This window comes from Wolbachia endosymbiont (group B) of Melanargia galathea, assembly GCF_964030625.1.
Classification (GTDB): domain Bacteria; phylum Pseudomonadota; class Alphaproteobacteria; order Rickettsiales; family Anaplasmataceae; genus Wolbachia.
This window is the reverse complement of record NZ_OZ034910.1, coordinates 115,344-230,686: the sequence shown is the minus strand read 5'-3', so window position 1 is coordinate 230,686 and position 115,343 is coordinate 115,344. Positions and strand designations below refer to the sequence as shown.

The window sequence follows — 115,343 nt, the reverse complement described above, 5'->3', positions numbered from 1 at the left end:
ATAAAATAAAAAAGAGCCTCCTATGTAGCAAGATAACGCCATTAAACACAGAGCTTTATATTTTTTGGACAAAGAACATAATGATAGTCCGGTGAAAAACAGTGCCAATACTACTTGCCCCTTAGCAAATCTTTTGCCTTCAGCACAATCAGCTACACTTGGCATCCACCAAATTATTCTCAGCTTGCCAAATTCATAAATCAGAGCTTTCAACTCTTCAGAGCTTTTTGGAACATGATCTTCTTTCCACTTTAGCCTTTTATATATAATGCTCTTTAGCTTTTCCTTTTCTAAAAAGCTCAGAAATTCTTCTGCTCTCATATTTGCCAAGAAGGTCCTGCTATTTGCTCATGACCTACATCACTAAATTCAGAACTTGGTACTTGCATTTGCAGTTGTTTTACTATCTCTTCTGCCTCTGTTTTTTCTTTTTCTACTTTCCTCTTTTCTTTCTCTGCTACATCCCTTGCTTGTACTACTCTCGTTACTATGCTCAGCTTTAATCTATCAATATCACCGTCTCTGCTTTCTGGTACATTTTCCCCTACCTTCTCACCTTCAATAAAACTTCTGCTTAATCTATCAAACTCATCCGCAAGTTTTGATAGCCTTTCAAAGTCAGGCTCTTTTATTTCCCTCTTCAACTCCCTATACTCTCTACATAGGTTCTTAAATTTTGTTGTATAACCTTCGTTTAAAACCAGAAAAGTATATTGGCACTCTAAAAACTTTTGCACTTCCTTATCTTGTTTTATTCTTTTTCTTGATATATCTTGATCATCTGCTTCATCGTATAGTAGATTAAGAGCTTTTTTCTCTGCCCTCTCCATTTCAACTTTCGCTTCTGCTTCTTCTCTAGCTCTTCTTTCTTCCTCTTTAGCTCTTCTTTCTTCTTCAGCCCTCGCTTCTGCTTCTTCTCTACCTCTTCTTTCTTCTTCTGCTCTTCTTTCTGAGATTTCATTTTTCGCTGCCATAGCATAAAGTTCTTTCTGATTATTCATATCTTTTTCAGTAAGCTCGCTGTTGACTTGATGCTGTTCTAACGTTGCCTTTCTTATTTTGCACTCATCTTGTTGCTCAGCTATGTACTTTTTTCGATTGCCAATAAATTTTTCTGCTAGCTCTCTAAATGATAACGTCTTTTTTCTTGAATCATGTTGAGTTTTGTATATACCTTCAAACAATCCTTTATTTACCTGAAATACCCACAGATACTTAGAGTCTTTCTCGATATCTTCTATTGTTTTATAGAACAACTCATCATCCCCTGTTACAACACTTTTTTTCAAAGCCTTTTCACATATTTCAAGACTATTCTTCTCCCTTTCTATATAAGATTCCCAACAAGAAGGATGAAATAGCTTTGCCAGGCGAAATTCTTTTTTAGCTTTTTTTTCTAATTCATCTTTGTAAGAAATTAACTGATTTGCCAATCCTTGAAATTCATTATCAATTAAGGATAATAACAATCTTTTTGATTCTTCCCGCTTCGTTTTATCTAGTTTCCCTATTTTCTCTTCAACTTTTTCACGCGATCTTACATCTTTCTCGCTTTTGATGTTATCGTGAATAAAGCTTTTACATTCAACAAAACTTTTTATCTCTTGATATTGTCCATAATAGATAGGATGAAAAAGTCTTTGCATAAAACTAAATTCTAGCTCTTTCTCTAGTTCATATAACTTTTCTACACTCTCTTTCTTTCCAAAAACATTATTAACTATTTCTTTTTTTATATCCTCTGCTGTCTTCACATACTTACCAAGGCTTGCTTCCATACTTTTCAAGATATCGTCAGTAATCGACGCAGGAAACGCTTCTTTTATCTCTTCTAATTCCAACAATGGTAACTTTCCGTATAGAGATTCTTCCCTTTGTTGTTCCGTAAACTTTATTAATAGCATGTCTTTATATAGACGTTCAATCTCTGAAAAACTCAGGTCCGTTGGTAAAGAAAGTTTATCTTGAAATTCTCCTCCATTGCATATAGCTAGCAACTCTAAATCTTTCTTCTTATTGTCTCTTTCCCTATGACTTGCTGCTCTTTCTGCTATTTCATTTAGCATCTCTTGCTCTACTTCCGCAACAAGAGATACATCCATATTTTCTACTATATACTGTAAACCTCTTTCTACATCATCACTCAGGTTATTTTATATAATTGACTCACTTAAGATCACCTCATTCGCTCTACTGATAATTCTATGATTTACTCCCTCATGATTCATTCTTCCTCGGTAATCAGAGACATCAACACATTCCATGTTGGACAATAACGATTCTTTTACTCCAAGACTATCAGGTAAAATCTTAAGATAATCTTCCACTAACTTATTTATTACTCTTCTCATTGCTTCTTTGTTAAAGGAACTACCTAGCTCGCTCTTTGCACCACTGATTTCATCTTCCGTATAGGGAGAACCGCGCTTTACTATTTCTTTATGTAGTATATGTTTCTTATTCCTTTTTGCTTCATAAAGAACTTCACACAATAACTGTTCATACCAATTATCAAAAAAACTCTTGTCCTTTATTTTAAGTAACAGAGGTTTATTATCTTCAACCACTTTAAACGCTTTTCTTCTTTTACTATCATACGGTAATTCTGTTTTTTGCCTTTCTATATATGAGTACTTATCTTCCACTTCTTTTGCTTTTAATAGCACTCTCTCTAACTCTTTTACCTCTTCGCGAGAAATATAGTTATGATAAATTTCAATGACTTTTGGTAAGTCAAAAGTACATAAATTTGATACATCTGTTTTCTGAACATAACTTTCTAAATCAGAATCACTATTATTAGTTAGAGATTTTAAATTGCTACTTGACGATGGTAAAAGTGCTTTTTCTCTTAATCTAACCTCATTCTCTCTTATTTGTCTTTCTATATCCCTTTTTATGTTGTCTACAAAAATCTCTTTCTCTGGTTTTCGATACTCAGTTAGCACGTTAAGCAGAGCATTATATGCTTGATACTTTGCTTGTGCAATAACCGTTCTAGTAAGAAAAAAACTAGAACAATATAACGATAACCCAATTAGTGACCTTGTACCAATTAGTGCTTGCAGTAGTTTCAAATCTCCAGTTTTAATTATTTCTTCTACTTGTTCTTCAAACGGCTTATCAAAAAAACTCTGCATTTTACCTCTCTAGCTATACAATAAGCATACCTTAACTATCATTAAACCACAAATCAACAACTTTTTTTTGCATAAATTTTTAATTAATTTTGAGTTAAAACTTGACAATTTGTTGAAGGCATACACCATTGAGGTCCGTATAGAAGAAATTATCTTGTTTATATTATCTTCAAAGGAGGATGAGCAGTAATCGATTGTTCATCTACTCTCTCGAGCTTGGTGTTGGGCTTTATAGCATTATACATGGCAAAACCCATACAAACCAACCCAACGATCCCGCCAATTACCGCTATAACGTGTACTTTGGAATATTCAATCAGTAGATAAGATGCAACACAACTTACCAATAATACCGCACCAACAACACCAGCTACAATTGGTTGAATTGATGATTTTTCGTCTGCGGAATTTTCTTTACTGTCAAAATATAGTTCAGTTGGAGATGGGCCATCAGGCTCTTCCTCTGGTAAAGCATTCTGAGCTTTCTTGTTGGTTTCAAATATTAGCTCGCTATCTTTATTAATATCTCCATGCAATTGAGCGGTAGCTTTACTTTCCAATGTTAAATTATCTGTCGACTTCTCTCTTGATTCTGTATCAGTTTTGATTAATTTTCTTTTATGTGTGTGATTCATATAGGTCATAACAACTGATTTGTCAGATTAAGTCTGAATTTTAAATAGTTAAGTAACGTTGTGTTTTTGAATTGACTTTAATCTTTGATCATGCTTGTAATTTTGCATGACAAAAGGCTCCTTTGACGGAATGTAATTTTTTTGCACTTCACTTAAACAAGGAATTGTACTTTCTAGCTCTTTATATTTTTCCCATGGAGTTTTCCCTTGAAGAGAGCTATGAGGACGTTGTCTATTATAATGGTTTTCCCAATCTCTGAGTTTAATTTGTAGGTCAGGATCCTTGATGTTAACACTACTGTAAAATTCATCTAAATCTGTACGCTGAGCTCTTTCCACTTTACCGTTTAAATGCGGGGAAAATGGCTTGATAGGACGAAATTTGATTTTCCATTTTTTCAAATATTCTTGCACCCCATAAGCAAAAAATTCCTGTCCTCTATCGGTTTGAATTCTTTGACAATGAAATGGCATTTTTTCTCTTAGTTGTTCAAGAAAATCTAGAGTGTTTTCTGCAGTACGTCTTGGGTACAATGTAACAACTTTATAACGTGTACAATCATCTATAGCGGTATACTGATAAAGTCCAGAAGCTATTTTGCATACATCCATCTGTATACGTTCTCCTGGTACTTTACAGTTGTAACGCTTTATTTGTTTGCGGTAATGACGTTTAATACGTAAAAGACTTACATCATATTTTTTGAAAACTTTGTGTATAGTAGCCAATGAAAAAGAGAGATCATGTAAACGTTTCAATTCAGTTTGAATACGTCTTGCTCCTAATTTTCTAGTTTTTCTTAAGTGGAGAATAAGTTGATCACTAGATATATTGGTTTTTTGTAAAGGTGAGGTTTTAGGCCTGCTACTAAGATTTTCTAATCCTTTTTCACCAAACTCCTTGTAACGTTTACACCATTTGCGTAAGGTAAAGCGTGAAATATTATAGTGCTGACATACTCTTCCTGCATGACCTAATTTTTTATATAGGTTTACCCAATTCAGGCGTAGCTTAACTTTAGAGTCCATTTACTTGCGGCTTTTATTGTTGATATACTTCCCACCATAATTGTAATAAGGTATATAAACTATCACAAGTACAAATTTCTATTTGATCTTACATTTTTATTGTAATAACCTATATGAATCACACACTATTTAAAATTCAGACTTAATCTGACAAATCAGTTGTTATGACCTATATGAATCACACACATTATATCTATTCCTCTACAATGTTTGCTTTTATATATTAGTTACATTAATAACTTATTAATTACTCAATCAAGCGTTACACATAAAACTTCTCCATCTGCTCACTCCATAACATTGGTATTTCTCTCAAATCAACTAATTTTAAATCTTTCGATTGTTTACCATTTACTATGTCTTCTTTAATTTTTGGAGCTAAATAATTTAATCTTAAAATTTGTTGTATGCGTCTTGTACCTATATTAATTTTGGCACTCAGCTCTTTCACACTTCCATATTTTCCCTCTTCTAGTTCCCGTTTCCACAGGTAGGCTCTTACTACTGCTTTGAGTAACGCATTATTTGTTTTTCCTTCTGGCTCAATTACTGTGCATTTCTTTCCCTTCTTCTTTATTGATATAAATTTTTCCTCTAATTCAGAATATAACTCTATTCCATCCTCTCTCACCAATACTGCTTTTATTAACTTTTTCACTACTTCTTTCTGCTTTCCAAAGCTTAAATTTTCCCATAACTTTTCAATTTTTTCTTCGGTCTTTTCTCTCCATTTTTCATATAGCTGTTCAGCTTTCTTCATCACTTCTTTTTCTACTTCTCCGGCTACTATAGTTCTGTTTATTGATTCACAATTTTTTCCTCTTAAATGATTGTTGCATACATAATATCGATACCTTTTACTTTCCTTTTTTGCATAGGTCAAAGTCATATTTACATCACAGCTCTTGCACTTTATTATTCCCTTTAGCAATGCTTCTTCATATTTTGCTTTTCTATATGGCTGATTCCTTATCAATTCCTGTGCTTTTTGCCATTTTTCTTCTTCTATTATTGCTTCATGCTTTCCTTCATACTCTTTCTCATAATGCCTTATTTTTCCCATATATATTGGATTTGTTATTATTCTTCTCACCGTCGCTTTTTTAAAGATATCTGATTTTGTTCTGTAACCTTGGCTATTTAACTCCCTTGCCAATTCTGCCATTGACTTCAGCTCCAAATATCTTTCAAATATATAACTTACCACTTTTGCTTCTTTCTCATTTATTATTAATTCTTTATCCTTTACATCATATCCAAGCGGTAAAGTTCCACCCATCCATAACCCCTGCTCCTTTGATGTTGCTATTTTATTTTTTACTCTTTCTACAATCATTTCTCTTTCTAGTTGTGCTGCTCCTGACAATACCGTTTGTACAAACTTTCCCATTGGCGTATTATTATCAAATATCTGCGTTACTGCTACAAAATTTACTCGGTGCCTTCTAAAAAATGACGTTACTTCGATGCTGTCTTTTGTTTCCCTTGAGAGCCTATCTAGCGTATATACTACTACACAATCTACTTCTCCTCCTTTAACATCTTCAAATAATTCCTTTATTGCTGGTCTTTCTAAATTCTTTCCTGAGAAGCCTCCATCATCGTACCTTTTGGCCAATGCTACCCAGCCTTCTCTGCTCTTTATGTACTTTTCACATGCTACTCGCTGGGCATCAAGACTATTAAACTTTTGCTCTAGACCGTCTTCATTTGATTTTCTTGTATATATTGCGCATCTCACCTCTTTTAGCATTCTCAATTTCCACTTTTATCACGCATTCCAAATAATAAAGGTCCGTTGTAGCTCATTCCCATTATTTTTCCTGCCACTGCTGACAATGATGTATAAAACTCTTCTTTGTAGATTAAACCCTTGTCTGTTACCATTACCGCATGCGTTTCTTCCCCTCTCTCTAATATTAGCTCTGTTCCTGCTACTGGAAGTTTGTCACTACTTATTCTTTTTCCCTTCTCTAGCCGATCTGCCAGATACTCTAGTCTTTTTGTCCCCTTTCTTGACATTTCTCCATACGCTTTTTCCTGCATTCTATAAGCTAATCTTGGTATCAGATATTTCTTTGAATACCTAGGCGCCTCTTCCCCATATACCTTCTTCCATATTTTTCTCAGTTCACCCAAAGGTTTTTTCTCTAAATTCATTACTTTCTTTTCTACTTCTTCCTCCATATTTTTAGCCCTTCATAAATAGCTTTTCAATTCTGTCTGTTTCTTTCTTTAATACCTCGGTTATCTTTTTGCTATTTTTCGCATAATCCATCGCTGTCATTCCAAATTTATCCGCTTGCTCTATTTCTCCTCCAGCTTTCACTAGCTCTTCCACTATTTCCACTTTCCCCACCATACATGCAAGGTGCAATGGAGTGCATTTATTGTCCCAAATTTGGGAGAAAAACCCTGGACTTGAAGTCCATCCTTTTAAGAATATAATTTTAAGGTGAAAAATCTGAAAGAATGTGGAATATTATAGAAAAAGCAGTCACTCTGTATATATATCACATAGTGTGGATAACAAAATATCGATATCCAGTACTAGTTGGAGATATTGGAAAGAAAGCTAAAGAAGTTGTACAAGAAGTATGTGCAAATAATCAAGTAGAAATTATCAGAGGTAGAGTTGCGTCAAGTCATGTACACGTATACGTTTCTGTACCCCCATACTTAAGTATTAGTAAGTTAGTGCAGTTAATAAAAGGAAAAAGTTCCAGAAAAATCCAGCAAAACTTTCCAGAGCTAAAAAAGAGATACTGGGTTGTGGGCAGTAGGCTACTTTGTCAGGACTAGCGGAAATGTAACTGACGAAATGATAAAAAATTATATTGAAAATCACTCTAAAAAAGAAGATAAATTTGGTGACTTTCAAGTCGAAAGTTAGCATTCTATGCTCTCTCTCAATCTTTGGATTTTAATCCATAGTGGTTGAATACTCCTCCTTTTTCTCTCAGAAATTTACTTGCCTTTTTACTCTCTTCGCTATCACACAGACAATACTTTTCACTTTCCCAGATGTAATACATTGGTGTTGCACCATACTTATTTAGTTGATTAATTTCAGCCCCTGCTTCTACTAGCTCTTTTATTATTTCAACTCCTGCTCCTTTGCACGCAGAGTGCAGTGGCGTACATCCAGTGACATATTGAGTGGCATTTACTTCTGCTCCCGACCTTAGCAGCACTTTTACATTTTCTAAGCTTTTCGCAAATACTGCACAGTGTAGAGGTGTATAACCACTTTTATCTCTTGCATTTACCTCTGCCCCTTTTTTTATTAATAACCTCACTGTTGTGTAATCGAAGATTTCTACTGCTTGGTGCAATATCGTCTCTCCTTCTTCATTTCTTTTATTAATATCGTTACTTGATACTTCTTTAAAAAACTTACTAAAAGATTCTTTCTTTACCTTACTAAAACTCATTGCATACCTCACAAAATTAGCTTTTTCAGCGCCAGACAAATTTCTTATATTTACCTGCTGCTATTCAAGTCATGTCCGTTTTAGCATAAGAAAGCAAGTCCTTTCTTTTTATTTCATATACTTTAACCTATTACTAATATAATATGTGAGAATCTCAATATAAATACTTAACTTATTATAGATATTACTTGACTCTTTTTCCAACTTCTGTACAAATGTCGATGTTCGTGCCATTTCAGTACTCCTGGGTAAAATACTAAAATGTGCTTTTCTAACTCGTGTATTGAGTCTTTTTGCTCTAAATCGTTTTTATAGTAAACATTGTGTTCTGCTAAACCGTATCTTGTAATCTTCTGATCGGTATAATTTTCTACTTTGTAGTTGTGAGTAATACTGAATCTTTCTAAAATTGGCTTGTGTTTTAAACTCCAATGTTGCCCTGAAAGTTTATCGTTTCCCAATACAAATTTATTTCCTTCTTCTTCTATGCTATCAACCGGAAAGCACGCATTTGTTTCTCCTAAGTTCCAACTGTCCGATAATATAACTTGCGCTTTCGCAAACTTTATTTCTGGTAATAAGCTCTGTGGTAGTGGATATAGTGCTTTTAAATTGTACCACTGATGATTTCTTTCATAAATGCCTTTATAATCCCTTGTGTGAGGTTCTGTTTCCCCAAGTACTGCTACATCTAAGCGATATATGTCATTACTAAATGCTTGCTCATAATGGTTACGTAGATAACTCTCTATAACCTTAATTGATGTACCACTAAACCAAAAAAAATTTACTCTTCCAAACGATAATACTGGTCCATCTTTTTCAATTTTTATCCCTGAGTAATCCGATAACAAATTTCCAAAAAAGCTTTCATCTAATATAAACCTATCAACGTTATAGTGATCATTGAAAATCCTCATTAGCCGCGATCTTGCTGGTAACGATAGTTTTGCAAGTTCTACTACTGCATCTACAAAAAAGTCATTTGGAACATCTTTTATTCCTATCTGTAATTCAAAAAAGTGCTTGCCAGATGGCTCCTCAATAATTGTAATATCTTCTATATTCGCCCACTTTAGTGCTATTTTGAGTGATGCTGGAGTTCCTCTCAGTCTTTGAAATTTTACTCCTTCTACTACGGCTTTTCTTTTATCCTTTATCCAACGTAGAATTTCCCCCAATTCATATTCCTCAATCAACCACGGCAATGTTTCTTCTTTAAGATTAAACTTAAATCCTTTGATACAGCTTGGATCTACTTTATAATCTATCGCATCTACTAGCGCTTTCTCCTGGTTTGTTGCATTTGGGGGTAGTAACATTAGTTTTTATTTATCGATTTGACTCGTGATTTAAAGTATTGAACTCCTTTCTTTAAAGCTCTCAGGACCAGATTTAAAATCATTAAGTAATCCTCTTGGCAATTTATTATCAGCTTTACTGTTATCGCTATGGTACAGAACAGCTGCTGCAACAATAATACAACCTACTACTATTCCTGCTGCTACAAAACTTCCTTGAACAATAAGATATATAGATAATGGAAACATTACTGTAATAGCTACCAATGTTGAAGTAGTTATTGCTTTTTTTGCATTGTTATACTTAGGTATTTGATCATCAACAGTAGAAGTATTTGAGCGGCTTTTGGCAGCATGTAATATTTCTCTTATTACTTTAATATTATCCTCCCTTTCCTTTCGAGTTGGTAATGTTGCAACTACAGATTTATTTTCATCATACTTTTCCTCAGATTCAAATTTATATCCCCCAGTTATGCTCTCTATGATTTTCTGAGTGTCCTCATAACTATAGCCAATCATATCAATAGGTTTCTCGCCCTTGTAATTGACAGCATCAGGATTTGCTCCTTTGTCTAATAATCTTTGAATTAATTCTGGAGAATCACCTCTAAGGCATGCTATGTGTAACGGTGTCATACCATTAGAAAGATGAATACAATTTATATCAAGGTCTTCTCTTTCTAGTAATTTACTTATAATATCCATTTGTTTCAAAAGCCCTGAACATTTGTTTAACATTTTTTTCTCTGCATCTATACTATTTCTTATACATAGCTTTCGTTCCAAATTTTCCTCGTATTGAGGTAATATCAATTCACCTTGATTGATGTGTTCCTGAAGATTATCACAAATCCTACTATAGTCATCTTCGTTAATATGATTCCACCCTTTAGATATAGCAAGAAGAATCGGATTATTACCATAGAGTACACTATACTTGTTAATGTTTTCATCTTTCTCAATATCACCTTTTGCAACAGATGAATTTGATATATCAAACATTAGCTCAGTATTTTCACCCACTAAGATATTATTGCTCTCTAAGTGAAAACAAGGTATGCTTGATCGAAACTTTCCTGGAGGTATGAGCCGTCCAACACTTTCTCTCCATTCCACTGGTTCAGAATCTTCATCAAACCCGTTATTGCGCTCATCTATAATATAAAAGTAGACTCCTTTTTCAATTAACAGTTTGGACATATTCAAGCAGTCTTTGTGACCTTCTTTAACAATATCATCGATTTTTCTTTTAATTTGCACGTCAAGTTCATCATTTCGTATACTGTGCTTTTCATAAATTATTTTTTTAAGCTCTTCTTCACTCAATTGTGATAACCAACTTGCAAAATTTTCCAAATTACATTGAATATTCTGCTCTATTTTTCCTGTCATAACTATTTTCTAATTCATATATCACTTAATAATAATATATAATATTTTAATTATTATCAACTTATTTGTGTGATTCATATAGGTTATTACAATAAAAATGTAAGATCAAATAGAAATTTGTACTTGTGATAGTTTATATACCTTATTACAATTATGGTGGGAAGTATATCAACATTCAACCACTATGGATTAAAATCCAAAGATTGAGAGAGAGCATAGAATGCTAACTTTCGACTTGAAAGTCACCAAATTTATCTTCTTTTTTAGAGTGATTTTCAATATAATTTTTTATCATTTCGTCAGTTACATTTCCGCTAGTCCTGACAAAGTAGCCTACTGCCCACAACCCAGTATCTCTTTTTTAGCTCTGGAAAGTTTTGCTGGATTTTTCTGGAACTTTTTCCTTTTATTAACTGCACTAACTTACTAATACTTAAGTATGGGGGTACAGAAACGTACACGTGTACATGACTTGACGCAACTCTACCTCTGATAATTTCTACTTGATTATTTGCACATACTTCTTGTACAACTTCTTTAGCTTTCTTTCCAATATCTCCAACTAGTACTGGATATCGATATTTTGTTATCCACACTATGTGATATATATACAGAGTGACTGCTTTTTCTATAATATTCCACATTCTTTCAGATTTTTCACCTTAAAATTATATTCTTAAAAGGATGGACTTCAAGTCCAGGGTTTTTCTCCCAAATTTGGGACAATAAAAGAAGAGAATCCAAAGACTTTCTACCACTGGACATTAGGGTTAGGTCAAAAGGCTGAATAATGGAAGCTGTATAAATCGAGAGATTTACGTACAGTTTTGCGAGAGACTGACTGGGGAAGTTCCGCCGGTCTACTCTCCAAGATTTCACTTAATTCTACCAAGAGAAGCAGTACCTAATTCTTTCGCTTTGAATCTTTTATCTTTGCTTAGTAAGGGAAATGAGCTGGCTTTACCTATTATATTAAAATACCTTTCTTGCAGAACTGTATTTAAAGATTTTGGTCAAAAACTACAGGCTAAAATGGATCAAGATATAAAAGAACAAAACGATTCTAAAATTTCTCAGGAGATTGAGTTATGCAAAAAAGACATTTTAAATCTTCTCAATGGTGGTAAATCAGTATTAGACGTTCAATTGAAGCAGCGGTATAAAAAATACTATTCGTTAATAGATAATGAGATTGAAGAGTTAAAGACTCAAATTTTAAAAGAACTAGAAGATTATATTAGCAATACTAACGTTAATAAAATGTATCGAAGCCTTAATAATAAAAAGAAAAACGAAAAATCATTAAAAGAAGTAGCGTTAGGATCTTGTTCATTGGGTGGAATTTGCTTGTTAATATTTTTTTCACTTGGTTTTTTTATTTTTTTAGCAACAACCATTGACCCACCTGCTCATATGAGTATGTATAAAGTAAAGGTTTTTAGGTGTATAGGAGCTTCACCTTTAGTTTTTGCATCATTAGCACTCACAGTAGCAGGTGTAGCTTACTTAACAAGTTGTTATCTAAATCATAGTTTTACAAAAGAAATACAAGACTATATAGAGCAACCAGTAAAATGTATGGATAAAGCAACTAATAATAAAGAATCAGACAATTTTCCTTCTGACAATTATGAAAAAGTACAACCTTCAGCACCGCTTGAGGAACTACTACCTTCATACGAGGAATCGTGTTCATCACCACCGTCATACGAAGAATCGTGTCACAGTAGTTTAGGTTATATTCAACCATCTAATCCAATACAGCAAAATCAGTTGTTGTGATGAAGGTATTAAAGAAAACAAGCAAAATTACATTTGTAATTTTGCTTCCTTTATCATCACTTAGAAATAGCTGGTTATGTTATGCTTGCCTATACTTGATTAAGTATATCAATAGGTAAATAAATCTTAATACAACTTTATTATACTGGTAAATACATTTTATAGAATGAAAGCATGGAAGATTTTATAACGGCAAGAAGGAAAGATGATGCTGTGATATCTGTTTCTCAGGATAATGAGAAAAAAAACGTGTTAATCTTGGGACTCAATCAAGCAGCAAGGAATTTATTAAAATGTGAAGAAGGGAATTTACTTAATAAGCCGTTAATCAATATTTTAAGTGCAAGAGCAGCTGAAGATATGAAAAGCTATTTGGAGTATACTGAAGATGGGCGCGATTTGCCCGATATATTGCCAAAAGTGATAGGCTTTTCTTTAATCGACGCTAAAGGAGAAGATATAAAAACAAAGGTAAAAGTTTTTCGCACAACGCAATTTACTAATAGCAAGATTAATTATGAGCTATTGATACGTGACATTAGCCTGTTTCATAAGCTAGCAATGTTTAGGGATAAATATCTGATGGGTAAGAAATATAGAAAACACAACTTGTTTGATATACCAGACAATGATTCAACGATTTTGGAGTTATATGTCATATTGAATTTTGCCTTTGAATATCAAATTAATGCAGTTATAGGAATAATAGGTTTAAACAGCAGTTGTAATAAGGAAAATGATACACTAAAAATTATCATAGAACATTTTTATAAAAATTGCCGTAGTGATGATTTTTTAGGATGTATTGATGAGAATAAGGTACTTTTTATTTTGATGAACTGTGATGCAAATAACACATCTAAAATAGTTAATCGTATACATTCTTCCATTAACAAGCAGTTATTAAAGCGAAAACTATCAAGCATATCAATTATTTATGGAAATATAATTCAAAAACATAGTGTGAAGAATGCTTAAACGCTTTTGTCATTAATTGGTTTGTAGTATCTAAGTTCTACACAATATAAGGATTGTTTTTTATTTCTGTTAAGCTTATATTAAGAATTTAAGCTTACCTATGAGGTTACTAATCACACTATTTTTATCATTACTTGTGGGAGGAAGTGCTAACGCTAGGGTAATTCTGGATAAGGAGATGTTTTATGTAGAACTAGATGGAAAAGTAGATTTAAGATTTGGCTACGCTTTCAATAAAGATTCTTTTAGCTCTACAAAAGACAAGACCTCAAGCTATTCAGACCTGCGCTTTCTTTATTTGCAGCAAGTTTATCCAAATACACAACTGGGGTTTAATGTTAAGGTAGGAGTTTCTGGTATTGCAAACTTAAAGGCACTAGACATAGAAAAGTTAGAAATGGAGAAGTGGTATTTTATCATAAAGAACCAGGAATTTGGATCAATTGAATATGGTAAAGGAAGTTTAGTTAGTCAGAGTATGTTAATTAACACTTCAAAAATTTACACAGCTGCCGGAGGAATAAATGGTCATTGGACAAATTACTCAAATTTGCGCGGTAATGAAAAAAAAGATAATGATCCTGGGTATGATAAAGATGAGGTATTTTGGGTAAAACCCAATATTTACAGCGACTATAATGGACTAGAGCTGAAGTTAAAACAACCAACGATAAACTATATTTCTCCTGAAATCTATAACTTTCAACTTGGACTCAGTTATGTTCCAGGAAAAAATAATTTGCAATATAACAATCTAATAGCCGCTGGTCTTTCCTATAAAAATGGCTTATCAGATGAAATAAATTTTACTACTGCTTTTACTGGTGAGTTTGCAAGAGAAAATTTAACTGATTGCTCGGATGGTACTTCTGAAAATTATAAATGCCGTAATCAATTGCTACACTGGAATTTTGGCTTGAAGCTAAAACTTTTTGAACTTGATTGCATTTTTTCGTACGGTAATGGCGGTAAATCTGGTGAGAAACGTAGTCCTGAAACAAGTAATATGAATTATATAAATGCAGGTGTTGCTTATCATTCTGATTCTCGTAAAGTGAGCTTAACATATTTTAGTAGTAGCAGGGATATTGTAGGCAAAGGTACAAACGAATTAACATCACAGGCTTTCAGTCTTGAATATCCATTAGCTCTTGGCACTTCATACTACTTCGATATTGTAAAATTTAGTACCAAAGAACCTGAAATCGAAAGTAATAACTCCGGGTATGTGCTTTTGGCTGGGCTGAAGCTAAGTTTTTAATGAAATAACCGGTTTGTAAGTGTTGTAATGTGGTAAATAGTAAGCAATGAGAGTAAAATCGAGTTGTTAATATATGTGCTATTTGATATGATAAAAATAACTATTATATAAGATTTTTAATAAAAAGACATTATGTCACTAATCCAAGTGTAGGCGATTATTAATTAGTAAACCAAATCCTTCACAAAAGAGTACCTCATTTGATTCTCTTTTTTCTTTTTTATATATAGAAAAATTAGATAGTATTGTGAGTGCGGTTTTTTCTGTATTCTGATGCTTCTCAATTCTATAGTTCTCGGGTTAAATTTTCTTTTTTTACTGTTATTTCTCTTTTTCGTCGTAAAAAAGAATAGAAAGCTAAGTGAGGAGAAAGCAAATCTTGAACTTAAATTAGAGCGTGAGCTTCAAGAGGCAAAGCGAACTTTACTGAATAAGGATGAAGAGATAGTTGGGTTGAAAGTCAAAAAAGCAGAGCTTGAAGTAATTCTACAAAAAGAGCGTGAGGAAAAGAAAAAGGAAATAGAATTACTAACAAAAGCAGAGGAGAGGCTTACAAACACTTTTAAAGCTCTCTCTCTTGATGCTTTGCAGGTAAACAACAATAATTTTCTGAATTTAGCGAAGGAAGTAATCGATAGTAAGCTAAAAGAAACAGAAAGTGATTTCAAAAAAAGGCAAGCAACGATCAACGAAGTTGTCACTCCAATAAAAGAAAAGTTAGAAAAATTCGATAGTGAAATACGTGACCTAGAGAAGGAGAGGGTAGGGGCCTATGAAGGTTTAAGGGAGCAAATTGGAGCATTAATGAGTCAAACTTCTAGCCTTGCTAACGCCCTGAGGAAGCCTCACATTAGGGGAAAATGGGGTGAAATGCAGCTAAAAAGAGTAGTAGAAATGGCGGGAATGATTGAATATTGCGATTTTTTGACTCAAGCTTCAGTAATTGATAAAAATGAGGACAATTTGTTGCGTCCTGATTTGATAATAAAAATGCCATCAGGAAAGCAAATAATAATAGATGCTAAAGTACCACTTGATTCTTACATGGATGCTATGTCGCAAAATGATTTACAGATACAAAAGGAAAAATTGAAGAATCATTCTCTGGCAATAAAAAAACATATAAATGATCTAGGCAGAAAGGAATATTGGAACCAATTTGAAAATACGCCAGAGCTTGTGGTACTTTTTTTAACAGGAGAAGGGGTTTTCAGTGCAGCACTAGAATGTGAACCAGCTTTGATAGAAATTGGAATAGAAAAAAAAGTAATTATTGCAACACCAATCACTTTAATCGCGCTACTTAGGGCAGTAGCCTATGGATGGAAGCAAGAGATGATAGCTGAAAATGCAAAGAAAATAAGTGAACTAGGCCATATTTTATATGAGCGAATCTGCACAATGGGCGAAAATTTTGATAATTTACGCAGAAGCTTAAAAAGTGCTGTTGATCATTACAATAAAACTGCTGGTTCGCTTGAGGCAAGAGTGTTTCCTGCTGCCCGAGAATTCAATAAGCTTGGTATACATGCAAAAAATAAAGAACTCACTGCTGCAAAAGAGTTGGAATCTTTACCACGCAGTTTACATGCTGAGAGGTTGAAAGTAGATTAGTATTTCAGGTCTCCTTAACTTACATTTGCTGATTAAAACAACTTTCTAAAAATTTTTTTTATATAGCTCAATTTCTGCACATCATTTGCTGTATAAACAGGTATAGTTTGTTGCTCAGTACCAGGTATTTCTACAAAAATTTTGCCCACTTCTTGACCTTTTTTAATTGGTGCGGGTACCATATCTTTATACTCAATACGCACTTTAATTTTATCATGTAATCTGCGGTTATAAGTTATGGTAACATCGTTTGCAACTGTAACGGGCACCTTTTTATCTTTTCCATAAACAATATTTATTTCTTCAACTACGCTATCCTTAGCAAATATTTTCTTGGTATTAAAATGATTTAAGGAATATTGTATTAGTCTTTTTGCTTCCTCTATTCGCTCTTTCTCGGTGTCCAAACCATTCACAACAGCAAAAATTCTCCTATCGTTCCGTTTTGCAGATACTATAATTCCATAACCACCAGCACTTGTATGACCTGTCTTTAGACCATCAACTCCAATATCATGGAAAAGTAAAAGATTTTTATTTTTTTGTACAATATCGTTATATGTCAAATATTGTTCAGAGAATAGATCATAGTATTCAGGAAAATCAGTAAAAATCCTTTTTGCCAGTGTTACCAAGTCTTTTGCGCTCATAAAATGGTTTTCATCTGGCCACCCGCTTGAGTTAACAAAATGACTATCATTAAGATTTAAATCTTGTGCAACTTCATTCATTTCAGCAACAAAATTCTCTTCTGATCCTGCGATACCCTCGGCTAGCGCTATGCATGCATCATTACCTGAGGCAATTGTAATTCCTTCAAGTAGTTCTTTTACCGTAACAAATTGACCTTCTTTCAAAAACATAGAAGAGCCTTTCCTTTCCCATGCTTTTCTACTTACTCGAAATTTATCTTCCATTTTTATTATTCCAGCTTTTAGATAGTCAAAAGCTACATATAAAGTCATTAACTTACTCATTGAAGATGGGGCCATTTTTTCCCTGGAATTGTGTTCAAAAATGAACGAGTCTGAAGCTAAATCTAAGACAATTGCTTGCTTTGCTTTGGTTCTAAACTGATATGAGTATGAGTAAAAAGGAAATATAAAAATTAATAGCAAAGTTACTAATTTGCTTAACATATTTATAATTTTAAATTTATAGTGTACTAATTAATAGTATGATTTTGCACGAGCATTTCAATAGATCTCTCGCATAAAACTTCCTTGACAAACTGCGCCAGCCCCCTTATTATGACAATAAGAGTATTTATCCTTGTTTTCGATCCGCGCGGGTTCAACAACAAAAATTCAGTAAAAAACTCAGATATTTATTGGCAAATTACATAAAAATTATAGCGGCTGCATGTCTTTTTTATTTTTTCTACATTCAGCCAAAACGCGCTTATTTTAAGCGTTAGCACATTATTACAGCGCCAATTTACATTATTATAGGGTCAAAACTCGTTACACGGGGATTTTTTTGCCTTTTTTTTTCGCTTGGTAAATTTCTTAACATTTACAGCTAAAGCTTCAGGCCAGCACTTGATGCTGGAAATTTTTTGAGCACAAAAGTTATGCTAGGTTTTTGTTGGTAAGAAACCAGTGTCAAGCACTGGGATGACATAGAAGGAGCACTGGGATGACATAGAAGGAGCACTGGGATGATATATAGAAGGGACACTGGGATGAGGCTACTTGAATGACAAGAAGGAGGGAGCAGGGGATGACAAGAGAGGGGCTACTTTCATTTGCTGTCTTCAAAAATTTACAATTATGCTTCATGTGTTTTATTAAATATTTTACTTAAAAATTCAATTTCTTATTATAAGAGATAAGCAATTCATGAATAATGAAAGATTACAAAAAAGGTCATAGAAAGCGCCTAAGAGAGAGAATTATTTTAGATAACGGACAATCATTGCTTGATTATGAGATTTTAGAACACATTTTATATTCAGCATATAGTAGAATCGATGTAAAGCCAGTAGCAAAGAGTTTGATAGAAAATTTGGGCAGTTTAAATAAAGTTTTTAATGCCGATTTAGAAGCACTGCAAAATATTGAAGGAGTTAATAATGCAGCCATATCTGCTATCTTTTGTGTGAAACAGGCTTTTGTTCGTTCTGCACGAGAAGAAATAAAGGACCTACCTATAATCAATAACTGGGAAAATTTGCTTGATTATTTAAAAGTAAGTATAGGAAGCCTTAATAAAGAAAATTTTCGCGTCATCTATATGAATAAAAGATATCGTCTAATAGCGGAAGATCTGCAGAACTTTGGTACAGTAGATCAAACTCCTATTTACGTTAGAGAGATCATAAGACGCGCTCTTTTGATTGGCTCAACATCGATTGTAATATCCCACAATCACCCAAGTGGAGATATACAGCCTTCAAGTAGCGATATGTTTCTCACTAGACAGCTTGCAGAAGCTTGCAAAAGCATAGGAATAGAATTAATAGATCATATTATTATCACATTTAGTAGCTATTTTAGTTTCAAGGAAAATAGGCTTTTATTAGAGTAGATCTAAAATTGCTTTTGCCATTTTTCTTATTATGAAAGTAAAGCTATACATGAGGTGGTTGCCAGTGGAACAAAAATTTTCCTTCTGGAAGACAATGTGTGATTTAGGTAGTGGCAAATTGAAAGAAATACATGGTATTTGCCACTATTAGAAATCTCCTATTTTGATAAGACTTATGAGGTCTTTATTGGTTTTTTGAATTTTGTTGAAGCACTCACATGCTTACTCTAATATTTTGTTCACAGAGCCTAGTTAGCTCAATTTCAACGTTGATTTGTGAAGCTCTGAGTTCTGTTAGGGGATTTTCTGGTTGAATATCTAGCTTATTCTGTATGTTCGATAAACAAATTAAAGCCGAATCAAAAATTTCATCATACTGCTCTGCTTCATGCACACAATTGATTATTTCCTTAAATTTTTCCACATCTTGCGGCGTATCTTTTAATATTGCTCTTATTTGGTTTAGGTTTTGACGAATTTTTTCCTGATATCCAGCAATTCTCTCTTGATATATATCAATCATTTTTTGACATGAGGTGCCTCTAAATGGGTGTTCTGCTTTTTCCTTTATGTAGGAGCTCTGAAAATTTTTGCAACTAAGGACTGCTTCTCTACATTTTTTTATGTCACTAATTATACTGGTTATTGACTTACTTGCTTTCTCATGTTCTTCTTTTTTGATTATACATTCATCCTTTGTTTGGCTCATTTTATCATACAGATTTCTGCATTCTTTATATGATACCAGCGGTTGTAGTATTCCTTCCTCTACACCTTTATTATAAAAATTCTTCAACTCATCGCTTGATAGTATTCGTATAGCATCTTCCCTTTTACCTTGTGATTTAGGATACTTTTTGTTCAGTGAACTAATATAATTTAATAGGAAACTCTTAGTTAAATCTTCCTTTTTAACTTCTGATAATTTTTCTAGTGTTTCTATATATTTCAAAGTTTCCGCAAAAAGCTGTGCACCAGATGTAGCAAATCCTGGCAGTGGTTTGCTCTGCGCCTTATAAAAATCGGTTTGTAAAAAATCTTCGGCTTGTTTTTTTATTACTGAAAGTTCATTGAAGGCTTTTTCTGGATTGATTTTTTTTAAAATACTAGTAGCTTTTTTAATCGCTCTTTCTCTCTTTTTATTATCTTGTTTTTCGTTTAAGATTAAGCTTTCAGCTTCAGTAAAAGCATTGCCTTGGGCACTTTTGGCAATATTACAAACAACGTTTTTTACAACTTGCTTAGTTGCTACATAATCTATTTCCTTTGTAAAGCAATCAATAAATAGCTGCCAAATTTTTTTGTTAACGGACTTACTTGTCTTATGTTCTAAATCTTCTACATCTTTGAATCCTAAAATAGTATAGAGATTTTTTTCAATTATTGGTTCAGCATGTTGTTTTGCCACTTTACCTTTTATATTGAATAGAAATTCACTAATCTTAGTTGTGCCCATAATATTACCTCACAATATTAATGTTATATAATATAAAGTATAAAAGCTTAATGCTTAATTTTTACTTACTATTAATATAATTGAAGATTAACTTTGTTCCTATATTAAAACTTTAACTCCCAATTTATTATTAGTAATATCATTATATGAATCTTATGCCTGAATTTGGGAATATATTGTTATTGGTAGCCTGTTTGTTATCTTTAACGTATTTGTTTCTACCGTTTAGTTCTTACCGATTCGTCTCCTCTGCCATATTTTTTTGTGTGTCAGCATCAATGGCTATTTTGATCTACTGCCACATTAAAAATGATTTCTCACTTGAAAACGTATATTACCACTCACACACAACAAAACCTTTAATCTATAAGATTTGTGGTGTTTGGGGAAATAAAGAAGGGTCTATGTTGCTTTGGACCTTAGTGCTTGTCATGTATTTATTACTAATGGATATTTATATACCTTCTGTCATCCCAGTGCTTGACTACTTGGATCCAGACAATTTAATTGCAAATGAGTACATCAAATGGCAGTGTAATAAAAACTGGATTCCAGTGTCAAGCACTGGAATGACACCAGAACGAACTAATGGTAGTAAATTAAAAAAAATATCTCTTATCACCCAAGGCTTGATTTGCTTTTGTTTTTTACTGTTCACTTTACTTGAATCCAGCCCCTTCACTAAAATGCCAGGCATTGAAACAGATGGACTGGGTTTTAATCCGATATTGCAGGATATAGGCCTTGCTATTCATCCACCGGTATTATATTTGGGGTACCTTGGATTTAGCATTCCTTTTTCGCTCTCTATAGCTGGATTAATTTTAAATACTGAAGGAAATGTTTGGGCTAAAATTGTCAGGCCTTGGGTACTTATTTCTTGGTCGCTGCTCACTTTGGGCATCAGCTTGGGTAGCTGGTGGGCATATCGTGAACTCGGTTGGGGTGGATTTTGGTTCTGGGATCCAGTGGAAAACGTTTCTTTGATGCCTTGGCTAATTGCAGTGGCGCTGACACATTTGTTGCTCGTTGTACGAAATTTCAATACTTTAAGGAATTTCGCTATTTTACTTACGCTTACAACTTTTATATTGAGTGTGACTGGAACATTTCTAGTCCGCTCAGGAATACTTACCTCAGTGCACACGTTTGCAGATGACCCAAGATATGGACTGTATATATTAGCTCTACTTGGTGTAATTACAGTCAGTAGCTTAGTAATATTTGTAGTGTTTACGAGAAAGAATCACACATCTTTCCAGTATTCGATATTGGAATCTGAAAAGAAATCTGCTACTCAAGTGACAGAAGGTAGAAGATTCTTTTCACGCCTTACGATGATGCTGATGAACAATTTATTATTCATCACTGCCTTTTTCATCGTGTTCGTTGGCACTTTATACCCTACAGTGCTTGAGTATTTAACCGGTGAATTAATTTCAGTTGGAGCACCATATTACAATTCTTTATTTAACTCTATTGCACTAGCTATTCTAGTACTCACCATGATAGGGCAATACTGCAGTTGGCAGGGAAATAGTCTATTGCCAATATTCCGTGAATATAGATTTTCATTTTGTAGTGCTGCAGCTATTTTGCCGTTTATCTTTCACATGGAGCTAATGATTGTGCTATCAATTACCATCTCCATAGCATTATTAATCTTTGTTTTAGAAGCATATAGTAAAAGAATTTGTTTATTTAAGGTAGCATTTGGTGAATCAATTTTATTAGCAAGAAGAGTTTCTAAGTCCTACTATGGAATGATGCTTGCTCATGCTGGAGTGGCAATTCTAGTGCTTGGTATATCTTATTCCGTTGGTTGGCAGGAGAAAAAAGAAAACTACTTGGGAATAGGAGACAGCATAACAGTCAATAAATTTAAAGTTACTTTACGAAATATTGAGCTAATAAAAGAAAAAAATTTCCATGCAGTGAGGGGTACAATGGATATCAGGAATTTGCTGAATAATAAGATATTAGGTGAAGTAACTCCTGAATATAGATTTTACCTTGCGGAAGGTCAGAAAAATGTTGAAAGCAGTATCTACCACAATTTATTTTCTGATATTTATGTTGTAATTGGAGAGATTGATAAGAGTAAGAGCAAAATCGCAGCTAAAGTGCACTATAAACCTGGAATGTCTATAATCTGGCTAGGATCCTTTCTTATCGCTTTTGGCTCGCTCCTTGCTGCTTTGCCTTCTACCAAAAAAGTAGTTCCTTCAGTATCATAAAGTTTGCATTTTTTGGCAATTTAAACTTAAGCTAAGCAACACTAACCTCGCTAGCGAATTTTCTCTGTGTTCTGTTGTACAATAGGAAATAAAGATATATTTTCTAATGAAGAACTTACATGATATATGGAATCTACTTCCTCAGGCCTTTTAAAATATCCCTGCTTAATAGCGTCGTAGACAGAAGAACCACCAAGCAGTTCTCACCTAACTCTTCTTTATAATTTTTAAACTTTTCCAATATTTCCTCCTTGTTACTCACTTCTACTATAATTTTTCCTTCATCTTGCACATCAGAATACAATCTAGCATCTACTTTTCCCAAATCAGTATGAAAAGTCAGTACTATATTACCTATAAGGTCAGTATAATTTCTTACCCCACCTTCCGTTAAAATTTCTATCTCGCTTTCACCGATTGCTATCACGTCTCTTCGAAATTCTGTGCTTTCATCTGTTCCATTTATGATTTTTGCAACCTCGACTATACTATTCTTTGAGTATTTCAAGCAGAAAGTGAAGTTGTCCATTTTTGCCTCTTTTACCTTACCAGTAGTTGCGTTTTTTGCAGCTTCCAAAAACCTTAGAGAATAATGTATATAGCTTTTACGTGCTTCTTTCAGATTAGCTTTGTGGTCTTTAAACTTCTCTAGTTTATCAATTACAATTATACTACTTAGAGTTTCAAGTACTGCACCTCTTTTTACCAAATTACATACTATGCGACTAGCAACTTCTATGTCCCTTTCAACTTGAAAAATCTTTAATTCACTAATTCTTCTTATTACATAATCTGTAAAATTATACTTATTCTCATAAGTATTTTCATATATATTTCCCTCACAAGTAAGATTGAACCTTACCCTAGATTTTATAGCTTCATTTACAACCTGTTCTAGCTGATTTATGTCTTGAACTTCATCTAATTTACAAAAATATTTATCTGGATCTTGCTCATCTAGTAGAAAATCATTCCCCCATAGATTTACACTTTTGCGCAAATACTTTTTTCCATTATAGTCAGCTTGTGTTTTTTTACGAAAAGTTCCATAAATAACATCATCAGTTAAAAAGCACTCTTTAATATTAAGGTGGGGGTTATTAACTGCAAATTCTATTGGGGTTTTACCTTTTTTATCCTTTATATCAAGATTAGCTCCTTTCCTTAGAAGCAATTTGATAATTGTATCACAATGACCAGAACGAGTAGCATAATGCAAAGGCGTCCTTCCTGTGTCGTCCTTTTCATTAGGATCAGCACCTGAATTCAACAGTAAATCTATGCATTCTTCTGAATTGCTACATTCCATACTTGATAGAATATGCAGTATTGTCAGTTTAGATTCTCCTCTTTTAAGGTTGAGAATGGTTTTTAGATCTTGATTACTTTTATGATCTAGTAAAAATTTTTTAATTTTTTCAACATCGTTCTTATAATCCTTATAAGTAACATGTGGAAAGTCTTTAAAAGTACTTAAGAATTTTTTATTCAATTCCTTCTGACTCTCTGTTAAGTTGGACATGTCAACAAGCCACGTAGATATCAGCTTGCCAAATGCACTTCTTTCGACAACATCCGTTAAGGAGCAGTCATTGCGAAGTAGCAACGAGTATTTAATCAATTCATATTCATCATCTTCTTGTTGCTGTGTTTCTTCTGCTTTCTTAGAGTGCTTAAAATCATTTTTTATTAATTCAATCAAAAGCTTTAATGTGTTAAAACTTTTATGTCCCAATAAAGGATCTGCTTTGTTTTCAAGTAGAATTCTTGCTATTTCTGAATAGCCATTTCTAATAGCCCAGCATAACGGAGTACGCCCGTATTCATCCGCTACGTCAACATTAGCCCTTTTCTCTAATAGGAGTTCTACTATTTCTTCATGTCCATTGATAGTAGCACAATGCAAAGGAGTACACCCATTTTGATTTACTGCATCAACATTAGCCCCCTTGTCTAATATGAGTTCTACTATCTCTTTATTTTCATTGTGAGCAGCACAATGCAAAGGAGTAAACCCATTTTGATCTGCTACATTAACATTAACCCCGTTTGCTATGAGAATCTCTACCACTCCTATACTGCTACTTGCAGCAGCAAAGTGTAAAGTATTCCATCCATCTTGATCTGCTGTATTAACATTACCCCCTTTTTTTATTAAAAGCTCTGCTATCTTTACAAGATCATTTCTAGCAGCTATATGTAACAATGTACTTTGATCATCGAATGTATAATTTATGTTAAATCCATTATCTTGCCACTTTTTATACGTGTCTGGATCTTCTTTTTCCAATTCCTCTTTTACCCTTTCGATTATATTGTTCTCATTTAAGTCACTTATTGTCCTTAATATTTTTAACAACCGTTCATATTCCATAATTCTACCTCAAACTATTTGTTTTTGTACTATAGCTAAAAAAAATTATTGATCCATAATAAAATAACCAACACCAGAGTAAGTGGTTTGCTGCTAACATATTTAAAAATGTTATGAACTTAATAAGAGAAAAAAATACCCCTGTAATGGAGCAATATTTAAATTTGAAAGCTCAATACACGGATCATCTATTGTTTTATAGACTGGGCGATTTTTATGAATTGTTTTTCGATGATGCTATTAAAGCTGCGAAATTGCTGAATATAGTGCTAACCAAGAGGGGCAATTCAAATGGGCAAGAAATACCAATGTGTGGAGTGCCAGCACACAGTAGCGAATCTTACCTACACAAGCTAATAGATTTAGGATTCAAAGTAGCAATCTGTGACCAATTAGAAACTGCTGATGAAGCAAAAAAGAGGGGCTATAAATCCATAGTAAAGCGTGATGTAGTGCGAGTTGTAACTCCAGGTACAATTATAGAAGATTCACTACTGGAGGATAAAAGCAATAATTATCTCGCATCCATAGTTGAACAAAATGACGAATATGCTATTAGTTGGCTTGAATTATCGACGGGAAAATTTTTTCACACTTTAACGAGTTTGAAAGCTCTAGATAGTGATTTATTGCGTATATCACCAAGAGAATTATTAATTTCTGAAAAATTCACTGAGGATGAAAAAATTAGATCGATTTTAAAAAATTATAAAATATCAATTACGCAACACGCACAGAGCTTTTTTGAGTATAGTAAATCTCACAGAACATTATGCGAGTTTTATAAAATCAGGGAACTTGGGAGTATAGGAAATTTCAGCAAAGTAGAAATCATGGCGTGTGGTGCACTGCTTGAATATGTCAGAGTAACGCAAAGGGGCTCCATTCCAAGGCTTGAATTCCCAAAAACCTATAAGCAACAAAATTTCATGCTTATTGATGCTTCAGCAAGGAGAAATCTTGAGTTGTTTTCAACTCAATTTGGTGAAAAGAAAGGTTCACTAATTTCAGTTATTGATCATACAGTTACAGCTTCTGGTGGACGCCTGCTCAAACAAATGCTCGCTTCACCCCTTGCTTGCTCTAAGGCAATTAATTTGAGGCTCAGCACCGCTCAATTTTTTGTAAATAATCATGATTCACGCAGAAAAATACGAGAGATATTATCTAACATTCCGGATATTGAAAGGTCTTTATCGCGCTTAATACTAGGGCGTGGTTCACCAAAGGATATGAACCTATTGAAAATAGGCCTAGGAAAGACTTTAGAATTGTCTGAGTTTCTGTCTACCTTGCATAATTATTGTTTAAGTGAAAAATCAGAAATTAACTCTCAGATGTCATTCCAGTGCTTGACCAGAGAAAAGGAACCAGTTCAGGTGATAAGTAGTGACGAGAGTGAACTAAGCACAATACATAAAAGTCTTGGTAATCATAAAGATCTATTCGAGCTTCTAAACAGCGCTATACTTGATAACAACCTCAGTTCCGTAAAAGAAGGAGGATTTATCAATCCAAAATACAACTCAGAATTATCTGAGTTATCTTATATATTGAACAACAGTAACAAGTTGGTAACTAAGCTCCGTGAATCTTATCGCGACCTAACTGGCATTGCTGCACTCAAAATATTACACAACAATATACTTGGTTATTACGTTGAAGTGTCGGCAAATCACAAAATAACTTCGGATATATTTATTCATAGACAAAGCTTAGCAAATAGCATGCGCTACACTACTAATGAATTGAAAGAACTAGAAAATAAAATTCTTACGGCACGTGATGCTGCAATCGGCTTAGAAATGAAAATTTTTAGTGAACTGTGTAGTGAAGTCGCTAAAGAATCTGAAAAAATTGCTCTTGCTGCAAATGCTTTGGCAAAACTTGATATTAGAACCGCATTTGCAGAGCTTGCAGTGCAAAATAATTACGTAAAACCCATTATTGATGACAGCAAAGAGTTCAATATCTGTAGCGGAAGACACCCAGTGGTTGAAGTTAACGATAAATTCATTGCAAATAGCATCAATTTAGCTGGTATACATCTAATTACTGGTCCTAATATGGCTGGAAAAAGCACTTTCTTGAGGCAAAACGCTCTCATTGCAGTTTTAGCTCACATGGGGTCATTTGTGCCAGCAGAGAGTGCGCATGTAGGAGTGATTGACAAGATATTCAGCAGGGTTGGCGCAACGGATAATATAACAGCTGGTTATTCTACCTTCATGGTAGAGATGATCGAAACAGCAACGATAGTAAATCAGGCAACGGACCGTTCCTTGGTGATACTTGATGAAATTGGTAGGGGCACAGGGGTGTATGATGGATTATCTATTGCACAGGCAGTGATTGAACATATTCACAATGTAAATAAGTGCCGCGCCATTTTTGCAACTCATTATCATGAATTGACTAAAGTAGGTGAATACTTAGAAAATGTGAAATGTTTTTGTATGAAAATAAAAGAATGGAAAGGAGAAGTCATCTTTTTACATGAAGTAATTGAAGGCATTGCAGATGAGTCATATGGAATACATGTAGCAAAACTTGCTGGTTTTCCTGATTCTGTTTTAAACAGAGCAAGAGAAGTATTTGAGGAGCTAAAGGCTTGAGGAAAGTAACATTATATTACTCCACAATTATGGATTTTAGCAATCTATGGCGCTTTAATTTTAGTCAGCTTTCTGAGTAACTGAATTAACGTAGCATTGATCGATTGCCACATTAGTCAAGATTCCAATTCCACCACCTACAACTGCACCTACAGCTCCTAATGCTAGTTGAGTACCAATTCCAGCAGAAGACCCAATGATTAATGGAGCAAGAAAATATAATGCTAAAGCGCAAGTTATTGCAGCTACACTTATAACAGCCAGCTTTCTCGGACAAAAATTTTCTGGTGCCTCAGCACTAGATATAAATGATGATTTTACTAGATTTTTTCTACTTTCATGATCTAAAAAGCCACTCACTGTTCTCATTATAGGACGGGTAGAGCCGTCACCAGTCAAGTCAATTCTATCTCCCACTATATCATGAAGCTCTTTAACTTGAGCTTTATATTCATCCCAATAGTTTGATAACTCTTGTTGGTCATTGAGAAGATCTGGTTTATTTGAAGTTGTTAACCAGTGTGAGTCATGTTCCAAAATATATCGAATTGTAGCTTTCCCTATATCTATATGCCCTTCAGTAATTGCATACTTTAAAACACCTTCTGCTTTTTTCCTTCCAACATTAAGATCAGCACCAGCTTTTATCAATAATTCTACTATCTTTGGAGAATTATGAAATATAGCAATATCTAAAGGGACCATCTCATTACAATCTTTGATATTTAAGTTTGCTTTGTGTTCTATTAAATAACTTATAAATTTTAAGGTTTTATCAGATTTTTGATCGTCTATGTCTTTATGTCTGTAATATATTATAATTGCAAAATTCAACGCAGTTTGACCCTTTAACGCACTACCACCAATAATTAAGTTCTGATAGCTTTTTACCTCTTGATTTATTAAGTTAACATCCGCACCGTTTTCTATTAAAGCCTTAGCTCCTTCGAAATTGCCTTGTGCAGTTTGCAGATGAAGTAAGTAACGACCAAGATGATCAGTTGCATTAGGATTTGCACCTTGTTCAATCAAATACCTTGCAATTTTATCATTAAATTTGTGATCATAAGTTGCAGATTCTAGTGGCTCAGGATTTTGCGATAACTCATCTTTAGCTATTAAGCTGTTAATCTGACAGATTGATTTTACTGACTCTAAATCTCTTCTTTTAACTGCCTTTGTGACTGCAGCGCTAAAGCTTATACCCTTTTCTATTAGATATTCGGCCATTTTGTTATTAGTAGAACACTTTAATAAATTTGTACCGCTTTGGGAATTAACCTCAGTGACAACATCTCGAATAATGGAACTATTTTCCTCAAAAATTGACTTTACTTTTTCTAAATCATTTTTGGTGACAGTATCAACAAGATCTTTTATTACAGCATTCACCCTCTCTTTTTTAGCTAAAATTTCTTTTAATTCTTCAGGGTTCATAAATACACCTCAACACACATAATAAAAAAGTATATCTAAATCAGAATTGCTTGTAAAGGATCTTTAGATATTATCTTGCCCAAAGGTTAATTTATTTTATAATCTTTTTGTATTCTAGAAATTTCAATTAAATGAACTGTTATAAAACTCACGAGTGTAATGAATTAAGGAAGAATGATGTAGAAAAGGAAGTTACTCTCTCTGGGTGGCTGTACCGTAAACGTGACCATGGTAACCTAATCTTTGTTGATTTAAGAGATTTTCATGGGATTACTCAGTTGGTATTCAATAACGATAAAGATTTTTTTGATGAAATTTCGAATTTAAAATCAGAAAGTGTGATTACTGTCACAGGAATAGTCAAAGCTAGAACTGAAGATACGGTAAATAGCTCTATTTCCACAGGAGAAATTGAAGTTATAGTTAGTAATTTACAAGTTGAATCTGAAGTTGAGTTCCACTGTGATGAAGAAATAGCAAAAGAAGAAAGGAGTATATTAGCAAGTATCGCCGGTGAGCAAGAATACCCAGAAAACATGAGATTTAAATATCGTTTTCTTGATTTAAGACGTAAAAAGGTTCGTAATAACATTATTCTACGTTCACAGATCATTTCAGAGCTCAGGAGGCTCATGATAGAGCAAGGATTCTTAGATATTCAAACTCCCATACTTACTGCCTCTTCTCCTGAAGGAGCACGTGATTATTTAGTGCCAAGCAGACTAAATCCTGGTAAATTCTATGCATTACCACAAGCTCCACAGATTTTTAAGCAGTTGCTTATGGTTTCAGGGTTTGATAAATATTTTCAAATTGCACCTTGTTTTCGTGATGAGGACGCAAGGGCTGACCGTTCTCCTGGGGAGTTTTATCAGCTAGATCTTGAAATGTCTTTTGTAACTCAAGAAGATATATTTCAGGTTATTGAATCTACCTTATATAAAGTGTTTGCCAAATTTTCTCGCAAATCAGTTGATAAAGATTTTCCACGTATTACATACAAAGAAGCAATGCTCAAATATGGATCTGATAAGCCAGATCTGCGTAATCCATTATTAATCAGCGATGTTACAGAGATTTTCCGTGATTCAGAGTTCAATATTTTCAAAAGCAATATCGAGCGAGGTATGGTAGTCAGAGCCATCCCTGCTCCTAAAACAGCAGAGGAACCACGCAGTTTTTTTGATAAAAAAATAGAACATGCGCAAAAAGAATTCGGTGCTAAAGGTCTTGGATATATAACGTTTGATAAAGATGGCATCGCAAAAGGGCCAATTGCTAAATTCCTCGATGACAATAGGCTAAATTCCATAAAAGAAATAACGAATGTAAAGCCCGGAGATAGTGTATTTTTTGCTTCTGATAAGGAAAATGAAGCAGCAACAATTGCAGGGAAAGTGCGCACTCTTTTAGGTTCAGAATTGGGATTAATAGATGACGATATCTTCAAATTCTGTTGGATTATTGATTTTCCATATTTTGTATATGACGATAAGAGCAAAAAAATAGATTTCTTTCACAACCCATTCTCTATGCCACATGGTGGCTTGAAAGATTTAGAAGAAAAAGATCCGCTGGATATCCTTGCTTACCAATATGATCTTGTTTGCAATGGAATAGAGCTGTCAAGTGGAGCAATTCGTAATAACAAACTGAATATTATGTACAGAGCTTTTGCCATTGCAGGCTACAGTAAAGAGGAAGTTGATACAAAATTTGGCGCGCTTGTGCGTGCATTCAGGTTTGGAGCGCCACCTCATGGTGGAATAGCGCCAGGGGTTGATAGAATGGTTATGCTACTTGCAGATGAGCCGAATATTCGTGAAGTAATCTGTTTTCCTATGAATCAGCAAGGAGAAGATGTTCTAATGGGCGCTCCTTCTAAAGTAGATGATAAGCATTTACGTGAGTTGTCTTTAAAGGTTGTTGAATAAAGTTGTATATAACTTGAGTTTAGGTGGGGAAAAAACAAGAATATTGAATTCTGTTAAAGTAGTGCTAGGCCCTAGCACTACTTTATAGTTTTAGGATATCAAAAAGTTTGGTCTAGCGGGACTTGGCCCTCTATTCCGTTTACTTCTCCTTGAGAGGTGTAATTCCAATAAGTATAGTTTTTACCCGCATCCTTCCAATCTTTAGGTAATTCAGGCTCCGATCTTCCTCTCCAATCAGCAACCCATAATGGGTAGTGAGAAAAATTATGTTCTTCTTGTGTATAGTAATCATTCCACGTTTTTGGTGAAGCATATACAATTGGACTGTATCCTTTTTCATTCAATTGAGTCAATAAAGAATGAAGTTTTTCGGCTCTCTGTGTGTTAGTGTGTTTTGTAGGATCATCACATTTTGTTGTTCTTCCTTCGCAAATACCAGTTGTAGCACTAACAGCTAACTTATTTGTACCTGGCTCAAAATTAGCTTTTTTAAGTTCGTTAACTATGTTATTCAACTGACCTTCAGGTGTTGAGGTCATCCTAAATACGTGATATGCCCCAGCTTGCACATTATTATCTTTCATACTTTGAAAATTTTGTCCAAATTTAGTGTCTTGAAAAGTTTCTCCCTCAGTTGCTTTGGCAAATGCAAACCTTACCTCATCCTTTGCAACTTTCAACCAATCAATCTCTCCATTCCAATGAGATACGTCTATACCTTTTTCACTCATACTAACCTCATAATTACAATAAATGTTGAATATAGAATATAATAGTGAAAATTTAATGAATATCTTGTGAGCATATTGTAAACAATTTTATACTAAAACAGTTACAAAGTTCTAAACTACAATCTATAGACAAAAATACTTGTTATTAGTAAGTTAAATTATAGTGAGTTAAAAATTATGAGCGATATTCAAAAAGCAATACTATCAAGTATAATCTGCAATATGATTATATGGTATGAAATAACTCTGTTTGGAGTTTTGACGCATATAATAAGTGACGTTTTTTTTTCATCAGAAAGCGACTACATAAAAAAAATCAAATTCCTTGGCAGTTTTGCAATTGGCTTTGGATTTAGACCACTTGGTGCGTTTATTTTTGGTTACATTGGAGATAAGTATGGCAGGAGGAAAATTTTACTGACTTCCGTAATATTAGCTTCGATATCGTCTACTGCAATTGCGGTTATACCTAGCTTTAGAGAAATAGGAATATTTTCTCCTATACTGCTTCTGTTTTGTAGGATAGTACAAGGAATGGCAGCAGGTGGAGAAACAAGTGTTAACTCTGCTTTTTTAATAGAGCATTCAAGCGATAAAAAAAATCTAGGATTCTTAGGGAGCATGAAAGCGTTTAGTGGTGCTCTCGGTTCTATCACATGCTTTGTAATGATAGCTATTTGCAAAAAGTTTACAGGTGAAAATTATGAAATTTGGGGCTGGAGGTTGCCCTTCTATTTCTGCTTCATTATGGGCATAATAGGCTTTTTAACAAGATATATAATGGAAGAGAGCTTAGCATATAAAATTCATGATCAAAATAGAAGCTTATCTGATTCTCCATTTTTAGAATTAATCAAAACCTACAAAAAAGCATTTATATTAGCAATTGGGCTTGGTATCGCTCAAAATGCAATCGTTTATTCGGTAATAATGTTTTATAACATATCTGTAAAAGCGCTTACTCTGTCAGGTATTGATATTAAAAATGTAGTAAGGATTATAGTTGAAATTACATTTGGAACGTCCGCAGTGCTATTTGCAATACTGTCTGATAAAGTTGGAAGAAAAAATGTAATGATTCCTACATTAGTAGCTCTAGCTTGCGCCGGTTTGCCGGTACTTTCGCTATTATCAAATGATAACCACTATATTGTCACGCTCTCTTTTCTGTTGATAAGTGTGCCGATAGGTGCATCTTTTGGAATATATAATTCTCTTGCCTGCGAGTTATTTCCAACAAAAGTTAGGTGCACCGGCTTTAGCCTCGCACATAACATATCTGCAGGTATTTTTGGCGGCCTTTCTCCATCGATATGCATGTGGCTTATAGAAAAAACCGAAACAAAACTTGCCGCAGGGATTTACCTTACTGTTTGTGCATTGATTAGCCTAATATCTGTACTTCAAATTAAAGCCAAAGACAAAAAAATTGATTGGTGAAATCGCTTTAGTCAAAAGATAGCGCTTCAATAGATTTTTCGATATGTTTAGGGACAGGAGCAGTAATAGTGACTTCTTTATTATTTGGCAATTTTAAAGACAAAGAATATGAATGTAGGTGAATCTGATTTGCTACTCCATCAATAAAAGCTTTTTTACCGCCATATTTACCGTCACCAAGAATAGGACAATTTATATGAGCTAAATGTGCACGTAATTGATGAGTTCTGCCAGTAATTGGTTGTAATTTTAAATAAGCAACATTATGTTTTAACCTTGCTATAATTAAAAAATGCGTAGTGGCATTTTGAGGTGAATCTTCATCAACGACTACTTTTTCTTGCCCTGAAATATATTTTTTCACCAACGGATAGTCTATTGTTCCATTATCTTTGCTCGGTATACCAAAAGTTAATGCTAGGTAAGTTTTTTTTATCCTCCGTCCTTTAAATTCTTCCATAAGGTATTTGGCAACGCTGGCATTGCGTGCGAATATTATTACTCCGCTTGTATCCCTATCCAGCCTGTGAACAATTTTAAATATTTCTCTCTCTCTTATTTGGTCAAGTAAATCACTAATGCTAATTTTTACCTTTATGCCGCCTTGAACAATGACCCCTGCGGGTTTGTTTATAGCTAGTATATATTCGTCTTCATATAATATGTTCTCTCTTAGTAGATTCACTAACTTTTCATTATATTTGCAGTCAGAATTAGTGTTCTCAATATAGTCTAAGTATCTTATCATTATAGTTTGCCCAGAGCTTACCCTATCGCTGGATTTTGCCGTGCAATTATCAACCTTGATTAATCCTTTCCTTAAAGACTTCTCAATTGCAGATTGTTTCAAATTGGGAAAAATTCTTCTAATGTACCTATCGAGCCTAACATTATTGTCTTCTACTAATATGGTTTTGATACCTTCTGACATCTTACTTATAAAAATTTTATTGTGTAAACTAAAATCTAACATACCTAATGTACTTCTCAGTTTCAGCTACTTGCATCGAGTGCTACGTGCTGGAATTTAGAGGATTATTTAACTATTTATAACGGCTTCATATTTTCCTACAGCTGAGTAAAGTGGTAACAATGATAGTTTCTCGATCATAGAGAGGTGAGTATTAGGCTCTTTAGTACTAGGGCCTTGACACGCTTCAGTGTTAGGCCCTAACTTCATACACTCAATGCCGTTAGCTAAAGATGTTACTCTTCTTACATTAACATTTTTAGTGCGATATGACCACCTGCAAGGACTATGTAATATTTGTTCTTTTACTCCATCCATTTCAGCTGAACACGCTTTAGTGTTAGTCTCTAACTGCACACATTTAATGTGGTCAGTTATAAATGCTACTCCTTTTTCATTAAGTTTAGCGTTATACTGTAATTGTTCAATTTGATTAGCTTGATCTCTTATCATACGTTCAAAGCTGATAGATAGATTATGTGATTCTATTTCTCTCAACATATGTGATTCTATGTGTTGCACTGTCATTAATTTTTTGTTTCTGAGTATACTTGATTCTAAGTTAAGCCGCGTAAGTATATCTAGTGCTCTTTGTTCTGCTTCCACTAGAAGATTACTTATGCCTTGATGTTCAGCTAAATCTCTTACAGTTTCACCACAGTGATCAGGCAATAAAGTACTTGCGCCATAACATAGTAAAGTCATTACTACTATCCAGTGTCTATGTTCGAAAGCATAAGCTAAAGGAGATTGCCCTGAGCTATCCTGTGCATTAACATTTGCTCCATATAAAATTAAGGTCCTTACTACTTCCGCATGGCCACCTTTGGCAGCTTTATGTAAAGCAGTTGATTCTAAATCGTCACGTGCATTAGCATTTATTCCAGATTCTAATAGAGCATGTACCATTAGTGTATCACCATGTCCGGCAGCACAACGTAAAAACTCAGCTACCATCAATTTCATCACATCCTTCCATATTCCAAGTTGTGTTATAGTAGTTACTGCTTCTAGATAATTATATGGACAAATAGAAAGTAATATTTTCTGTGGATCATTTGTCTCAATACTTGCTCCATGGGCTATTAGATAATTCATTACTTTTCTATTGCCTTTTGCGGCAGCACAATTAAAAGGAGTCCATCCCCATGCATCCTTATGGTTAACATTTGCTTCATAGTTTATTAAGAGCTCTACTGCTTCCACATTATCATTCGTAGCAGCAATATGTAAGGGAGATCGCCCAATTAACTTATCCTCTATATCAACACTTGCTCTATATCGTGATGTGGCCTGTAATAGGATCTCTAATATTAATGTATTATTCTTTGCAGCAGCCCAATATAAAGGACTCCATCCAAATACATCTACTATCTCAATATTTTCAACAATATTCTTATCATTTTTTATTATACAATTCACCATTGCTTCATCAACATTTGCAACAGCAATATGTAAAGGAGTAAGTTTAAGCGCTCCATTCTTCTTAACATCTGCTCCATTCTCCATTAAGTACTTTGCTACTTCTTCATGGCCATTATCGGCAGCCTTATATAAAGCAGTCAATCTCGCTAGATCCTCTGCATTAACATCTGCATTATTTTTTACTAAGATTTTTGTTATTTCTATATCGCCATTTACAGCTGGCTGATATAAAGTAGTTCGTTGAGATGAATCCAACTGATTAACATTTGCCCCTTTTTCTATTAGCTTGCGTGCTACTTCTGTGTTCCTATCTTCAACAGCCCAATGTAAAGCAGTCCATTCGGAAAACGGACTTGGTGCATTAATATCGATTCCTTTTACTTTAAGCATAGCATTTATTAAATTGTTCAGCTTAAAATCAATAGCTAAATACAATAACGTGTATGAAAAGCGTTCATGCAAACAATCTACTTTAAACCAATGATTTACATCAAACTTATTTTTCTCCCACTCTCTATACACATTTTTACTTGCTCTCTTTAGTGCCTTTAGTGTCTCTAATATCTTTCCTACATCTAGCATCACTGGTACCTTTTCTGAGATCTTTCGTGCATTTAGCACATCCTCTAGCGCCACTGCTTTTGATTCTTCTGATGTCTCTTGTACACCTAACCTTTTTAGCATTCTTTTTACCATCTGTTGAGCATTTGATACCCTTGACTCCTTTAGTATCTTTTTTGCTTCTTCTTTTGTCTGCGGTACATTTACCACCTTTAGTCTCTTTTTTAATGGCTCTTGTGTCTCTTGTACTCTTGGAATCTTGCTTGGTACTTCTAATCCATGCGATATCTCTTCTAACATTCTTAATATTTCTGCTTGCCCTAGTATCTTTACTTCCTTTAATAGCTCTTTTATTCTTTCAATTACATTGTCTTCACTTAAATTTACCTCTTGATCAATTACACCTAATATTATGTTCCACTGTTCATATGTCATTACCATGGCTTTACCTCATACTATAGAGTATTTTTTGATGCTATATATTATGGTAGAATAGTCAACGCATTTTCCATAGCGTAACTTGAGAGTCTAAAAGGACTGTTATTAACTTACAGAAAACCAAGCTTGCCTGAAATCACTTAATTGATTATAATCATAGCTTTTAAGGCAGTAAAATGACAGCTTTTTTTCCTTTGGTTATTTTTTTAATCTTATACCTTGGAAGTGGTGTCTATTTTTTCTTTATTGGAATTGATAATCCGCTTCGCCAAGTTTCACCGGTAATTTGCCTACTACCGGCGCTATTTTTTGCTGTTGCATGCAGTGCAGGTAAAATTCAACGTCACATCGATACTGTCATCGAGGGTATGGGCGATAAAAACACCCTTACTATGTGTTTAACTTTTCTATTTTCTGGAGCATTTTCTGTGGTGACTCAATCAATTGGTAGTGCAGATACTGTTGCTGATTTAATTCTCAAATTCCTTCCAGCAAGATTACTACTGCCTGGAGTATTTTTGGCTTCCGCTTTTATATCAACTGCAATTGGTACGTCTATGGGAGTTGTTGTATTAATGGTACCAATAGCTGTTAACTTAGCAAAAAATGGGGCTTTTGGTCTTGAAATAGGAACTGCAACTGTAGTTGGAGGTGCCGTATTTGGTGATAATCTTTCAATGATATCTGACACTACTATTGCATCTGTTTCTTCACAGGGGGCCACGATAAAGGATAAACTTAAAGTGAATTCTAAAGTAGCATTTGTTGCCAGCATTATAACGCTTGTCTATCTGGCAATTATGGCAGATAGTACAAAAATTATTCCTACATCAAATTTAGATTATTTATCAGTAATAAAGATTATTCCTTATATTTCTTTAATAATCATGGGGTTATTTGAAGTTACTACTTTAGTAACAATAACTATAAATATAATTGTTGCTAGTGTATTAGGGATGACTTTTTTTGACTATACTATCATTCAACTCTCTCATGACATATATGACGGTTTCAAAAAAGTAAACGAGATAGTGATATTTGCTCTATTTATTGGCGGATTGAGTCATATAATGTACAAGCAGGGTCAAAAGGCATTACACAAACTTATCGATGAAAGCAATATCACAAAAACTAAAGCTGAATTTGTAATAGCGGGCATAGCATCTATGTTTACTGTTTTAGTTGCTAATAATACCATTGCTATTTTATTAAGTGGCGATATTGCAAAAAGGCTCGCGCAAAAGCATAATATTCCGTCATACCGTAGTGCATACTTGTTAGACATTTTTGCTTGCGTTACAAAAGGCATTTTGCCTTATGGTTCCCAGCTGCTGCTAGCAGGTAGCATTGCTTCTGTCTCACCTATTTCTTTGTTAACACAAGTTTATTACTGCTTTATTTTAGCAGCAGTTACAGTAGGTGAAATAATCATCAATGGCAGACGTTGCGCGGCTACAACTTAATGTACGAAGATTTCTCTTCATATTACATTTTTGTGCCCATAAGAAACGAGTTGCCATTTTCATCAGCTACTTGGATAATAGATATATTCACAAAATTGTTCCATTTTTCTCAATAGATTTTGGTTTTCTTTTCCCCTTATTAGCAGAGCATAAAACTTAGCTTTTTAATAAATCTCATTTTAACTCCAATACACTAACTATGAAACAATCTATATTGCCATCAAAAACGGAATTTATATTGCCAACTTCATGTCCAGTCCTTAAATCCTTTACCATTTGATATGGATGCATAACATACGATCTGATCTGACTGCCCCAACCTATATCGCATTTCTTGCCATATTCTTCGGCCATTTTCTGTTCTTTTTTTTCCAATTCAATTTGATATAAACGTCCTTTAAGTAGTTTAAGTGCTTCATCTTTATTTTTATGTTGAGAACGACCATTTTGGCATTGAGCTACAACGCCTGTTGGAATATGCGTAATACGTACCGCGCTTTCAGTCTTATTGACATGCTGACCACCTGCTCCAGAAGCACGGTAAGTGTCGATCTTTAAATCCTTTTCATCCACAACAATATCTATTGAATCTTCAATCACTGGAGTTACTCCTACACTTGCAAAACTGGTATGACGTTTACCATTTGCATCAAATGGTGATATTCTAACCAATCTATGAACTCCACTTTCGCTTTTTGCCCACCCGTAAGCTTTTTCTCCGATGATCTTTATTGTTGTAGATTTTATACCAACTGCATCACCATCTAATTTTTCTACAACTTCAACTTTAAAATTGTGATAAATTTCTGCCCATCTTGTATACATGCGCATGAGCATCTCAGTCCAATCATTGCTCTCTGTTCCACCGGCTCCTGAGTGGATTTCTAAAAAGCAGTTATTGTTATCTGCTTCACCAGTAAATAAGGATTCTGTCTCTTTAAGTTTGATTAATTTCTCTAGCTTTACTAACTCACCTTTAACTTCAGAAAAAAATTCTTCATCATTCTCATCAATAGCAGATTTCATCAAGCTGATAGAATCGTTGTAATCGCTTTCTAGCTTTGAAAACGATTCTATTTCATGCTTAATTTTAGAGCGTTCTTTTAAAATCTCTTGTGCTTTTTGATTATCTTGCCACAGATTATCATTCGACGCTTGAGAATCCAGCTCTTCAAGACGCAACTTCAATTTTTCTATGTCAAAGACACCTCCTGATAAGAGAAATACTTTTATTTAAGCCTTGAAAGTATTCAAGGATTTCTGGATGGGTTTTCATTATACTTTAGACTTTAATATATTTATTATCACTAACAATAACAGCAAACAAAATAGAAATTTAACCATATAATAGTTAATTCAAAATAATTTTATTATACTTGAATGTTCAATAAAATCAAGTGTGTATATTTATTAAAAAAATAAGGTAAAGTAATGAATATTAAAACAAGTTCTCATTATGGTTTAGACAAAAAGGCTATTGATGATTTAATAGAGTCTCTCGATAATCAAGAATTAGAGAATGTTCGTAATATTGTAAAAACGATAGATAGCGTTCAGTTAGCTTATTTTTTATCTACTTCGATCAATGATCACAGGGAGAAATTAGTTAATATCCTCGATCAACATTTGTTAAGTGATGCCTTAGTACATGTAGTACCAGATTTACAAGTAGAGATCATAGAAATATTGGGAATAGAAAATACAGCAAAGTTACTAATGCTTCTTGATATAGAAGACATAGTAGCTATAGTGAAAGATTTAGATAGAAAGTCTATAGAAAATATACTTAACTACTTACCCAATGCAACTCAAAAATTAGTAGAGGAATTGTTATCATACCCAGAAGAAAGTGCAGGAAGGTTGATACATAAAAATATGGTTATAGCTCCATATTATTGGACGATAAATCAGCTAATGGAATTCTTGCGCAACTATAAAAAAATACCAGAAACATTTTATCAAATTTTCATCATTAACTCAAAATTAGAACCCATAGGCATTTTCAACTTAAATAAGGTAATATCTCACTCAGGAGAAACAATAATAAAAGAGATAATGAGTCAAGATATAAAAATAATTAAAACTGGAATGGACCAAGAAGAAGTAGCAAGAATATTTAAAGATTACTCTCTATTATCAGCTCCAGTAGTAAATAAGAATGGTAAAATTATAGGTGTAATCCTTATTGAAGATGTAATCAAAATTGTTCAACAAGAAGCAGAAGAGGATGTGCTTAAAATAAGCGGTGTATCTTCTAAATCTGATATAAATGCCCCTATACATAAAACTATAATTAAAAGACTACCTTGGTTACTGTTTAACCTCTTAGCTGCAACAATATGTTCTATAGTAGTTGGCTTTTTCGATAACGTAATACAAAGTTTTATAGTACTGCCAATAATTATGCCAATCATTGCATCGATGAGCGGAAATGCAGGATCCCAAACAGTAACACTAACTATCCGGGCAATCGCAACAAAATATCTAACTGAGCAAAATGCAAAAAGAATACTGATGAAAGAATTTTTAATAGGTCTTATAAATGGAGTGATTTTATCTACAATTTCGCTCGTAGTATTAGCAATAAGGTTCCATAGTTTAAAAGTAGAGATCATTTTCGTAGTTTCCATGATTGCAATGTCGATCATTGCAACATTTATCGGCACTTTTATTCCTATAATGCTTCATCGTTTAAGATCCGATCCTGCTGTTTCGTCTTCAATCTTAACATCAGCAACAACTGATATTCTCTCAGCTCTTATATTTTTTGGTCTAGCCACGATCTTTTTATTAAATAGCTGAATCTTGCTATATAAAAATTGCTTTACAAGCTTTAACTGCCACGTTATCATTACTCACAGGTGCATTGAAGAAGAAAAATAACAGTCGATAAAGAAGTAAAAGTACATGAAACTGAGCTGCTTTAGTTTTAAAATAAAAACTAAAATAAGATGCTAAAGTATGCAAAAAAATTCTTGCTTTGCTAGATCTTTTTAGCTACAATGCAGTCTAACGTAATGAAAACATGAGGTGTGAGTTAGATGCATTGTATTATGTATATCACTCAGAAAGCAACTCTCGATTTTTTAAGAGTATATCTAATTTAGTCAGAAGTCAAAAGAAAAGCACACTGTTACTCAGCAATTAAAGTTACCTGGGGTTACCGTGAGGTTTCTACAGTAAATTTGTAGAGCAGTTTAGTACAGCTGTATAAGAATCAAATGAATTAGATATTAAAACCAATCTTCAGAAAAGAGATTTACGGTAAAATAATCAAGTATGAATATTAAAATATAGGGGGTTTTATGTTAGGTAAAGGAAATAAAGGAGAACAAGTAGCAGATGATCGAATTGATTATGTAGATGATGAGTCAACAATAGGAGCAAAAGGAGGTCTTGATCATGAAGATAGATTATCTAGTGGAGAACTTCAGTGTGGACCAAGTCAAGAGAGTCTTGGAGTAACAAGATCTTCATCTATAAGCAGCGGTAGTGTATGGTATAGCGCATCGAATGATACAGCCAATGTTATAAGTCTTACAGATAATGAAGTAGTGGAAAAAGCAACTTTTTTTGTTAAGACTTTTGTTAAAGAATTCGAGGAAAAATTATCTAAATATTTTGAGGAGGCAGAACCAGATTCAAATATACAAAAAATAAGTAAAGTTTCAGCCAGCTTTAATTCTATTTTGAATAATACTATTCCAGCAAGTCCACTAAAATTATTTAGTGTTAAAGTTAATGAGAGTATCAATTATTGTGTTATAGGAAAACAGCATAAGAAAAGAGCGAAAAATATTTTTACAATAATTATACCTTGCTACAAAGCTGAAATGAGAGAGATTTTAGTAAAAGCTGGCTTAGAAATTTTTCACAGGTTTGAGGAACCATTCATAAAGGTTGTAGATATCAATCCCTCTTTTTATCATAGGAGAGTTAAGAAGTTAGCAATAGATGCTGTACATAGAACAATGAATTACCTTTTAACTTCTGAGGAACAAGACTTTTCTGTTGATCTTATAACACAAGGTGTTGTTCTAGATAAGTCAAAAAAGAAAGGATATTTTACGCGTCCTGGATATGAAATAAAAGATGAGCAAGGTGGTGAAAGTTTAGTAACCTCAGAATTGTATGAATGGGTAGGAATAAAGAAAAAAGAAGAAGATGAAACTGTTAATTATTATCAATATAATTCTGAGGAACATAATCTAGAGGAATATAGATGTGCTGAAAAATACGGCTATCGGCTTCCCTTTGAATGGGAGTTAAGAAAGTGGGAAGAGGTAAAACAAAAGTATGTATCCATTAAAGCACCCATAGAAGGATATGTGTATATTTTAAATGATGAAAAAAAAGAAGAATTAGCTCGTTTTATATTAAAGGAGATTAATGGACAAGATCCTGTGAAAAGGAAAGATATAGAAGATGTAAAAGAACATCTTAGAAAACAAGATGAAGATAGGCGTCAATTTTCCTATAGTTTTGGCAAGACACCAGAAAATTTCATTGAAAGAAAAGAGGTGGTAAAAAATTTGAACCTAAGGTTACACAGTAGTAGTCAAGAAGTAAAAATGTCACGAGTAGTCTTAATTAGTGGGAAGTCTGGAATAGGGAAAAGCGAACTTGCTAGAGGCTATGGGTTTAGTGAAAGGCGTAAGGGTACTTGGGCAAGGATTATGTGGATAGATGCCTCGTCATATAACAAGCTTTCAAATTCATTTCATGGGTTGGCTGAAAGGTTAGGGATTTCTAGAAAAAGTGAGCAAAGGAGAGAGAGAAACATTAAATCTATTGTCGAGGATGTATATGAGTATCTTCAAGACACAAAAAGTTTGTTTGTTTTCGATGATGCTAGTAGTTATAAGGAGATTGAAAATTTTTTGCCATCAAGCTTTCCTGTTTTTTCTAATAGAGAAAAACCTTACGTTTTAATTACTTCTCCTAACAAGAATTGGAAAGAAGAAATAGAAGATATAGAAGAAATAAAGTTGGGTAATTTAAAAAAAGAAGAAGCCGAGGAATTTACTCGAAAAGCCTTAGGGGAAGATGAATCACAAGGTAAATCTATATCAGAGTTAATAGAAGAGTTTAATTGTTTTCCATTAGATTTGAAAGCAGCAACATCATGCATTAAACAAAAAGGTCTTAGTATTAGAGAATATCTGGAGGAATATAGAGTAGCTCAGCAATCAAAAACTGATTTTTTGGAGACACAAGTTGTTAATAAAAAATCTTTTAAAGCTTTGAAGGTTAACATTGATAAAATAAAAGAAGAAAAAAATGTTGGACAGCAAGCATATGTTATTTTAGTATTCATGGCTTACCTGGACCCTAATCAAATTAATACAAAAGAAATTTTTTTCAAGAGGGAATCAAAAGAAAATCAACAAAGGGTTTTGAATGCACTTGATCTACTTAATCAGTTCTCATTGATTGGATTAGAGAAAGGGATAGCAAAAATTCATCAAGAAGTACAAAAAATTATAAGGTTAGAGCAAAGAAAAGAAAAAAGAGAAGAAGAATTTTTAAGAAAAATAATGACATCATTGATGAATAATAACTGTAAAAATGTAAGCCATATCATATCCATTTGGAATTATGCAAGTGAATATAAAAAGTTAGTTAATGAATTTATTGAATCTGATTATTATGGAATGAATATCTTACATTTTCTGGCCATAGATGATAATGAAGAAGTTATTAAGCTTATATTCGAGAATGTAGATCTAAGTAAATTAAGTAAAATTGTTAATATCGGTGATAAAGATGGATCTACTCCTTTAGAATATGCTGTTATATATGGTCATTTAGCGTTAGTTAAATACTTTATAGGAAAAGGGGCTAATTTTAAGGTAAGTGATGACCCGAGCCTTACCCTTTTAGACTGTGCTGCTCTCCATAATCGACTAGAAATAGTTAGGTATTTTATTGATAACGAACATTTTCAGTTTGATAGTACTGTTTTATACTATGCTATTGAAAATAATTGCTTAGAGGTCGTTAGATACTTTATAGAGGAAGAAGAGATTTGTATAAATTTACAAGATGGAGAAGGTAAAGGTTATTTGCACTATGCTGTTGAACATAATTCCTTGGAGATTTTTGAGTACCTTCTAGCGTACGGGGCTACAGTAGATTTACAGGATGAGGATGGTATGACTCCTTTGCATTTTGCTGCTATGTATGGTTACCTAGGAATTGTTCGCTACCTCGTAGAGCATGGGGCTGATATAAATTTACAGGATGAGGATGGTATGACTCCTTTGCATTTTGCTGCTATGTATGGTTACCTAGGAATTGTTCGCTACCTCGTAGAGCATGGGGCTGATATAAATTTACAGAATGAAGATCATACGACTCCTTTGCACTTTGCTGATATATATGGTCACTCAAGCACTGTTCGCTACCTTGTAATGAATAACGTTAATACGAATCTAGAGGATATTAGTAATAATATTTCTCAGAACTACGATGTTAAGTTTCATTGCTACGACAGCGCTAGGTCCCTTTTTTCTTTAGAACAAGGAGCTAATGTGAAACTTGAACTCAACGATGATTTGTACCATTATACTAACAATTATTACCCAAGTAGTATTTGTTGCTATCAACCTCAATCTACTGTGTACTCAGCTCCATACTTAAAAACACAATCACATAAAAGAAACCTAGAGACATTTGATGAACATACACTACCTAAAAAAAGAAAATTAAAAAATATAAGTGAAGCATTGCAATTTGAAGATAAAAGCACAGTTAACTTAACTCATAGGTCACCTATATCTTCATTTAACAGCGTCTCTGTACAACCTGCAAACAAGGACTTAAGACTATAATTTTACAGTAAGCTATTTAATTTTATGAGGGGAATTTCAAAAAAACAGAGAAATAAAGTAATAAATTGATATAAATTCGCGTAGAACAAGTGGTAGACCATACGATTCCAAAGAAAACACTTCTCACAGCCCTTGATTTTGGCTGCTGAAAGTAGATATATCGTTTAAATTCTTAACAAAAAGATATACTAAATTAGTAATAATTTATTTAGGAATAGTAAAGAAAAGTCAAGCAAACTTTTAGAGATAATTTATGCCACAACTAGAAGAAACGAAATCAACAGAACTTTTGGATGCTGTTAGAACACTAAATATGAAGGAAATTGTGAGATTGATAGAAGCTGGAGCAGATATTAATGCAAAAGATAAGAATGAACGAACTCCTTTGCATACTGCTGCTGAATATTCCTCTACAAAGGCAGTAAAAGTTCTAATAGAAGCTGGAGCAGATATTAATGCAAAAGATAAGAATGAACGAACTCCTTTGCATATAGCTGCTGTAAAGGGTTATACAGAGATAGTAAAAGTTCTAATAGACTTAGGAGCAGATATTAATGCAAAAGATAAGAATAAAAAAACTCCTTTGCATCGGGCTACTGAAATAGGCTTTACAGATATTTGTGAGGTTATACTAAATCACATAGCAAGACTAGAAGTTGCTGGCTTATATGTAAGTGAGGAAAATTTACAAAAGAAAAATGAATTTATAACCACTTCAACCGAGAGGTATAACAATTATTTACAGCATCTTAAAAATTGTGAAGAAGAAGTTAAAAAGATTAAAGAAAGAAATAAGTCACTATATGACTTTTTGAGGGAAAATGACGTTAATAAAATGGCTGGCATATGGGAGCAAAATGAAAACGTACGTAATGAATTTGATAATGAAGAGAATTTAAAAAAGCTATATCCAGAATATGCACATATTTTAATTAATAAGGCTGATGAAGTAAAAAAAGAAATTTTCCTGCACAATAATAAACCATTGGTGGATTTTCTATCAACACATTATAGATATGATTTTCAAAAGGCGAAATTCTTTGGCATGGAGAGATTTTTTGAGGTGCACAAAAATGACTTTAAAGAAGAAAGATACTGTCTTGCTAGTCAACAAAAAAATTACTCAAGCTGTATCATAAAATCAAAAAATACTTCTGATTGTGTAACAGTACACAGATTACAGTTAGTGAATATGTTGAATGGATTGGAAGCATTTTTTGATTTTAAACTACAGTCAACATCCTAGTTCTGTAATTCTTGATATGATTTGGATCAAAAGCACTTTTGGATGTCAGGATACCGAAAATGATATGGAGTAGCTTACGCATTGCAGCTCCCACAATTGCCATATTATGCTTACCCTTCTTCTTTAGTCTTTGGCAAAAACTCACAATGATAGGATTGTGATTCTTGGCTACTATGGCAGGAAAGAAAAGGGCCTTACGTAATGTTTGTGAACCTGATTTACTTAATCTTGGTTTAGAATGTACAGATGAACCTGATGTTATATTTTTCGGTATAACTCCTGTATATGCTGCCAATTGCCTGGCATCTCTAAAAGCTTTTATGTCAGGGATTTCAGCTAAAATAGCTACTGCTGATTCCTCTCCTATGCCTGGAATAGTCAGTAGAAGTTGAAAATTTTCCAACAACTCTTTGTGTTGCTTTAATAGTTCACGTACGGAGTTTTTTATTGTTTCTATTTTTTGAGCTATATTCATTGCAAGGTCTTCCCAAGCATTTGCAACTTCTTTAGGCAGTCTCTCTTTTTTTTCTAGGTGGTTATTTACTAATGCTAATTCATCTTTTAACGCAACTGAGCAACGATAAAGATGTTTTAATTTTTTCATTTCAGAAGAAGGTGGTGTCCAACGAGTTGGTTCCTGTCTTTGGCAATAATCAGCAATAATTTCTGCATCAGTCTGATCATTCTTTTGTCTTACGAGTTTACTCCTTGTATAAGATTTAATACAATAAGGATTTACAACACTAACAAAATGTCCAGCATTGTGCAGAAATTCAGCCAAAGCTTCGCTATAACAACCAGTAGCCTCCATGCATGACTTTACTTCTTCCACATTATGCTTTTGTAGAAAACTCAGCAGACCTTGAAACCCAAGATCATCGTTCTTAAAGCTTCTTTTCCTAGTTTCACGCTTTTCTTTTTTACTTATGAATGAAAGAAAAACATCAAAGCGATCTTTTGATACATCAATTCCAAGAAAGTTGTTGATCATATATAACCCCATACGTTACCATTTAAAACGAAAAGTAAGGCTAACCTTGTGGATACAGAATTAGAGCCATTTAGGTCTTTCTACGATACCGTCCAGCCTATACTTTTGAGGAGGGAACTCTTATCTTTCTTACAGATTTTATATCTAAGAGGGGAAACAGAGTTCTTCCCTCCTCCACCTAATGCTTAAGCTTAAAACATTAGATGCTTTTTACAAGATACAAGAGTAGGAGTCCGAAATAATACACTATTTTACTTTGTAGACTTTAATGTTGAAAAGAGGTACGCTCCTAAACTAAAATTACAGGCGTTTGTAGAGACAATTGGAAACGAGGGTGTAAACAGCAATCTTCATCACCCAAACACTGAACAAACTCAAGGAGCTAGTCAGTCTCTTAATTAAAGAGGGATACATGGAAACCTGCTGCAAAAACAAAAAGAGGTGTTTCTCACTTGTATAAAGTATTTTTAAACGTGATTTTTTAATATCATAATTACTATGAAAACTGGGGCTTTCCTTTTGCAGCAGTTCTTGAGTTCCAGCAACAGACCAATCCATCCCAAAACGAACTCTTCTCTCACTAGCCGGTTTTAGTTGTTGGGAATGGTTGTTTTATTTAAATTTTTAGTAATATATACTATTAAGTCAGTATTAATTCGTTAAGAACTTTCATTAAAGATTATCAAAAAAACTTCTAAATAGGGATTGACAAGTTTTAGAGATGGAGTATTTTATGAAAAGTATATTGAGCTATTAATTTTTTATGTACAATAAATATGATAGTGAAAATATTTTTCTTTATATTATGAGGTAGCTGTTTTATTCAGAAAAAGATTTTTTTCTTACTTTGAAATTGAGTGGTTTTTATCGAGGGTTAAATGATTAATGAATTATTTGCTGCTGTACGTAGTGGAGATGGTGCGACCTGAAAGTCTTCGGTCATATTGTTTAAAAGGAGAGGAATTCATTCAGAAAGAAACTGAAAGGATTCTAAAACTTATTAAACCAGATGTTTTGCCGTCTGAGTCTACGCATCAGTGCGAATCGGGCAACCGGTTGGTGCCAAGCGATGCGGACAATGAACCTCCTCTTGAAAAAGAAGATGCTCAATCGTGAGAGGGGCATAAACTGCAAGCATCATGTGGTTGGAGGGCTAGGCTAGTGGTATGGTGAACGTAAGTGAAGCTTTATAAGTACCGATACGATGAAAGAGCTAAAGATGCTGATAAGCTCTGACCAAAAGGTAATGTGGATAAGTTACATTTTTCATTTCTAGATGTACGCAAATAATAACTCCACCGGTATAGAGAAGCCACCTAACCCACTGTTGTATGACTGGAGAAACAGGGTAAGCCTGTATTTTCGCCTACATGGCAAGCAAACCGCAAGGAATGCTGATGGAAGTGCAGGTAAAGGAGAATGGAGAAAGCGAATGCCATTTTGTAACGAAATGGATAGAATTTGTAACATTAATTCGCGTGAAAACGAGCAGACTTCCATTTGGTCCCTCGTGACAAGAAACTTTGTTAACCACTTAAGGTAGGAAAGCAGATGATTACAAGTAAACCTGTAAGTGCATCTACCGAAAGCTTTGAAGCATGGAAGCAATTGCCATGGAAGAAATGCCAGAAAGTTATTGTGAGGCTACAAAGACGTATTGTTAAGGCTGTCCAAGAAGGAAGATGGGGTAAGGTAAAAGCTTTACAACATCTTCTCACACGCTCTTTTAGCGGAAAAGCTTTGGCTGTTAAGAGAGTAACTGAAAACCAAGGAAAAACCACAGCAGGTGTAGATCGTCAACTATGGTCAACTTGCAATGCTAAATTTCAAGGAATAAAGCTGTTAAAACAAAGAGGATATAAACCTTCTCCGCTCAAACGAATTTATATCAGTAAATCTAATGGCAAAAGAAGGCCTCTCGGTATACCCACGATAAAAGATAGAGCGATGCAAGCATTATATCTGTTTGCTCTGGAACCGATAGCTGAAACGATCAGTGATCGTCACTCCTATGGCTTTAGACCTAAAAGATCCTGCGCGGATGCTATTGCTGCTTGTCACTTATTACTGGCAAGACGCAATCGACCACAATGGATACTAGAAGGTGATATCAAAGGGTGCTTTGACAACATTAACCATGAATGGCTTATGAAGCATATTCCTATGGAAAAGAAAATTCTTCATAGATGGTTAAAAGCTGGTTTCCTAGAATCGAAAACTCTGTATCCCACAACTGCTGGCACTCCGCAAGGAAGTATAATTTCTCCAATACTAGCTAACTTTACCTTAGATGGTCTTGAACAGTTATTAGAAAGTCGCTTTGGTAAATTAGGTAGCAAAAGAAGAGGAAAAATCAGAAGTGGAGTGAATGTAATCAGGTACGCAGACGACTTTATTATTTCAGGTTTCACACATGAAGTACTGGAAAAGGAAGTTAAGCCTTTAGTATCATCTTTTCTTCATGAGCGAGGTTTAATTCTGTCAGAAGAGAAGACAAAGATTACATCTATTACAACAGGGTTTGACTTTCTTGGTTGTAATGTACGTAGATATAATAAGAAGTTAATTATTAAACCTTCGAAAGAAAGTATTAAAAGACTTCTTAATAAAGCACGTACATTGATAAAAGCAAATATAGCGAACACTCAGGCTATAGTAATTAAGTCACTCAACTCTCTACTGAGAGGATGGGGAAATTACTATCACCATGTGTGTGCTAAAAAAGCGTTTAGAAAGATCGACAATGAAATTTGGCATAGTTTATGGAAATGGGCAAAGAAAAGACATCCTCGTAAAGGATTACGTTGGATAAAGAATCGTTACTTCAAAGTAATGGGTCAACGCCAATGGGTTTTTGCTGCACCCATATGCAAGAACAAACCAAAAGAGATACGGTATTTAAGACTGCTTAAGCTGATTGATATACCTATCAGACGACATGTTAAAATCAGAGCGGATGCAAATCCCCTTGACTTAAAATGGAAAAAGTATTTTGATGAGAGAGTGAAACGAACAAGAATGTTAGCAAGCTCCTTTTCAAGAGAAGGTTCTCTACTGTTGGTGTCACCATTAAGAATGATGTTTCCTGAGGAATCATGAAGGACAAGCCGGTTCTAGAAAAGAAGAACTTAGATAAGGGGCTCAAGCGTAGTGTGGGGAAACCTGCATGCTGCGTTTCTAAGGGAGGGGGTAGTAGTAATACTGCTTCCTTACCTGACCTAATCAAGTTGCGGATCTTATCAATAAAGGGGATGATGTTAATGCCAGGGACAATAGAGGCAATACTCCTCTACATTTAGCTGTTCTTGCAGATAAATTACAGGTAGTAGAAAAGCTTATAGAGGGAGGGGCTGATGTTAATGCTAAGAATAATCATGGCGCTACTCCTCTGCACTGGGCTGCTCTTAATCAGAATGTCAATATAGTAGAAAAGCTTATAGAGAAAGGAGCTAATGTTAATGAGAAGAATAAATATGACAATGTCCCTCTGCACTATGCTGCAGGTTATGGTAGCTTAAGTGTAATAGAAAAGCTTATAGAGAAAGGGGCTGATATTAATGCTAAGTCCAGTAATGGCGATACTCCTTTGCACTTGGCTACTAAAAATAGTCATTTAGATGTATTAGAAAAGCTCATAAAGGAAGGAGCTAATGTTAATGAAAGAAACAAATATGGTAATATCCCTTTACACTGGGCTGCAAGTTATGGTAGGTTAAGTATAGTAGAAGAGCTTATAGAGAAAGGAGCTGATATTAATGCTAAGAACAATAATGGCAATACTCCTTTGCATTGGGCTGTTAAAAGCAGTCATTTAGAAGTAGCTAAATTTCTTATAAGTAATCATGCTGACGTTAACGCTAAAAATAAAGATGGTTGGACATCTTTGCACTTTGCAGCTGCTTATGGTAATTTAAATATAGTTAAGCTCATTCTTGATAAAAGTGATTATGTTGATGCTAGAGGAGCTTTAGCCATGGCAAATACGCTTAATGAAGAAAACAGCTTAGAAATACGAAACCTTCTAGAAGAAAGAATAAGAAGAAATGAAGAAATCACCCAACATCTTAATTTACAAGAAGAAAGCAGCTCCCTATCAACACGTGTCCATAATCGCCGCAGTATTACACAAGAAGATGAAAATTCGTTGCAAAATGATAAGATAGGTCCTAATAAAATAGGAGTTACAAGCGGAACAAGTAAGCCATCTTCATGGATCAATATTTTTGCTTACACTACAGTAGATACTGTTAAAGGTGTTTTTCAGTTTATTTCTTCTCCTTTTAAGGCAGCTATAAGTATGGAACCTTCTAAAGCTATTACAGTTCAAGGTATTGATAACAACGGTGTACTTCTTTTATTAGATGTATTTATAAGGAAAATCACAGGTCAGAAGTATATTTCCACAGTAGTTCAGTCCATCGGTTAAATATTGATTGTGTAGAAATGCAGAAAGAGGTTACTGCAAAAATCACGGGTGGTAAGTTTAATGAGATTTCAGGATTTTTAAACTCATATGTAGAGCAAGCATGCCACGATAGAGAAACAGGTAAGTTAAGTCCAAAGAAGTTTAACAAATTTATGGTTGTATTTAATAAGGAACTAGATTTAATAGTAAATCAATCAATAGAGCAGATATTACACAATAGAGATAGTACATTAGAAGTTGAAGAACAGCAAATAAACTTAGAGCCTCAAAGTTATTTAAGTAATACTTCTGTTCAAGGTCATTTAATTCAGGATAGAGGTTTAATAAATCAAGGTAAGGCTTAATTCCTTAGCTTTTTGATTTCATCTAGTAAAAGGTTGGTAATTTGATCTTATAACATCAATGGGCACACTAGCCTTTGTTTTGTATGCATTCAACCAATGTGTGACTATTACGCCACCTAAAAAAATAATCATACACTGTCTTCCATAGAGGAAAATCTTTTGCTCTACTGGCAAATACCTTTCATTATGTATTGTATAACATTAATAATTGTTCTTATTTTGTGCTTTCTTGGCCACACCTTGTGCAACTCTTGGCTCAAGAAATTTCCATTCTTTGTCACTTACATCACCTGGTATATATTTTTTACTGATCCTATCATATTATCTTCCTGATTTCCTTTCAAGATATGTTCTAAAAAGTAGAATCCGTTCAGCAGGGTGACAAAATAAGATAGAAAAGACAGCCATAGAAATAAATGGTGTCATCCCCTGTCATCCCAGTACTTGACACTGGAATGACACCATTTTTGCTTCGATATTTACACATTAGCCATGCATCTGAACGGATACAAAAGTAGAATTTAGAATTCTATCTAAAAGGATACCGAAAAAGAGCAGGAGTCCTATCTGGGAATTATTTTTAAATATGGACATGCATTGATTAGAATCGTCTGGATTGAAATTTTTGTGTTGGTGGTGAAATATGAATCCTATGGCAAGTAAAGCAATATAAAAGATGTTATTTAATGATGATAGTATACCAGCGTACAACCATGCCATTAAGGATATTAAATAAAATCTTTTCAACCAAGATTTTGTTGTATTGCCAAAATATAATGCAGTAGATTTCATTCCTAATTTCTCATCATCTTTTTTATCTTGATGAGCGTATATAGTATCATAACTAAGCGTCCAAAAGACGCATCCTATATAAAATAGCAAGGATTCTATGCTAATCTGGTTTGTTATTGCTGCTGAACCCATGAGTGATCCCATGTTGAAAGTAAACCCTAAAAACAATTGTGGCCACCAAACGTAACGCTTTAGCAAGGGGTAGATAACTATCATGCACATTGAAATTATTCCAAGTATAAGAGTAGTTTTATTGGTTAATAATAAGATTACCAGGGCAATAGACAGTAACAGTGAAAGTAAAGCCAAAGCCTGCTTTATGTTTAATGCACCACTTGCAAGTGGCCTATATTTTGTTCGTTCAACGTGCGCATCTATTTCTCTATCGAAGATATCATTGATTATGCACCCTGCGGGTCTCATTAAAAATGCACCTATAGTAAACAAAACAAGGAGAAAAAGAGCCTGATACGATAGAGAAGTTGAGGCTAAAAGAATGCCGCTTAAGCTAGAAAATAGCACAAGCCACAAACCTGTTAAACTGTGTATTCTCATTAATGAGAAATAATGGTTGAAATACATTAATTAAGTGTGATTATGTAATATTTTGCTTACATTGACAAAATTATCGAATGCTAAATCAGGCTTAAAAACTAACTCAGGTATAAATCGCAAATCAACATAACACAATATAGATTTACGTATTGACCATGCAGATTGGTTCATTTCATTAACAACAGTGCTGATATCATCATTATCATTTTGGATGTTTAATGAAGATAACACAATATATACATCTGCTTTCTTCAAATCTTTGCTTAGCTTTACATCAGATACTACTACTTTTTCATTAAGAACATTACCTTCCATTAAGACTTTTGATATTGCCCTATGTAATACCGATGCTACTTTTAGGTTTCTAATTTCCTTTTTCATATTCAACTACTATAACGTCCTTTCTTCTTGCACTAATTGATAAGCTTCCAAAATGTCTCCAACTTTAATATCGATATTACCCTCTAGCGATATTCCGCATTCAAAATTTACACCCACTTCTTTAACGTCATCTTTAAATCTACGTAGTGCTTTTAACTTTCCTTCATGCACCAATTTGCTGCCACGTACTACCTTAATTAGAGAATCTTTTTTTATAACTCCATCAGTGACATAACATCCGATGATATTACCGGCTTTGGATGAATTAAATATTTGCCTTACAGATGCAGAACCAACACGAACCTCTCGTATAACAGGCTTTAACATTTTAGTTAGATACATCCTCATGTCTTCAATAAGCTCATATATTATATTGTAAGTATGTATTTCTATACCTTTTTGTTTTGCTAATTCTCTGATTTTTGAATCCACTTTTACATTAAAAGCTAAAATTACTGCGCTTGATGCTTCTGCAAGCAGCACATCTGAATCTGTTACTCCTCCTACTGCTTTGTGTAGAATATTTAATTTCACTTGATCTTTACCAAGCTTATCAATTGAGCTTGATATTGCTTCAATAGAACCAGTGACATCGCACTTTAAAACTACAGATAGTTCTTCTGTTTCACTATCATTACGACTGAATATATCTAAATTACTGTCGTCTAAATCTTCTTGCTTTTTCTTGATTAATTCTAACCTGTATTCAACAATTTCACGAGCCTGCCTTTCAGAGTTTACAACAACAAATTTATCTCCAGCATTTGGTACACCATTTAAACCAGTAACTTCAACTGGAGTAGAAGGTAGTGACGCTTTTTCTCTTTGACCAAGGTGATTAACCATACTGCGTACTTTGCTGTATGTTGTACCAACTATCAATATGTCACCAATCTTTAATGTTCCTTCTTCAACTATTAATGTAGCTGATATTCCTTTAGCTTTATCTATTTTGGACTCTATTACCCATCCAAGTGCTCGACAATCCTCTATTCCTTCTAGCGTCATTAATTCAGCAATTAATAAAATTGCCTCTTCTAGTTTATCTAAGTTGATTTTCTTTTTTGCTGATACTGGCACAATTATAACATCACCACCAAGTTCTTCGGGGATGAGGTCATACTGAGGCAAACTATTAATTATTCTTTCTACATCGCCAGGTTGTGATTTATCAATTTTATTAATGGCAACTATAATAGAGACATTTGCTGCTTTTGCATGGTTTATTGCTTCAACTGTTTGTTTCATGATTCCATCATCAGCTGCAACTACTATCACAACTATATTAGTAATATTGGCACCACGTGCACGCATTGCAGTAAACGCCTCATGCCCTGGTGTATCAATGAAAGTAATTTTTTGCTTATTTTTTGTCGTTAATTGATAAGCACCTATATGTTGAGTGATGCCACCTGACTCTTTTTCTGCAACATTGGATTCACGAAATGCATCAAGCAATGATGTTTTACCATGATCCACATGTCCCATAAAAGTAACGATAGGTGGTTTTGGTCTTTTAGGTAAGTTTTCTCTGTTGCTTATGAAGAGTAAATTCTTTTCTTTATCAGCATCACTTACTCGTTTAGCCGTATGATTAAATTTTTTTGCTATTTCGCATGCTATATCTGGATCTACTAGATCATCTACTCTATAGCTCTCCCCAACTTCTTCTTTGAGCATTTTTAGCACACTCTTGCTATCTTCTGCCATACGAATAGATAACTCCCTGATAGTTATTTTGTCTGGTATAATAACTTCTCTTGCTATATTTTTACCCTTAGTAAACTTTGATTGTTTACTTCTTATACCAAATTTTTGCTTAAATACAGGGAGGTGTTCATTTCTTTCATCTATTGCCTGTGTAATTACTAGCTTAGAATGCTTAGAGTATATATCTTTGCTAGCTTTAAAAGACTTTTTATCATTGTTCTCATATTCAATACTATCTTCTTTTTGTTCAACTGAGTTAGTATTACTTAAAACTTCCTTATTTATTTCTTTAGGTACAGAGTGTGATTCATTTTTATCTTCAGCTTCTTGATTGCTTTCTTCTTTTTTTATTTTCTCTTCTTGTTCTCTCTGATTCCTTTCTTTCAGCAAAGTAGCATTCTGTACAGCATTAATGCGGGAAATTTGTTCTTTTTCAGTTAAAGAGCCTAATTTACTCTCGTCAAATAAACTATATTCTTCTGCAGAATGAATTTTTCTTCTTTTTTTTACTATTGTAGTACCAGTACTTTGACTATCTAAAGAGTTTAAATTAATGTCTAATTTAAGCTTGCTTAAGCCTTGTAGGGTTAATTTTTTATTACTGATATCTTCATTATTCATATTGTTTTTATATTAATCCAAGCTTTTTACGTGCTTCTATGATTATTAAATCTGCTGTATCTTTTAGATTGTCTTTATTATTAGTTGAGGAAGAGAGTATGCTACAAAACTCATAATTTGATAAATCTGCTATGTCCTCTAAAGTTTTAATATTATGTTTACTAAGAGCAATTTTATTATCTATTGATAAGGCTAAGTTGATTACATCGTCTTCCATACCTAAATTTTTTAGCTCTTCTATTTTTCTATCATTCTCTGCTTTCAGGTAATTATTTGCTCTATTATGAAGTTCATTTGCAATATCTTCATTGAAGCCCTCTATTGAAGCAAGTTCCTTAATTGAAGTGTTAGATATATCTTCTACACTTGAAAAACCTTCTGTTACCAATAATTGGCCCATAATCTCTTCTAAGTTTAAAGCTTCAGCAAATAAAACTGAACATTGACTAAATTCTTTGTTTCTTCTTTCTGATTCTTGCTGAGTGCTTAATATCTCAATTTTCCATCCAACAAGCTCTGAAGCTAATCTTACATTCTGACCCTTTTTTCCTATAGCTAAACTCAATTGATCTTCAGCAACTATTAACTCTATACAATTTTCATTTTCGTCAATAATGACCTTTGATACTTCTGCAGGAGTAATGGCTTTAATAACAAATTGACCCAAATCTGATGAGTAATGTATGACGTCGATTTTTTCACCGTTTAATTCGTGTATAATAGTTTTTATTCTATCTCCTTTAACTCCAACGCAAGCACCTACTGGATCGATATTCTTATCAGATGAAAAAACAGCAACTTTAGATCTTGAACCAGCGTCTCTAGCTATACCTTTAATTGTTATCAATCCGTCAGCAACTTCTGGTACTTCTTGATTCAACAATGCCTCTAAAAAGCCTTCATGAGTCCTAGAAAGAATGATTTGACGTCCATCGTCAGAGCGCTTAACAGCCTGTATGTAAGCTTTAACCTTATCGCCTTCACGAAATGACTCACCACCAATTAAGTTTCGTAAAGGGAGGTATGCTCCAATTCCGTTTATGTCTATAATAAGATCTGAATATTCTACTTGTTTAACGATGCCATACCTCATTTCTCCTACCTTATCTTTAAATTCCTCATATTGCTTTTTTAACTCTTCATTTTTGATTATTTCAGAAATCTTTTGCTGGGCAATTCTTGCTGAAACAAGATCAGTGTTAAGAGAAATCAACTCACTAATAGTATCTCCAACTTTTGCATCTTCTTTTATTAACTTAGCTTGTGTCAACTTAATTAAGTCACACTCATTTTCATTTGATTCATCATTAATGACTTTTAGTTGTCTATATGAGGTAACTTTGCCTGTGTTTCTATCTATATTAACTACAATTTTACTTTTGCTACCATACTTTTGTTGAGCTACTGCTTCGATAGCACTTTTAAGTGCATTTATTATAATATTAAAATCCAAACCTTTTTGAAGTGAGAGCTCTCCCGCTGTTTTTATTACATCAAGGCTTCCAACTATGTTATTCTTGTTGCTTTTCTGCTTAACACTGCTTTTACGATTAGCAATCATATAAATAAATCCAATTTAATTAGTTATAATTATAGCTTCAACAGGTAAAGAACGCTATCTTAAATGTTAAATGATTGCTAATTTAAGTCAAGTTTTTTCATGTCTTTGTATGATAAGCAATGCCGGAGTAAAGAATAAAGTTAAGACCGTTGCAGCCAATATTCCACTTGCTATGGTTGCTGAAATATCAACCCACCACTGGCTTGATGGAGCATCATATGTGATTTGTAGCGTAAAAAAACTGATATTTAACCTAGTAATCATCGGTATTAAACCAAGAACTGTAGTTGCAACGGTAAGTAGTATTGGCCTGATGCGAGAAATTGAAGCGTTTATTATACATTGCTTAATGTTATTTTTGCGCACCTTAATTTGCTGATGAAAGGCATCAAGCAATAGTATATTATTATTCACTATAATTCCTGCTAAAGCAATTATCCCCACTCCACACATGACAACTACAAAAACTTTCTGAATAAGAAAGAAAATGAAAAATACACATGTTGTTGATAAAAACACTGCTGTCATTACGATAAATGTATAGTATATGTTGTTAAACTGTGCCACTAGCACCAATATCATCAATGTAATTGCTAATATAAAAGCCTTTAATAAAAATGCTCCTGATTTTTGTTGATCTTCCTTATCACCTTTGAAATCAATCTTTACTCCTTTACTACAGTCTTGAGTAATCGAATTTTGAATGAACTTAACTCTTTCATCAACAAGATAGCCAGTATCAACGTCAGCAGAGATTGTTACTGTGCGTGATCCATCAATCCTACTTAGTTTATTTGCCTTTTTTTCGGGAACGTATTTCACTATGCTACTCATAGAATATGGTCCATTTGCTGTATTAATAAAAAGGTTATCTATAGTTTTCATGTTGCGATTCTTTCTGGGAAAGCGTAGTACAATATCAATTTCCTCATCTGCGTTATTTGGTCTATATTTTCCAATTAATACTCCATTTGTAACCATCTTTATAAAATCACCGATGGTTGCAACACTTACTCCAGAGCTTGTAGCCTTACTCTTATCAATACTCATATTCCACTCTATTTCAGGTGCTGATCTACTATCTTGAATATTTATAAATCCAGATGAAGGTTGGTCCATAATTTTTAGGATTTTCTCTGCTACTGAATTCAAGTTGGATGCACTTCCGCTTAAGTTAATTTGTATTGGCTTGTCAGCTGATGGTCCTGACTTTTGTTCCTGTACATCAATTATTACTCCTTTTATGTTTTGTACACTACTCCTTATATCATTTAGTATTTGCGTAGCTTTGCGCCTGCAGCGCCAATCTACAAGTTCCAATTGAATTTTGGCAATAACGTTGTCTGAAAATTTTCCTGATCGAGCATAAAAAACATAAATTTCCTTTTCAACACCCAAAATACGTTCTTCTACTTTCTTAAGTATCAAATCTCGTTCTTTGGCTGATAAGCTTTCTTTTACTTTAACGCTGATTAAAATGTTATCTGAATCTACATTCGGAAAGAACTTTAATCCAGGACCAAAAGTAAAATATAATATACTAGACAAAAATAAAACAAACACAACAACACATACAAATTTTTTGGGGTGATCTAAGACTTTCTCTAACATACGTACATAAGTTCTTATTATAAGCCCAGTATTTTTTACCTCACCACTTTCTATAGCACTCATTCTTATTATTTCTTTTTTTGAAGTTATTGAAGGTTTACCAAATATTGCACCAAGTGTTGGTATAAAAACCAAAGCCATAATTAGCGATCCAGTTAAAGTTAGAATTATTGTAATTGGTATGTACTGCATAAATTTACCGACTGTATCGGGCCAGAGTAACAGAGGGAAAAACACTGCTAATTTAGTCAATGTTGATGATAAAACTGGATAAAACATATCATGAACTGAGGTGCAAAAGGCTTCTACTTTATCCATGCCACAAATCATCTTTCTATCAGCATATTCGCTGATTACAATTGCATCATCAACCAGCATGCCAACTGCCATAATTAAACTGAAGAGCACAACTATATTTAGAGTAATACCCATGAGGTAAAGAGCCATTATTCCTATTAGAAAGGAGCCAGGTATTGATAGTGCAACAAGAATAGCAGCCCTTGTTCCCATAAAGAGCATTATTATGGTTAATATTAGTAATACGGCAAATATTATACCATTTTCCAAGTCGTCAAGCACATCACGTACATTTTTTGACTGGTCATTCAAATAAACTACTTTTAAATTTTCAGGTAATTGATCTTTTGCTTTGTCCATTAAGTATTTTACTTGATTTACCGTGTCTATTATGTTTTTTCCATTACGTTTTGAAATTTCTAGTACAATGCTAGGTAGTCCATTAATACGAGCAAATCCTTGGTGATCCTCAAACCCAAGGTATACTTTTGCTATATCTTTGATTCTCAAAACTGCATCACTTTGAGATCTAATAGGAATATTCATAATATCTTCTATGTCTTTTAATAACCCTGATATTTTAATCGAATATTTACCGGTATCATTTTCTAGTGATCCGGCTCCTACCAATCTGTTGTTGTTTGATATAGCTTGAAATATCTCATTTGATTGAATGTTATATTTTGTTAGAACTGTGGGCTCAATTATAACTTCCACTGTTTCTTTACGCATACCTGCTACTTCAACTTTAAGAACATTTGGCAGAGATTCTATTTCTTTCTTTAGTTTGCGTGCTATTTCAGTTAAAGTTCTTTCCGGCAAATTACCAATCAAAACGAGCAGTTGCTAATAAAATTTACTGTAAGTATACAACAGTAGCCATTTCGGTATCTTAATTGCTACCATATAGCGAGATAACTGTAAACCCAGAGCTATTGTAGACATAAGTTTTAGCTATATGGTATTTGAAGTAATAAATGCAATAAAAAATAATTTGTTAGCATGCTTTCCAACAGAGACAGTATATGCTCTTGCTTGTAATGCGCTAGGTAAAGAATCTATAGAAAAAATATACCGGATAAAGAAGCGTTCTCAAAACAAGCCACTCTCTGTATTTGTTAGTAATATTGATAGTTTGATAAATATAGCAAAGGTAAAAGAAGAATATATCAATTTAATAAACTACTTTTCTCCTGGACCAATGACCTATATTTTACCACTTCAAGATAACAGTATATTACCAAATGAGTTCTTTAAAGATAGTATAGGCATAAGAATTCCTGATCATCCTATTGCGATTTCAATATTAAATGAACTGAAAACTCCAGTAGTTGCAACTAGTATTAACATTTCAGGAGAAAAAAGTATATGCAAAGCAAGAGATATACCTCAGTCTATTAAGCAACACTTATCTGCAGTAATTGAAGATGATGAATTAGTTTCTGGTATAGAATCTACTATTATTGACTTAACTGGAGACAAGATTAAGGTTTTAAGAAAAGGTAAAATTTCATTACAAACAATAAATAACGAATTTTCAAACTAAGATCTATAGGAGAAAGAATGAAAAAGGTGATAGGCCACAACCAAGCAAAAAAAAAGATAATGAACAACTTGTCTGTTCAATCTTGGCTGATCTGTGGTAAAAAAGGCATAGGAAAAGCAACACTTGCACAATCCTTTTCTAATTGGTTTCTTATCAAAAATTACGATGAAGTAGCATTAGACTTACACATTGTTGAAGGTGATACAATAGGAGTGGAAAAGGTGAGAGAAATGAAAAATTTTCTGTACCTAAGCCCCATTCAATCAGAATATAAGATAGCTATAATAGATAGCTTGGAGGCAATGACTAGCAATGCTAAAAATGCAATATTAAAGATATTAGAGGAGCCGCCACAAAATTCTAAAATACTTATAATTAGCCATAAACTATATGATATACAAACCACCATCCGGTGTAGGTGCTTTCAGCTGAATTTACTTCCGTTAACTTACGATGAAACAAAGCAGGTTGTTTCATCTCAGTGTAAATTTGACGATAAAATATTTAGTGAGATCATTACTTTGTTTCCTGGAACTCCGGGAGTAATAATAAATGCAATAAACAGTGGTGCTTATGAGTCACATAAGCATTTTTATACATTTTTCCGTAATCTAAATAATTCTGATATAGTTAATAAAATAATTAATAGTGAAATTGAGCTAGAACTAGCATCACATATCATTCAAACCTCCATTTTAGAAAGTATAAAGAAAGAAGTAAATAATGTTGAAATTTTGCTAAGTCAATGGAAAGAAATAGATGAACTTTTCGTTGCTGCAAAGCAATTTCGCTTAGATAAAAAGCATGTTTTAGCTAATGTAGTTAACATCATGACACAAAAATATAATACTTTTAACATAAATTCATGATAAAATCCTGATAATTTAATACTTAAAGTATATAGTTTGACTGATAATAAATTAACTTTATGGCAATCAATAGAAGTTTTAACAAAAACCATATTGAACATGCAGAAAGAATTGAGTTTACTCAAGAATACAGCTTTAGACCAAGGCGTCACTTTAGAAAAAGGGAAGGAGCTGTCAAGTGGTATCTATGAAGCAAATTTTAAGCTCAATAAGGCAATCAATATAGCTACTTTGCCAAAAATTGGCCATCGCATGCTCAGTGGCGAGTTAGTCATACTTAATCATATTACGAAAGAAGAAGTAAAGATTCCTAGAGATTTTCATTATCTTAAAGTTATTAAACTCAATCATGATGACTATAAACTAACGTTTTGTAATTTTTTAGGTAATGAGTTTTTTGAATATAAAAAGTATGATCCACAATATTCTGATCTTTCAGATGAATATAAATTCGTGGATTTTGGTAGTGTAAAAAAGACTAATAATCTAAAATTTAAGGAGTATGTTGGTCATGCACCTAAATTTTTTGCTGTAGAAGGTCTTATTGAGCCTGGATCTGAAAACCATGTAATTGATCTATTTGAGCTAGTCAGAGACGGTAAAGGCAGAAAAGTGGGAACCCTTGCTGATGAATTTGGTTATTTTGATGATCAAAATAAATTACACTACTATAATTATCACAAAAGTGCAGAAAGTAATACTTATGATCCTGAAAGCTTCAGTGTAAAAATGATAAATTTAGATGTGAAGAAAATTGATAAATTTCATCTTATTGCAGAACAAGGTGATATAATCATTCATACTATTTTGGAAAATTTAGACATATTTTAAAGTTTTTTTAGAGTTATTATAATTAGGTTATGGAAGTTGAATCAGTAAAAAACAAAAGTTATTTCAGGAAAGCAGTAGAATGGTATTGCCACAGATACCTGTTCTGCGTTGTAGAAAGATCTTGGATGGCGTTAATAACGTTACTTCTCTTAGTATGTTTATTTTTATCATTACTAAACATATACCTATTACTTCCTGTTAAAAAAGATTTAAATTTTGTGAAGTACACGAACCACACAGAAGATGAGTTTTCTACAATACATAAACTTAGTTTTAGTGAAAAAGAAGATGAATACACTTCCATAGCAAGGTACTTGGTAAGTCAATACGTCGAAGCATACGAGTCCTCTCAGATCGTTGAATCAAAGTATCAAGAAAATTTTATAAAAAACAATTCTATATATAAAATCTATCAAGACTTTCAGGAAAAAGTAAACAATGAAGCTGTTTCATCCACAAAAAAAATTACCAACATAAACGTAACAACACTATCTATTGACCGATCGATCAAGGACTTAGTTAAATTTGCTGGAAATGCCACTGTACTTTTTGCAGCTGAGCAAAATAAGAAAATGAAAGACTATGCTGTGGAGGTTAGCTTTACTTTATCAAACATGAAAGCAACTCTAACTGGTATAATACCATTTAAATTTATTGTTAACGGCTATAAATACAGCTGATTACATTTAAAAAATTACTTGGTAGCTAAAAAAATAACTAAAGTGCATACAGCAGTAACAACTGGAGGTAAAATTAGAAGCATTGGTGTCTTTTTAATAAAATAATTTCTAGAAGGTTTTAAGAAAAAGGCATTGTAAATTATCGGTAAGAAGTATAGAGCGTTGAGTATAGTACTGACAATTAACACCAGAGCTACAAATACAGAAAGTGTTACATTACTAGAGTTAAAAACAGCTTGAAAAATGAAAAATTTGCTCCAAAAAGTCGGAGCAGGTGGTACCCCTATCATGGACAATGCACCTATAGTAAATGCTATCATACTAATTGGCATACTACGTCCTATACCGTGAATTCTATCTATGTATTTCTCACCTGTTTTCGTTATTATTGCTCCAGCAGTGAAAAATAAAGTGATTTTTGCAAATGCGTGGCAAACTAATTGAAAAATTGCAATCCTCATGCTAAATTCACTAAAAATTGAAGCGAACAATATAATATATGACAACTGAGAGATAGTAGAATAAGCAAGCAATTTCTTTAATTCCTTTTGCTTTAATGCAATTAACGATGCAGTAATAATAGTAAATCCAGCAGCGTACGGAAGCCATCCTCCAGCAAACCAACTTTGCTGTGCAAAACGTTGCATATTATCGATGCCAAAAGTGTATAATATAACTTTGATGATGATGAACACTCCTGATTTCACAACAGCAACAGCATGTAGTAGTGCGCTTACAGGAGTTGGTGCAACCATTGCTTTTGGCAACCAAAAATGCATTGGCATTAATGCAGCTTTTCCTATTCCATAAATCAGCATAGCAAAACACACTGCAATAAAAGTTATGAACGAAGTATCAAACTTGAATATTCCACCTCTTACAAAGTCTAAAGTATGGAATTCATTATATAAGAGACCTATTGCAGGAAAAAATAACACTAAAGAAGAGAAAAATAGTAAACCAAAGTAATAGCGTCCTGCAATTACTGATTCATTTGTTGCGTTGTGAGTAATCAGAGGGTATGTACTAATAGTTAGAAGCTCGTAAAAGACAAATGTAGTGAGCAAATCTCCAGAAAAAGCAATAAACATTGCACAGCTAATCGCTATTGAAAAAAAGCATAGAAAACTCGAGTAGTTACTATCAGCATAGTTATTTCGCATATAACATATTGCATATATACTGGTTAGTACCCACAAAAATGATATTAATAAACTGAATATTGCTCCACTAGACTCTAACTTTAAACTAATATGCAAATTATTACCAAAGTCCATGAGAATAAATTGAGAATGATCACCATACACCAAATATAAAGTGCATAGAGATGTATACGCAAATAGAAGCATAGAAGAAACAACAGTAATGCTATTGTTCACTCTGGGCCATTTACTAGTAAAAGAAATAGCTAATGCACTTAAAAGTGGGATCAACGCAGTAATTAACAAATAATTCTCAGTAATAAAAAGTGGCAAGGAAAGAGATATTAAAACAAAATCCATTAAGTAATTCATCTTTCTGTTTAGGTAAAGCTAAAATTATATTCAAGTTATAGAGAATTTGCTATTTTTTAGTTGTATATCGGAAATGTTAAATAAACCATACGCATCAAGTTAAGAAAAAGTGGCGTAAGGAAGAAAGGAAATAAGAAAAAACTATTTTATATATTAAGTAATAAGGTTAGTAATTTATAGATCTTTCTAAAAAATCATCTTATCCTAGATAAGAATTTCCTAAAAAATTCAACCACTATGGATTAAAATCCAAAGATTGAGAGAGAGCATAGAATGCTAACTTTCGACTTGAAAGTCACCAAATTTATCTTCTTTTTTAGAGCGATTTTCAATATAATTTTTTATCATTTCGTCAGTTACATTTCCGCTAGTCCTGACAAAGTAGCCTACTGCCCACAACCCAATATCTCTTTTTTAGCTCTGGAAAGTTTTGCTGGATTTTTCTGGAACTTTTTCCTTTTATTAACTGCACTAACTTACTAATACTTAAGTATGGGGGTACAGAAACGTATACGTGTACATGACTTGACGCAACTCTACCTCTGATAATTTCTACTTGATTATTTGCACATACTTCTTGTACAACTTCTTTAGCTTTCTGTCCAATATCTCCAACTAGTACTGGATATCGATATTTTGTTATCCACACTATGTGATATATATACAGAGTGACTGCTTTTTCTATAATATTCCACATTCTTTCAGATTTTTCACCTTAAAATTATATTCTTAAAAGGATGGACTTCAAGTCCAGGGTTTTTCTCCCAAATTTGGGACAATAAATGTAACAAATAAAATGCCAATCTTAAATATTGCTATATTTTACGATAGCTAATTAATTTGGCACGTATGGTTTGTTAAACACTTCCAGAATTACTCACCGCTAAAGACTATATCTTTCTGTATAGTCTTTAAATGCACCTCTATTGGAGTCAAAATGTAGTTTCACACTGCCAATTGGCCCGTTTCTTTGTTTTGCAATGATCAGCTCTGCAATATTTCTAATTTTCTCCATTTTCTCTTGCCACTCTCGATGTTTATTACTTCCTTCATTTGGTTGCTTTCTTAATTCATAATATTCTTCTCTATAGAGGAACATTACTATATCCGCATCCTGTTCTATGCTTCCTGAATCACGTAAATCAGAAAGTTGTGGTTTTTTATCATCCCTCTGCTCAACAGAACGAGAGAGCTGCGATAGTGCAACAATGGGAATATTTAGTTCCTTTGCAATTGCTTTCAAACCCTGCGTCACTTCTGAAATTTCTTGCACTCTATTTTCACTACTCCTTTTTGTTGTTCCTCGAATTAATTGCAGATAATCGATAAATACCACCTCTACATTGTATAGCTGATATAGCAGTCGTATTCTGGTACGAAGGGCACTAATTGATAGAGCAGGAGTGTCATCTATAATGAAAGGTAATTCAGATAGTCCTGTACTAGCATTAATGAATTCATGTAATTCAAAATCACTAATTCTCCCAGTCATTGCCTTATAATAACCAATACCTGAATCTATGGTAATCAATCTTGCAGTCAATTGCTCTGCTGACATTTCAAGTGAGAAAAACGCTATGTAGTGTTGTTTGTCTGTTCTTTTTTGCAAAATCTTACAAGCATTAAGTGCGATGTTCAGTGCCAATGCTGTTTTTCCCATTGAGGGCCTTGCAGCTATAATTAACAGATCAGATTTCTGCAAACCACCAAGAAGCTGGTTTAGATCTTGAAGTCCGGTTGTAATACCTAGAGCCTCTGGATTATTTTTTAGCTTGCTAATCTTCTCAACCACATCTTTAATTGAACTTGCAAGCTTTATGTATGTTTTCTCACCTTGCTTTTTTACTGCTAAATTGAACAATTTTGTCATTGCTTGCTCAATTTGTACCTGTGCAGGATTTTCGATGTCATAGTTATAACTATCGTCAATTGTCTCTTGTCCGAGCTTGATTAAGCATCTTCTTAAATAAGTATCACGGATTATTCTGGTCAAGCTATAGATATCAAGAGCAATACTTGCCTTCGCTGCAAGCTTTGCTAGGTACTCAACTCCACCACATTCGGCAAATGCTTTATCATTTTCAAAAAACATCTTAAGGCTTAGTTCATTGGCAACTATGCCGTGTTTTCTGGTTTTAGATATCTGGGTAAAAATGCTTTGATGTAGTGGATCGTAGAAATTGTCTGCTGCAATTATATCTTCAACTGCATCACAAATTCTATTATCACGAATCATTGCACCAATGAGCATTTGCTCTGCTTCTAAATTATGTGGCAATTTACATATTTCTTCTCTTGAATTAATAAGGTTAACTAATTCATTCATTTTAAGTTTTTAGAGTAATGATTGATTATTGTAGAATATTCAATCTCGACTTAAAAGAGAAAAAATTTGACTAATCCTGTGTTGCTTATAGCATTAAAATAAGCCCCTGTGGTGGAATGGTAGACACGGCAGACTCAAAATCTGTTGCTTGCAAGAGCATGCTGGTTCAAGTCCGGCCAGGGGCACTCAAACATTGGAAAGTGCTTTATGTTACACAAGTTTTTTAATCGTTCATTTGCCATTCTTTCTTCTATAAATGCTATTCAAAGGATAAAGAAAGATGAAAATGGAATATGTTACGTAACGGGACTTAGACGCTATTTGTCAGTGCTGCTTGATTTAATCATCATCGTTTTATTTTTACAGTTTTGCGGTCAGGCCTTAAATCAACTCTTTATGAGCTCGGAGAGCAGTAAAATATTAGGCCAAATTGCTGCAAAATATCAAATGCAGGTGCCACTATCTGCAGAGGAAACAGCAATGCAGAGTAAACTAATAAAGTTACTAGTTCTAAATCAGATAGTTCAATTTATTATGCTTTTTAGTTATGTAGCATATATGTGGATAAGATTTGGCGCTACACCTGGAAAATTCTTACTTGGACTTAGAGTTGTGAATGCACAAACTTTTGAAAAATTGACTCTGAAACAAGCAACAAAGAGGTTTTTTTCCTTCATATTGTCAACTGCACCATTATTCTTGGGTTTCATATGGGCAAGTTTCGATAAACGCTGCCAAACTTGGCACGATAAGATTGCAAATACAGCAGTTGTCACAAACAAAAGTCTTAAGTGTGATAAAATGAACTAAATTCGTTTAAAATAAGAAAATTTTAATAGTTTTATTGATAAATTTGATCAAATGCTTAATTAATGATATACTAAAATAGTAGGTAAAAAATATGCCAAGTATTACTCATGATCAAAGTATGGATTCTATTAGCGATAGTATTGTACATATTGATGATAATGAAATAAAAGAATGCGTAATTGAGGCACTAGAACCATTTAAGAACGAATTAGAAGCTCAAAGTTTTGACCTTAATGGGCTAGGAACTTCTGACCTAGTTAAAGCATGGAAGAAGATAGAAGATTTTAAAGGTGCTGAGTTAAAGGATGCTTCTGACCTTGCTGATCTGATAAAAGGGCAAATTGCAGAATTTGATGAAGAAAAATTATGGAAAATGTGTACCTTTAGCAAAATTTCCTATGGTGATGTGGATAGAAAATTAGAGAAAGGTACATACAAAACTAAAAGGAAGTTTGAAGAAGAAGGTTATCAGATTATAAGATTTTACGATAATGAACTTATTGAAGATAAATATTGCTCAGATGTTGATTATAAATTAGAGCAACACGATGTTGGCTATGCTTTAACTGGTAAAAATTCATATAATCGAGATGCTGGTTATATTTTTATTAAAGATAACGAAGTAGATATAGCTTACCATGGCACTCGTGATTTAAATGATGTGAAGGAAGATCTGCGTGCTTCTTTAACTAAGTTGCCATTTTTGTCTGGAGATAATTATGTTCACTCTGGTTTTTACTCTCTATTCAAACGTTCTTGGCCCAGCGTACATAAAATATTACAAGGGCATGCTAATGATAAAGGATTAGCAATCAAAGATTTAAAAATCAATGTTACAGGCCATAGCATGGGAGGTGCTCTTGCTAGTATAACTGCTTTATGTCTTAATAAAACAGAAGGTGCTGAAGATGTTCATGTTGCAACTTTTGGCTCTCCAAGAGTGTTCTACAATGGTGCTGCTGAAGTTTACAATGAGTGTCTTGGACATAATACTATTAGAGTAGCTTGTCAATCAGATCCGGTACCATGTTTGCCACATGGTAATGCTGGTATGCACTATAAACATGTAGGTAAACCATTAAAATTAGAAACAGGTAAAACTCTGGAGTATTTAGAACTACACTATCATAAAATCGATACCTATTATAACCTTATTGAGAAAATAGAGCAGGAAAAATTTAAATCGGATAGCGAAGCATCTAAGTATCGTCATATTGCTTATATTTGTGGCCTATTTTACCATGCAGTTTTGTCATATGTTGATGTGGATGATAAGGAATTCTTTGAAGAAGTCAGAGAAGAAAATGAAGGCATTAAGCTTTCTGAGATACCAATTCAACGTGCTCCAAATTTAGAAGAGGAATTTAGACAAGGAAAACAAAAAGTAGCTCAGCTTACTAATGAAAAAATTCAACTAGAGGGAAGGTTAAATAGTATACAACAAAGTTTGGTTGGAAAAACTAAAGAGTTAGATGATGAAAAAGGAAAATTAACACAAGAACAACAGAAGACTAATCAACTCAATGATCAAGTAGATAAACTTACTGCAGAATTTAAAGGGACAAAAGATCAGCTTGCAGAAAACAAAGCAGAGTTGGATGAGCAAATTAGCAAAGTAACTAGGCTTAACGGTACTGTAGAAAAACTTGAAGAAACAAATGCTGGATTAGAAAGAAAGAATAGTAATCTGACTAATCAACTGAAGAAGCTTGAGAAAGCAAAAACTAAGCTAGAAGAAAAGGTAGAATGTGCAGAAAAAGAGCTAAAGGATGCTAGAGCTCAATTCAGAGAGAGTGAGGGAGGGCTAAGGGAAGTAAAAGCTCAACTTGAACAGGAAAATAGTAATTTGTCTAGTCAAGCAAGGGAGCTTGAAAGGAAATGTGAGCAAACAGAAGTTCAACTTGTAGCATCAAAGCAAAAATTAGCTGAAGAAACTAGTAAAGTCATGCAACTTAGCAAAGAATCTAATGAAGCAAGAGCTCAGCTTGAAAAGAAGAAAAAAGAGATTGGAAGGCTAAAAGATCAAGTAGATCAAATGACTATACAAAACAATCAATTGGAAGGGCGGCTGGATGATGCAAAGCAAGGTCTAATTGATAAAACTGATGAAGTAACCCGATTAACACAGGTTGCTGATACGCTAAATGGTCGGGTAGCTCAATTGACTACACAAAATGATCAGTTGGAAGGGCAGCTGAATGATGCAAGACAATCGTTCGCTGATCAAATAATGCAACGCGAAAATGAAAATAACGACTTAAAGACAAAGCTGCAAGAAATTGAAAACAAAAGTGAAGTACTAGAGAAGAGTCTACAGAAGCAATTTGAAAGCAAGAATGAAGAGCTAAGTGAAAAATTCTTGAAAGCAAGAACTTACAGTAAAAGGCAAGGTAATTATGCTTCTGTTTCTTTTGTATTATCTGGAGCACTTGCTGTTGGTACAAGTCTAACAATTCTTCATTTAGCAATGTGTATTTCGCTTGCTGTAGCTGCATTAGCTTTTCTTACAGTAGGGTGTTACTGTTCTTATAAGGCAAATACCACATTTAACAATGTAGAAATCGAAAATTGTAGTTATAGAATAGCTGCTTAGATATTAAGTTAGTAATTTAAATACTCTTTATTGCTAGTTATTATGCCATCGCTTTAATTTGTTTGTGTTTTACTAAAAAAACTTTAGATTATACTTTATAATTGATACTAAAATATGATTTGGAGTTTATTGCAGACAGGCCAAAAGGAAGGCTATAAAATTGCGTATACCAATGCTCGTATTATTGACCCGGAAACTAAACTTGATATAAAAGGTTCATTGTTAACTGAAGGGGATAAAATTGTTGATTTTGGCGAATCGTTATTTTCAACAAGTGGGGTTGATGAAACAATAGACTGTAAAGGGCTTGTTCTAATGCCAGGCCTTATTGATATTCACGTGCATTTTCGTGAACCAGGTCAAGAGCATAAAGAAAATATACATACGGGTAGTAAATCTGCAGCTGCAGGAGGCGTTACAACTGTAGTTTGTCAGCCAAACACTGTTCCAGCGATTGATAGTGTTGTCTTGGCTCAGTATTTGAAATATAGAGCATTTGAAACTTCGCATGTGAATGTGGAATTTTACGCTAAAATCACCACTTCGGAAGAAAAATTAACTGAAATGGCACTCTTAAAGGAAGCAGGTGCAGTTGGGTTCACCGATGATGGTATGCCAGTTATGAATCCAATGATTATGAGACAGGCACTGCTTTATTCAAGTATGCTTGGTGTTCCTATTGCTCAACACGCAGAGGATTTGAATCTATCTGCTGGTGGCGTAATTAACGAGGGTAAGATTTCTGAAGAATTGGGAGTAAAGGGAATCTTGAGTGCATCGGAATCGGTTATGGTAACTCGTGATATACTGCTAATGAAGAACATAGAAAATGTACACTACCATATTTTACATGTCTCTTCAAAAGATTCACTTGATGCTATTAAACGTGCAAAAGATTTGGGGTTAAATGTTACATGTGAAGTAACTCCTCATCACTTTACTTTAACTGAAGATATAGTAAAGCAACATGGAGCAATCGCAAAAATGAATCCGCCACTTCGTACAGAGGAAGATCGTTTAGCTATGATTGAAGGTTTAAAGACAGGTGTGATTGATTGTATTGCAACCGATCATGCTCCGCATGATCTTAGTTCTAAAGATTTGCCACTTGAAAATGCTGCATTTGGTATTGTTGGCCTTGAAACAATGCTGCCCATTTCACTTGAACTATATCACAGTGGACAAATGGGTCTACTTGATGTGCTTGCAAAATTGACATATAAGCCTGCAGATATCATACATGTGCCACGTGGCCGCATACAGAAAAACCTTGCAGCGGACTTAATTTTAGTTGATTTGGATCATGAATGGAAAATTAAAGTTGACAACTTTGCTAGTAAATCAAAAAATTCCCCTTTCGATGGACGCAAAGTGAAAGGGCGCGTAATACGTACCGTTGTGTCTGGCAAAACTGTATATTTACAGAAGGATTAGTTATCATACAGTTGCGTTCTCAATTTCAATCAATTGTAAATATTCAATATAAGTGGTAAAATATAGCCACTGAATAAAAAATATATGCTAATTAGTACGACATCGGAGCTGGAGAATGCATGTGAAGAATTGATGGCAAAAGATCCAAAATTTATAGCAGTGGACACAGAGTTTATTAGAAACAATTTAACCTACTATCCTAGATTATCACTAATTCAAATTTCTTACGGAGAGAAGAGTTTTATTGTAGATGTGTTAGTACCGGGAATTGACTTATCGCTTATTAAGAAAATAATGCTGAATCGAGAAATAACCAAAGTTTTTCATAGTTGTCGGCAAGACATAGAATCCTTACTCACCGTGCTTAAATGTGTTCCTACTCCCATTTTTGATACCCAAGTTGCTGCTATGTTTTGTCATTATTATCACGACTTTATTGGTTATTCAAAAGTAGTAGAGCAATATCAGGGGGTAGCGCTGGATAAAATTAAAGCTAAAAATTCAGACTGGTTAAAACGGCCATTATCTGAGGATCAATTAGATTATGCAGTAAATGACGTGATACACCTATATGACCTACACCAAATATTGTGCAATAAACTTGAAGAAAATAATAGGATAGGCTGGTTTCAAGAAGAGATGGAATCAATAGTTGATGTTAATAAGTATTTGCATAATCCAAAAGATGCATGGAAGAGGATTAAATTTAATTATGAAGCAAATCCAAGGTTGATGTTAACTGTTAAAGCAGTTAGTGAGTGGCAAGAGACCTTAGCACAGCGTTACAATATAAATCGTAATAAGGTAGTCAATAATGCTGTAATAATTGGTCTTATTGAAAAAAATGTGGAGCGTATTGACGAGGTTTTAGATGACCTTAAGAGAAACACAAAAAATATAAAAGAGGAAGATTTATTAGAATTTATGAATATTTTCAATGAGAATGAGAAGGAGTTTGTGCAGCAAAATTATACTCTGTCAGATAATTATGATAAATCTGTATTTGATATACTCTCGATTATTTTAGAGAGCAAATGTAAGGAAAATAACATATCAAGAAAGTTAGTTTCATCAAAAGATGAGTTAGCTGGTTCAATATCTGGGCAGATAGATAAACTATTCAAGGGATGGAGATATGATTTTTTCGGCAGATCAGTAGAATCGTTTTTGAATGCAGGCTCAAGGTTTGAAATTTTAATGGTAAAATCTGCTGATAGTACAGCTAAAATTCGGAGTAATCTTGTGGAGAATAACCGTATCACGTGTTGAGGTCTAACGAGTTTATTATATCTTTCACTTGAGAAAGAACATTTGCGCTGGTATCGATGATAAAGTCGCTCATTTGCTTTTTTTCTTCAATAGGTAGCTGAATACTAGACATTAGATCCAGCTTTTTTTTATCCATATTACGCTCACTAAGCCTTTGAGCTTGTACAGTGCTATCTGCATGGATAAAAACAATAAAATCGCAATATAAACGGAATCTCGTTTCCAGTAGGAGTGGAATGTCTAGGACTAGGAGTTTTCTGTCGTTTTCTTTCTCCTGAGCAATAAAAATTTCTAATTCATTTCGCACAGCGGAATGTACTAAAGATTGGAATTGCTTCCAATTTTCATCATAGGCTAAAAAATATTTAGACAATGCTGTTCTATCAATTTTTCCATTTACTACTACCCCAGGAAATTTTTCTTCTGCATAACTTATTATGTTTTTGTCCACTTTATAAAGCTGGTGCACGACAGAGTCGGCATCAAACAAAGCGGCACCAAATTCTTTAAAGCAATTGGCTACAAAGCTCTTTCCAACTGCAATCCCACCTGTTAAACCTATGATCATATAGCAAATTTCTTATAAAACTATATTTATAGCATCTCCTATGCCTATTTAAAACTGAATGCATAGGTATAAAAAAGAAAAGCTATTATTTTTTTAGTAATTCAGTAAAATAGAGTGAAAGATTAAGAGGAAATTTTGAAAGATAAGATAAAAAAGATAGTGATTTCAGGGAAAAAAGTCTGGCCAATCGTCGAGGGCGGTAAAGGCATTGCAATCAGTGATGGAAGATCAAGTGGGGCATTTGCTGCAGCAGATGCTGTTGGTACGTTTTCTGGTGCAAATGCTAAACTTATTGATGACAATGGTGAGTTGGTGCCGCTGATTTATAGAGGTAAAACAAGAAATGAAAAGCATGAGGAATTAATTAAGTATAGTATTGAGGCTGGAGTTAGTCAAGCAAAAATAGCGAATGAAATATCAAAGGGCCGTGGAAGAATACATATGAATGTGCTTTGGGAAATGGGAGCAGCAGAACAAGTCCTTCATGGCATATTAGAAAAAGCAAAAGGTTTAGTTCATGGCATCACTTGCGGTGCTGGTATGCCTTACAGGCTTGGAGAAATTGCAGCTAAATATCAAGTTTATTACTACCCTATTATCTCATCGGCGCGCGCTTTTAAAGCGTTGTGGAAACGTGCTTACCAAAAAATATCTTCTTTTTTACTTGGTGGAGTAGTATATGAGGATCCGTGGCTTGCTGGTGGTCACAATGGACTCAGTAATAGTGAAGACCCAGAATTACCGCAGGCTCCATTTGAAAGAGTTGCAGAGCTTAGATCTTTCATGAATGAGGTCGGTCTTTCTGAAACGCCAATTGTTATGGCGGGGGGAGTGTGGAATTTGAAGGATTGGGAACATTGGTTTGACAATTTACAAATCGGACCAATAGCTTTTCAGTTTGGCACTCGTCCACTTTTAACAAAAGAAAGTCCGATTTCTACAGAATGGAAAAAGAAGTTACTTACTTTAGAAGAAGGTGATGTATTTTTAAACAAATTTAGTCCAACAGGATTTTACTCATCTGCAGTAAGAAATAGCTTCATATATGAGCTACAGGAACGAAATTCACGTCAAATGAAATTTTCAGAAAATGTGAGTGGAGAGTTTAATAATGAATTTGCAATGGGTAGCAGAGGTAGAAAGATTTACCTCACTGCAAAAGACAAAGAGCTAGCAAATGCATGGATTAAAGCAGGGTATACAGAGGTAATGAAAACTCCAGATACAACTGTTATTTTTGTGACGCCAGGCAAATTTGCGGAAATAAGACAAGATCAAATTAATTGCATGGGATGTTTGAGCCATTGTCTGTTTAGCAATTGGAAAGATCATGGTGACCATTCAACAGGGCGAAAGCCAGATCCACGGAGTTTCTGTATACAAAAGACACTGCAAAACATTGTACATGACGGCAATGTTGAAAATGAACTCATGTTTTCTGGGCACAATGTGTACAAATTTAAGCAAGACCCATTTTATAAAAATGGTTGCATACCGACAGTAAAAGAATTGGTAGATAGAATATTGGTTGGTTTATGACTAACTTGACAAGAAGACATTATTCTATATAATTTATAGTAATAATTGTTTATTAATTTAATCTTAATTTGAGGGGAATATCTATGCGCGATAGTGTTTTAAAAAGGTACGCACTTGCCTATATAAAAGAAAATGGCAGTGATAAGAATGTTCAAGAATTTTTACGTTCTCGTGGTATGCAAAATATTGAGAACTGGAGTGATAAAAATTTTGAAAATGCGTATAAGGAATTTAGGCGCTATAACCCAACTAATGAACACAATATAGGAAGTGATCGACGTGATAGTAGGCAACAACCTACAAGCCCTCAGGTTACACACGTACATGTACACAATAATAGAGGTTTAGATTTTTGGGATTATTTACTACTTAGCAACCTGTTTAGTGGTCATACTACAGTGATAAATAACCTTGGTTCCGGTAGCAGTAACCAGCCATGCAGAGAAGATAAGAAAAAAGACGCAGAAGACAACAGGAAATTATTAGCTTTAGGGATAGTAGCTGTAGTTACGTGTGTTGCTTTCCATGCTTTAATGTGTGTTTGGTACAACAGCAGCGAAAAAACGGCTAGAAAATCAGAAAAGGTAGATTACCTGGATAATAAACTTAAAATGTTCAGAAATATAGAATTTGCAGTTGGTGCAATTTCTTTAGCAGCTTTGGTAGGTTGCGCTATTAACCCAGTCTTACCAGTTTGGGGTTTAGTCATTCTTGGTATTAATTCTCTTGTATGTTTTGCTGGTGGTGTGGCTTTTCATATGAAACATGAGAAAGAGTCAGAAAATATTAAGAAGGCTGAAGAAGTGGTAGATAATTATCATAAACGAGGACCTGGATATGGTTTTGAGGCACCACCTCCTTACCCTTTTGAAGAATATAGTACTACTCCGAGTGCTCCTTCTTATGATGGCACACCTGGGTATGCATTTGGTGATCCTAATGCGACACAACAGTTTGGAGGTTGTGCTGCTAAACCATAAGTTACTAATCGAGAATACCGCTGCAACGCGCAGCGGTATAATGGATTTTCAGATTGCTTGTCTGGTAGGATATGTATTGATTTTTATTACTAGTGCAGATACGATAAAGCTTTAAACTAGTACAAAATGGAGCAATTTGAGAGCTTTTACATCACTACGCCAATATATTACGTAAACGACAAGCCACATATCGGCCACGCATATACTTCCCTTATCTGTGATGTTACAGCTAGATTTATGAAATTAGCTGGAAAGAACGTCAAATTTACTACTGGTACAGATGAACATGGACAAAAAATTGAAAAAGCAGCTAAAACAAAGGGAATAGAGCCAAAAGAATTTACAGATGAAATAAGTGTTACGTTCAGAAAATTAGCTGAGCTAATGAACTTTAATTCTGATGATTTTATCCGCACCACAGAAGAACGTCATGAACAAGCAGTTATAGCTCTATGGAATAGGCTTGAAGAGAGAGGGCAAATATATCTGGATTCTTACTCAGGTTGGTATTCAGTTCGTGACGAAGCGTTTTATCAGGAATCAGAGTTGATAGATGGCAGAGCACCAACAGGCGCTGAAGTTCAGTGGATAAAAGAAGAGAGCTACTTTTTTCGTTTGTCAAGTTGGCAAAATAAATTACTAGAGTTATACGAAAATCATCCGAATTTCATCTTTCCTGAGAGCAGAAAAAACGAGGTGGTATCGTTTGTAAAATCAGGACTTACTAACCTTTCGATTTCTCGTACTAGTTTTAATTGGGGAATAAAAGTACCAGGGAATGACAAGCACGTAATTTATGTTTGGATAGATGCGCTCACTAACTATCTCACGTCAATAGGCTTTCCTAATATAGAAGATGAGGAATATAAGAAGTTTTGGACAAACTCCTTCAACATTCATGTGATCGGTAAAGACATATTGCGTTTTCACGCTGTATACTGGCCAGCTATTCTTCTTGCAGCAGATTTACCACTGCCAAAGCAAATTGCAGTTCATGGTTGGTGGCTAAACGAGGGGGAAAAAATATCCAAATCCCTTGGTAACGTTATAGATCCAATTAATCTTGCAGAAGAGTTTGGTGTTGATCAACTACGCTATTTTCTCCTTCGGGAAGCAAGTTTCGGTCAAGATGGTAATTTCAGTAAGAAGAACATGATCAGCCGCATAAACTCAGAGCTGGCAAACAATATAGGCAATTTAGTGCAAAGAACAATTTCATTTCTGCACAAGCAATGCTTTGGAGTTGTACCAGTGGTCGATCGCAATTTGCTTAAAGATGATGAGAGTTTACAAAATTGCAAAGCCATAATTGATCAAGTAATGGATCATCTATCAAAGTATGAATTTAACCAGATTATACTCCTGATTATCAATATCTCTTCCAAGGCCAATGCTTACATAGATAAAAGTGCACCCTGGACACTCAGTAAAACCGATAGAGAGCGCATGAATTTAGTGATTTATAAATTACTCGAATATATCAGAATAATTGGTATTTTATTGCAGCCAATTGTTCCAAAGTCAGCAGAAATAATACTTGACCAATTACAGACTCCAAAAGAACAACGTGATTTAAAATCTCTGTGCAACGCATGTGTAAGCTTAGGTGTTACATTACCTAAGCCTACGCCGATTTTTTTGAGGTTTGATATTTAAAGAACCCTTAGTAAACCAGGCTGAATTGGTCGTTGTGTAGTTAATTTGCTTAGTTCAACAGAATCAACAAAGGTACCTTGCTGTTTTGATGTGTTTATACCGTTGTCTACTTTGGAAGAAATGACTTTATTTTTGTTTTGATCAAGCTGCTTTATGATCTCGGCTACAGGAGGATTTGATGAATCTTCTACCTCACCTGGTTTTGTTGAAGAAGAAGCTGAATATGGATAATTATCCCTATTCTTCATTTTCTCTTGTTTTATATTATCACACTGAAAAGACATAGAATCTTGGGATGTATCCCACTCTTCATCATCAGATACATTACTACTATTGCTCAATAAATTATTACTAGGGCTATTTAGTAATGGATTTTCACTGGACATTATATTCTTTAATACTATTGGTAAGTTTAGCGGTTGTACGGGTTTCTTTAGCTCTTTATTGGACGTGTTATTTGGTTCTATAAGTGATTCTTCCAAACTACAAAGAGAATCATCTTGTTTGTCTAAGGAATCTAGCTCTTCATCTTGAAAACCACTTTTATTTCTTTGCTTTAGAACTTTGCTTTTCAAACCCTCATTCATATAATTTCCTTGTTGAATACTCTCACTATTGTTTTGCTCTTTGTCAGTTTTTTGATTTTCAACTTTCCTTATTTGATGTACTTCTTTGTTTCGCGATTGTACGTCGCTCTCTTGCTTTTCAGCAACACTTTCCTCCTCTTGTTTTTGAGGTATTTTTAAACCATCCTTTGGAACTGGCTTCAAAATAACACCTTTTCTTATCTGTTCAAGCAGATCAGAACGATCATGCTCAGATTCATTAGCATTTTTTGGTGCACAATTCTTAGGTTTCTCCGTACACTTGGAAGCTGTAGGAGGAGGAGGCTGAGATGGTAGTGGTGCAGCATTTTGTGGCAATGGAGGAGGTGGTGGTGGCGGTGCACTGGGTGTTCCAGACATTACTGGAAATGATGGTGTAGGAGTATTGCTATGTTCAAGTTCTTTTGCTTTCTGTAAATCTTGTGATTGATTTTGACATACTTCGTTGTTTTGCTGTTGTACGTCGTCCTCTCCATCAGTTGCTTTTCTTCGTTTTTTGAGCGTTTTGTGCAAATCAGCCATCAAATCTCCACTTCCTTGTTGCTTGCCACCTCCTGAGGGTATGGATTTATTATTAGCATTATTCTTTAGAGTAGGTGATGTTGGTGCACTGGATGTTCCAAGCGTTACTGAAAGTGATGATGTATGAGTATTGCTGTGTTCAAGTCCTTTTGCTTTCTGTAAATCTTGTGATTGTTTTCTACCAGGATCAACTCCTTTCTCGCTGTTTATTGCAGAAAGGTATGAATAGATAAGATATGCAGCTAAGCTCAACATAACCGATGCAGAAACAAAAGCAATAACTGCAGAAGAAACTGGCACTGCAGCACTACTTAATACCGCTGAAATGATAAAATACGTGCATACTCCAGCTACAGGACCGGATGTACACAATAACAAAATAGCAATTGAATATTTTAAGCGAGTTGCCTTTTTTTGTTCTGCTACAGATGACTTTTGATTTTCACTATCAGAGTGTACACCATTATGTTGTTCAGTCATAGGTTTTTTCGGCACACCCTGTTTAGTATTGCTTCTATCATTTTTAGTTTTGTCACTCGCATTATCTTCTTCTTTATGACTGAGCGCTATTTCTGGTTTCTGGATTCTTAACATGAGTACTATTCTTGCTTCCTTCATCTGCATTTTTGCTATCCACATTATTTTTTTCTTGTATTTTCTTAAATAGTGGATTTTCTGCAAAATTAAGAGATGATTGTTGAACAGGACTCTTAGATTGACCTTTTTTTGGTTCAGTGCGACTGCTAATTCCTGATGTAGCCAAATTAGAAGGTTTTTTATTATCCTGTGGAGGTGTCCAATTCTTTAAACCTTCGAGTGGTAAAGGAGGTGGTGGTGGAACTGATGCAGGTATTTTATTATTAGATGAATCAGTAGTAGGAATTTCTCTTCCTTATTATTAATATAATGTTATTAACAATTAAATTATTAGTACTTGTTAATAATTTTTGAGTAAGTTAACATTAAGATAATAAAATAAAAAGGAAAGAGAGAGGAGCAGTCTTCTAAGAAGAAATAGAAGCTATCTTAAACCTCAAGTCATCACTTTTTTACCACAGGTCAGGTAAGGAAGCAGTATTACTACTACCCCCTCCCTTAGAAACGCAGCATGCAGGTTTCCTCACACTACGCTTGAGCCCCTTATCTAAGTTCTTCTTTTCTAGAACCGGCTTGTCCTTCATGATTCCTCAGGAAACATCATTCTTAATGGTGACACCAACAGTAGAGAACCTTCTCTTGAAAAGGAGCTTGCTAACATTCTTGTTCGTTTCACTCTCTCATCAAAATACTTTTTCCATTTTAAGTCAAGGGGATTTGCATCCGCTCTGATTTTAACATGTCGTCTGATAGGTATATCAATCAGCTTAAGCAGTCTTAAATATCGTATCTCTTTTGGTTTGTTCTTGCATATGGGTGCAGCAAAAACCCATTGGCGTTGACCCATTACTTTGAAGTAACGATTCTTTATCCAACGTAATCCTTTACGAGGATGTCTTTTCTTTGCCCATTTCCATAAACTATGCCAAATTTCATTGTCGATCTTTCTAAACGCTTTTTTAGCACACACATGGTGATAGTAATTTCCCCATCCTCTCAGTAGAGAGTTGAGTGACTTAATTACTATAGCCTGAGTGTTCGCTATATTTGCTTTTATCAATGTACGTGCTTTATTAAGAAGTCTTTTAATACTTTCTTTCGAAGGTTTAATAATTAACTTCTTATTATATCTACGTACATTACAACCAAGAAAGTCAAACCCTGTTGTAATAGATGTAATCTTTGTCTTCTCTTCTGACAGAATTAAACCTCGCTCATGAAGAAAAGATGATACTAAAGGCTTAACTTCCTTTTCCAGTACTTCATGTGTGAAACCTGAAATAATAAAGTCGTCTGCGTACCTGATTACATTCACTCCACTTCTGATTTTTCCTCTTCTTTTGCTACCTAATTTACCAAAGCGACTTTCTAATAACTGTTCAAGACCATCTAAGGTAAAGTTAGCTAGTATTGGAGAAATTATACTTCCTTGCGGAGTGCCAGCAGTTGTGGGATACAGAGTTTTCGATTCTAGGAAACCAGCTTTTAACCATCTATGAAGAATTTTCTTTTCCATAGGAATATGCTTCATAAGCCATTCATGGTTAATGTTGTCAAAGCACCCTTTGATATCACCTTCTAGTATCCATTGTGGTCGATTGCGTCTTGCCAGTAATAAGTGACAAGCAGCAATAGCATCCGCGCAGGATCTTTTAGGTCTAAAGCCATAGGAGTGACGATCACTGATCGTTTCAGCTATCGGTTCCAGAGCAAACAGATATAATGCTTGCATCGCTCTATCTTTTATCGTGGGTATACCGAGAGGCCTTCTTTTGCCATTAGATTTACTGATATAAATTCGTTTGAGCGGAGAAGGTTTATATCCTCTTTGTTTTAACAGCTTTATTCCTTGAAATTTAGCATTGCAAGTTGACCATAGTTGACGATCTACACCTGCTGTGGTTTTTCCTTGGTTTTCAGTTACTCTCTTAACAGCCAAAGCTTTTCCGCTAAAAGAGCGTGTGAGAAGATGTTGTAAAGCTTTTACCTTACCCCATCTTCCTTCTTGGACAGCCTTAACAATACGTCTTTGTAGCCTCACAATAACTTTCTGGCATTTCTTCCATGGCAATTGCTTCCATGCTTCAAAGCTTTCGGTAGATGCACTTACAGGTTTACTTGTAATCATCTGCTTTCCTACCTTAAGTGGTTAACAAAGTTTCTTGTCACGAGGGACCAAATGGAAGTCTGCTCGTTTTCACGCGAATTAATGTTACAAATTCTATCCATTTCGTTACAAAATGGCATTCGCTTTCTCCATTCTCCTTTACCTGCACTTCCATCAGCATTCCTTGCGGTTTGCTTGCCATGTAGGCGAAAATACAGGCTTACCCTGTTTCTCCAGTCATACAACAGTGGGTTAGGTGGCTTCTCTATACCGGTGGAGTTATTATTTGCGTACATCTAGAAATGAAAAATGTAACTTATCCACATTACCTTTTGGTCAGAGCTTATCAGCATCTTTAGCTCTTTCATCGTATCGGTACTTATAAAGCTTCACTTACGTTCACCATACCACTAGCCTAGCCCTCCAACCACATGATGCTTGCAGTTTATGCCCCTCTCACGATTGAGCATCTTCTTTTTCAAGAGGAGGTTCATTGTCCGCATCGCTTGGCACCAACCGGTTGCCCGATTCGCACTGATGCGTAGACTCAGACGGCAAAACATCTGGTTTAATAAGTTTTAGAATCCTTTCAGTTTCTTTCTGAATGAATTCCTCTCCTTTTAAACAATATGACCGAAGACTTTCAGGTCGCACCACATCATCGATGTTTTGGTATAGAGTAATCAGAATCATAAAAATAGCTTAGTGTTAGATATTTTTATGATAACCTCTCTTAAACAATTGATATTTTACAGTGTTTTTGGTAAAATAATAGCTTAAGGCTTAGAATAAAAGTTTATGAGTGAAGCACAAGGTCCAAATATTGCAGAATGGCAGGCACAGCAGCAACACCAGGAAGCCGCTAGTGAGAAAAGTGGTTTCGGTCTTGGTCATAGTGACTCTGTTGCAACAATTGTGGATGGAATGAAGTGGATGTTCAACTTTCATGAAGGAGCAATTGCTGCTTATAATAATGTGTTTGAAGGTTTGGTCAGTGGTAGCAGTCTAGTAACGTTATTTGGGAAATCAGGTAATATGTTTGGCATAAAATTTCTTGAAAGTCTTGCTGAATATTTTTCAGGTGGAGGTGGAGAAGATATGCCATCAGAAGGAATGGGTATGGACTACGGTGATGAGGGGCATCATCCGGATGATTATCCCCACTCTAACAATGAAATAGCTCAAAGTGCTGATACTTGTAATGAAAAATAGATCAGCAAATTTTCAATCAACAACAGCTAAAGACCTTTCTGCAACGTTGATTTCTCTTATATCTGTAACTTCGTCATTCTGATTAAACGAAATTTGCAGAGACTTACTACTGTACTTCCTTTTTCCCAAGAAGTTAGCTTGTTTAATTTTATATGAGACATAGTACCAAACATTTTCGTCGAACTTTGATACTAGTGTTGGCGATCCTAAAGTATGAACCACTTTTTCTCTATCATCACCTACTTGTATTTTGCTCCACAGTTCAATATTAATGCCAGGAACTCCGTGATTGTGAATAGTGTGAGTGCAGCTCACTGTAAATAATAAAATAAAAGATATTAATACTCGCATTTCGTCAATTAATTATTTGAAATCATAATACACTGATAAACTATCTGTCGTCAAATTTCAAAAAAGTTAAATTGACTGATTCTCAATATCATTTAATATAATATTTACTTCAAAATAATTAGGTACCTTATGTCATTGCTAGAAGCAGATCCAATATACAAGCCTTTTAATTATCCTTGGGCATATGATGCATGGTTGCAGCAACAAAGGATACACTGGATACCTGAAGAAGTTCCGCTTGCTGATGATGTGAAAGATTGGAAAACTAAACTTTCGAATGTAGAGAAAAATTTATTGACCCAGATTTTTAGGTTTTTTACTCAAGCAGATATTGAAGTAAATAACTGCTATATGAGGCATTATTCAAATATATTTAAGCCAACAGAAATATGTATGATGCTTGCAAGCTTTTCCAATATGGAGACTATACACATTGCAGCCTATTCATACCTTCTAGATACGATTGGCATGCCAGAAAATGAATATCAAGCATTCTTAAAATATGATGCTATGAGAAAGAAGTATGAATATATGTTAGAATTTGAGGAAAGTAAAAAGCAAGATAAAAAACATGTTGCTAAAACTTTAGCAGTATTTGGTGCCTTCACTGAAGGATTGCAGTTATTTGCATCATTTGCAATTTTGCTCAATTTTCAACGGTTTGGAAAAATGAAAGGTATGGGGCAAATAATTGCTTGGTCAGCACGTGACGAAACCTTGCACACCAATTCAATTATCAATTTGTTCAATACGTTTATTAAAGAGAATAATGAAATTTGGAATGACGAGTTCAAAGAAGAATTATATTCTGCATGTCACACTATTGTTGAACTTGAAGATGAATTTATAAGTCTTGCTTTTGATTTAGGAGATGTTGAAGGGCTATCTGCAGAGGAAGTGCGCAATTATATACGTTACATAGCAAACAGAAGGTTAACGCAATTAGGTCTTAAATCTATATATAATGTTAAAGATAACCCTATTCCGTGGCTTGATGAAATACTAAATGGCGTGGAACATACAAATTTCTTTGAAAATAGAGTAACAGAGTATAGCCGTGCAGCAACTCAAGGCACTTGGGAGGAAGCTTTTGCTAAAAACGATACAAAAAGTGAATAGCAGTAACTTCGGTTCTGTCGCATTTGTAGGGAAGTAGAAAAAAGAATGATATAATTGTCTAAAAATAAAGCAAAGATGTTTCGTATCAATCAAAAATTATTGCCATCCTTCAAAGGATTTAGCTTTTCAGCGATGTTATCTGTATACATGAAATGTCGATTCTCTTTGAGCTATCGAGATTTGGAAGAAATTATGAGTATAAGGGGAGCAAAAATTGACCATGCTACGTTACAAAGTGGGTTATCACCACTGATAGATTAGGCAGTAAGGAAAAGAAAGAAGCAGGTTGGTAGTAGTTGGAGAGACCTACATTAAATTAAACGGTAAATGGGTTTATTTATATAGAGCACTATTGGTAATACTGTAGACTTCCTCTTGTGTGTTAGTAGAGACAAGTCTGCAGCACTTGCATTCTTTCGTAAAGCCTTCAGGAGTAACTATCTTCCTGAGAAAATTGTCATTGATAAAAGCGGCAGTAATACTGCTGCTCTTGATGATTTGAATGCAGAAATTTCTGAAGATTATAGAATCACAGTTCTTCAAATAAAATATCTAAATAATATTGTTGAGAGGTTTATCAAGAAGCGAATAAAGCCTATGCTTAGTTTTAAAAATTTTCATTCCGCAAAGATTACTATTACAGGTATAGAAAATATTCGCATGATTCAGAAAAAACAAATTATCGGAGCTAATGACAATGTTTCTACTTTTGAGAATTTTGCTATGTTAATGGCTCTATAACTCCTATAATCCCAGCTTTAATGATCTTCTTTTCTATGGTTTATAGATGCAACAGAACCAGATAGGTTGCTGTGTAAAAATTTGGGAAATGTTTTTGTTAGTATTAAAAATTACATAATGTATATTATGGAAAATATAAGAAACATAAGCTTTCAGCAAGAGAAAATGCAATTTTTGCTCTTCTCAAACAGCATAAAAAAGTATCTGTTGAACCTCCAGATTAGTATCGAAAAATACTCAGGTACTACTTTAAAAGTTTTATCTTAAAATATCTAAAGCATTACTTTAAGAGTATTTAAAGAACTAAAATTTTAATTTAAATACCATTCCTTACCCTCTTATTGTCTCTTATCAAAAAAGTGTTAAAATAGCAACTAATTATATTAGTTCTTACATAACTATATCAGCTTGGTTGCTTCATTGTTTGTTTCTTTTCTTTCAAAAATATCTAAATTGATCTAACTTTTCAGAGTTATCCACAGTTTTTTTGTTCTCAATTATATATATATTAGTATTTGGAGATCATATTTATTATAGATTTCCAAAGTACTCATAATGTGTAAAATATGTATTTCTCTGGGTTATCAACTTAGTTATTAACAATTCTGTGAATAACTAAAACAAGAAAAAGGGGCTTCTAATCAAATGGAAATAGTGTCATTCTTTAAAAAACGACGCTAAAAACATTGTTTCTGTTCGAGCAATGGTTACACCTATTATCAGATCTAGGTACCCTGAATAGGATTAAGGGTACCTAACGAAGTAAAAAACTTGGAGAAAAGGAAGAAGTCTTTTCTTCCTTTTACTTAATTTGGCTGAGGCAAACCTTGTTCTGTTGCCGACCTTGATGTGTCAGGATTTTCTATCTTAGTAGATACTGCATATGTAATACCACCAGCAATAAGTCCAGTGAGTACAGCAGCAGCTACAACTATACCAACTAAAACCAGTATTGGTAATGCAACACCAGCAGCAAAAAGTCCACCACCAACTGCTAATGCAGCTACAACACCACAAACACTACCAACTTTCATTGCCTTATACTTGTATTTATCCTCTGCCTTTTTTAAAAGCTGCTCTCTTTCTTTATCATAGGCAAAATCTCTTGCAGTCATTCCATAATCATTCTTTATAAAAGGATTAGCACCTGCATCTAGTAAAATTTGTGTTACCTCTTTGTAAAGACTCTCGTGCAAAGGAGTGTTGTTACAAAGATTTCGTGCATTAACATTAGCACCTGCATCTAGTAAAATTTGTGTTACCTCTTTTTCATGACTATTGTGCAAAGGAGTGTTTCCACAAGAATCTCGTGCATTAACATTAGCACCTTCGTCTAATAGATATTGTATTAACTTCTTCTTTTCCTCTAAGAGACAAAAATCTCCAACTACTAAATGCAATAATGTACTTTGATATCTATACTCTCTTTCCTCTAAGCTAAATAGATGATTTATATCAAATTCCTTCTCCTTCCACTCTTGATATGCATGTTCACATCTTTTTTGCAACAAGTCTTTAAGATCCAGATTATGATCATTCAACACACTTTTCCTAAACCAGAATAAAAGCTCTTCAATAGCCATAATATTTATAAAAACACTAATACTTTAATTATTATACATTTAAGCAAGAAAGTCAAGAATTTAACTAGTATCACAAACATTCAAACAAGAAAAAGGTGCTTTTACCCGAATAGATATTTTATAACGTCTTAATGCTAACTCCACCGACATATAAATTTGCGTGGCTTTTTCCAGTATTAAGCAATGCAAGTCCAATATTGTCGACACTAGAGCGTAGTTCTCCTACTTCTTCATTATGTTCACTGATTACTTTAGTGCCAATATTTGGAAGTGCATTTTTTCCCTCAACAAGGTAAAGTTTCCTTCTGAATTTTTCTTGTCTGCTCATTCGATTTACAACTTCCTGACCTATATAGCACCCTTTATTAAAGCTTATACCATTTATCTTATCGATTAAATATTGCAGCGGAAATGATGAATTTTGCACCATATCTTTTGCTCCATCTGGGACAAGGTTTTTAATTCTAACTTTTTCATACTGAATAAAATCTCCAACCGGTTCTTTTATTTCATCTTCATGTATGATCCTCATTCCTAGCAGCTTGTGCCTTGGATCTTGAAAAATAACTTGTGACTTACTACTACACTTCGCCAACTTAGCATCAAACAAAACTCCAACCTTATATAGTGAACTAATGTCTTTAATCCTCACTCTAAGGTAAGTTTTGAGCAAGTCTAATTTTTCAATTATTTGCTGTAGATGGGCATTTTCACACTCCAAATAAATATATTTATCATGCTCAATGAGGAAAAAATCGTACAGATATTTTCCCTGAGGGTTGAGTAATAAAGAGTAAATTGCCTGCTGGCTACTTAGTTTATTAATATCATTTGTTATAACACCCTGAAGAAAATCTCTCGTATCTGGTCCGTATAAAGATATTAGACTACGGTTTGCTAGCGGTATGTAACCCATAAAACTTCTGTTCAAATCTTAATTATACACTTTTACTAACTCCAACCCTTGAAATGTAACCTTTAGATGACTACATAGAATTGTAGGTTAATCTATTAATGAGGAAACATAAATGTCAAGTGTAAATTTGAATGTATTAGATGATAACGTGCTAATAAAGCCTATTACTGAAGAAAAACAAGGTGGAATTGTACTACCATCAAGTGCTGAAAAGAAGCCTACTAAAGGTGAAGTTATAGCAATTGGTAGTGGTTCACGCAACTCAAGCGGAGAGCGTATAGCTTTAACTGTAAAAACTGGTGATAAGGTTTTCTACAGGCAGTGGGCTGGCACAGAAGTAGAGCATGACAATGAAAAGTATGTCGTGATGAAGGAGTCAGACCTACTTGCTGTTATCAAGTAGGTATCCCTATTTTACTAAACTAATGCGCTATATAGTGCATTATGTATTTTAATATTCTAAATTTTTTATTAATTTAAGGAGTGATAAAAATGGCTAACATAGTAGTATCAGGCGAACAGTTGCAAGAAGCCTTTCGTGAAGTTGCAGCAATGGTTGACTCAACGGTGGGAGCAACTGCAGGGCCTAGGGGAAATACAATAGGAATTAGCAAGCCATATGGTGGACCAGAGGTCACAAAGGATGGCTATAAGGTAATGAAAGGTATAAAGCCTGAAAAACCATTACACTCTGCGATAGTAAGCACCATTGCTCAAAGTGCTTCTCAGTGTAATGACAAAGTTGGTGATGGTACCACAACATGCTCAATACTGACTAGCAATATGATAATGGAAGCTTCAAAGTCAATTGCAGCTGGAAATGATCGTATTTGTATCAAAAATGGAATACAGAAGGCAAAAGATGTGATATTAAAGGAAATTGCATCAATGTCTCGCACAATTTCTTTAGAGAAAATGGATGAAGTTGCACAAGTTGCAATAATTTCTGCAAATGGTGATAAAGATATTGGTAATAGCATTGCTGATGCTGTTAAAAAGGTTGGAAAAGAAGGCGTCATCACTGTTGAAGAGAGTAAGGGTTCAAAAGAATTAGAAGTTGAACTTACAACTGGTATGCAGTTTGACCGTGGTTATCTCTCTCCATACTTTGTTACAAATAATGAAAAGATGAGCGTGGAGCTTGATGATCCATATTTGCTGATTACAGAAAAAAAACTTAATATTATTCAACCTTTACTTCCTATTCTTGAGGCTATTTTTAAGTCTGGTAAACCTTTGTTTATCATTGCAGAAGATGTTGAAGGTGAAGCATTAAGCACTTTAGTGATCAACAAATTACGTGGTCTAAAAGTTGCTGCAGTAAAAGCTCCAGGTTTTGGTGATAGGAGAAAGGAGATGCTCGAAGATATAGCAGCTTTAACAGGTGCTAAGTATGTCATAAAAGATGAGCTTGGAATCAAGATGGAAGATTTGACTCTTGAAGATCTTGGTACTGCTAAAAATGTTAAAATCACTAAAGACAATACCACAATTGTTAGTGAAGACAGCGACTGTGACAAACAAAACAGAGTAAATGCTAGAATTAACCAGATTAAATCTCAGATTGAAACTTCAACCTCTGATTATGACAAAGAAAAGCTAAGAGAGCGTTTAGCAAAATTATCAGGCGGCGTTGCTGTACTCAAAGTTGGTGGAGCAACTGAAGTAGAGGTAAAAGAACGTAGAGATAGAGTAGAAGATGCACTTCATGCAACAAGAGCTGCAATTGAAGAAGGGATAGTTCCAGGTGGAGGAGTTGCACTTCTTTACGCTGCATCTGCTCTTGATAAGCTAAAAGCTTCAAGCGATGAAGAGCAAATAGGTATCAACATTGTCAAAAAAGTTCTCAGTGCTCCAATCAAAAGATTGGTTAAAAATGCTGGTCTTGAATCTGCTGTTATAATTGACTATTTGATTAAGCAGAATGATAAAGAGCTTATATACAACGTTGAGGCTATGAACTACGCTAATGCATCAACAGCTGGTGTAATTGATCCGGCAAAAGTAGTTCGTATTGCTTTTGAAACGGCAGTGTCTGTAGCAAGCGCACTTATTACTACTGAATCTATGATAGTTGATCTACCAAACAAAGAAGAAAATGCTTCATCACCTATGGGTGCAGGAGCAATGGGCGGAATGGGTGGATTCTAAGTAAACAAGAGCCTTGGAGCAACTTGCTCCAAGGTATCTTTCTAGTTCTAAAAAGTCTTACATTTATAAAGGAAATAAATTTGTGATTTTCTATGCAAAGCCACTACTATTTATATTTGTTACGTCTCTTTAATATTATAACTGCTTAAAAATAAAAAAATAATATATGAAAGTTATAATTGCTAGTATATTACTATTAGTATAATATTATATTAATAAATGATTTATATAATATTTTTATTATAATAGATAGAACTTAAATTATTTTCTTCATAAATAGAGTATTTATGAAAATACGTATATACTCAATCCTACTTTTACTTTTTTCTTGCACTCAATTGTGCGCTGAAGAAGAAGTTGCAAAATTTGATCTGCTCATTGGTAAGATAAATAAAGCAAACCTTACCATTGAAGGCGCAATAAAGGTTACAATAAAACCAGGTTGGCATATATATTACAAAGACCCTGGAGATTTCGGCCTTCCTACTTCCTTTGACTGTCAGGGTAACATATCAAATATAGATATTCATTGGTCTACTCCCAAGGAACATGAAGATAAAGTTGGGGAAGTTACATTTGTTAGTAACATATATGAAGATATGGTGTTATTTCCCTTTAAAACTAATATCATTCCAAATCAGGAATACGTTGATATTAACTTTCATATAAAGTACGCAATATGTAAAGATAGGTGTATCCCTAAAAATGCCGAGATAAAAACCAGTCAACCACTAAAGGATTTTATAGATTCTGATATCAATAAACTCATAAATGAGTGGTACAAGAAGTAAGGTTAAAAAGCAAGAGCTTAACAACTATAGTTGAGAAAGAGCTTTAAAAGCCTTATGTGCAATTAAAGTCATTAATTATTTACTATATTATGTTAATATAGTAATATTAATTTTTTGATATACAATCATGACTCATCAATGTAAACACATAATAAATGAAACTGCTAATCAAAAAAAAGAAGAAGGAATAGAAGGTGTGATTATTACTACAGCACACGCTTCAGATGATATGCACAACTGCGTAAAACGTGCAAATTATTCTACTCTTACTAAGCACATTTGTCAACCTGGTTGGTTTATAAAGGACCTATTGGAGGAATTTTTTCCTGAATTAATACACAATGAAAACATCATGCATTATACTAACCCAAACCCTGTTAAGGAATACTATGCAGCAAATTTTGCTATAACATTTGAATGTAAGGAAGATGCAAAGTGTGGAAATGCAATAGATTATACAAACTTTTTACCTAGCGGTATATGGTGTAGTGGAAAAGGTAAAACGAATACTAGCGGTAAGGGTTATCCTTACAATGAGCTCTCTGCTGATAATAACAATAAAAGTGCATGTTATCACAGTAAAGATTTTAATAAAAATGCACTTCATAACAAAAATTTCTTCTGGAATACAACGTGTCCTAATCTAGTATTAGATCGTAGCGTAGAAGAGCTAAAAGAATGTGCAGGTAAAACTATAGTTGCAAAATTGGTATCACCTTTAATAATTGTTGATAAGAGTAATATGATAATAGATAAAGATGGCAACAATACTAAAATACCCTATCTTCACTTAGAGCACTTCTTAACTTTTGACGGTAAGCTTAAAGATGATCCTAAAAACAACTGTGCAATTTATAAGAACCTCACTAAGAAACCCACTGAATTAATTGAATTAAAAGATAAAGTTTTATGGACTTCCGACAAAGAAGTAAAGTTGATAATTCCTGACACTGGTAATATGAGATGTTTAGGTTCTCCTAGTAAAAGTGAGAGCGTAATTCAAAAGAGTGATGAGATAACTACTGATAACGAAGAGCTCCCTAGCTATAACTACAGTAGTGATTATGTGCTATAATTTTCTTGAATGTACGCTCAAGAAAAGGTTTATTGCTACAATTTTCATGATACAAAAATAAGCTTAGGTATTTTAACTTTTTTATAAGGTTTGATACCTACTCTCTTTCCTTTCAGCTATAAACATACAATATAGATATTCATTGGTCTACTCCCAAGGAACATGAAGATAAAGTTGGGGAAGTTACATTTGTTAGTAACATATATGAAGATATGGTGTTATTTCCCTTTAAAACTAATATCATTCCAAATCAGGAATACGCTGATATTAACTTTCATATAAAGTACGCAATATGTAAAGATAGGTGTATCCCTAAAAATGCCGAGATAAAAACCAGTCAACCACTAAAGGATTTTATGGATTCCGATATCAATAAACTCATAAATGAGTGGTATGAAAAATAGAGCTCCCAGCGAGCAAGTGATAGTTATACGATAGCTTAAAAATGTTATTCCTGTCCCTGAATTTTCCAATAAAGATCTTTCCAAAAATTTCGATCATGAAGCCTTTTGGTCCCCAAAAGGCTTCATTTCAATCAATAACGAAAATTATAACTTTGAAAGAGCTGCTTGCTTATTAACTCCTGTAGTGATTTGTATGCTTTCCACACTTGTTGAAGGATAAAATCCTTTTATTACTTCAGATCCTTCTCGCTTTAAATATGACAATGCTTCATATAAAGGCTTCGCTTCATATTGTCTTCCTACTTTTACTTCTTTATTTGCAGCTAATTGCTCCCAAGTGACACCATTGCTTTCAATAAACTCTACAGCACCATTATCACTAATGATAATTTTCATTTCACACTCTTCTCCTTCAGCATACCAATTTAAAGTCATATAATATGAGCCGTTAGCTACTTCATAAATTCTTGTTCCATTCTCATCAACTCTGCAGCGTATTCCCCTTGTTTCACATTTGCTTTTACTAGGCAGCAATAATGTAATTCCATCTACACCATATTTTCTGCATATATCACTATTTAAAACATCAACCACATTTATTGATTTTGTAGGATCGCCAAGCATAATTCTGAGTGCAGGCTTAATCTTACCTTTCTTTCTACTTTCTTTAATTCCTATATATTCTAAAGTATTATCTTTTATACTTTCCTTTACATCTTTTGCAATTTTCTGAGCAATTGCACCTACGACATTTTTGCTATCGTACTTATTGGCATGTTTATATTCATACCTGCCATTAACCTCATATCTATACTTTTCCTGTCCTTCTTCATTGGAAAGTACAGTAGAAAAGTGTTTAAACCACTTTTCATCATCATCAATACTAACTTCTTCGTTCTTATCTTCAGAATCCATAGATACTTTACTATCTGGGCTCAGATTTTTAAAAAAATTATCTTTTAAGCGCAAATAAAAACGATTACTTTTATCAAAATAATCCTGATTATTAACTGCTTTTGGATTATCTACCACCATATTACCTCCACATATTAGCTATATAGAGGTATATATCAGTGTTGACCTTCTAGGTCAACACTAAACAATAACGAAAACTATAGTTGTTTCTTTTCACCTGCTAAAGATTGTGCTTGTGCTTCATCTACACTTGTTGAAGGTTGCTTCTCAATATGTGTGATTTAGATATTCTCGTGCTTCATCACTATATTTAATGCTCTTGTAGCTTAAACTTCTTATCAACACCTTGCCTAAATGAAAATATTCCTATTTCTTGGAAAAATTTGTTATATTTACCTTGGTTACTGACTCTCATTTTTTATGATATATTTATCCTTAAGCGGTTAAATGGCTATTTTATAATGAATTTTGTCAGTAATCGCTAGTTTTTCTCCTGCTATGCAACAAAGCCCTCTGGCATCCAGATTAGACACTAAGTTGATAAGTATAAAAGCAGCTAACCTTATGTAAAAACACAATATTCCAGTGTTAAGCACTGGAATGACATTGTATGAACATTGTACCATATTACAATCAGTTGTGATTGGTATGACAAGATTAAGAGGTGCTAGAATAATGAAACCGAAGTCATACATAGAAAATAGGTTGGGTATTTTCAACTTTTGCTATATACTCAAGTAAAAATCTCTCTTTTACAGATGGATACAGTAAAGTTTGTTTTCTTACTGCCAACAATACTACTCATACTAGTTGCTGGTGTTTACCTATCGGTTAAACTAAAATGGTTACAGGTGTTTAGACTACCGTATGCCGTTTCACTTATTGGAGCTAAAAGAGGAGAAAATAAATTTTCTTCTATAGCCGCCCTGTTTACAATCTTAGGAGGAAATTTAGGAGTAGGAAACGTTTCAGGCACTGCTGTTGCTCTAAAAACCGGAGGACCAGGATCCATTTTATGGATGGCAATAATTATTGTTGTTACTTCTGTGATAAAATATGTTACTTGTTACCTAAGTATAAAAACCAGAAAAGAAAAAAATGGACGGTTTATAGGTGGACCTGTAGCCTACATGACTGATGCATTTAATTCTAGAAAAGCTACAGTTGTGTTTCTAGTTATTATGATGATGGTTTCAATAACAGTTGGTAACCTTGTTCAGGTAAATTCTCTATCAATACCACTCAGCATGGTAGATATACCTGTAGTCATTGGCGGCATTGTAATGGCCATAATATTTTTTGTTGTTGCAGCTCTCAGCTTAAAAAAAATTAAAATTTTTATATCGGCTATGATACCGATAATGACGGTAAGTTACCTCACACTTTGCGGTATCATATTATTTAAGTTTAGTGAAAATATTCTTCCTTCTCTAAAACTAATAACAAGCAATTTTTTTACAACTAGTAGCTTTAACTCTGGCTTATCTTTAGGTTTAATTTTAGAAATGTTGACTATTATTCAAGTAGGAACTCTGCGAGGTATTTTTGCAACAGATATAGGACTTGGCCTCGAAGGAATTGTACACTCCTCGATTACTCCTAAAAAAAATAACAATAAATTTATCATTGAACAGAGTCTAATCACAATAATATCTCCTTTTATAGTTGCACTCATAGTGTTCATTACAGCAATGGTACTGCTTGTCACAGATTCTTGGATTACTGATTTAGAGAGCACTAACATGTGCATTTTTGCTTTTAGAAAAGCTATGAATTGGCCCTATACTGACTATTTAATTATGGCTATAATGTTTTGTTTTGCCTTTACTACTATCTTTACTTGGTTTTTTTGTTCAAAACAAACAATACGCTATGTATCTATGGATAATAAATACACTAAAATCTGGACTGTAGTTTTTACCTTAATCATTCCATTTGGTGCAATCGGTGGAGTTAAGTTACTCTGGGATATCGCTGATATTTCAATTGCTGCTTTGCTACTCATAAACATACTTGCTATACTCAAGCTCACTTCTCAAGATCCAGAAGTATTTACTATGAGTAGCAAATACCTGAAGTTGCAAAAACAGAGCTAAAGCAATATTTTAAGTTGTCATCCCAGTCTGGAATCCAGCCTTTCATGAACTTCATCAAAAATTTTATGTTTTAACATAATACTTTTATGCTCACTAACTGAGTGCGACTGGATCCCAGTGGGCTTTGTTGCACCACTCAAGGAAAGAACAGGCAGTTACTGATGGAATTTGTTATAAAATAGATATTTAGCCGACAAAGGAAAAATATGTCAATAAGAATGAAAGTCAGTAACTGCAATGAATATAACAAATTTCTTCAAGAAAGGGGAAATGTTTTTCATTATATCAACGATGCCATTGAAAATTGGTACGAAAATAGTCCAAAAGTAGCAGGTGGCAACAATGTCTACAGCGACAAAGTAGTGATTCTAATTCACATAATAACCTATCTATTCAGGATTGGTCTTAGGCAAACAGTGGGATTTATAGAGAAATATCTTGAGCAAATAGGGAAAATTTTGCAAATTATCAGCTATTCGCAGGCTTCAAGAAGGTTTAAAAAGCTTAATATCAAAATCAACGACTGCAGAGTTGATAAGAACGATATGGAAGATATTGAAATTGCTATAGATAGTACAGGTATCAGCATCTACAATAATATTCCAGGCCATAGTAAGGCAAATGGTACAGATAGAAAGTATCGCCGCTATGAGCAAACAAGAAAGCTACATGTAATGCTAGAGATAGGTAGTAAAAAAGTTATAGCTGCAAAATACAGTAGTGGAGTTTATTCCGACCACTATGGAGCCTGTGATCTTATTGAAAGAGTGGATACCAAGTATAACATAAGCACGATATATGCAGATAGGGCATATAATCGAAAGAAGTTATACAAACTGTGCGATGAGCTTGACATAAAGACAAGGATTCCTCCGCAAAATAATGCAGTAGAGCATCCAAAGTTGGATTATATGAATGAGAGAAATTCTACAATCAAGCTCATAAAGTCATATGATGAAGATGGTATGAAGAGGTGGAAAAAAGAGATAAATTATTGGAAGAGATCTTATATAGAAAGTTTTTTCTCGCGACTGAAGCAAATATTTGGATTTAGTTTTAGGAATAAATCTGAGATTAATCGTGAGAAGGAACTGCTACTCAAGTGTTATTTGCTTAACAAATTTACTGAAATAGGCATGGCTAAGTTTGATATAGCTTCATGAATTTATTATACATTACCCACTATCCGAAGAGCTGTGCAACAAAGCCATCCCAGTGTCAGCTACTCAAATGACATACTTTTTGGTGAAAATTACTCTTATATTACAACGTTTGTAGTTATGAATTTGACTATAGGATCAAGTCTAGAAAAATCTAGATTCCAGACTGGGATGACAACTTAAATTGCTTGATGTGAACATAAAATAGCTCATGTCATCACGTTAGCAATACAACTTCTTTAATAAAAACTAAATCAATTCCCGTAATAATTGTACTAGCTAAGGCTAAAAGGCAGAGGGTTATTAGTGAGGGAAAATATGAATACTCAAAGCACACAACAATATCATGAATTCATTCGAGGATTTTTTACTTTATTCGATGAAATAAAAAAGGAAGACGACCCAATTTATAATTCCAGAGTTGGTTTTAATGCAGTAAAGTTTCTAATAAAGCACCCCATCTGGAATTTGGAGACAGATGAAGACAAAAATAAAGCTTATGAAGTTATTCTTCCAGAGCAGAACAAGATAAAGAAAGCCGAACAAAAGCTTGAAAGTGAAGTTAAAGCAAGGTTAAAAGAGTATGTTGATGATATCGCAGGAGTTTCAATATATGGCGATCACGCAAGTATTACACTGGGAGATGACAAAAAAGAGTTTAAAATCAGCGAGTTTTTAAATAGTGACTTTTGTCAGAAGAAAGGAATTTCGGGATTTTCAACGCTGCATAGTGATGGAAAGAGCGGAATGCACGGTTTTGTTGCCGAAGAAGGAGAGAAAAGAATAAGGCATTATGTTGTAACCGATGGTTCATATGAAATGACTTTGAATTGGCATGACAAAAATGGCAAAAAATGTACTATCAAAATCAAGATTGATAAAGATGGTGTAGATCTCACTGAACGTAATGGTGTTACTGAGGAACAATTAAAAGCAAACACAGATGTAAAAATAGGTGGCTTATTCCTATATCAAATACAATTCAAGGAGAAAGGACAAGAACAAGAGAATCAACAATCATCTGAAACTTTCATAGAAAATGATATTAGTAAAGGTGTTGGCGTTCAAGCTACTCAAGATCAAGAAGTTAAGTTTAAGCATGCAACGACTAGCACTACACATTCTAATAACGCATCTGCTAAAAAGATTCCACCGTCACTGCCAACTAGAACTAGTTCATTACCTAATAATCAGCAAAAAGGTGAGTATCAGCCAATACGGATTAATAGTGGAAATAACTACAATTCTCCATATTCTGATCATTCAAACAGTACTGCTTTCACCAAATCTGTAAGCCAAAATCAAAACGATAGGCAGTCTACATTTACTACGTTTGGATATACTGCATCTGGAAGCCGAAGATCAGATGAAAGTGAGCAAATATCTAATAATCGGCAAAAAGGTGCAATTTTTGATCCTACAACTAATGAAAGCACTGCAGCAGCACAAGACGTTGCATTCAAAAAAGTTAAAGGTGCATTTAAGTATGAAAACGCTAAAGAATCAAGCAATACTGGAAATAAGCAATCACTAAATGATGTAGCTTCGATTCTTGCATGGAAAGCAAAAAATGAGTTATTACGTAGTGAAAGTAAGTATGGTGAAGAATTTTCTGACTTCGAAGATGGTTGGAGCGATAACGAAGATGAGTATATAACGCTTTCAAAACCTCAATCAGATTATAAACAAGAAAAAGATTATCTTAGCACTAAGGAAAACGAAGAAAGAGGAAACGATGAACAAAAAGAAACCGAACAAGAAAATGAATCGCTAGAATACAGCTCAACAGATATAAAAACAAACGATTCGGGCTATTCATCTCCAACTCACTCTAATCATGAACAATCTCGAGTAAATTCTGGACAGTTAAAAGCGAGCCTAATGAATGTTGAACAAAGAGATTATACCCTACTTACGGAATTTACCAGTAGGTTGGATAAAGAAACTCAGAAATTCCCGCTAAAACCAGTAAATCAAAAGAAAATGAGTGAACAAACAAAAGAACATTTATTAGCAGCTGGATTGCTAAAAGACAATGCAGCGGAGGAAGAAATAAACGACTCAGGTTACTCATCTCCAACTTACACTAGCCACGATAATTTTCAGGTAAATCCTGAACAATTAGAGAGGAAATTAGAAACCATTGAACCAAAAGATACATTGGAAAAATTGAATAAAGGATTGAGAGACCAGGCTACTAAAGATTTATTCTCAGAAAGTATGTTGAAAGAAATAAAAGAAGGTAAAAAATATGACCCTGTACGTAAGTTATTAGAAAGAAAAGTGGCAGAACAAGAAAATGATAATACTAATCTGACTATAGACAAAAATAGCGAACTATATAAATTGCTAGAAAAAGATGCAGCACAACTGAAAGCTGGAATAGTAGAAGAGGAAAGAAAAGATACTTTAACAGAACGCAATGATAGTCCTGATCGCAATAGAATTGTATTAGCAAATAGAAATAGAATCTGGGCTAAACTTATTGCTGAAGAAAAACAAAAAAAGGACAGTGGTATTAGTATAGGTTAAAGTAATTACTTAGCAAGCAATGGGTTTCATGTAATGGTAACCCTATTACAGAAGAGTATGAGCCACGTAAAAATAATACAAACATTCCTGCAAGACCTTGTATGTTGCACCCCCCTGCCCTGTTTTTCCACTCTTCTGATGCTAAATAATATTTAATTTCTTGTTCGCTGAGACGCTTAAATTTCACTATTGTAACTACAGTCCTAATATGCTGTTTAGATTGATCAGGAGTTAATAAACACACACTGGTGTATACTCTATGCCTTCTTCCTGATAACAAGCGAACGCATTTTTCTGCTTGCTCAACGTTTTCAGCTTTGAGCAGTATCCTTCTACCACAAGCAACAACTGTATCAACACCAAGCACAAAGTAATCTGGATTTGAACTTTGTGTTTTCTCAGCTTTACTTTTTGCCATACGGATTGAGTAATCTCTTGGAAGTTCCTTTTTTAAAGGAACTTCATCTATGTCTGCTGGCAAAATTAAACCTGGCTCAATATTTATTTGTTTTAGTAAAGCTATACGCCTTTTCGATGATGAAGCAAGAATAAGATTATTTAGAGATCGTTCTGTCACTTGTACCTTTAAGCCTTCTAATTATCCTACCCTTTTTTGCATTCCTATCATAAACACTCATCTCAACCAACACCCTATCGCCTATAATTATGCGTATTTTACTTCTTCTCACTTTCCCTGATACATGACAGATAATCTCATGTTCATTGTCCAGCTTCACTCTAAATTCTGCTGCAGGTAGTAAAGCAGTTACTGCCCCTTCCACTTCAAAAATTGTTTTTGATTTGTCTTCTTTTATCATTGTCGTATTATAATTTAATAATCTTTTTCAGTCTACTATAGATTTTAAATTATTATCAATACAGGAGATTTTTATACTCTACTTGAGTATTGCTCTTGCAACTTAACTCCAATCATCTCCTTAACAATGCAAGAGGAAAGCGAGCTACCTACGCTTCTACTCTCTACTACCTTCTCAATAGAAGTTATGTTAGAAGATAAATCATTATCACAATTTTCCTCATCGCTACCATATCCTCCATCAAAGCTTAAAGATCTGCATAATGTTGTTTTTTCTTTCAGTGGAACATTAGACTCATTATCAGTTTCATTAAAAACTTCTCCCATTAGAGTATAATATTTTTTTATACAACCACTGGGGATTTCATTCATTCTTTGTTTATCAGTAACTTGATCTTGTTGGTCCTCTAAGTATTTCACTTGATGATTTAAGTTTTCTATCTCCTCTTTCATTTCTTTAATTGTTTGAATTTGATCTGCAATTACGTCGATATAGTTCTCTTTCAATTCATCAATATTATCTTCATCTTCAGTGAGTTCAAGTATATCGTCTAGAAATTCCTCGTACTTGTTTTCTGGCTCCTCAATGTCGAACTTTAGTCTCTCTTCTTCAAGTTCATCGTTCAAATTGCTACACTGCCTCTCTAACTTTACAATTGTTTCTGCTTCTATTTCTTGCTTTAATTCAACATTTTCTTTAGGTAGCATTTGATTATCTGGAATCAATTCATCCATTTTTTGTGAGTTAGTTTCCGCTTGAGTTCTGATTTGTTGTGAAGCAATTTCTGGTTGAGTTTCAGTGTGCTGTAAATTGACTTCCAATGCATTGCTATTAATAGAAGGAGAAGAAGGAAGGCTATTATCAGCATCAACTTTATGATCTAACTTCCCCTCTGGTTCCTTACCTTGATAAGCCACCATAGATTCATTGTAAAAATTAATAGGAGTAGCCCTATCCTCTTCTAGTGATTCCATTACAGCATCATATAAGGAGAGACCTTGAATATATAATTCATCGTTTTGCTTTATTAATTCTAGAATCTCCTTCGATGACACAAAATCTTCACCATCAAATTTTAGTACTTCAGTTATGCCATCACTACTCACATTCATAATCATGGTACACATTCCTGATCCATCTTTTGCAGCCCAAGTGCTTGTCATTTCATAATATGCACCTTCTTTAAATTCATAATATCTTTTCTTATCTTTTTTATGAGCGTGTATTTCATGTTTTTTATTGCAATAGATATTCAGTTCTTTAATATCTTTCTCTTGCTGTAAAACGTCACTAATCTTTGTTGGCTCACTATTGTCGTAATGAGTAAGGTTAATATTCAAAACTTTATTATTATTGTCAATTTCTTCACAGTAAACTTGAAAGTCCTCTTTCCATTTTCCAAAATACCTACTTGCAACTTCTTTTCCTTCCTTTACTAACTCTATGTATTTACCTATATTTTTCTCAAAGTCCTCATTAACAGGCTTTTCTCTTTCTTTTACTGCTTCATCCACATACATTCGCTTAAAATCATTATCACCTATTAGATTACTAAAACGCCAATTACCATAAGCTTTTTGTATATCAGTAAAGTCCATCTTTTCTCTCAAAAGCGCTAATAAGCTTATCTTATCTCTCAAATTTTCTAACTCACAATCGAGAAAATCATCGAAACTGCATAACTTTTTATACAGTTCCCTATCTTCTATAATTGAGCGAAGAAATTTCATTATAGTAAGGTTCTTAATGAAAGGCTCATTTTTTTCTGCATCATTAATATAGCTTTTGAGAAATTGAAATATACCAAGCCCATCACTATCTTGGACAAACTTCTCTCTATCATTAACACAATTGTTGCCCTGTGATGAACATAATCTATTATGCAATTTTTGCAAGTCATGTATTGACTTAACTACATATTCTGCAACTGACAGTTCTCTCGGCTGATCACTTGTTTTTTCCGCTCTTACTGCTTTGTCTCCCTTAGTCAAACCTGCAATCATAATACGCCTCCTTTAACTATGTTTATATTATAACAATCAACATGTATTTAAGAAAAATCACACTGCTCACTGTACGTTTACGCTGCTACTTTGCATAATAGATTGCTTGAAGTCACACAAGTATCGTTTTTTATTAGATAAAAGTTAACAAGACGTTTTCATAGATTTTTAAGCTTAATAACATCCTCTCTATTGGGACTAGTTGAAATTAGATGAATTGGTACACCTATTAATTCTTCTATTTTTCTCACATATTTCATCAAATTTGCAGGTAATTCCTTAACTGACCTTTTGCCTTGAGTTTTCTCTTTCCAACCAGGAAATTCTTCATATATTGGCTCTAATTCTTTTTGTATTGAATGTGATGCGGGTAAATAATCATACATTTTTCCGCCATACTTATAACCAGTGCCTATTTTAATAGTATCAAAAGAATCAAGAATATCTAATTTGGTTAATACAATGCTTGAAACTCCAGAGAGTTGTACGGCCTGGCGCACTAAAACTGCGTCAAACCATCCGCAGCGCCTTCTTCTATTGCTTACTGTTCCAAGTTCCTTACCTATAGAAAATAAGCTGTCTCCAATCTCGTTATTTTGTTCAGTAGGAAATGGACCATTACCCACTCTTGTTGTATACGCTTTTGCTACACCAATAATTTGAGCATTGTAGGATAATCCTGAGCCTGTTATCGCTTGCGATGCTACGGTATTACTTGAAGTAACAAAAGGGTAAGTTCCGTGGTCGATATCTAAAAATGCGCCTTGAGCGCCTTCAAATATTATTTTCTTACCTTCTTTCATAAAATCATTTAGTATCTTCCACACAGGTTTTTTATATAAAAGAATTTTTTCTGAAATCTCTTGAATTTCCTTTAATATTTCTTCTTTTTTAACTACCTGGTAGTTAAGTCCTTTTCTGATAGCATTATGGTAACTCAGGAGAGCATCCACTCTTTGATTGAGCTCATCTGTGTTTTCTAAGTCACAAAGGCGTATAGCTCTCCTGCCAACTTTATCTTCATAACATGGCCCTATCCCTTTGTTTGTTGTACCAATTTTGTGATTTCCGTTTAAATCTTCAAATAGCTTTTCCTTGTCCTTATGTACGCTAAGTATTAATGGACAGCTCTCGGATACCATCAAGTTGTTATAGTTTACGTCTACTCCTTTAACTTTCAATGACTCTATTTCTGAGACTAGAGCATGTGAATCAAGAGCAACACCGTTTCCTATAATAGATATTTTGTCCGCTCTCAAAACAGCAGAGGGCAGTAAATTTAATTTATAAACCTCATCATCTATTACTATAGTGTGCCCTGCATTATTTCCTCCCTGAAATCTCACAACTACATCTGCATTCTCAGAAAGATAATCTACTATTTTACCCTTGCCTTCGTCACCCCATTGCAGACCAACAATTACAATATTATTCATCACTATTTTCTAGATTAATACGTAAATATTAATGCAGCATGCTACAAATGAAAAGAGAAATCTACGCCTTTCCTATATCCCTAAAATAAAGAAATAGACTATCGACTTTTTTATATATTATAAAATTATTCATCATTATATGGTACAACTTACAGCATATTTATAGTAAGGTGTTAATTATGAAAGAGGCAAAGAAGAGTCCGGTAGTTAGATTAAAGGCCACAGCTAAAGAATTCAATTTTAGTAAATTAAGAGCAGATCAAGATAATAAATTAGCGAATTCCGGTGAAACAATGTTCTTAGATTTTCAAAGAATGAATTTTATTATTAATGAAAAAGAAATAGATAAAAATTTTATTATTGCATTTAAGGAAGGAGCTAAAGATTATAAAAATGAGATTTTTAACCGTGATAATTTTGATAACCTCTCTGAAGAAGGTAAAGCTTTTATGGAACCAGTACTTAAGGAGCTTGATCAAGATAGACTATCTGAAGTTTGGGAAAATCATTGTAATAGCCCTACAGTTGCTGATGAAAAAAAAATTGATGAATATAGAAAGGAATTTGAGAGATTTTATAACGCAGGGAGAAGCTCTTATCATCTATTCTCCAAAAAAGATTACCGTGCATTAGCAAAGGAAATTTTCAAGGAAATGTTCAGGTACGCTGGGGCAGAAGTTCCAAGTAATGCTATTTTAGAAGAGCTAGTCACCAATTGTAATCAAGCAGGGTATGAAGCTGGTATATTTAATGAATCTCATGCAGCACTCAGTAGTTGTAGCTTGATTCCACATAGTCCTAAAAAAGCGCTAAACATTTACTGCACTGATCACAACCACATAAAAGTGAAGTCTGATATGGCAATGCCTATAACCACGCTTAACAATCCGAAAGAGAAAATATGTGACCTATCCAGCTCATTAGAATTCACACTTGAATCTCAAGATAGCAAAAATGGTATAATATATAAAGAAGGTAAGTTATCACTTACTATTCCTGAAGAGCTAAAAAACTATAAAGATAATGGCAAGAGCTTGTTTGACATTATTAAAGAATATTTTCAGAAATTCTGTGCAGAACTAGGATTTAAATATGAGACAAAAATACAAATAGAGCATGACTTAGGTACTCAAATCAAAGTAAATAACTATTTAGATGGTACGATATCAACCATAGGATCAGATGCAAATGAAGAATTTATTAATCTTTTAAGCAAAAACCTCAGAGAGAAGTTATTGGAATCAGGAGTTGCTCTAGGAGGTGAAGACGTTGATGATATTATTGAAGTCAGAGTATCTGCAGTTATGGATCTACTGCGTGATTATACTAAATTAGAAGATAATAAAGAAAACAGAGAGTTATTAATAAGTGAAGTAGCAGATAATTTAGGGCTTTCCACTCAAGATAAAACAGCATCAGAAGTATTGATGGAATTAAACTCTTTACCTTCTTCGATAAAAGGTCAGGTTAATCATAATCAAGTGCAGTTTGTTGTAAATATTTTTACCAATTTAATTGTTGAAGGAAAAAGCGAAGTATACAAAGAAAAAAATGCAATTAATGCAATTGATGCAATTCATCAGAAGATAGATAAGGCAATTGTTGAGCAAGAAAAAAGAGCAACCAACAAACAAGATATAGAAAATGATAAATGGACAGATAAAATAAAAAAACAGAGATTATCTATGGAATCACATGGGCATTTGCATTAAAGATACTGTGTACAGAGGCGTAGTATGCTCAATTTTCGCCTTTCATTTAAAGCACTCAAATTGATCAAACACACTCAATCGAAAGCGTTTGTAGATTCGATATCTTGAGTAACTTGACGCAGAGAGAATTGTATACCTTAGTCAACTTTTCTAGCGGTATCCATAAGGTAAATCATTATTTGAGTGTTACACCCAAGCCCTCTTTATTTTCCTCTGTTATCAAGCTAAAAATACCATTTGGTTTCATTATGTATACGAAACTATTATGCTTGCAAGAAAAAAAAACCTAAAAAACTGGAAAAGAGAATAGGAATTTGACATAAGCTATTCCCAAATTTTCAATGTTCATATGGTTATAAGCAGTACAGCTATTAATCATCCATTATTGATATACCTGAATTATTCTCAGTAAATAAATCAAGTATAATGTTAGGTACTCTACCGTCAACTATGTGAACAACCCCTGCACATTCTTCTACCATTTTAGTATATGACATAAGCCTTTCAACAAATTTTTCTCCTTTAATTTTTCCACAATCAATCGATTCTTTTAAATTTTTAATCAAGACTCTTCCATTGCCAACTTTGTTTATTTCTTCATCTGTATCACTCAAGATTATCATTTTAGATGCGTAAACTGCAAGTGCAATTGCACTTGCAGTGCTATCAGTATCAATATGATATGTTTCTCCATTTTTTCCATAACCGATAGGTGCAATAACTGGTATAGAATCTGATTCTTCAATAAAGAATAATATATCAGGATTGATTTCAGTTGGTCTACCGATAAATCCCATGTCTAGTATTTTTTCAATATTATTTAATCTATTTTCCCTAAGCGTAGTGCTTATCTTTTCAGCTTTTATGAGGTTGCCATCTTTTCCACATAGTCCAATAGCTGAACCACCAGCAGAATTTATATGCTGAACAATTTTTTTATTAATTGAACCACACAGTGCCATTTCAATGATTTTCATAGTGCTTTTGTCTGTAAGTCTGACACCATTTATAAACTTATCATTCATATCTAGCATTTTTAACACTAAGTTAATTTCATATTCTCCGTCATGAACTACTACCGGATTTATACCAAGCTGTTTCAACAGAACAACATTATGCGCAAAAGCACTAAGCAGCGTTTCATCTGAGATTATTACACTGCTGCATTTGATGATAAAAGTTTCGCCTACAAATTTAGGTATGTTAGACAGAACTTCAAATAATATTTCTGTTTTTTCCTTCAATGGCATCTTACCATTTAAAGATTCATCACTTTTCATTTTTTTATCTTGTAAATTTGAAAAACTCATCTCTTACCTTGGTGATTTTATGCTTAACACGAATGCTTATTTGATGAATTGATACATGTTCATTATTAACCCACTTTTGAGTATTTTCTAGAATAGCATTTAGACTTTCCTGATTCACTTTATCTATTTTTGTTAGCACAATATTAAAGTTAATATTATTACATATTAACCAATAAACAAAGTCTTTGTCTATTTCTTTTAATCCTACCTTGCTATCTATAAGCACAAACACTCTTTTTAGATTTCTCCTGTGAATTAGATAGTACTCAATTAGGTTTAAGTATTGTACTGCTTCTTCCTTGCTTGCACAAGAATAGCCATAACCCGGTAGGTCGACAATCCTAAACTTATCATTGTACATAGAGTAAAAATTTATTTGTCTAGTGCATCCAGGTTTAGAAGAAACTCTTGCAGCTTTTTTGCTGTTTATCAGCAAGTTGATTAAACTTGATTTTCCTACGTTTGATCTACCAGCAAATGCAATCTCTGGAGCCGACTCATCTGGTAATGATTTTTTGTCTGAAGCTCCAAATATGAAGCTGCAGATTGATGTTATCTGTTTTGCCATTATACTTAGGTAGAAATATTCGAGACAATTATAGTGTTATTGCTTGATATAAGAAATTTTTTATTTCAGTATATATTACTTACTTAAACAGCTGAAAACTAGACCTGTACTATATGGATATAGAGAATAATTTACAAGACTTAAAAAAAAAGTTTTCTGATGTAGAGAGAAATCTGGAAAACCCTACCAATTTGAGTCAAAAAGAATTCGTTAGTTTTTCAAAGGAATACTCTGAACTCAGACCAATTATCGAGATAATCGATGAATATAATATATTAAAAGAGGAAATTTCAGATTTAGAAGAAATCATGAAAGATGAGAACAGCGATGGTGATATAAAAGAGTTAGCAAAAGAAGAACTTCTTGAGAAGCAAAAGATAGTATTACCGAAAGTAAAAGCAAAACTAAAGTTGGCATTATTACCCAAAGATGAAGATGACTCAAGAAATGCAATATTAGAAATTAGAGCAGGCACAGGCGGAGAAGAAGCAGCATTATTTGCAGCGATGTTATTTCGTATGTATCAAAAATATGCAGAAAGAAGAAATTGGAAGTTTGAGCCAATAAGTATTTCTAATACAGGTATAGGTGGCTATAAGGAAGCTTCTGCACTCATTAATGGAACAGAAGTTTTTGCAAGACTGAAATTTGAGTCAGGGGTGCACAGAGTACAAAGAGTGCCAGAAACTGAATCCTCAGGAAGATTGCACACTTCCGCAGCTACTGTTGCAATATTACCTGAAGTAGAAGAGGTTGACTTTGAAATAGAAGAAAAAGATTTACGCATAGATGTTTATAGATCCAGTGGTCCTGGAGGGCAATCAGTGAATACAACTGACAGCGCAGTAAGGGTCACCCACTTGCCAACAGGGATAGTTGTAATACAGCAAGATGAAAAATCGCAGCACAAAAATAAGGCTAAAGCGCTCAAAGTGTTGAGAGCAAGGCTATACGAAATTGAAAGACAAAAAAAAGAAATGGAAAGGTCAACAATGAGGAAAAGCCAAATTGGTTCTGGAGATCGCTCTGAACGTATAAGAACTTATAACTTTCCACAATCAAGAATAACAGATCATAGAATTAATCTCACTTCACATCGACTAGAACAGATTATCAAAGAAGGTGAACTAGATGAATTTATTGAGGCATTGATTTCACGAAATGAAGCAGAAAGGTTGACTGGAGGGGGTAATGTTACTTTTTGATGGAAATTTGAAACAAAGCATAGGTATCAGGTTAAAAAGAAGTAAAGTTAGTTGTTCATAAGGTTGACAATTATTTAAATTTATGCTATAATTAGCAGCTCTATAACTTACAGAAACCATGGAAGTTGACTTTAATCAATATGTTAATAGTAACACCTTAGAGTTAAATAATCTATATGTATATATGGAAAAGCTAGTAAACTTTTTACAGAAAAAGCAAAATATTACAAGCTTGACTTTATCTAATTGTTATATTGATGCTCAGTGCGGAGAAGTTTTAAATGAAGCATTAGAGAATATTAATCTTCCAAATATTACTGAGTGTAAATTAACTTCTAGCATTATTGGCGCAGAAGGCTCAATAGCAATCACTAAATTGTTAAAGAATGGTAACTTTCCAAATCTTATTAAACTTGATTTAATTTCTAATGATATTGATGTTGAAAGTGGAATAATATTAATGAGTGCGCTAAGGGGTAGTAGTTTTTCAAATATTAAAGAATTTAATTTACTTTATGACAACGTCTGCAACGAAGGCATAGCAGCATTACGTGAATCATAGAACAACAATATGCTTCCAAATCTTATTAAGTTTAGTTTTCCCTTTAGTATTACTAATGATAACAAAGATATGGAAATGTCAAACGAATACCTATTCGGTTAATAGCATCATATAGAAAAAGGCAAGTTACATTTATTTGTTGCTGTTCATAGAACATCCAAATTCAACTATAGACCTGCTAAAAGGTGTAGGAAATCTTACTGCTATTGACATTATTGCGAAAATTCCATCAATTGATAACTTCCTATTCTGTGTAAAAAAATAAGAAAGGAGAGGAAAAAAAGGATTAGTTTCTTTTATGATTATCCAAGAAGTCTAGTCTAAATTCAAGTTTTGTGAATAGGCCTAGCGCTTAAATTTTTGATTAAAAAGGGACAAGTTTAGTAAAAAATAATGATATTATAAGTGGAACATAAAATAGTCCCACTGCAGTACTAATTAGGAGCAATAAAGTAGCTTTATCTGGTTGGTAATTTAAAATATTAGCAAGTATTATACTGGATCCAGAAATTGGAATAATAGCCAGTAACATCAGTGCTTTATAGATGCTTTCATCATATATACCTGTAACATGCTTGTCTAGTAAGACAATTCCCAAAACAAATAACGGCCAGAATATGTACTTTGCTACAATAGTGGTCAAAGCAAGCTTCCAATCTACTTTAAAATTTGTAATTTGTGCAATACTTATTCCAAGCAGCACCATTCCTAATGTGATAAATGTACTTCTGATATTTATCATAACATCCGTCAAAAAAGTGGGTATTTGTATATCATATATACTTAAAAAGAAGCCTAGAATCATCGCATATAATGAAGGAAGTTTGAGTAACTTTAATATGCATTCTTTTGCAGTATAGATACCATTTGCAGCTATATAAAATCCCAAGCTATTTTCAAATAGTGCCATTCCTATGTAACAGACAACATACACAGACACTGAATCTTCATCAAATAAAGCCATGGCAATCGGTAGACCAAAATAACCCATGCTTGTGCTGCCCGAGCTAAACGCTAATATGTTTCTCGTGTTGTCCTTAAATAAAAAAGAAGAAAGATAATACACTGATAAGGACATAGTACTACCTATAAACCATATCAAAATCGGCAGAGAAATTACTTTTAAATTAACTTCTGTATGAGATACTCCGTATAAAATCACTATTGGATTAGCTATATAAAAGAGTATTTGAGATATAGTATTTCTATCAATTTTAAGATATCTTCCTGCTAAGTAACCAATAAGTATTGTAATGTAAATAGGTAATATTTTGAGGAAAAGAGTGAAGAACATACTAGCCTATTGTGATATCTTTGCTGATAAAGTGATATTAGATTTTAAGGTATTGTAAAAGCAAGTAAAATTTATTTTCCAATTAATCAAGTTCATAGTTAGTTAAAAAAGATTCACTGAGTGCCAAAATTTGTTCTTATATAGGACTTAATAATGATATTTTTATGACTAAATTATGTTAAGTTTGTATAAAGCTCCTTGTATATTTTTATAAGCCACTTTTAGTAATTTAGGTAGATTGTTGAAAAAACACTCATCTTGAATGGTTCTCAGGAATTCTTGCCTTAATCATTAAAATCGCACTATTACTTTCCATAATTTTTTTAAAGCCAACTTTTTCGTAAACACGGATTGCACAAACATTTGCTATACCTGGGTCGACAAAGGCATTCTCATAAACTTTAAAGACAAATTTGTTTAAAAATATATTCAAAGCTTGTGAACCAACTCCTTTACCTACATAATTCAGCTCTCCGATATACCAGTCTATAGCAGCACAACTTTCTGGAAGTTCTAAAGTGTTATAGATCTGTTTAGGTGGGAAATCATGTTTGTTGTAATATTGAATATAACCAATATCAACTCCATCACAATTAATAATGAATGCGTGCATTGGTTTTTCAATAATTTGTGTCTTAAATTTCAAACGTTTGAATCCTTTAACGTAGTTGCTATATTTTTTCTCAATTAACTCTGGTGTCCAATTTATATCCGTATCCCACCACTTCTTTATATGGGGCATTTCTACCCATTTTAATAATAGTGAAAAATGTTCTTCTTTCAACGCTTTAAATGTGATATTTTTATTCATTAATTAAAGATTTTAAGTGTTACTACCGTTTTTATTAATTCTATCTCTAATTGCTAAGTTCATTGAAATTGATATTTCTGTACCTAGTTTTCCTGATATAGTACTCTATTTTAACGTACCGGAAGGCACAATTCAATTAACTATTGCTTATAATTTTTTAGGCGTTTGCATAGGAGGGTTATTTTTTGGTCCATTGTCTGAATGCTATGGCAGAAGAAGGATGATGATCATAGGCAACACTTTGCTACTCATCGGTGCTGTTGGCTGTGTTTTTGCGCTGTCAGTTTCTTGGCTTTTAATCTCTCGCTTTATTCAAGGCATTGGTGTTAGCACATCTGTAGTTGTGTTTGCAATTATTGCAGACAGCTATAAAGGCAACGAAGCAGTAAAATTTATTGGAATCATGAATTCTATTATCACAGTTCTCATAGCAATTGCACCAGTATTAGGCAGTTTCATCAACAAAATTGTTGGGTGGCGTGGTAACTATGCAAGTGTTGCAATACTTTGTTTCATCTCTTGGGTTTTGCTGCTTTTTCTGTTACCAGAAACAAAAAAGGACCGTGATATTTTTAGTCTAAAAAAAATGATGAAAGACTATAAAAAATTATTATCAAGTTCAAAATTTATGGTGTTGTCTTTGGCACAGAGCCTTTTTTCTGCGGCTTATATGTCATTCATTACTTGTGGCCCTTTTTTGTATATGGAAACTTTTGGTTTATCCAGCACTATTTATGCGCTACATCAAGGTGCAATGGTTGGGTCTTTCTCACTAATTAGCCTGTTTTCCAGTAAGATCTTAAAGAAACTTGGAGCAATTTGGTGTGTAATTTCCGGTACAGGCGTAATTGCTATTGGATCCCTATCACTTTTAATATTCAGTATAATCATGCCCAGTGCTTACTACTTAGTAACGCTGTCTATGGTTATTTTTTGTATTGGCTGTGGAATTTGTCAAGCAGTCATTTTCAATGCATCATTAAATATTTTCCCTGAAATGAAAGGCACAACTTCTTCTGCAATTTCATTTATTAGAGCTTCTATCATGGCTATTTTTATCGGCTTAACAAGCTACGTTTACGATGGTCAAGCAACCAGTGTAGCTATTCTTGTTTTTTTTGCAGTAGTTCTAATTTACTGTCTATTTATTGTTTTCAAGGTCTGGAAAAATCTATAATCACCATATAGATCCTTCTCATTTCTAGTTATTGCGGTAATATGTATTGTAACTTTGCTGGCTGCTCTAGATGTATCTCTTCCAAATCACCTAATCTATATTAGTTAAAGAGTATTATCTTGCTCATGCGTCTAAAGTTTGAGAGCCAATTTTCAGCAATCCAATCAAATTCCAATTTTTTTCAAACAACTGTTTCTTGCTATTTTTGTACCTTAAAAAATTTAGCTTACTTTTACGCTAGCTTGTTCAAATAGCATTAGTACGATTTACTTTTTTTGAATGTAGAGATTTTCTAGGGATTGTCCTCTTAAATTCTATAGTATCTTGTTTAACATTGAAACGAGAATCCAGTTTCAAGCATTGAAGTGACGAATCAAGAGCTGCTTTTATTCCACCACTCTCAACTACTCGAGTAGTGGACAATGGAATACGATTACTTTCGTTTATACTAATCAGCACGTCAAATTCTATGCTATTATTGTGTTGTTTGATGTTGCTAGCTCTAATTTTACCATTTCCAAACCAAAACTTTATAGAATTACTCGCATCATGATTGATGTCTGCAGAATCAGGCAAAATAGCAAAATTCGCGTTGTTTACAAATCTAGAAAACGCATTTTTGATGTTGTTAAATGTACCGTAATGGTCTATATGGTCGTCATTAATACTTGTTACAACAGCAATATCTGCAGGAATTTTTAACATAGTTCCATCAGACTCATCAGCCTCAATTAAGAAAATGTCACTTTTGCCAAGTTTTGCATTACTCTGATAGGAATTTAATATTCCTCCAACAATTACAGTGGCGTCAGCACCAGAATGATCAAAAATGGAAGCAATCATAGCTGTCGTCGTCGTCTTGCCACTTGAACCTGAAACTGCTATCACATATTTACCTTTCATAATTTTAACCAGCATGTCTGACCTATGCAAAACGGTTTTATTGTTATTTCTTGCTGCAACTAGCTCCACATTATCAGGTTTTATTGCGGAAGAATGTACAACTATTTGAGCTTGTCTAATACTACTTGCATCGTGACCAATATAGACCTCTATACCTAATTTTTGTAACCTATCTATATTGTCGTTTGATCGCGTATCACTGCCTTGAACTTTATAACTGGAATTATGAAGAATTTCAGCAATTGCGCTCATTCCAATTCCACCTATACCGATTATATGTATTACTTCTTTTTTAGTGCTGTGCATATTTGGCAGTAGACGTTTACTTATTACTAAATTTATTATAGTATAATTTAAAATCCTCATGGTATCGAACCATTTCACTAAGTACAATGATAAAAAAACTAGCCTTTCTATGTCTAATATTCGTTTTGATGAGTAGTTGTAGTTTTAGCAATAGGTGTAATCACACCGCAGGTCATTATAAAATTGGCAATAGCTATACAATAAATGGTATCACCTACCACCCAAAATACTGTAGCTGTTATGAGGAAGTAGGAATAGCATCGTGGTATGGAATAGAAGATCATGGCACAATTACAGCTAACGGTGAAGTGTTTAATCGTCACTTGATTTCTGCAGCACATAAGACCTTGCCCCTACCCTGCTTTGTTCGTGTTACTAATTTAGAAAATGGAAGAAAGCTTGTTATAAGAGTTAATGATAGAGGGCCATTTGTTGAAGGTAGAATAATAGACTTGTCAGAAAAAGCAGCACAAGTTTTAGGACTTCATAAGTCTGGGCTTGCGAAGGTAAAAGTCGAGTACTTAAGAAAGAGGTCAGAACAATTGATACAAAATACTCCTCATTACAAAAGGCAATATGAAAAAGAAATGCAGAAACGTCACCCAAAACAAAACAATGCAGAAAGTAAGGGATATGTAGCATTTTTTGTAAACGCTCAGGTAGCTAAATCAGCTGCATCAAAGCTTCGTAATCAAGGAATAGAAAATGTTAGATTGCTTTTCAAGAATGATCAATATTGCGTAAAAGTAAGTTAAAACCTGCATTACAGATTGTGTAGCATGACAGAAACTATTTGACAAATGAGAATGTTCCAAAAGCATGTGCGTTAAATTGAGAAACTATCGTGAAATATAGCAATATTTAAGATTGGTATTTTATTTGTTACATTTCAGGTAGTGACAGCTACCTCAGATGTAGCTGTAAAAAATAATCTACCACTTAAGAAATTTCATTAAAAAAAATAGCATAATCTTATTTCTCTAAAAAATACTATCTTCAACTTGAATATGTTGAAAAATATTTTGCGTATTATCCAAAAAGTCATCCTTTATAGCAGCTAGCTCGGATTGTTTTTGAGATAGATTATCTTCTATTGTTCTATTAAAACAATCAAGATCATTGCACTTTAGTTGAGAGCGCATGTCTCCATTTTCATATAAACCTCGTATAACGTCATAATATGCTCGAGTTTCATCAGTTTCTGGTTGTTGCTTTTCTTTGAGTATTGCCTTTAATTTTGAATCTATGTCTAATTCTCTTTTTATAGCTTCAGTAGAATTTTTATGATATTTTTCATAATCTTCAAAACTTTTTAATATTTTACCTTTGATTTCATTTTGTAACATCTTTAGCAAATCTTTAGCATGAGGTTTTTCAATTTTTTCCTTCCACTCATCATACGTATATTCTTGTCGACTACCATATTTTTTATCTTGACACTCACTTCCTATGTTAAACAGCTCTTTGTTACAGATTTTATCACCCTTATAAAAGTAATCGCTTATATTAATTTTATCGCTAGTTAAAGTTTGTCTAATTGCTGCTTTATTTTCTGCAAGTTCTTCTCTGTACTTGCTAATGCAATTTAGTAATTCTTTTTTGCAATCTGTAGTCATAATCTAGCTCCTTTAATAAAATTAGACCTAATTTAGTGTAAAATAATTAATATTTTATTACTATTTTGGTTATAACTAAGATAGTAATGAGAAGTTCAGTGTCTACAAAGTTCGTTTAAACTATTTTCAAAATGGGTATAATATAATTTTAGGTTAATAAAATGAATTACGATGTAATCATTTCAGGTAGTGGGCTAATTGGTCTTATTACTGCTATTGGCCTGAGTAATGACTCTGTATCTGTAGCCGTAATTGAGAAAAATAGTTTACCACGTGCAGTTGATGATAATCGAGCATTTGCCATTTCTCAAGGATCAAAAAAAATACTAGAAAAATTAGGGATTTGGCGGCTCTTAGAAGGCGAAACTGAACCAATACTTGATATATGCATATTAGATGGAGATAGTCCATTTACTGTGCATTATGACCATAAAATGGTTGGTGAAGAGCCAATGGGCTATGTAATCAAGAGCGCTATTATATGGAATGCAATCAATAAAAATTTTTTGCATAAACTCAATATATATTCTCCACGTTCCTATAAAACAATCTCTTGTGACGAAGGATACATGGAAGTTACTCT

86 protein-coding genes, 1 tRNA gene and 8 pseudogenes (2 of these 95 cut by a window edge) are annotated in these 115,343 nt (G+C 33.8%); 48 read left to right on the top strand and 47 right to left on the bottom strand.

Translation table 11 applies throughout. The features are described from left to right. From AAHF52_RS00990 to AAHF52_RS00955, 8 genes and pseudogenes are all read right to left on the bottom strand, one after another. On the bottom strand, positions 1-330 hold the 5' portion of the coding sequence (locus tag AAHF52_RS00990; RefSeq protein ID WP_342068432.1) for a hypothetical protein. It extends 2,427 nt beyond the left edge of the window; 330 of the gene's 2,757 nt are visible here — the first part of the coding sequence; the start codon lies at positions 328-330; the stop codon falls past the left edge of the window. Beyond that, the gene (locus AAHF52_RS00985; RefSeq protein ID WP_342068431.1) at positions 318-2,102 is read right to left on the bottom strand and encodes a hypothetical protein; all 1,785 of its coding nucleotides are present in this window, start codon (positions 2,100-2,102) and stop codon (positions 318-320) included. The genes AAHF52_RS00990 and AAHF52_RS00985 overlap by 13 nt, the downstream gene beginning before the upstream one ends. Before the next feature lie 51 nt (positions 2,103-2,153). Next, on the bottom strand, positions 2,154-3,140 hold the full coding sequence (locus AAHF52_RS00980) for a hypothetical protein (protein WP_342068430.1): 987 nt from the start codon (positions 3,138-3,140) through the stop codon (positions 2,154-2,156). A gap of 158 nt (positions 3,141-3,298) precedes the next feature. Next, complete coding sequence (locus AAHF52_RS00975; RefSeq protein WP_264687678.1) at positions 3,299-3,775, bottom strand: hypothetical protein; 477 nt, start codon at positions 3,773-3,775, stop codon at positions 3,299-3,301. A 48-nt stretch (positions 3,776-3,823) separates the two neighbouring features. Then, positions 3,824-4,804 carry an IS481 family transposase gene (locus AAHF52_RS00970; protein ID WP_019078870.1) on the bottom strand — a complete coding sequence of 327 codons (981 nt, stop codon included), beginning with the start codon at positions 4,802-4,804 and terminating at the stop codon, positions 3,824-3,826. 262 nt (positions 4,805-5,066) lie between these two features. Next, the gene (locus AAHF52_RS00965) at positions 5,067-6,557 is read right to left on the bottom strand and encodes a recombinase family protein (protein WP_264376848.1); all 1,491 of its coding nucleotides are present in this window, start codon (positions 6,555-6,557) and stop codon (positions 5,067-5,069) included. Positions 6,558-6,559: 2 nt separating this feature from the next. After that, on the bottom strand, positions 6,560-6,991 hold the full coding sequence (locus AAHF52_RS00960) for a DUF2924 domain-containing protein (protein WP_052264947.1): 432 nt from the start codon (positions 6,989-6,991) through the stop codon (positions 6,560-6,562). 4 nt (positions 6,992-6,995) lie between these two features. Further along, positions 6,996-7,202: pseudogene (locus tag AAHF52_RS00955) on the bottom strand (ankyrin repeat domain-containing protein); the annotation flags it as partial. Positions 7,203-7,278: 76 nt separating this feature from the next. Here AAHF52_RS00955 and tnpA (AAHF52_RS00950) point away from each other — a divergent pair. Next, positions 7,279-7,697 (top strand): annotated as a pseudogene (gene tnpA / locus AAHF52_RS00950) (IS200/IS605 family transposase). A gap of 49 nt (positions 7,698-7,746) precedes the next feature. On the opposite strand, the pseudogene AAHF52_RS00945 reads toward tnpA (AAHF52_RS00950), so the two are convergent. The 4 genes and pseudogenes from AAHF52_RS00945 to tnpA (AAHF52_RS00930) all read right to left on the bottom strand — a co-directional run. Next, positions 7,747-8,238 (bottom strand): annotated as a pseudogene (locus AAHF52_RS00945) (ankyrin repeat domain-containing protein); the annotation flags it as partial. 167 nt (positions 8,239-8,405) lie between these two features. Next, on the bottom strand, positions 8,406-9,560 hold the full coding sequence (locus AAHF52_RS00940; RefSeq protein WP_096097268.1) for a phage tail protein: 1,155 nt from the start codon (positions 9,558-9,560) through the stop codon (positions 8,406-8,408). A 30-nt stretch (positions 9,561-9,590) separates the two neighbouring features. Next, on the bottom strand, positions 9,591-10,934 hold the full coding sequence (locus AAHF52_RS00935; protein ID WP_230609077.1) for an ankyrin repeat domain-containing protein: 1,344 nt from the start codon (positions 10,932-10,934) through the stop codon (positions 9,591-9,593). 223 nt (positions 10,935-11,157) lie between these two features. Next, positions 11,158-11,576: pseudogene (gene tnpA, locus AAHF52_RS00930) on the bottom strand (IS200/IS605 family transposase). Positions 11,577-11,867: 291 nt separating this feature from the next. Between tnpA (AAHF52_RS00930) and AAHF52_RS00925 the strand changes: the two are divergent. The 4 genes from AAHF52_RS00925 (at position 11,868) to AAHF52_RS00910 (ending at position 16,569) form a co-directional block, all read left to right on the top strand. Further along, positions 11,868-12,716 (top strand): hypothetical protein, encoded by an 849-nt coding sequence (locus tag AAHF52_RS00925; protein ID WP_342068429.1) that lies wholly within the window; start codon positions 11,868-11,870, stop codon positions 12,714-12,716. Positions 12,717-12,890: 174 nt separating this feature from the next. After that, the gene (locus AAHF52_RS00920) at positions 12,891-13,694 is read left to right on the top strand and encodes a hypothetical protein (protein WP_007302848.1); all 804 of its coding nucleotides are present in this window, start codon (positions 12,891-12,893) and stop codon (positions 13,692-13,694) included. A gap of 100 nt (positions 13,695-13,794) precedes the next feature. Further along, on the top strand, positions 13,795-14,955 hold the full coding sequence (locus AAHF52_RS00915) for a porin (RefSeq protein WP_007302847.1): 1,161 nt from the start codon (positions 13,795-13,797) through the stop codon (positions 14,953-14,955). Between the two features lie 273 nt (positions 14,956-15,228). Then, a complete protein-coding gene (locus AAHF52_RS00910) occupies positions 15,229-16,569 on the top strand; it encodes a DNA recombination protein RmuC (protein ID WP_007302846.1) in 1,341 nt (446 codons plus the stop codon). A 32-nt stretch (positions 16,570-16,601) separates the two neighbouring features. On the opposite strand, the gene AAHF52_RS00905 is transcribed toward AAHF52_RS00910, so the two are convergent. Further along, entirely contained in the window at positions 16,602-17,708 is a 1,107-nt protein-coding gene (locus tag AAHF52_RS00905) for a D-alanyl-D-alanine carboxypeptidase family protein (RefSeq protein ID WP_012482049.1), read from the bottom strand. Between the two features lie 709 nt (positions 17,709-18,417). Between AAHF52_RS00905 and radC the strand changes: the two genes are divergently transcribed. Continuing rightward, on the top strand, positions 18,418-19,098 hold the full coding sequence (radC, locus tag AAHF52_RS00900; RefSeq protein ID WP_019078756.1) for a RadC family protein: 681 nt from the start codon (positions 18,418-18,420) through the stop codon (positions 19,096-19,098). A 214-nt stretch (positions 19,099-19,312) separates the two neighbouring features. Here radC and AAHF52_RS00895 read toward each other — a convergent pair whose 3' ends face one another. Continuing rightward, on the bottom strand, positions 19,313-20,554 hold the full coding sequence (locus AAHF52_RS00895) for a hypothetical protein (RefSeq protein ID WP_007302893.1): 1,242 nt from the start codon (positions 20,552-20,554) through the stop codon (positions 19,313-19,315). Positions 20,555-20,700: 146 nt separating this feature from the next. Here AAHF52_RS00895 and AAHF52_RS00890 point away from each other — a divergent pair, with 146 nt between their 5' ends. Further along, on the top strand, positions 20,701-22,791 hold the full coding sequence (locus tag AAHF52_RS00890) for a heme lyase CcmF/NrfE family subunit (protein ID WP_149168899.1): 2,091 nt from the start codon (positions 20,701-20,703) through the stop codon (positions 22,789-22,791). Positions 22,792-22,924: 133 nt separating this feature from the next. Here AAHF52_RS00890 and AAHF52_RS00885 read toward each other — a convergent pair whose 3' ends face one another. After that, positions 22,925-25,165, bottom strand: a complete 2,241-nt coding sequence (locus AAHF52_RS00885; RefSeq protein WP_342068428.1) for an ankyrin repeat domain-containing protein — start codon at positions 25,163-25,165, stop codon at positions 22,925-22,927. Positions 25,166-25,278: 113 nt separating this feature from the next. Here AAHF52_RS00885 and mutS point away from each other — a divergent pair, with 113 nt between their 5' ends. Beyond that, positions 25,279-27,780 carry a DNA mismatch repair protein MutS gene (mutS, locus tag AAHF52_RS00880; protein WP_052264659.1) on the top strand — a complete coding sequence of 834 codons (2,502 nt, stop codon included), beginning with the start codon at positions 25,279-25,281 and terminating at the stop codon, positions 27,778-27,780. A gap of 60 nt (positions 27,781-27,840) precedes the next feature. On the opposite strand, the gene AAHF52_RS00875 is transcribed toward mutS, so the two are convergent. After that, positions 27,841-29,217, bottom strand: coding sequence for an ankyrin repeat domain-containing protein (locus AAHF52_RS00875; RefSeq protein ID WP_264376845.1), 1,377 nt, complete (start codon positions 29,215-29,217; stop codon positions 27,841-27,843). Positions 29,218-29,348: 131 nt separating this feature from the next. Here AAHF52_RS00875 and aspS point away from each other — a divergent pair, with 131 nt between their 5' ends. Continuing rightward, positions 29,349-31,151, top strand: a complete 1,803-nt coding sequence (gene aspS, locus AAHF52_RS00870) for an aspartate--tRNA ligase (RefSeq protein WP_342068427.1) — start codon at positions 29,349-29,351, stop codon at positions 31,149-31,151. Positions 31,152-31,249: 98 nt separating this feature from the next. Here the strand turns inward: aspS and AAHF52_RS00865 are convergent, their stop codons facing one another. Beyond that, positions 31,250-31,882 (bottom strand): glycoside hydrolase family 25 protein, encoded by a 633-nt coding sequence (locus AAHF52_RS00865; protein WP_007302899.1) that lies wholly within the window; start codon positions 31,880-31,882, stop codon positions 31,250-31,252. Positions 31,883-32,059: 177 nt separating this feature from the next. Here AAHF52_RS00865 and AAHF52_RS00860 point away from each other — a divergent pair, with 177 nt between their 5' ends. Further along, the gene (locus tag AAHF52_RS00860) at positions 32,060-33,322 is read left to right on the top strand and encodes an MFS transporter (RefSeq protein WP_007302900.1); all 1,263 of its coding nucleotides are present in this window, start codon (positions 32,060-32,062) and stop codon (positions 33,320-33,322) included. 7 nt (positions 33,323-33,329) lie between these two features. On the opposite strand, the gene AAHF52_RS00855 is transcribed toward AAHF52_RS00860, so the two are convergent. Both AAHF52_RS00855 and AAHF52_RS00850 read right to left on the bottom strand, forming a co-directional pair. Continuing rightward, entirely contained in the window at positions 33,330-34,253 is a 924-nt protein-coding gene (locus tag AAHF52_RS00855; RefSeq protein WP_007302901.1) for an RluA family pseudouridine synthase, read from the bottom strand. A gap of 108 nt (positions 34,254-34,361) precedes the next feature. Continuing rightward, positions 34,362-36,719 carry an ankyrin repeat domain-containing protein gene (locus AAHF52_RS00850; protein WP_149168896.1) on the bottom strand — a complete coding sequence of 786 codons (2,358 nt, stop codon included), beginning with the start codon at positions 36,717-36,719 and terminating at the stop codon, positions 34,362-34,364. 173 nt (positions 36,720-36,892) lie between these two features. On the opposite strand from AAHF52_RS00850, the gene AAHF52_RS00845 reads away from it, so the two are divergent. Beyond that, the gene (locus tag AAHF52_RS00845) at positions 36,893-38,179 is read left to right on the top strand and encodes a Na+/H+ antiporter NhaC family protein (protein ID WP_264687676.1); all 1,287 of its coding nucleotides are present in this window, start codon (positions 36,893-36,895) and stop codon (positions 38,177-38,179) included. Between the two features lie 174 nt (positions 38,180-38,353). On the opposite strand, the gene prfB is transcribed toward AAHF52_RS00845, so the two are convergent. Further along, a protein-coding gene (gene prfB, locus AAHF52_RS00840) for a peptide chain release factor 2 (RefSeq protein WP_230440360.1) occupies positions 38,354-39,455 on the bottom strand; the annotation gives its coding sequence in 2 pieces (ribosomal slippage) (positions 38,354-39,388 and positions 39,390-39,455; 1,101 coding nt in all). A 155-nt stretch (positions 39,456-39,610) separates the two neighbouring features. Between prfB and mgtE the strand changes: the two genes are divergently transcribed. The 3 genes from mgtE (at position 39,611) to AAHF52_RS00825 (ending at position 46,258) form a co-directional block, all read left to right on the top strand. Then, on the top strand, positions 39,611-40,981 hold the full coding sequence (gene mgtE / locus AAHF52_RS00835; RefSeq protein WP_007302783.1) for a magnesium transporter: 1,371 nt from the start codon (positions 39,611-39,613) through the stop codon (positions 40,979-40,981). Between the two features lie 503 nt (positions 40,982-41,484). Beyond that, positions 41,485-45,012 carry an ankyrin repeat domain-containing protein gene (locus AAHF52_RS00830; protein ID WP_264685019.1) on the top strand — a complete coding sequence of 1,176 codons (3,528 nt, stop codon included), beginning with the start codon at positions 41,485-41,487 and terminating at the stop codon, positions 45,010-45,012. Between the two features lie 253 nt (positions 45,013-45,265). Then, the gene (locus AAHF52_RS00825) at positions 45,266-46,258 is read left to right on the top strand and encodes an ankyrin repeat domain-containing protein (protein ID WP_264686114.1); all 993 of its coding nucleotides are present in this window, start codon (positions 45,266-45,268) and stop codon (positions 46,256-46,258) included. Here the strand turns inward: AAHF52_RS00825 and AAHF52_RS00820 are convergent. Continuing rightward, a complete protein-coding gene (locus tag AAHF52_RS00820; RefSeq protein WP_264376686.1) occupies positions 46,236-47,249 on the bottom strand; it encodes an IS110 family transposase in 1,014 nt (337 codons plus the stop codon). The genes AAHF52_RS00825 and AAHF52_RS00820 overlap by 23 nt on opposite strands. A 1,551-nt stretch (positions 47,250-48,800) precedes the next feature. Between AAHF52_RS00820 and ltrA (AAHF52_RS00815) the strand changes: the two genes are divergently transcribed. Genes ltrA (AAHF52_RS00815) through AAHF52_RS00800 form a run of 4 tightly spaced genes read left to right on the top strand, consistent with a single transcriptional unit; the run spans position 48,801 to position 52,019 of the window. Next, positions 48,801-50,348, top strand: a complete 1,548-nt coding sequence (ltrA, locus tag AAHF52_RS00815) for a group II intron reverse transcriptase/maturase (RefSeq protein WP_019236826.1) — start codon at positions 48,801-48,803, stop codon at positions 50,346-50,348. Beyond that, complete coding sequence (locus tag AAHF52_RS00810) at positions 50,345-50,548, top strand: hypothetical protein (RefSeq protein ID WP_264686115.1); 204 nt, start codon at positions 50,345-50,347, stop codon at positions 50,546-50,548. The genes ltrA (AAHF52_RS00815) and AAHF52_RS00810 overlap by 4 nt, the downstream gene beginning before the upstream one ends. Continuing rightward, on the top strand, positions 50,488-51,675 hold the full coding sequence (locus tag AAHF52_RS00805; protein WP_342068502.1) for an ankyrin repeat domain-containing protein: 1,188 nt from the start codon (positions 50,488-50,490) through the stop codon (positions 51,673-51,675). The genes AAHF52_RS00810 and AAHF52_RS00805 overlap by 61 nt, the downstream gene beginning before the upstream one ends. Before the next feature lie 17 nt (positions 51,676-51,692). Then, on the top strand, positions 51,693-52,019 hold the full coding sequence (locus AAHF52_RS00800; RefSeq protein WP_342068426.1) for a hypothetical protein: 327 nt from the start codon (positions 51,693-51,695) through the stop codon (positions 52,017-52,019). A 486-nt stretch (positions 52,020-52,505) separates the two neighbouring features. Here AAHF52_RS00800 and ubiA read toward each other — a convergent pair whose 3' ends face one another. The 5 genes from ubiA to AAHF52_RS00775 form a co-directional block, all read right to left on the bottom strand. Then, complete coding sequence (gene ubiA, locus AAHF52_RS00795) at positions 52,506-53,393, bottom strand: 4-hydroxybenzoate octaprenyltransferase (RefSeq protein ID WP_007302787.1); 888 nt, start codon at positions 53,391-53,393, stop codon at positions 52,506-52,508. A 3-nt stretch (positions 53,394-53,396) separates the two neighbouring features. Next, the gene (locus tag AAHF52_RS00790) at positions 53,397-53,747 is read right to left on the bottom strand and encodes a ribosome-binding factor A (RefSeq protein ID WP_006015187.1); all 351 of its coding nucleotides are present in this window, start codon (positions 53,745-53,747) and stop codon (positions 53,397-53,399) included. Between the two features lie 9 nt (positions 53,748-53,756). Continuing rightward, the gene (gene infB, locus AAHF52_RS00785) at positions 53,757-56,078 is read right to left on the bottom strand and encodes a translation initiation factor IF-2 (protein WP_342068425.1); all 2,322 of its coding nucleotides are present in this window, start codon (positions 56,076-56,078) and stop codon (positions 53,757-53,759) included. A gap of 7 nt (positions 56,079-56,085) precedes the next feature. Further along, positions 56,086-57,639 (bottom strand): transcription termination factor NusA, encoded by a 1,554-nt coding sequence (nusA, locus tag AAHF52_RS00780; RefSeq protein ID WP_010407241.1) that lies wholly within the window; start codon positions 57,637-57,639, stop codon positions 56,086-56,088. 87 nt (positions 57,640-57,726) lie between these two features. Continuing rightward, positions 57,727-60,369 carry an efflux RND transporter permease subunit gene (locus AAHF52_RS00775; RefSeq protein WP_342068424.1) on the bottom strand — a complete coding sequence of 881 codons (2,643 nt, stop codon included), beginning with the start codon at positions 60,367-60,369 and terminating at the stop codon, positions 57,727-57,729. A 136-nt stretch (positions 60,370-60,505) separates the two neighbouring features. Between AAHF52_RS00775 and AAHF52_RS00770 the strand changes: the two genes are divergently transcribed. From AAHF52_RS00770 to AAHF52_RS00755, 4 genes are read left to right on the top strand one after another with little or no spacing between them, the layout of a single operon-like run. Beyond that, a complete protein-coding gene (locus AAHF52_RS00770) occupies positions 60,506-61,093 on the top strand; it encodes an L-threonylcarbamoyladenylate synthase (RefSeq protein ID WP_264376798.1) in 588 nt (195 codons plus the stop codon). A gap of 17 nt (positions 61,094-61,110) precedes the next feature. Further along, positions 61,111-61,962: a DNA polymerase III subunit delta' gene (locus AAHF52_RS00765; protein WP_007302718.1), complete on the top strand. Its 852-nt coding sequence runs from the start codon at positions 61,111-61,113 to the stop codon at positions 61,960-61,962. Between the two features lie 36 nt (positions 61,963-61,998). Continuing rightward, complete coding sequence (locus tag AAHF52_RS00760) at positions 61,999-62,793, top strand: hypothetical protein (RefSeq protein ID WP_264376799.1); 795 nt, start codon at positions 61,999-62,001, stop codon at positions 62,791-62,793. 29 nt (positions 62,794-62,822) lie between these two features. After that, the gene (locus AAHF52_RS00755; RefSeq protein WP_254229674.1) at positions 62,823-63,473 is read left to right on the top strand and encodes a VirB8/TrbF family protein; all 651 of its coding nucleotides are present in this window, start codon (positions 62,823-62,825) and stop codon (positions 63,471-63,473) included. A 14-nt stretch (positions 63,474-63,487) separates the two neighbouring features. On the opposite strand, the gene AAHF52_RS00750 is transcribed toward AAHF52_RS00755, so the two are convergent. The 3 genes and pseudogenes from AAHF52_RS00750 to AAHF52_RS00740 form a co-directional block, all read right to left on the bottom strand. Next, positions 63,488-64,975: a proton-conducting transporter membrane subunit gene (locus tag AAHF52_RS00750; RefSeq protein WP_264376887.1), complete on the bottom strand. Its 1,488-nt coding sequence runs from the start codon at positions 64,973-64,975 to the stop codon at positions 63,488-63,490. Positions 64,976-65,263: 288 nt separating this feature from the next. Beyond that, positions 65,264-65,682: pseudogene (gene tnpA, locus AAHF52_RS00745) on the bottom strand (IS200/IS605 family transposase). 188 nt (positions 65,683-65,870) lie between these two features. Further along, positions 65,871-67,313: a replicative DNA helicase gene (locus tag AAHF52_RS00740; RefSeq protein ID WP_213863715.1), complete on the bottom strand. Its 1,443-nt coding sequence runs from the start codon at positions 67,311-67,313 to the stop codon at positions 65,871-65,873. Between the two features lie 102 nt (positions 67,314-67,415). On the opposite strand from AAHF52_RS00740, the gene AAHF52_RS00735 reads away from it, so the two are divergent. The 5 genes from AAHF52_RS00735 to AAHF52_RS00715 all read left to right on the top strand — a co-directional run bounded on the left by AAHF52_RS00735 (position 67,416) and on the right by AAHF52_RS00715 (position 73,419). Next, a tRNA-Leu gene (locus AAHF52_RS00735) sits at positions 67,416-67,498 on the top strand. Between the two features lie 22 nt (positions 67,499-67,520). After that, positions 67,521-68,123 carry an RDD family protein gene (locus AAHF52_RS00730; protein ID WP_007302723.1) on the top strand — a complete coding sequence of 201 codons (603 nt, stop codon included), beginning with the start codon at positions 67,521-67,523 and terminating at the stop codon, positions 68,121-68,123. Positions 68,124-68,214: 91 nt separating this feature from the next. After that, the gene (locus AAHF52_RS00725; protein ID WP_264687664.1) at positions 68,215-70,716 is read left to right on the top strand and encodes a lipase family protein; all 2,502 of its coding nucleotides are present in this window, start codon (positions 68,215-68,217) and stop codon (positions 70,714-70,716) included. A gap of 114 nt (positions 70,717-70,830) precedes the next feature. Then, positions 70,831-72,150 carry a dihydroorotase gene (locus AAHF52_RS00720; protein ID WP_264376802.1) on the top strand — a complete coding sequence of 440 codons (1,320 nt, stop codon included), beginning with the start codon at positions 70,831-70,833 and terminating at the stop codon, positions 72,148-72,150. A gap of 84 nt (positions 72,151-72,234) precedes the next feature. After that, positions 72,235-73,419 (top strand): ribonuclease D, encoded by a 1,185-nt coding sequence (locus AAHF52_RS00715; RefSeq protein WP_264376803.1) that lies wholly within the window; start codon positions 72,235-72,237, stop codon positions 73,417-73,419. Here AAHF52_RS00715 and coaE read toward each other — a convergent pair. After that, positions 73,409-73,987 carry a dephospho-CoA kinase gene (gene coaE, locus AAHF52_RS00710; RefSeq protein WP_264686133.1) on the bottom strand — a complete coding sequence of 193 codons (579 nt, stop codon included), beginning with the start codon at positions 73,985-73,987 and terminating at the stop codon, positions 73,409-73,411. The two genes, AAHF52_RS00715 and coaE, sit on opposite strands and share 11 nt — an antisense overlap. Before the next feature lie 135 nt (positions 73,988-74,122). Between coaE and AAHF52_RS00705 the strand changes: the two genes are divergently transcribed. From AAHF52_RS00705 to metG, 3 genes are all read left to right on the top strand, one after another. Then, entirely contained in the window at positions 74,123-75,526 is a 1,404-nt protein-coding gene (locus tag AAHF52_RS00705; RefSeq protein WP_264376805.1) for an NAD(P)H-dependent flavin oxidoreductase, read from the top strand. A gap of 83 nt (positions 75,527-75,609) precedes the next feature. Further along, positions 75,610-76,506 carry a hypothetical protein gene (locus AAHF52_RS00700; protein WP_286260901.1) on the top strand — a complete coding sequence of 299 codons (897 nt, stop codon included), beginning with the start codon at positions 75,610-75,612 and terminating at the stop codon, positions 76,504-76,506. A gap of 126 nt (positions 76,507-76,632) precedes the next feature. Continuing rightward, complete coding sequence (metG, locus tag AAHF52_RS00695; protein WP_052264938.1) at positions 76,633-78,162, top strand: methionine--tRNA ligase; 1,530 nt, start codon at positions 76,633-76,635, stop codon at positions 78,160-78,162. On the opposite strand, the gene AAHF52_RS00690 is transcribed toward metG, so the two are convergent. Beyond that, the gene (locus AAHF52_RS00690; RefSeq protein ID WP_264376808.1) at positions 78,159-79,928 is read right to left on the bottom strand and encodes a WH2 domain-containing protein; all 1,770 of its coding nucleotides are present in this window, start codon (positions 79,926-79,928) and stop codon (positions 78,159-78,161) included. The genes metG and AAHF52_RS00690 overlap by 4 nt on opposite strands. Positions 79,929-80,023: 95 nt before the next feature. Between AAHF52_RS00690 and AAHF52_RS00685 the strand changes: the two genes are divergently transcribed. After that, positions 80,024-80,191, top strand: a complete 168-nt coding sequence (locus AAHF52_RS00685; RefSeq protein ID WP_246485284.1) for a hypothetical protein — start codon at positions 80,024-80,026, stop codon at positions 80,189-80,191. Positions 80,192-80,338: 147 nt separating this feature from the next. On the opposite strand, the gene AAHF52_RS00680 is transcribed toward AAHF52_RS00685, so the two are convergent. Further along, complete coding sequence (locus AAHF52_RS00680; RefSeq protein ID WP_342068504.1) at positions 80,339-80,470, bottom strand: hypothetical protein; 132 nt, start codon at positions 80,468-80,470, stop codon at positions 80,339-80,341. After that, a complete protein-coding gene (gene ltrA, locus AAHF52_RS00675; RefSeq protein ID WP_019236826.1) occupies positions 80,467-82,014 on the bottom strand; it encodes a group II intron reverse transcriptase/maturase in 1,548 nt (515 codons plus the stop codon). Before ltrA (AAHF52_RS00675) ends, AAHF52_RS00680 begins: the two co-directional genes overlap by 4 nt. 777 nt (positions 82,015-82,791) lie before the next feature. Between ltrA (AAHF52_RS00675) and AAHF52_RS00670 the strand changes: the two are divergent. Further along, positions 82,792-83,187: pseudogene (locus AAHF52_RS00670) on the top strand (hypothetical protein); the annotation flags it as partial. A 30-nt stretch (positions 83,188-83,217) separates the two neighbouring features. On the opposite strand, the gene AAHF52_RS00665 reads toward AAHF52_RS00670, so the two are convergent. Next, positions 83,218-83,556, bottom strand: a complete 339-nt coding sequence (locus tag AAHF52_RS00665; protein ID WP_007302809.1) for an outer membrane protein assembly factor BamE — start codon at positions 83,554-83,556, stop codon at positions 83,218-83,220. A 129-nt stretch (positions 83,557-83,685) separates the two neighbouring features. Here AAHF52_RS00665 and AAHF52_RS00660 point away from each other — a divergent pair, with 129 nt between their 5' ends. Next, the gene (locus AAHF52_RS00660; protein WP_052264911.1) at positions 83,686-84,675 is read left to right on the top strand and encodes a ribonucleotide-diphosphate reductase subunit beta; all 990 of its coding nucleotides are present in this window, start codon (positions 83,686-83,688) and stop codon (positions 84,673-84,675) included. A 75-nt stretch (positions 84,676-84,750) separates the two neighbouring features. Beyond that, positions 84,751-85,416 (top strand): annotated as a pseudogene (locus tag AAHF52_RS00655) (IS6 family transposase). A gap of 806 nt (positions 85,417-86,222) precedes the next feature. On the opposite strand, the gene AAHF52_RS00650 reads toward AAHF52_RS00655, so the two are convergent. Together AAHF52_RS00650 and AAHF52_RS00645 are read right to left on the bottom strand one after the other, a co-directional pair. Continuing rightward, positions 86,223-86,999, bottom strand: coding sequence for an ankyrin repeat domain-containing protein (locus AAHF52_RS00650; RefSeq protein ID WP_214303394.1), 777 nt, complete (start codon positions 86,997-86,999; stop codon positions 86,223-86,225). Positions 87,000-87,117: 118 nt separating this feature from the next. Then, positions 87,118-87,915 (bottom strand): YgfZ/GcvT domain-containing protein, encoded by a 798-nt coding sequence (locus AAHF52_RS00645; protein WP_006012580.1) that lies wholly within the window; start codon positions 87,913-87,915, stop codon positions 87,118-87,120. 112 nt (positions 87,916-88,027) lie between these two features. On the opposite strand from AAHF52_RS00645, the gene AAHF52_RS00640 reads away from it, so the two are divergent. From AAHF52_RS00640 to AAHF52_RS00620, 5 genes are all read left to right on the top strand, one after another. Continuing rightward, positions 88,028-88,318 carry a co-chaperone GroES gene (locus AAHF52_RS00640; protein ID WP_007302813.1) on the top strand — a complete coding sequence of 97 codons (291 nt, stop codon included), beginning with the start codon at positions 88,028-88,030 and terminating at the stop codon, positions 88,316-88,318. Between the two features lie 89 nt (positions 88,319-88,407). After that, complete coding sequence (gene groL / locus AAHF52_RS00635) at positions 88,408-90,066, top strand: chaperonin GroEL (RefSeq protein WP_342068423.1); 1,659 nt, start codon at positions 88,408-88,410, stop codon at positions 90,064-90,066. Between the two features lie 287 nt (positions 90,067-90,353). Beyond that, complete coding sequence (locus AAHF52_RS00630) at positions 90,354-90,857, top strand: protein-disulfide reductase DsbD domain-containing protein (protein ID WP_019236345.1); 504 nt, start codon at positions 90,354-90,356, stop codon at positions 90,855-90,857. Between the two features lie 127 nt (positions 90,858-90,984). Beyond that, the gene (locus AAHF52_RS00625) at positions 90,985-91,932 is read left to right on the top strand and encodes a hypothetical protein (protein WP_214303391.1); all 948 of its coding nucleotides are present in this window, start codon (positions 90,985-90,987) and stop codon (positions 91,930-91,932) included. A 131-nt stretch (positions 91,933-92,063) separates the two neighbouring features. Then, complete coding sequence (locus AAHF52_RS00620; RefSeq protein ID WP_307847042.1) at positions 92,064-92,336, top strand: protein-disulfide reductase DsbD domain-containing protein; 273 nt, start codon at positions 92,064-92,066, stop codon at positions 92,334-92,336. Between the two features lie 144 nt (positions 92,337-92,480). On the opposite strand, the gene AAHF52_RS00615 is transcribed toward AAHF52_RS00620, so the two are convergent. Continuing rightward, positions 92,481-93,371 carry a hypothetical protein gene (locus AAHF52_RS00615; protein WP_052264770.1) on the bottom strand — a complete coding sequence of 297 codons (891 nt, stop codon included), beginning with the start codon at positions 93,369-93,371 and terminating at the stop codon, positions 92,481-92,483. Between the two features lie 638 nt (positions 93,372-94,009). Between AAHF52_RS00615 and AAHF52_RS00610 the strand changes: the two genes are divergently transcribed. The 3 genes from AAHF52_RS00610 (at position 94,010) to AAHF52_RS00600 (ending at position 99,039) form a co-directional block, all read left to right on the top strand. Then, a complete protein-coding gene (locus AAHF52_RS00610; protein WP_052264771.1) occupies positions 94,010-95,347 on the top strand; it encodes an alanine/glycine:cation symporter family protein in 1,338 nt (445 codons plus the stop codon). 206 nt (positions 95,348-95,553) lie between these two features. After that, a complete protein-coding gene (locus tag AAHF52_RS00605; protein WP_264376809.1) occupies positions 95,554-96,510 on the top strand; it encodes an IS5 family transposase in 957 nt (318 codons plus the stop codon). A gap of 315 nt (positions 96,511-96,825) precedes the next feature. Next, positions 96,826-99,039 carry a hypothetical protein gene (locus AAHF52_RS00600; protein WP_052264697.1) on the top strand — a complete coding sequence of 738 codons (2,214 nt, stop codon included), beginning with the start codon at positions 96,826-96,828 and terminating at the stop codon, positions 99,037-99,039. On the opposite strand, the gene AAHF52_RS00595 is transcribed toward AAHF52_RS00600, so the two are convergent. The 4 genes from AAHF52_RS00595 to AAHF52_RS00580 form a co-directional block, all read right to left on the bottom strand. Beyond that, positions 99,026-99,616: a Maf family nucleotide pyrophosphatase gene (locus AAHF52_RS00595; RefSeq protein WP_052264696.1), complete on the bottom strand. Its 591-nt coding sequence runs from the start codon at positions 99,614-99,616 to the stop codon at positions 99,026-99,028. The genes AAHF52_RS00600 and AAHF52_RS00595 overlap by 14 nt on opposite strands. After that, positions 99,594-99,857 (bottom strand): translation initiation factor IF-1, encoded by a 264-nt coding sequence (gene infA / locus AAHF52_RS00590; protein WP_052264695.1) that lies wholly within the window; start codon positions 99,855-99,857, stop codon positions 99,594-99,596. Before infA ends, AAHF52_RS00595 begins: the two co-directional genes overlap by 23 nt. 71 nt (positions 99,858-99,928) lie before the next feature. Then, positions 99,929-101,860, bottom strand: coding sequence for a hypothetical protein (locus AAHF52_RS00585; protein ID WP_342068422.1), 1,932 nt, complete (start codon positions 101,858-101,860; stop codon positions 99,929-99,931). A gap of 158 nt (positions 101,861-102,018) precedes the next feature. Beyond that, the gene (locus AAHF52_RS00580; RefSeq protein WP_007302822.1) at positions 102,019-103,296 is read right to left on the bottom strand and encodes an adenylosuccinate synthase; all 1,278 of its coding nucleotides are present in this window, start codon (positions 103,294-103,296) and stop codon (positions 102,019-102,021) included. Positions 103,297-103,475: 179 nt separating this feature from the next. Here AAHF52_RS00580 and AAHF52_RS00575 point away from each other — a divergent pair, with 179 nt between their 5' ends. Beyond that, positions 103,476-105,008 (top strand): hypothetical protein, encoded by a 1,533-nt coding sequence (locus tag AAHF52_RS00575; RefSeq protein WP_007302823.1) that lies wholly within the window; start codon positions 103,476-103,478, stop codon positions 105,006-105,008. 371 nt (positions 105,009-105,379) lie between these two features. Here AAHF52_RS00575 and argB read toward each other — a convergent pair whose 3' ends face one another. Beyond that, positions 105,380-106,318 carry an acetylglutamate kinase gene (gene argB / locus AAHF52_RS00570; RefSeq protein ID WP_007302824.1) on the bottom strand — a complete coding sequence of 313 codons (939 nt, stop codon included), beginning with the start codon at positions 106,316-106,318 and terminating at the stop codon, positions 105,380-105,382. After that, positions 106,293-106,886 carry a ribosome biogenesis GTP-binding protein YihA/YsxC gene (gene yihA, locus AAHF52_RS00565; RefSeq protein WP_007302825.1) on the bottom strand — a complete coding sequence of 198 codons (594 nt, stop codon included), beginning with the start codon at positions 106,884-106,886 and terminating at the stop codon, positions 106,293-106,295. Before yihA ends, argB begins: the two co-directional genes overlap by 26 nt. Positions 106,887-106,999: 113 nt before the next feature. Here yihA and prfA point away from each other — a divergent pair, with 113 nt between their 5' ends. Both prfA and AAHF52_RS00555 read left to right on the top strand, forming a co-directional pair. After that, positions 107,000-108,091: a peptide chain release factor 1 gene (prfA, locus tag AAHF52_RS00560; RefSeq protein WP_007302826.1), complete on the top strand. Its 1,092-nt coding sequence runs from the start codon at positions 107,000-107,002 to the stop codon at positions 108,089-108,091. A 118-nt stretch (positions 108,092-108,209) separates the two neighbouring features. Beyond that, a complete protein-coding gene (locus AAHF52_RS00555) occupies positions 108,210-108,653 on the top strand; it encodes a hypothetical protein (RefSeq protein WP_012481725.1) in 444 nt (147 codons plus the stop codon). A gap of 364 nt (positions 108,654-109,017) precedes the next feature. Here AAHF52_RS00555 and AAHF52_RS00550 read toward each other — a convergent pair whose 3' ends face one another. Then, positions 109,018-109,947 carry an AEC family transporter gene (locus AAHF52_RS00550; RefSeq protein ID WP_007302828.1) on the bottom strand — a complete coding sequence of 310 codons (930 nt, stop codon included), beginning with the start codon at positions 109,945-109,947 and terminating at the stop codon, positions 109,018-109,020. 253 nt (positions 109,948-110,200) lie between these two features. Beyond that, positions 110,201-110,758: a GNAT family N-acetyltransferase gene (locus tag AAHF52_RS00545; RefSeq protein ID WP_007302829.1), complete on the bottom strand. Its 558-nt coding sequence runs from the start codon at positions 110,756-110,758 to the stop codon at positions 110,201-110,203. A gap of 16 nt (positions 110,759-110,774) precedes the next feature. Here AAHF52_RS00545 and AAHF52_RS00540 point away from each other — a divergent pair, with 16 nt between their 5' ends. Beyond that, positions 110,775-111,935 carry a multidrug effflux MFS transporter gene (locus tag AAHF52_RS00540; protein ID WP_007302830.1) on the top strand — a complete coding sequence of 387 codons (1,161 nt, stop codon included), beginning with the start codon at positions 110,775-110,777 and terminating at the stop codon, positions 111,933-111,935. 440 nt (positions 111,936-112,375) lie between these two features. Here AAHF52_RS00540 and AAHF52_RS00535 read toward each other — a convergent pair. Further along, a pseudogene (locus AAHF52_RS00535) lies at positions 112,376-113,204 on the bottom strand (Mur ligase domain-containing protein); the annotation flags it as partial. A gap of 26 nt (positions 113,205-113,230) precedes the next feature. Between AAHF52_RS00535 and AAHF52_RS00530 the strand changes: the two are divergent. Then, positions 113,231-113,899 (top strand): septal ring lytic transglycosylase RlpA family protein, encoded by a 669-nt coding sequence (locus AAHF52_RS00530; protein ID WP_012481726.1) that lies wholly within the window; start codon positions 113,231-113,233, stop codon positions 113,897-113,899. Between the two features lie 225 nt (positions 113,900-114,124). Here AAHF52_RS00530 and AAHF52_RS00525 read toward each other — a convergent pair whose 3' ends face one another. Further along, complete coding sequence (locus AAHF52_RS00525) at positions 114,125-114,760, bottom strand: hypothetical protein (protein ID WP_052264692.1); 636 nt, start codon at positions 114,758-114,760, stop codon at positions 114,125-114,127. A 161-nt stretch (positions 114,761-114,921) separates the two neighbouring features. Here AAHF52_RS00525 and ubiH point away from each other — a divergent pair, with 161 nt between their 5' ends. After that, a protein-coding gene (gene ubiH, locus AAHF52_RS00520; protein ID WP_007302833.1) for a 2-octaprenyl-6-methoxyphenyl hydroxylase crosses the window boundary here: on the top strand, positions 114,922-115,343 show its start. The gene runs 736 nt beyond the window's last position; 422 of the gene's 1,158 nt are visible here — the first part of the coding sequence; it begins with the start codon at positions 114,922-114,924; its stop codon lies beyond the right edge, outside the window.

What these genes read in the sequence shown, in the direction of transcription:
- AAHF52_RS00985 (WP_342068431.1), bottom strand. Translation starts at nt 2,102, where the DNA reads ATGGATGTATCTCTTGTTGCGGAAGTAGAGCAAGAGATGCTAAATGAA.
- AAHF52_RS00980 (WP_342068430.1), bottom strand. Translation starts at nt 3,140, where the DNA reads ATGCAGAGTTTTTTTGATAAGCCGTTTGAAGAACAAGTAGAAGAAATA.
- AAHF52_RS00975 (WP_264687678.1), bottom strand. Translation starts at nt 3,775, where the DNA reads ATGAATCACACACATAAAAGAAAATTAATCAAAACTGATACAGAATCA.
- AAHF52_RS00970 (WP_019078870.1), bottom strand. Translation starts at nt 4,804, where the DNA reads ATGGACTCTAAAGTTAAGCTACGCCTGAATTGGGTAAACCTATATAAA.
- AAHF52_RS00965 (WP_264376848.1), bottom strand. Translation starts at nt 6,557, where the DNA reads ATGCTAAAAGAGGTGAGATGCGCAATATATACAAGAAAATCAAATGAA.
- AAHF52_RS00960 (WP_052264947.1), bottom strand. Translation starts at nt 6,991, where the DNA reads ATGGAGGAAGAAGTAGAAAAGAAAGTAATGAATTTAGAGAAAAAACCT.
- AAHF52_RS00940 (WP_096097268.1), bottom strand. Translation starts at nt 9,560, where the DNA reads ATGTTACTACCCCCAAATGCAACAAACCAGGAGAAAGCGCTAGTAGAT.
- AAHF52_RS00935 (WP_230609077.1), bottom strand. Translation starts at nt 10,934, where the DNA reads ATGACAGGAAAAATAGAGCAGAATATTCAATGTAATTTGGAAAATTTT.
- AAHF52_RS00920 (WP_007302848.1), top strand. Translation starts at nt 12,891, where the DNA reads ATGGAAGATTTTATAACGGCAAGAAGGAAAGATGATGCTGTGATATCT.
- AAHF52_RS00915 (WP_007302847.1), top strand. Translation starts at nt 13,795, where the DNA reads ATGAGGTTACTAATCACACTATTTTTATCATTACTTGTGGGAGGAAGT.
- AAHF52_RS00910 (WP_007302846.1), top strand. Translation starts at nt 15,229, where the DNA reads ATGCTTCTCAATTCTATAGTTCTCGGGTTAAATTTTCTTTTTTTACTG.
- AAHF52_RS00905 (WP_012482049.1), bottom strand. Translation starts at nt 17,708, where the DNA reads ATGTTAAGCAAATTAGTAACTTTGCTATTAATTTTTATATTTCCTTTT.
- radC (WP_019078756.1), top strand. Translation starts at nt 18,418, where the DNA reads ATGAAAGATTACAAAAAAGGTCATAGAAAGCGCCTAAGAGAGAGAATT.
- AAHF52_RS00895 (WP_007302893.1), bottom strand. Translation starts at nt 20,554, where the DNA reads ATGGGCACAACTAAGATTAGTGAATTTCTATTCAATATAAAAGGTAAA.
- AAHF52_RS00890 (WP_149168899.1), top strand. Translation starts at nt 20,701, where the DNA reads ATGAATCTTATGCCTGAATTTGGGAATATATTGTTATTGGTAGCCTGT.
- AAHF52_RS00885 (WP_342068428.1), bottom strand. Translation starts at nt 25,165, where the DNA reads ATGGAATATGAACGGTTGTTAAAAATATTAAGGACAATAAGTGACTTA.
- mutS (WP_052264659.1), top strand. Translation starts at nt 25,279, where the DNA reads ATGAACTTAATAAGAGAAAAAAATACCCCTGTAATGGAGCAATATTTA.
- AAHF52_RS00875 (WP_264376845.1), bottom strand. Translation starts at nt 29,217, where the DNA reads ATGAACCCTGAAGAATTAAAAGAAATTTTAGCTAAAAAAGAGAGGGTG.
- aspS (WP_342068427.1), top strand. Translation starts at nt 29,349, where the DNA reads ATGAACTGTTATAAAACTCACGAGTGTAATGAATTAAGGAAGAATGAT.
- AAHF52_RS00865 (WP_007302899.1), bottom strand. Translation starts at nt 31,882, where the DNA reads ATGAGTGAAAAAGGTATAGACGTATCTCATTGGAATGGAGAGATTGAT.
- AAHF52_RS00860 (WP_007302900.1), top strand. Translation starts at nt 32,060, where the DNA reads ATGAGCGATATTCAAAAAGCAATACTATCAAGTATAATCTGCAATATG.
- AAHF52_RS00855 (WP_007302901.1), bottom strand. Translation starts at nt 34,253, where the DNA reads ATGTCAGAAGGTATCAAAACCATATTAGTAGAAGACAATAATGTTAGG.
- AAHF52_RS00850 (WP_149168896.1), bottom strand. Translation starts at nt 36,719, where the DNA reads ATGGTAATGACATATGAACAGTGGAACATAATATTAGGTGTAATTGAT.
- AAHF52_RS00845 (WP_264687676.1), top strand. Translation starts at nt 36,893, where the DNA reads ATGACAGCTTTTTTTCCTTTGGTTATTTTTTTAATCTTATACCTTGGA.
- mgtE (WP_007302783.1), top strand. Translation starts at nt 39,611, where the DNA reads ATGAATATTAAAACAAGTTCTCATTATGGTTTAGACAAAAAGGCTATT.
- AAHF52_RS00830 (WP_264685019.1), top strand. Translation starts at nt 41,485, where the DNA reads ATGTTAGGTAAAGGAAATAAAGGAGAACAAGTAGCAGATGATCGAATT.
- AAHF52_RS00825 (WP_264686114.1), top strand. Translation starts at nt 45,266, where the DNA reads ATGCCACAACTAGAAGAAACGAAATCAACAGAACTTTTGGATGCTGTT.
- AAHF52_RS00820 (WP_264376686.1), bottom strand. Translation starts at nt 47,249, where the DNA reads ATGATCAACAACTTTCTTGGAATTGATGTATCAAAAGATCGCTTTGAT.
- ltrA (WP_019236826.1), top strand. Translation starts at nt 48,801, where the DNA reads ATGATTACAAGTAAACCTGTAAGTGCATCTACCGAAAGCTTTGAAGCA.
- AAHF52_RS00810 (WP_264686115.1), top strand. Translation starts at nt 50,345, where the DNA reads ATGAAGGACAAGCCGGTTCTAGAAAAGAAGAACTTAGATAAGGGGCTC.
- AAHF52_RS00800 (WP_342068426.1), top strand. Translation starts at nt 51,693, where the DNA reads ATGCAGAAAGAGGTTACTGCAAAAATCACGGGTGGTAAGTTTAATGAG.
- ubiA (WP_007302787.1), bottom strand. Translation starts at nt 53,393, where the DNA reads ATGTATTTCAACCATTATTTCTCATTAATGAGAATACACAGTTTAACA.
- AAHF52_RS00790 (WP_006015187.1), bottom strand. Translation starts at nt 53,747, where the DNA reads ATGAAAAAGGAAATTAGAAACCTAAAAGTAGCATCGGTATTACATAGG.
- infB (WP_342068425.1), bottom strand. Translation starts at nt 56,078, where the DNA reads ATGAATAATGAAGATATCAGTAATAAAAAATTAACCCTACAAGGCTTA.
- nusA (WP_010407241.1), bottom strand. Translation starts at nt 57,639, where the DNA reads ATGATTGCTAATCGTAAAAGCAGTGTTAAGCAGAAAAGCAACAAGAAT.
- AAHF52_RS00770 (WP_264376798.1), top strand. Translation starts at nt 60,506, where the DNA reads ATGGTATTTGAAGTAATAAATGCAATAAAAAATAATTTGTTAGCATGC.
- AAHF52_RS00765 (WP_007302718.1), top strand. Translation starts at nt 61,111, where the DNA reads ATGAAAAAGGTGATAGGCCACAACCAAGCAAAAAAAAAGATAATGAAC.
- AAHF52_RS00755 (WP_254229674.1), top strand. Translation starts at nt 62,823, where the DNA reads ATGGAAGTTGAATCAGTAAAAAACAAAAGTTATTTCAGGAAAGCAGTA.
- AAHF52_RS00750 (WP_264376887.1), bottom strand. Translation starts at nt 64,975, where the DNA reads ATGGATTTTGTTTTAATATCTCTTTCCTTGCCACTTTTTATTACTGAG.
- AAHF52_RS00740 (WP_213863715.1), bottom strand. Translation starts at nt 67,313, where the DNA reads ATGAATGAATTAGTTAACCTTATTAATTCAAGAGAAGAAATATGTAAA.
- AAHF52_RS00730 (WP_007302723.1), top strand. Translation starts at nt 67,521, where the DNA reads ATGTTACACAAGTTTTTTAATCGTTCATTTGCCATTCTTTCTTCTATA.
- AAHF52_RS00725 (WP_264687664.1), top strand. Translation starts at nt 68,215, where the DNA reads ATGCCAAGTATTACTCATGATCAAAGTATGGATTCTATTAGCGATAGT.
- AAHF52_RS00720 (WP_264376802.1), top strand. Translation starts at nt 70,831, where the DNA reads ATGATTTGGAGTTTATTGCAGACAGGCCAAAAGGAAGGCTATAAAATT.
- AAHF52_RS00715 (WP_264376803.1), top strand. Translation starts at nt 72,235, where the DNA reads ATGCTAATTAGTACGACATCGGAGCTGGAGAATGCATGTGAAGAATTG.
- coaE (WP_264686133.1), bottom strand. Translation starts at nt 73,987, where the DNA reads ATGATCATAGGTTTAACAGGTGGGATTGCAGTTGGAAAGAGCTTTGTA.
- AAHF52_RS00700 (WP_286260901.1), top strand. Translation starts at nt 75,610, where the DNA reads ATGCGCGATAGTGTTTTAAAAAGGTACGCACTTGCCTATATAAAAGAA.
- metG (WP_052264938.1), top strand. Translation starts at nt 76,633, where the DNA reads ATGGAGCAATTTGAGAGCTTTTACATCACTACGCCAATATATTACGTA.
- AAHF52_RS00690 (WP_264376808.1), bottom strand. Translation starts at nt 79,928, where the DNA reads ATGTGGATAGCAAAAATGCAGATGAAGGAAGCAAGAATAGTACTCATG.
- AAHF52_RS00680 (WP_342068504.1), bottom strand. Translation starts at nt 80,470, where the DNA reads ATGAAGGACAAGCCGGTTCTAGAAAAGAAGAACTTAGATAAGGGGCTC.
- ltrA (WP_019236826.1), bottom strand. Translation starts at nt 82,014, where the DNA reads ATGATTACAAGTAAACCTGTAAGTGCATCTACCGAAAGCTTTGAAGCA.
- AAHF52_RS00665 (WP_007302809.1), bottom strand. Translation starts at nt 83,556, where the DNA reads ATGCGAGTATTAATATCTTTTATTTTATTATTTACAGTGAGCTGCACT.
- AAHF52_RS00660 (WP_052264911.1), top strand. Translation starts at nt 83,686, where the DNA reads ATGTCATTGCTAGAAGCAGATCCAATATACAAGCCTTTTAATTATCCT.
- AAHF52_RS00650 (WP_214303394.1), bottom strand. Translation starts at nt 86,999, where the DNA reads ATGGCTATTGAAGAGCTTTTATTCTGGTTTAGGAAAAGTGTGTTGAAT.
- AAHF52_RS00645 (WP_006012580.1), bottom strand. Translation starts at nt 87,915, where the DNA reads ATGGGTTACATACCGCTAGCAAACCGTAGTCTAATATCTTTATACGGA.
- AAHF52_RS00640 (WP_007302813.1), top strand. Translation starts at nt 88,028, where the DNA reads ATGTCAAGTGTAAATTTGAATGTATTAGATGATAACGTGCTAATAAAG.
- groL (WP_342068423.1), top strand. Translation starts at nt 88,408, where the DNA reads ATGGCTAACATAGTAGTATCAGGCGAACAGTTGCAAGAAGCCTTTCGT.
- AAHF52_RS00630 (WP_019236345.1), top strand. Translation starts at nt 90,354, where the DNA reads ATGAAAATACGTATATACTCAATCCTACTTTTACTTTTTTCTTGCACT.
- AAHF52_RS00625 (WP_214303391.1), top strand. Translation starts at nt 90,985, where the DNA reads ATGACTCATCAATGTAAACACATAATAAATGAAACTGCTAATCAAAAA.
- AAHF52_RS00615 (WP_052264770.1), bottom strand. Translation starts at nt 93,371, where the DNA reads ATGGTGGTAGATAATCCAAAAGCAGTTAATAATCAGGATTATTTTGAT.
- AAHF52_RS00610 (WP_052264771.1), top strand. Translation starts at nt 94,010, where the DNA reads ATGGATACAGTAAAGTTTGTTTTCTTACTGCCAACAATACTACTCATA.
- AAHF52_RS00605 (WP_264376809.1), top strand. Translation starts at nt 95,554, where the DNA reads ATGTCAATAAGAATGAAAGTCAGTAACTGCAATGAATATAACAAATTT.
- AAHF52_RS00600 (WP_052264697.1), top strand. Translation starts at nt 96,826, where the DNA reads ATGAATACTCAAAGCACACAACAATATCATGAATTCATTCGAGGATTT.
- infA (WP_052264695.1), bottom strand. Translation starts at nt 99,857, where the DNA reads ATGATAAAAGAAGACAAATCAAAAACAATTTTTGAAGTGGAAGGGGCA.
- AAHF52_RS00585 (WP_342068422.1), bottom strand. Translation starts at nt 101,860, where the DNA reads ATGATTGCAGGTTTGACTAAGGGAGACAAAGCAGTAAGAGCGGAAAAA.
- AAHF52_RS00580 (WP_007302822.1), bottom strand. Translation starts at nt 103,296, where the DNA reads ATGAATAATATTGTAATTGTTGGTCTGCAATGGGGTGACGAAGGCAAG.
- AAHF52_RS00575 (WP_007302823.1), top strand. Translation starts at nt 103,476, where the DNA reads ATGAAAGAGGCAAAGAAGAGTCCGGTAGTTAGATTAAAGGCCACAGCT.
- argB (WP_007302824.1), bottom strand. Translation starts at nt 106,318, where the DNA reads ATGAGTTTTTCAAATTTACAAGATAAAAAAATGAAAAGTGATGAATCT.
- yihA (WP_007302825.1), bottom strand. Translation starts at nt 106,886, where the DNA reads ATGGCAAAACAGATAACATCAATCTGCAGCTTCATATTTGGAGCTTCA.
- prfA (WP_007302826.1), top strand. Translation starts at nt 107,000, where the DNA reads ATGGATATAGAGAATAATTTACAAGACTTAAAAAAAAAGTTTTCTGAT.
- AAHF52_RS00555 (WP_012481725.1), top strand. Translation starts at nt 108,210, where the DNA reads ATGGAAGTTGACTTTAATCAATATGTTAATAGTAACACCTTAGAGTTA.
- AAHF52_RS00550 (WP_007302828.1), bottom strand. Translation starts at nt 109,947, where the DNA reads ATGTTCTTCACTCTTTTCCTCAAAATATTACCTATTTACATTACAATA.
- AAHF52_RS00545 (WP_007302829.1), bottom strand. Translation starts at nt 110,758, where the DNA reads ATGAATAAAAATATCACATTTAAAGCGTTGAAAGAAGAACATTTTTCA.
- AAHF52_RS00530 (WP_012481726.1), top strand. Translation starts at nt 113,231, where the DNA reads ATGATAAAAAAACTAGCCTTTCTATGTCTAATATTCGTTTTGATGAGT.
- AAHF52_RS00525 (WP_052264692.1), bottom strand. Translation starts at nt 114,760, where the DNA reads ATGACTACAGATTGCAAAAAAGAATTACTAAATTGCATTAGCAAGTAC.